The sequence below is a fragment of the Lysinibacillus sp. FSL R5-0849 genome (assembly GCF_038595075.1).
GTDB lineage: Bacteria > Bacillota > Bacilli > Bacillales_A > Planococcaceae > Lysinibacillus > Lysinibacillus fusiformis.
Genome location: NZ_CP152004.1, coordinates 1,326,446 through 1,441,788, shown reverse-complemented (window position 1 = coordinate 1,441,788; position 115,343 = coordinate 1,326,446). Strand labels below are relative to the sequence as shown.

Genomic DNA, 115,343 nt, shown 5'->3' with positions numbered 1-115,343 from the left:
CTATCGTTACAATGAGTTACTTAGGTGCGGAACGAGTGCTTGATGGCTATAATGTGATGGGTGTAGCAAAGGCTGCATTAGAAGCTTCTATGCGCTATCTTGCTGCTGATATTGGTCAAAACAATATTCGCGTAAATGCTATTTCAGCCGGTGCTATTCGTACGCTTGCTGCAAAAGGTGTCCCTTCCTTTAATACAATTTTACACAAAATCGAGGAAACAGCTCCTTTAAAACGAAATGTTCAACAAGATGAAGTAGCCGATATGACAATTGTTATGCTCTCTCACCTATCACGTGGTGTCACTGGAGAAACTATTTACATCGACGCAGGCTACAATATTATGGGTTAATAAAGCAGGATGGAAGACTAGGTCTCTTCCATCCTTTTTTCATTTATCTTCCTACTTTCATGTTTGAAACTTTGTGTAAAACACTCTTCGAACGGAGTATCTTTCTTAAGGCAATTTCATTAAATTCATGGCTGCAAAAGCTCAGCTTTACATAGATTTGATTTATTTCATAGGAGTGCTAAGAATGGCGTTAATGTTCGGTCTCTTCCACATATAGTTTTCCAATATTACATAACAGCCTCTAGCTTTTTCGCTAAATAAACTTTGAAATTGATCAATCGTTAACATTTCTAATTGTTGACGCTCATGGATTTGATTTTTTGTCATGGTTGATCACCTCAAAAGTACACTTTAATAACATATGAAAGGGAGTTCTTTATGTAAAAAATTGATTGGAACGAAAGGCGGCGACTCCTGCGGGAAAAGCGGGAAGTTGAGATCCTGGACTGAGCAGAGCGAGGGAAGCAGCTCAACTCCGCCCGCGGAAAGTGTCCGCCCGTAGTGGAAATAAGCAGCTTTACTTCGTTTCATGGTAAAAGAAAAAAGACTGTAGGCAATCTCAAAATTCAGTGAGAGTTTGTCTACAGTGTGAAAGGATGGAAGACTAAGCCTCTCCATCCTTTTTATCGTTTATAGCATCGCCCAAATGGATTGTATAAATAGCATAATACCAGAGGCAACTAATAGTACATAAATAAATGTTAAAAATAGCTTCTGATTGAGCTTGCGAAATAATAGTTGTCCTACTATCAGACCAATCAAAACAATCGGCAAGGCATATAAACTATAGAGCCAAACGGTTTTACTTGTACCTTCGATTGTTAATTGTGATAGTAAGCTAATCAAATAAATAAAAATATAATAAGCTAATGACGTTGCCCTAATCGTTTCTTTCTTTTTATGTGTGCTTGCAAAATAGAGGAGCAGTGGCGGTCCAGCCATCCCAATACTTGTTGTAAACATCCCTGATATAAAGCCAACACCATAATCTCTTCCATTTGTTTGTTGAATGGAAAGGTTCTTTATCAGCAAAATTGTTAACCCAATTAAAAGAATTGCTATGAGCAGCTTGAATGTAGTGACATCCACGATGGCAAATAAAAGACTACCAACAGGTGCGCCTACAATACTCCCAATCATAATCTTTTTTAGCAACGCGAACTCAATATCTTTTTTAACCTTCCATAGCAACGAAAATGAAATAACAAGGGATAAAATAATATTCAATTGCATCGCCTGTGGTGGTGAGAAAAGCAACAGTAAAAATGGTGTAGCCATAATAGAGAAGCCGAATCCCGTGCTTGTTTGCAAAATGGCTGCGGTAAAAATAATAAAAAAATAAAACGTTAATTCCAGCAAAACAACACCTCACATCATTAAGTGGTTGTAATTCTTTGTCTAGTAATAATAGTTTTTAATAAAAATGATAGGCCACAAGCAATTATTAAAAATAAGGCAATCATTGCTATGACACCTACCCAACCGTATTTCATCCAAAATAGCCCACCTACAGTTCCTCCAACACTAGAGCCAAAGTAATAAAAAAATAAATAGAGGGAGGACGCTTGTGCTTTATCATGTGATGCCCGTTTACTTACCCAGCCACTAGCAATTGAATGAGCTGCAAAAAAGCCAAAGGTAAAAACGGTGATCCCGATTATTTTTAAAGATAGAAAACTATGAAGCGTCATGATGGCGCCTGCAAACATGATGGCAATCGCTAGTAATAGCATGCGCTGTCGCCCATAACGGTCAGCTAAACTGCCAAACCACGCTGAGCTGAATGTGCCGACTAAGTATATAACAAATATCCAGCCAACAATTGTGGCGCTTAGATTATAGGGGGGTGCCATTAATTTAAAGCCTATATAGTTATAAAGAGTGACAAAGCTCCCCATTAAAACAAAGCTAATTCCATATAGACAAAGCATCGAAGGGTCCTTCAAATGCTGAAAAAGAGTTTTGGATAATGCCCTTATTTGTAAGGGACGGGGGCTGAAATGTTTGGAGCCTGGTAATATCCAGACGAACACCACACTCACAAGTAAACTAATTCCCCCTAGTATAAACATCCCGATATGCCAATTATAGTGGTCCGTTAATGTGCCGATAATTATTCGGCCACTAAGACCGCCTACTGAATTTCCACTAATATATAAGCCCATGGCAACCCCTAAACTTGCTGGCTCCATTTCCTCTCCCAAATAGGCCATAGCGATGGCAGGTAATCCTGCAAAAACAATACCCTGCAATACTCGTAGCACAATTATTGTTTCAAAATTAGGAGAAAATGCTAGCGCAAGTGTAAAGATAGAAGCAGCAAAAATCGAAATGGTCATTAACGATTTCCTTCCCCATGCCTCTGATAATGATCCAACAATGACTAAACTCACCGCTAAAGCTAAGGTCGTTACTGAAAGAGATAAACTAGCAACGGCTGGTGATACTTTGAACACTTCCGCGAAGGTTGGCAATAATGGTTGCGTACTATATAAATTTGCAAACGTAATTAAGCCTGCTAAAAACAAAGCCCAATTAGCTTTATGAAACGACTTCGTCCCCTTTTGTATATATTCCATGAAAATCTCTCCTTCATTACTACACATCTATTATTCTAATACAATATTCCATAAAAAACACACCTCTTCGTCAAAAAATGGACAAACTTCCCCTATCTTTTGGCACTAAATGACTAATTTACATTGACAGTAAAAAAAGAGACATTTTCTAGTTTCAACAAGAATAAAAATAGAATTTGCTATTTTGACTTGGCAAATATTGTGCTACATTAAAAGTAATCATCTAGCACCATTGTCATATTGAAAACAGATGAGCCAACCATTTTTCATTGACTAGACTTGGAGGAAATTTTATGAAAATTATTGAAGCTTTAGCCCTTTCAGCACCTTATATTCATCTAGCATTAAAACAAGAAGCTATTGTTGCTGTCATTGAAAAGGAAAGTGAAACAGTCATCAAATATTTAGCAGGTAAACGTGTGGATTCAGGCTACCAGGATGGACAAAAAGTAAATGCCAATGATCAAAATGTTTACATTGCCTTTACTGGACAAAATGCAGATGTGGTCATTCCTAAGGATGTATACGGTGTAGCCATCAATGCTTTTTCTTTCCCCATTCGTGAAAACGGTCAAGTCGTAGGAGCATTGGCTTTCGGACTACCTATTGATAATGAACTAAAACTCGAAGATTATATGAGTACAATGGACAATATCGTTAACAATCTTCAAGATAAAGTACATACAATCGCTTCACATTCAGAGGAATTAGCGGCTACGAGTGAGGAAATTAATAAGCAGGCACAACATGCATTAGAGGATTCGGAAAAAACAAATGACGTAACTGATCTAATTAAAAGTATTTCTCGCCAAACCAATTTACTTGGATTAAATGCTTCCATTGAGGCGGCTCGAGCTGGGCAACATGGTGCTGGCTTTAATATCGTGGCACAGGAGGTTCGAAAATTGTCCTTTGAGACGTCTAGCGCAACCGAAAATATCGAAGCTTCCTTACGAAATATTAATAGAAATCTTGAAAATTTAAAACAAAATATGGGTCAAATCAATGATGCAACGAATGAGCAAGCACAGCTCGTACAGGATTTTAGCGAAATTATCGAAGAGCTGACAGTGCTAAGCCGAGAGATGAAAGGCTTCATGCATGATGCCCTAAAATAATAATGAGGTGATGAGATGGAAATTTACATTAACGATGATTTATCTTTACGTACAATTACCTTAGAGGATGCAGAGGCAGTTTTTGCATTAACCGATGCTTCAAGAAAGCATTTAAAGGAATGGCTACCATGGTTGGATTATACAAAGGAAGTAGCAGATACAATCGCCTATATTGAAGGCTGTATCAAGGGGCATGAAGCTAATAATAGCCTTTCTCTTGTCATTCTCTTTAAAAATGAAATTGTCGGCATCGCTGGCTTCAATACTATTCATCCTACTAATAAAATCGGTACGATTGGCTACTGGCTTAGTGAAGGTGCACAGGGGCATGGCATTATGACCAAAACTGTAAAAGCTCTTTTACAATATGCCTTTGAAACATTACACCTTCACAAAGTAGAAATTCGAGTGGCTGTTGGCAATGAAAAAAGCAACGCTATCCCTGAGCGCCTCGGCTTCATAAAAGAGGGCACCCTCCGAGCAGCAGAATGGCTGTATGATCATTATGTAGATCATGTTGTATATGGCATGCTTCTAAGTGAGTGGCAGCAACAAAAATAACAAAGCGACCTGATGCATGAATCATCAGGTCGCTTTTACTTATGGTTGTTCCACTGTTTCTTTCGTTTCCTCAGCTTCAACCGCTGTTTGTTTTTTTTCAAGCCCTAGAGCAATTTGCTCTAATTCCGGACGCAATGTATGCTTACCAGCATAACTTTCAATCAGTTCCTTCACATCAATACCAGAAGTTTCTTTTAACGTTTCTTGTAGTGTAGACATTAAATTAGTAGCATAAGACGTTACTTTATTGGCGCCACTACCTTCTCCACCACCAGTATCAACGACAGTAATCTTATCGATATTACCAAGTGGGCTCGCTAGCTCTTTTGCATATTCTGGCATCATACGCACAACCATATCCAGTACAGCTGCTTGACCATAATATTCAAAGGCTTCAGCAATTTTACGTTTAGCTTCAGCTTCCGCAAGACCACGAAGGCGAATAATATCTGCCTCTGTCTCCCCTTGTGCTCGTTCTGCGTCCGCTTTAGCAAGACCATCTAATCTGATTTTTTCTGCTTCCGCTTTAGCTAAAGATTCGATACGGTATTTTTCTGCATCTGCTTGAGCAAGCTCTCGCATTTTTTCAGCTGCGGCATTTTGTTCCACCGCATAACGATCAGCGTCAGCCTTTTTCTTCACCTCAGAATCATATTGCTTCTCACGACGTAAAATCTCTTTCTCTTCTAATTCAATTTGCTTTTGACGCTCAATAATGCGAATTTGCATTTCTTGCTCCGTCACTTCCTGTTTAGCTCGAGCTGTTTCGAGCTCATAGGCTTGGTCAGCACGCGCTTTGGCAATATCTTGCTCACGGCGGAATTCAGCAACCTTTAATTGATTTTCTTTTTCCGCTTCCGCAATTTCTGTCGCACGCTCTAGCTCTGCCTTTTGCGCTTCCTTCGATGCTTCTGCACGTTTAATACGTGTTTCTTTTTCCGCATCCGCTGTTGCAATATCAGCATCTCGTTTTACCTGTGCAATTCTCGGTTTACCGAGTGAATCTAAATAACCATTTTTATCACGTACATCCTTGATCGTAAAGGAAACAATGATAAGACCCATTTTAGCTAAATCCTGTGAAGCAACACGTTGAACCTCCTGTGAGAATTTATCACGGTTTTTATAAATTTCCTCAACCGTCATGGAGCCTAAAATTGAACGTAAATGACCTTCTAACACTTCACGTGCTTCCCCTTCACGCTCTGCCTTTTGCTTTCCTAAAAACTGCTCTGCTGCAGTCGCAACTTCTGAAATAGAACCACCAATTTTAATAATGGCTGTACCATCAGCCATGACAGGAACACCTTGCTCCGTATACACTTCAGGCGTTGTTACTTCTAATTTGCTAGATAGTAAACTTAATGGCTTTGCTTGCTGGAAAATAGGGAATACAAATGTACCGCCACCGCGAATAATTTTTATGCGATTGCCCGACTCATCTTTATGTACATTTTTAGAGCCGAGATAGCTACCCGTCACAATCAGTGCTTCATCCGGACCTGCTGTTTTATATTTTGTTACATATAAACCTACTAGTGCAATTAATACAAATGCTACAATTCCTAAAACAATTAGAATATCGATTGACAAAGACATAGACATATCTCCCCTTTAGACAAATTTTTTCTCATATGCTCTAACAAAAAGTGTACCTTCCTTCACGTCCACGATAAGGACTGTTTCATCATAGTCAATGGCTTCATTATCGTAACCTGTTGCCCGTTTCGAAATCATACCACTTGTTGTTTCGATAACAACTTCTCCAAACCCATCTACAGGAATTGGTACAATGACTTTGCCCAATTGCCCACCTAGTGATTCTTCCGTATAAGCCAATGAAACATCCGCTGACCGTAGTGGAACGAGAATAAATAAATAAAATAAAGTACTTAAAATAGCACCGATGATACATGCAGCAATAATGTTCCAAACGCTAGACAACCAGGCTAGTTTTTCTAAAATAAATCCTGCTGCAGACATCAACGTAATGAAAGAAAGAATGACACTCGGATTAAAAATGGGCAGTCCTTCCCCAATACCTTCGACTGCATCACCAAAAAACATAACTAGTATTGTGGCAAGACCAGCAAAAATCAAAACCACCAAAAAGATTTGCTCGAGTGAATAGCCAAATAGCGTCAAGTTGCTCACCCCTTTTCATCATATTACCTACTATACGGATGTCACTCAGGAAAAGTTTCAAAAATTTTCTTAATTTTTCAATTAAAAAAGGAGCATACATGGACTATGCTCCAACACATTATGTAAAAATCAAGTTGTATTGTATGTTAAGTAACGATTGGTTTTTCAGAGTTATTGAAAACGCCAATTTTATTCCTCTAGCTTTCCTATATGTATTCATTTACCCTTTTTAATAAACCTTCTATAATTTTATGCGCCTCCCACTCTAAATGATCCATCTCCATTGAAATAAGTAGATTTAGTTCGCCCATTTCTTGATAACCTAATGCCATTGCATAGCTATCAACCTTTAAAGCAATTGTTCTATCGTTTTTTACTATGTTCATTTAACTCATTCCCTTCATTAAATGAATACAATTCACTAGTTGTAACAGCAATTAAGTGTTGGACTCTGCATTTAATGCTAAATGAGTAAGCTCATTTTTATTATGTAATTCAAAATATGTCCGTTCAACAAGTTTAATAGAATTTAATAAACCTACTTGAAGTTTTATACATTTATTCAAACATTCCCTAAAATTTTGTTCATCTTCAATCCCCCTGCCTTGATTAAGCATATACAGAACTTCTATAAAATTAGTATCTAGTGTACCTTCTGTTTCATCTTTATTAATTGCATTCATATGTAGGCCTCCTTTTATGAGATATAAATATGTACTAAAGGTTGTGTACCCCTTTTTGAAGGATTTTTCTTAAGCTATAGGGTGGATGGATAGATTTCATTTTTGCTATATAAACAATCGCCAATGCTTCTGCATCTATCGTACTTATTCTGCCTTTCGATTGTTCAACTATTTCGGATGCGAACTCTTTAACTAAAAACTTCTCCATTAAAACACCTCATTTTTTCACATTAATTAATCTATTTATGAATAACTAACAATGACCCAACTTAATTCATTCTTTCTAAAATTTTATGTTTTGGATAGTTAGTATTTAAATATTCTTTAAGACTATTTAGACATGTAATATTGTTATCGATAATGGATTTTCTTTGGTACCCATTATATAAATAAACAATATTTTGGAACTCAACAACAGAAAAAATATTATCTTTATGATCATCCAACTGGACTAAACTATCATAATGGATATCTATAGCCTTGGATTTTTTATAAATAAATTTAGTATCACCCATTGCCTTTATGAGCTCTTCCTCATCATCATTCCATTTATCCATTAGAATTAAACTAGAAAGCGAGCTATCCATACATTCACAAATCAATGTATTTCCCCCTTCGTCGTTTAAAATTACATTGGAAATACTGCCATAGAAATTATTCATTAACTCTAAAGAAATATCACTATCTTTATAAATAACAAGCTCCAATACTGCTGTTGTCTCCTTATCATTCATGTAAATCGCTCCTTATAGATTAAACCAATTATATTGTTTTTATATTAACACGAACAGACGTTCGTTTTCAAGCGATTTACTAGAGAATATTTACAAATTTAAATCTATTAGTATTTTTCGGCAAATAAAAAAACTGGTATACACCAGTTCTATAATCCTATATTGATCAAACCATAGTTAGTTTTAATAAAATCAAAATCCAGTTTATGCTGTAGGATAGAATAACTAACATAATTACTATCTTTATTTACATATCCAGTATCATATTTACTTGCAACTTTCTCTAAAATTTCTTTATTTAGTATCTTCTCTTCTTGATGCTTAAGCAATTCCCATATATACCACATCATCCCTGATACTTGAATGGTACTAGCGATTAAATTGCTATTGTCAAAGATTGATTTTGCTAAATCTAATGCTCTATTTCCAAAGGATGCCCTAAGCTGAATATCTTCTCCTTTTGCATTCGCCTTTTTAAAAATATACGTACTATCTGAAAAATATTTTTGGCCTTGCTTTGGCTGTAAACTTGTTGAAGATATTTTATCTAACCTGTCTAACCGCCAATATAATTCCTCGGATATTTCAATAAGTCGATTATATCCCTTGCTATTCGTCAATTTAGCCAGAAAGACACCGTTGTCATCTTTTAAATCTTCCATCTTTAAATTCAAGATCTCGCTATAGCCTTCACCTTTTATTCCTTCAAATAAACATAGTAAAAATACTGCATGTCTTTGATCTTCAAATAACTGCATATATGTTAATAATTGTTCTCTTGTATAACGTACAATAGATGCTTTATAAACAAACCTACTACAGTACTCCATATCAATAATACTTGGTAGTCTCTGCGATCGGTTATTTGTATAGCCGTTCATGATCGCCCAATCTATATATCTTCCAAGAAAACCGATAGATGCACTAATAGACTGCGGGCTAGGCGACTTCAAACTATAAAACAGCTCTTCCAACTCTACTTTATTCATATCAAAGATATCTTTATTTTTTTGATTTTCAAGTATTGTTGCCTTATTAAATAGTGATAAATAAGTTGTAAGACTGTTATCTTGTATATCTAACGACTTTAGATACCATTCCTTAATATCTTTATTTAATACGTTTTCTTTAAGCACCTTTTACACCTCATTCTAAAATTATTTGCTGAAATATTTTTTGGATTTTCATTCTATTACGAGAGCTGATATTACCATATTTAAGAATTCCAACTTCTTCCCACAAAGTATTAGTAATGGAGAAATCTATTTTGTCTAAGTTCATTTTTAAATTTTCAAATGGAATACTATACTCATACATTTTAGCAGCCAATTCAATGTGTCCTATAAACATTCTACTTTTAAACATTAATGAATGTTTATCCATTAAGTTTGCCTTATGGTGCGCAAAGAGGTACATCATATATTCATTAATGATTTTGGCTATATTAATAACTTCTAAGCGATTTTCTATCGAAAAACTATTATCAATCGCATTTGATAATTCAGAAAAAGTGACTACTTCACCATAAGAATATTTTACGTTGGAGTTCGATGTAATTCTCCCCTTTAACTCTCCCTCAGCTTTTAATTCAATGACTACTTCATCGGATAATTTATCTTTAGCTAATTCTTGTAGACGTGGTTTTGGTATAGGATTTGCTTTGGCCATATCTACCTGAACTCGTTTACATTGAGCTTCCGTCATATTTGAAAAAATAACAATCATAGCACCTTCTAAATTGACTTTCTTCATATAAGCATTATAAATAGAAAATGTTCGATGTGCTCCATCTAAAACATCTAATGACGATCCCTCCAATAAGGTAAGGGATTTCTCACGATCGTCATAAATAAATTCAATTCCATTTTCACCAGAGCCAACTTTAGCATTATAGCGCAAAGTAGAGGTTATTAAATCTCCTTCTAATGCTTGTTTTTCAATATCTCGCAAAGACTTTGGATTTAGGTTCATAACCTCTATAATTCCATTTTTTATCTTTTTCTTTTTTGCCTGCCTTTGAATATTTGGATTATACATCGTAATACCACTCATCCAAAGCTTACCAATAATTGCATTAGGAATTACTGCGACATACTCATTGTGACCGGTTTTAACAGCATTCTCAAAAGTATATGGCAATGTAATTACTTCTTCATATGGTGATTCCTTTATGTACAACCTCAACTCTTTAATCTCTGATGCATTAAGCCATTCCTTTATCCAATCATCATCAGCATCATTAAATTTTATATAAAGCTGTTCTCCCAGTAATAAAAGTTCTTGCAAATTTGCTTCATATAGCCTACTCTCATCATTAATTAATTCAAGAATATTACCAATACTTATTTGATGTTTATGTAGTTGTGCGGAAATTTCATCTAATTTTAAATTGCTTTGAACCAACAAAGGAATTTTAGTTTTAATCTCATCTATTAATAACTCTTTAGTTTTCCCAACCTTCAATCCTCTTTCCTCCTCTTTTTTCCAATTATATAAATTTACTTTAATAGTAACACATAATAATTTCAATTATAATATTTTTAAATTAATTAATCCAATTATATTATCATTACCAAGAACCTGTTAAACCCCTTTTAATAAATTAATTAATTTAAAATATTGATTTATTTATTAATAAGATTATAATATAAAAGCATAAATATGGAAAAATAAAAGGAGATGGATTTGGAATGGCTTTTCAAACTAGTAAGGATACGAAATATAATCAGTTAGTATTATCTGATATAACAGTTATAAAAGAGTTATTAACTTTTAGAGGATCGATTGATGATACAAATTTTAATCAAGGTGCTTGTGCAACAAATTCTTTAAAAATGAACACAGATGTTATCAGTCTATTTGCAGATTTAGATGAATTAATTAAAAAATCATTGAATGAAGAGCAAATTAAACTACTTTCCTATATTACTAAAGATTATTCCAATTATACTATCGCAAAAATTTTAGGAATTCCTGTCAAAACTATTGGAAGTAGATTTAACACAATCTGTCTAAAAATTAAGCAAGAGAATGATAGACAATGGCGAAAAGTAACTTATATAAATAAATTAAGATTAAAAACAAAAATATGTAGTAAATGTCGTGAGTTTCTTCCTGCTACAGATGAATTTTTTAGTTTGAATAATAGCAGTAAAGATTTATTCCATTCCCAATGTAAAAAATGTAAAAAGTAAAGGCATTAGATGTTTGGGCGAAAAAATTGGATTATCCCCTACACCAGTCACCATAATAAGTAGAAGGAGAATTAATATGAAAATACAATTACCACATACGATAATTGAATTAAATTTAGAGCTTCCGATAGAAGAACGAGTGTTATACATACAATCCATTTTAGAAAATGAGAGAATTGTTTATGGTGGTGAAGAAATATCTTTAGAGATCTATTTACATATTACCTCGCAAGCTCATCATACAATCGTATTATTAGATATGCTTGGGTATTATATGACCAAGGGATATTTTACTAGGGAAGAGCTATTATTAGAAGAAGAAAGCTTAAAGTATATTAAGGAAGCTAAAAGGCGAAATAAAAGACGGAGAGAATTAGCAAAATTACTTAAAAATCAAAGTACACCACATCAATTACAAGATAATTATGTACTCTCCCACTATAAACAGAAAGAAATAAAAAAAGGCTCTCACAGACATAATACATTTTCAAATACCTCCTATTTTGAAGCTCTTACACTCGGCATTGAGGAATTAGACGAAGAATCCACCCAATGAGTGAATTAATTTAAAATACATATTAAAAATGAAATTTTCTAATAGGTCTGTATGGCTCCCTTTTACAGACCTATCATGAAGGTTTCATCTTCATAATAGTGTAACTTTTAATTTTGAGATGCAGTTTCACTAGATTAGTATGAATCCTTATCATTAAATGAAAGAAGGTGATGCCTATTGGTTGTATAAATGGATCTAACAAATTTTTAATGAAGAAACCTTCAAAGTGACACTCTTCTTTAGGAGGCTGAGGATAAAGGAGAATGAAAATTGTAAAAAACATAACTGAATTTTATCACTCATTAATCAATAATGAAAAACTTCTTCGTTTGCTGTACTACATACCTAAAGATCCATTCGATGATCCACTTGACGAATCAAAATTGGATGTCTCTCAATTACCCGAGAAAGAACAAATACTTAATAATTTAATCGTTATTGGTGATAAATCTAATGATTTATCGCTAGAAACAAACTTTTGCAGAATTTGTTTATATACAGGACCTCGGTTGCCTCAAAAAAATTATCTAAAAAACATCAATCAATTTACGGATAATCCCTACTCAAGCACCCAGCAATATATTTTTGATATTTATACACCTGATTCTGTCAATAATATTGATTTTCGTATTGATTGGCTTGGTGAAGTGCTAAATGAAGTGCTGTTTCAAGAGGATATTGAAGAATTTGGGGATTTAAGATTCCATAGTGGACTGCCCATCACCAATTTACCAAAAGGTTTCGTTGGTTATCGCTGGAGTTACATTATGCCCTCAGGACAACAACCTACAGGGTATAGATCATGAACATCACCACTAAACGGGCTTTTGGGAAACCTCTTAATTATAAAGGTTTAAATATTTATCCTGTAAAAATGAAGGATGTAGATGAATTTTATGATGCCGTGCAATGTTTACTTTTACCTAAGAATGATTTTCAGCAACCAGAAATAATTAGAATGTCCTACTTGCTCTTTTTAATTTCTGTGTCACAAAACGATGGTGGGCATGAAATTGTAGAGAAATTAATTTCATTATATCGTTTAGTTTTTAATACCGAGAATATTCATATTGCGATGAATGAAAAAGGCATGGTCTTTATGGAAATCGATGGTATTACTCTGTATGAGCGAGATTTCGATAAAATCAAGACCATTATTAGTGAACAAAATCTTATTGACTTAGATGATGATTTTATTGATCCTGGTACAAAAAAAGCCATACAAGAAGCACGTGCATTTATGGCGAAAAGAAAAACAAGACAAGCAGATTTAGAGCAACAAATCATTGCCTACCATTGTAAATCTGGTTTACCCTATCATGAAATTGAACAGTTAACTTTATACCAATTCCATAAAGGATTATCACGCATGGACTATATGGTAAGTAGCGATGCCATTCTTAACGCACGCTACTCTGGGATGATTGAATTTAAAAATGACCAAGATCTCCCCCATTGGTTAGGCTTTATTGAAGAACCGAAGAAAAACGAAGATGTCATTATTACAAAATCGGCATTTGATCAACAAATGAAAAAACTAGGGCTTGAACCTAGTTAAATAAAAAATTAAAACTAAAAGGATGGTAATTTATATGTCACAACAAAATCAATTTTTAACTTCAGTAGCAAATGTTCGTTTATTTGATCGTTTAACAGATGAATTAATTTTAAATGGTAAAACATTACTTAACTCATCTATGACTCAAGCTATTCAAACACAGGCCATTCATGCTGGTAAAGGCTCTAAAAAGGTGTACGAATTAAACTATCAGAAAGAATTAACGTTCTCTATTGAAGATGCTGCTTTTGATACTGCCTATATTGCTTTACAAAATGGTACTGAAATCAATCATCGATTAGCTGAATATTATACAGATGAAATTATTTTACTTGATGCTACTGGTAAAGGTACATTAGCTGAAACTCCTCTAGGTAAGGTACATGTGGAGCAACTAAACGGTACATTCACACAATTTATGCCAACTGGTAAGGAAATTAGTGTCCCTACATTAGCTGGTAAAGAAATCCAGGTTATCTACGCTGTTCAGGAAATGATGGATACAATTGAAATTTCAGCTGACTCATTCCCTAAAGCAGTTCGTATGGAATTAAACGTAGATATTCGATCTAACAATGGAAAAACTGGGGAAGTTATTATTGAAGTACCAAACTTCAAACCGAATGGTGCTGTAGAAATTTCAATGACACATGAGGGTGTTGCTTCTTCTTCACTAGCTGGTAGCTCACTTGCCGATAAAAAAGGAAATTACGCTTATATTAAATTGCGTAATTTATCTGAGAATAAAGTACAGTTTACTGCACTTGCTGCCAACCCATCTCATGTAGTTCTAGATTCTACAGTCGCTGGAGACAAACAACTAATTTCAGTGTTAGGTATTCGTGGGGCAGGCTATAGCAATGTATTGCTACAAAACAAAGATTTAACTTGGACATCTAAATCTCCGTCTGTCGCAACTGTAAATGCAGATGGAGTCGTTACTTTAGGATCTTCTTCAAAAGTCAATGATCAAACAATTATTGAGGTAACAGATGGTACTTACAGCGAAAAAATTATTGTAGATATCGTATAAGTGAATTAATTTAAAAAGGGTAGAATTATTCTACCCTTTTTACTTTTTAATCAGTAAAGGAGTGTACTATGACAAAACGTGAGACGAAATTAACATTGACAGATATACATAAAAATGCAAAAGAATTAAATAAAAAGCAAAAATTTTTCATTGATAAAGATCAAGGAAAATTTATTTATTACTACCCTAAATTTAGTAAGCGTAAAATAACTATTTTAATCAAAGATTTATCCGATACGTTGGCCTATGTAGAGCAGCATAAGCTAGATTTTTTCAACAATGATGATGAATTAAATAATTATATTCTATTTTTAATTATTAAACATTTTACTGACTTACAAACTGAATTAAAAGATAAATCCGTTGAACTTCATTTTGCTACTATGAATGAACTAGTTGACATCGGTTGGTACGAAATGTTCCTGCTGAAAATGTTCCCTATGCAAGAAATTTCTAGTGTTTTAGATGAAATTAAAAAGCGACTAAATGTAAGTTTTAAATATTTAGCACTAGAAGAAGAGCTCAGTCGAGAAGGACAAACTGTTGATTCAATTCTTAATGATAAAGATAATTAGAATTTTGAACTACTCCCCTACCTAATTGGGTGGGTATTTGAATATTTTAGAGCAATTATTGTCATCTAAAAAAATATGCAAATTAAAAACAGCTACCATCTTAAATAACATAGTAGCTGATTTTTCATTTGATTTAATGAGGAGGGAATATTGATTGAGTACTGGTGGTGAACAAAAAAAACCCACAGAGTTTCTAGTGGCTCTAAAAATTAACGACAGGATCTCGAAACAAAATATTTCTACATACTTAAAAAAATTAAAGAACATCCCCAATCTATCGATCAATTTAGACGTTACAGGATCAAATACTCAAATATTTAATGAGTATGGAAAGCAAATTAAAGCTTTAGAACAGCAATTAGAAGCATTTCATTTAAAGCTGCAAAATGTGGGAACTGAATCATCCGCTCCCCTTACCATTTTCGAAGATTTCAAGCAAGGAATTACTAATTCTTTAAAATCTCTCGATACTCTTAATGAAATGTTTGATGATGTACATATAAATGTGAAAGAAATTTCTAAACAGCTGGCCAAAATTCCGACTGGCGATCTTCAATCTCTACAAAATTTAGCGTCACAATTGAAAGTAGAAATGGAAACAATCTCTACAAATCAATTTAAACTCTATGGAATCCAAGAAGCGCAGCAAAATTTGCAGGCTTTAGAATCTAATTTATATAATATCTACGAACTCCAAAAAGCCTATGCGAATACTACTGATTTTGACCAATTAGCATCACAAATCACCGATTTAAATACCCAACTGACCAACATCCAGCTTGGTGAAGGTTTAAACATAGCAGGCATTTCTGATATTTCAAACCAAATTGACAAGATGAGTCAGAGTATAGTGGCATTTGGGAAAAATACGGCTGAAGCGGGTCTAAGTTCCACAGCATTTGCCTCTGCCATTATGGATGGCATTGGCCTCGCCTCTACATTTAAAACACTTGGCGAAGATATTTTAGGCACAGGTACTGCATTTGCTGGTAGAGCATTATTTGGACTCAATGCAATTGGAATCGCAATAAGTGCTGGTGGGTTGATTATAGGTAAAATACTTGAAGAAAGAAAGAAACAGATTGAAGAGCTAAAAACTGAGGAACAAGAAATATTAAAAGCATATACTTCGAATGCTAGTGAAATAGATACTCAGTTTGAAAAATATTATCAATTAGAAAATGCTATAGAATTGGGAAATACAGACCCTTCTGTTATTAGTGAATATCAAGAAATTTCTAATAGACTTGGCGAGATTCTACCTAACCTTGTTACACAAGAGGATGAATTTGGTAACAAAATTATTGGCTCAGCAGAAGCTTTGAAAGTAAAAATTGGACTGCTTAAGGAACAGCAAGCTATAGAAGCAGAAATTGCTAATCAGGCAATCCAAGATAAGCGAAATGATGATATTGATATTCGGAAGAGGTCAATCTCTGACCTAGAGGACTCACTCAATTCAAACATAGATTCAGCAGCTAGAGTTCTTAGCACTCATGCTAATAGTTCCTCCTTTGTAGGTGATGTTAAATTTTATGATAATAATTTTAAGCCTCTTCTTAAAACTGCTGAGGATTTTGAAAAAAAATTAAAAGAATTAGGTAATCTGCAATCAAAAGCTGAAAAAAGTGGTGATACAGTTCTTGCTAATTATTATAAGGAATTAAGTACTATCGCAAAAAGCCAAAAAGATATTATTGTTCAATCTGATAACGAACTAAAACAAGAAATATTATCGCAAAAAAATGATTATATAGCTAATATTGCAGATGTTATCAATGAAAATAATAAATTGACCGATAGTGTTAAAAACAATTCTGAAGCCTTTGCAGCTCAACTAATTGCTTCTGCTAATATGGATGACCTAGATACTTTACAAAATTCTTTAACCTCACTATTTTCAAACGAAAACGCCAGTTCGATTATAAATGAAATAGTAGGTTCATTCCAAAATATGGATAATTCTACTTCTGAAACTTTTGAATCCATGGCAAATAAAACTAAAGAAAATATGGAGAGTATTTCTACCGATTTATCCAAGCTTGGTTTAAGTAAAAAAGAAGTAAGTAGCATTATGGGATCTTTAAATCAACATTTCGAGGATACTACTCAAAAACAAAAAGAATTATCTGTTGAAATGAAGGTTAACAATTTAACATTTGCTGAAGCAAAAGCAAAAGTAGAAGGCTATAAAGCTGAAGTTAAGAATCTTACGACTACTCACGAAAAGCTAGCAGGAGTCTCACAAAAAAGAGTAAATGATACCTCTGACCTATTATTGGAATATCAGTTGTTAACTAACCAATTAAAAGATCATACCGAAGAAGAGATTCGTAATCTTAGTCAAAAAAGTAGTTTAACTGCCGAGGAACAACGGCTTGTTGATGTATTGAATTCTCGTGATCTAGTGATGAATAATTTAAACACCCTTTACCCGTCTCTTATTGATCAAGATGGTAAAGCAATATCATTAAGTGCAGATAAAATTAAGGCGATTCAAGCAGAAAATCATGCAAATGAAACATTATTAAAAGCTTATCAACTTGCAAGACAAGGGAAATTAAGCATTCAACAACAGAATGTTGTCGATGAGGCAAGTTTCACAAAAGCCACTATTGAAAATATAAAGAAAAATATTCAAGCTTTAAATATACTTCAAGCAAAATTACAAGAAGTTTATAATGAGCAAGTTAATAATATGAAGAACGAAGATCCTAATAGTTATACTTACGGTTACGGTGCCTATCGTTCCGGTACATTATTAGGTCAAACTCAAAGTCAAATTAATGATTACACCTCTGAATTAAATGAATTACAGAAATCATTAGACACCAATATTAGTACTATTGATAGCTTTGACACTTCTTTAGGTAAGACCACAAAAACGACTAATCAAAATATATCAGCAACAAAAAATACAGTATACATAACCGATAAATACAAACAAAAACTTGAAGAGTTAAATCTCGGAATTGAAAAACAACAAAGATTGCTGTCTAAGCTACCTGAACATTCTAGTGAGTATCGAAGAGCTTTAGAAACTCAAATTCAATTTGAAAAAGAAAAACTTCGAGTGATGCAACAGCAAGAGGCTTCTTTAAAAAATCAAATTGCTTCAGGGAAAATTCAGCAAACGGGTAATATAACAAGTAAGTCCCCCACTTCTTCCACAACTACTAATCTAAACGGTTGGTCTGGCAAAATCACTAGCGCATACGGAGGCCGTAAAGACCCGATTACTGGAAAATCGGATAATCATCTAGGCATGGATATTTCCGGGTCTAAAGGAACTCGCTTAGATGCGAATGTTGCAGGCAAAATAATAGCTAGCGGTGATGCTATTAAAAATGGCTATGACGGCTCTTATGGAAATATTGTTGTCGTACAAGATGCAAATAATTTCAAACATCTTTATGCTCATCTAGATAAAGCTATCGCTAAAATGGGTGATTATGTTGATGTGGGAACGCAAATAGGTAATATTGGTGCTTCTGGTAGAGTGACAGGTCCACATTTACATTACGAAGTGAAGAATGCTAACGGACAACGCTTAGATCCAACAAGTTACTATACTGCTGCAAAAAATGGAGCCACATCTTCTCCATCATATGCAGTTGACACGGCACAACAAGCTATTGATCAAACAAAATCTGAATTAGTAAGTTTACAGCAACAGATTTTAAATCAAAAAGATTTAGTAGAAGACCTTGAGCGCGGCATAATTGATAGTTATCTTTCCTCTTTTGAAAACAAAAAGACAACGATTGATAACTTATTAGAAACTAGTGATAACAGGTTAAGGAAACTCACTGTCACATCAGAATCCTATCGTAAAGAACTAGACAGACAAACAGCTGCTTTAAATGATAAAAAGAAAATTAACCAAAATGAAATTGCTTATCTGGAAGGCGTTATTAAGAGTGGTACTGCCTCAAAAAAGGTCATTGATGAGTATACGCAACGTCTTCATGAACTGAACAATGTCAATAGTGAGATAGATTTTGCCATTTGGGATGTAGGCTCAAAAAAAGTTGAATCCTACATGTCAAAGTATGAAGAACAACGTCAAATTCAGGATAATGTTATCGCCTATGAAAAAGCAAAACTTGGAGAATTAGATACTTCCTCTGCTAGGTATGTAAAATCACTTGTAAATATTAATAATGCGATGAAGGAAAAGCAGAATGCCAATCTTTATGAACTAACTCAATTAAAAAGCCTAGTAAATGGAAATAAAGGGTATGGCGATGGTTTACAATCTGCGAAAAAACGCATTGAAGAGTTAACGATCGGTATGAAAGAGTTACAGGTTGATATTCAAGATAGTGACTATGATATTTTAATCAATATCAAAACCCAATCGGATGAGAAAATAAATAATATAGAATCCGAAATAAATCGAGCTGAATTGATTCGAAAAATGTTTGATGAGGGTTCGGCAGATTATGAGAAATATACAAACATTATGATTAATGCCCAAGAAAGAATTGCTCAACAGCATTTAGAAACTAGAGATAATTTGCTAGAGGAATTAAAACAGCGTGATATCACTGCTGAACGTATCAAAGAAATCACAAAATTAATAAATGAAGAGTATAATGGCTATTTAAATGCCACGTTAGCTATTAAAGACTATACAAAGCAAAAGGACGATGCAAAAAAAGCCCAACTTGATAAAATTGCAGATAAAGTTATTAGTGCGTATAAAGATTATCATCAAGAACTTCGAGATGAGCAAATCAAGCAACTTGATGAAGAAATTGAGCGCGAAAATAAAAAACATGAAACAATCATGAAAAATCTGCAAGAAGAAATGGACTTATTTAGAAAAAGTGTTGAAGATAAGCTAAGGCTCATTGACCGAGAAGAAGCTCAAAGAAGCTATGATATGGAGATTTCCGATTTAGAAAGTGAACGGAATGATGTACAGAGTAAGCTAAATATTTTAGCGTTAGATAATTCTTATGAAGCGAAAGCAAAGAGGAAAAGTCTACAAGAACAGTTAGATGAAATTGATAAAACAATTGCGGAAAAACGACATAACCGGGAAATTGATTTACGTAAAGAGTCTTTAAATGATGCATTAGAATCCAAAGAGGAAGAAATAAATGAAAAAATAGAGCTACAAGAGTCAGAGCATGAAAATTTAGTCAATAAAATTAATCTTGAAAAAGAACATTGGGAGTCGTACTATAGCGATTTACTAAATAATGAACGCCAATTCGCTAAAATGAGAGAAGATATCATCAACGGTCATTTAACTAATGTGGAGGCAGACTTCAATCAGTACCGAGATAAATTAAAAGCCTCACTACCCGAAATTAGCGGTACATTAGACGATACTATGAAAGCTATAGGTTTTTCTATCCGAGACAATGTTATTCTCGAACTAGAAGAAGCTCTAGATTTAATAAAAAAATTTAATGACAGTCAAGAATCAAAGGATAATGGTTCATTTGAATCGAATCTTTCCAATCCACAAACATCTAAAGGCAAATTATCTAACGCGGACTTGCAAGTTCTATTAGGTAAGTTCTTATATGACCGAGTTTTGCCGAATGTTTCAGGCCAGGATCAGAGTGCCGTTAGTGAAATGGCAAAAAATTTTGCAGCAAAGGGCCGCGATAAGGCTGATTCCCGATTTACTGAAAATGGTGCTAATTTTAATGAGTCCACAAGGGTTCTTACACAAGCAGAAATGGATTCATTATCTGAGTATTTAAATAGTAATAAAAACTTGCTTGGCGGGAAATATAATAGCTTTTTTGAGCAGTTTTTCAATGAGAATTCAGGAAATACACAAGTAAATGAAAGTAAACTATCTGATGCGGACATGAAAGTAATGTTAGGCAAATTTATTTACGAGAAACTAGTACCTGAACCATCTTTAAATGCAAATACTAAAATGGCTCTAAAAAACAAAGCTGATAATCTCGCTTCAGAAGGCAGAAATGAAGATTCCCAAATCTCCGAAAACGTAACATTTGATTCTGTAAAAAATAAGTACTCATCTGAACAAATACAACAGTTAAAAACATTCTTTAATTACAAATTAGATTTGATTGAAAATCTTACAACACGTGAATTAATGAAGAAAAAAATTGCCTCACTTGACAGTGGCGGTTTCATGAACTGGACTGGAATTGGGATTGATGGTAAAGGAGGCAAAGCTATTATTGCTCACCCTCAAGAAATTATGTTGAATAAAGCTGATACACAAAGTTTGTTTAATTCAATCAATATTATGGATAGTATCATGAATAATCTATCCCCTTTCTTACTAAAGTTTACCCCATTCCAAAAATCATCCTCTGTTAGTACAGGCGATACGTATGGTGACATTAAGATAAACTTCCACATCGATAAAATGAACGGTGACAAAAACGACTTACATCGATTTAGTAAAATGATTGATGATGATTTATTGCGTAGGAAAGGAATGAGAAAGTAATGTTGGAATCTATTCATTTTATGTATGACAACATTTCATCAAAAGATATGGGTATTCAAATTGCTTCAACAAGAGGAGGTTTATTTGAAGAAAACTTTCTTCCTAGAAGGAGAATTATTGAGAAAAAAATTGCTAATAATGAAAAACCGTATTTTCAAAAGGTTGAACATGAACCCCTCTCCTTTAACTTGTCCTTTTATCTTGAAGATTGGCTTGATGACCACGATCTAAGAAAAATTGCTCGTTGGTTATTTCAGCCATATTACAAACCCTTAATTTTTGACAATAATCCAAATAGAGTATTATACGCCCTGGTAGAAGGAAATTCTGCATTATTACATAATGGTTTAAAGCAAGGTTATGTAGAACTAACTATTAGATGTGATTCTCCTTATACTTACTCTCATGAACTTATTTTTAATAATATGGCATTTAGAAATGCTAATACTGGTTATCAAATTATCGACGACATGAAAAGCTTTGAACAAGGGAGTTTTTTTAATTCGAAGGTTACCTCTAATGGTTTAACAATTGATAAAGTTGATAATTCTTGGGGAGCACAATATGCCAATATCAAAAAATGGAGTGAATTTTAAATGGAAACAACAGATGGACTTAAATTAAATATTACTACTGAATCCTCTTTTGAAGATGATGATATAAAAAATACCATTGTTGAATATGGCAATAATTTTAGTAAATTAGAAAAATACTTAAAAGATTCAACTCAATCTATTGAAGATCTAGGTGATAATAAATATTATCCAATTGGTCATATTATGTGGAATAAGGTCCCTGCCTCAGGTTCATATATCGGCTGGGTTGTCACAAGAGAAGGTATTCAAGCAAAAAAATGGTTGCCAAATAAAAATTACAGTATTGGCAATTTAGTAAAGCCGCCTGTAGATAATGGTGGCCTTTATGAATGCGTGGTCGATGGGAAAAGTTCCACTACCCCTCCAACTTTTATTACTTCCTTACAACAAGAATTTCCCGAGGTATCAGGAAAAATTTGGCGCAAAGAATTCAATTATGAGGTAGGTGACTTGGTATTCCCTACTAATGGAAGTAAGACATATTATTATCTTTGTGAGACAGCAGGCTACTCCTCCCCTACTGAACCTGAATGGTCTTCTGTTCAAAACGATACAGCATTTATTGATAGTTCAGTTGTCTGGAGAAAAGCAAAAAATATCATTTGGAAAAAGGTTGGCACAAATAGTGAGTTTAGACCTTTTGGAAAAATAGAATAGGAGTATTTAGAATGAAATGGGGTTCCTTAATAAATTCAACAGGCTCTTATGTATCTAAATATTATGAAATTACGAATGCTTCTTCAAAATATTTAACAACCATCCTCGCTAATATGATAAATATACATCATCAACAAATAGAGTTTCTCTATTCCCTCTCTTACGACTACAAGAATTGGACTAATTGGAAAACAATAAATTTCAGTGATAACAATTTGTTAGATGGCTTTAATTTAGATGGTTTGATTTTTAGATATAAGATTGTTCTTCATGCAAAAAAGGATAACGAAAAACCTTATATACAATCTTTCTCTATCACCTTCGATCCTTGCGAATCCTTAGAAAATCTGGGCGATTTTATTGTTAAGCCAAAACTATGGATTAAGAAAAAGAATGGAAAAGGCAGTATAGAACTAACCAATATCATGACAAATCAAACATTAGTTGTAGATAATCTTATCGATAATGAAGAAGTATTTATTGATTGTCAAAAAGAAGATATTGTTTCTGACAGGCAGCATTTAGGTGTTTATCGGTATGATGATCATAATGATGAATTCCTAGCATTAATAATCGGAACTAATCTCCTAAAAGGAAAAGGGGATTTCGATATGGATGTTAGACATCAGTATGTCTTTTTACAGGAGTGAGGTGAAAATCATTGAAATTAGGTGTAATAGATTACCGTTTAAAACCAGATGATGCAAGAATATTTTTATGTAGTCCAGATAAAAAAACAATTGCCAGAATTAGTGAGGCATATGATATCAATTATAGTACTAAGGTTTCGGTCCTAAATGAAATTTCATTTAAAATACCTACTGTCCTAATGGAAGATGGGATTCCTTTTGAAAATAAAAATATTGATAAAATAAGAAACAGGTATCTTTTCAAATTGAAATATGGGCAAATCACTGAATACTTTTTAATGAACGAATCCAGTAAATCCTATAGTGATGATGAGTATATTAGTTATACTGCTTTGTCACTCGGCGTCCAATTAAGTGATAAAAATATACGACAATTTGAAGTAGTCAGTAAAACATTGTCTCATATTATTACTGATATTTTATCTTCCGTAAATACAAAATGGAAATTAGGCTATGTTGACAGTTCCTTCGAGGAGGTTTATCGAAGCTATGAAGTTTCATCAAATAATATTTTAGAAATTATTTATGATTTAGCAAAAGTTTGGAATGCTTTAATTGTATGGGATTCAATAAAATATGAAATCAATTTCTATAAACCCGAAAATATTGGTAAAGATAAAGGCTTCCACCTCCGTGATGGAAAATATTTAGAGTCATTCAATTTAGCGACAAACACAATTGATACAATCACTCGCTTAAAAGTGTATGGACAAGATGGCTTATCTATACATCGATTAAATCCTACCGGTCAATCCTATCTCGAAGATTACAGATACTACCTCTACCCTTTCAAACGTGAAAACGGGATTGTTGTCAGTCATTCTAAATATTTAACAGATGGTTTATGCATTGCATTAGAAGACTATCAGGCGTTGGTTGAATCCTTATCAGAGAAGTTTACTAATTTAACTACAATGGTCACTACACAAAATTCCATTATCCAAACAGAGGAACAAAAACTAAGTACCCTGAATTCCCAAAGAGTCCTTATTGAAGATGAATTAGATTTATCAAATGCAAATTTTCACTCCTCAACTCCAAAGCATCAAGACATCATTCAACGTTTAGAGGCCAAACGATTAGAGATCTCCACTCAAGAAGCCTTTATTAGAGATTTAAACTATCAGCTTTCTGATTACGTAAATGAATTACTTGCGTTACAGGAAAAATTAACTAGAGAAAATAACTTTACAGTTGGGCAGTTAGCCGAGCTATCCGATTTTGAAATAGAAAAAGAATATACTAATGATTCAATTGTTGATGATGAGGACTTAATGGAAGACGGTAAGGAAGTATTCAGACAATATTTAGAGCCAAAAATCAGATTAGATATGAACTTAATTGATTTTCTATCCATCGTTGAATGCCAAAATGATTGGGACAAGTTAGGTTTAGGAGATATTATTAGGGTTAGATATGATAGATTACAAGTGGATATAAAAGCCAAAATTACGGAAATTACTCATGACTTTGAAAATGAAAGTATTTCTCTTGTTATCGAAAATGAATTTGATGAAGACAATAATTGGTTAGAACAGCTTAATAAAGCAGGCAATACATCTACAATTGTTCAGATGGATAAATGGAAGTGGAATTTGTCCGAGCAGAACAACGGGGCCATTAACGATATCATCAATAATAAATGGGATGCATTAAAAAATGCTGTCATGGCTGGTTATAACCAGAAGATAGAAATAAGCGAACGTGGCATTATTGTAAAAGATTTAGAAGATCCATTAAGCTGGCTTGTTATACAAAATGGATTTCTTGCTATCACCAACGATAATGGCGAGTCATGGAAACACGCAATTTCAAAGGATGGAATTTTTGGTGAGCGTATTTTTGGGAAGATCATATCTGGTGTTAATTTGATGATTGAAGATGAATCTGGTATATGGATAACACAGGGCTCAAGAACTACCATTTATAATCGACATGGTGAAGAAACCATGTATTTAGGGTTAGTTTCTAATAATAAAAAAGATGAACAAGGAAACTTAATTCCACAGGACCATGAATGCTTCGGACTTATATCGTGGAATGATGTAACAAGGGTTGCATTAACTACTTGCGAAGGGTTTTCTGTGAGTCAGAAAGATAATGAAGAATGGAAAAAGGTGTTATGGGCTAATACAGATGGTACTCTCTACTCTAGAAACATGATTGCTGAGAATATTAAGATTGTCAATAATCTTGATGAAGTGATCTTAGATGCTGAAAATAACTATTTTAATATTGGTTTATTTGACAAAATTGTAGCTGATGGCAAATTAACGACGCTTGAAAAATTAGAGCTCATTAAAGAATTATATAAAATCCATTCAGACTACAAGCTGCTTCTTCAACAGGCACAAAAATACATACGGAGTGAGAGAGATAATGTTTCAGATATTGACGGTGCTTTTAATACTGCAACTCAAACCTTCCCTACCGTTTACTCTACTACAGACAGGTATTCGACGAGTGCAATAAAAAATGCATATGTAGAGTTAACAACTTACATGTCCAATTATATCAAAATCATAAATACTGGTTACCTTGAATCATCCTTCTTAAATATTGATATGACTGATCCACTGACAGAATCCACGAGTCCCATTGAGAATCGTGGTATTTTTGTGCAGAAATTTAAAAATTACTATGATGAAGCGACTAGATTAAGACAAGAAATTGAGGATTCCTTATTCTATTCAGGTCTCACAATGGGTAGATATCACAACAATCTCATGATGAATGATTTTGGCTTTATCGCTGTTCGGAATGATGGTAAGTATCGAGCTTATCTAAATGCCACTAATGGACTTGCGCTGCAGAAATGGGAAAATGGGAAATGGGTTAGTAAACTATTTGCCACTTTAGGTGACTCTAAATGGGAAGACGGAACACTATACGCCGAAGGATTGGTAACAAAAAATCTTCGAATTGTAGATGGTGACTTAGGTGATGCCATTACTCTAGATTGGGACGAAGGTATTACCATTAATGGGAAAAATGGTGAAAAAATCAGATTAAATGCTAATGAAGCTATCTCCATTTATGTCGATGGTCAGAAGAAATTTTACGTAGGGACAGATGGAAGACTTTATGCAAAAGACATAACTACGCACAACCTTAAAATAGTTGATGGTTTCTTAGGTGAAAAGATCATCTTTGACCAAAATGATGGTATCACTATTAATGGGAATAGCGGTGAGGAAATTCGGCTAAATGCTAATGAGGGTATTGCAATTGATGTCAAACATGAGCCTAGATTTTGGGTCAGTAAAGATGGACACTTGTATGCACGAAAGCTTTTCATTATGAATGGTGAGCTAGATGAGTCGATTCTTGAAGAATTAGCTGACGATGATAGCTTTATCTCTGATTTGACGGTTACTAGACTCAGAACTTATGACCCTAAGGACCCTGATAATTATGTCCATATTAAACAAAAATTTTTAAGATTTATTACCAAAAATGGTTCATCGGAAAATGTTAAATATGAAATGTATTTTGAGGGTTCAGGATCACAAGCCTACCCTATTGCTATTTGGGGTAGTGGTTCAGGTAATAATACTAACAATAATAAAGCTAAGCAATATAAAACCTCTCAAGGTTTCTTTACTGAGTATATAGATGAAACTGGTGAAAAACACTCTATTAATTTAAACACTGAAAGCACAAAATCTATAGAGATTAATTCACCTAGGACGGTATCTATTAAAGGTGGGAGCGGTAGTATCACAATGAATAACTCACTTTTAGAATTAAAATTTGGAAGTAATACGATGACTATGTCTGCAACAGGCATTAAATTAAATGGTACTCGTATTGATCTAAACTAAGGAGTGTTAGCATGCCTGAAGTATCAGTAAGAGGTAATAAAATAAGTAGCTCTATTGCTAGTAAGCACGTTAAAGTAAGGAAACCTAATAAGCCCCAGTGTGTTCCAGAATATATAGATGGTCAATATTATGGAGGCTATTGGGTGGGAGATGTTTGTTTTGGTATCGAAATCCCACCTAGCTCGCCCTATGATGAGCTAGATATCGACGCAACTGTGGAAGGGACCATTGATGATGGAGCACCTACTGTTTTTGTGAATGGTAAGGAAGTTGCATTTTCAGGTGCCAAAACACAGGAACAAGATTCATATACTGTTCCAAGTGGCTGGTCTTATGTCAGCGGTGGACATTCTAGTGCCAATGGTTCTGTAAGCTCAGGTAGTTCCAAGGTATTTGTTAGTGGTAAACAGCTTGCTAGAAAAGGTGATTCTGTAAGAACACATGCAAGCTCCAGTGCTTCTATACAAGAAGGATCTAATAATGTGTTTGCCAATTAAAATTCACTTGGAAAGGAGGTGAGAAAATTGTCACTACCTACTAATTATTTAGAATTTAATAATCCTATTCATATCGTTTGGCGAAAAGGAACACCCAACGACCCTTACATCGATCGACTAGATATCGCTCGTGTTGTCAATCAACGTGTTTTTTTATTAGAAATTCCTGATGAAATGTATAAGGTTAGAATTTCAGGTATGTTTGAAATTAATTATGAAAAATTCATCAAGCACAACTTAGAAAAAAATGAATTTTATGTAGACTATACTAATGGTTTTGTTTATTTCCATGCAGTGAAGGAAGCAGAAACAATGTCAATGGTGTACAAAGGAAGAGGATTAATCCTTTACCCCTCTACACGAATTGTCCATTATGATGGTACCAATTCTACCGAAACACTTCACGAAATCATTGAAAGAAGTAAAATACAAGTTCAAGATCTAATTGATCGAACAGATAACTATGAAGAATACTTAAAAAAACTGGTCATTGCTATTAATGAATCCAATCATGCCACTGACCAGGCTTTAATTGCCACTCACAATGCTAATGAAGCAACTGAACTAGTAAGAGATGCATACGAAACAACAGTTTTAATTTATCAACCATTTATTCATACATATGATGACATTGCTAAAAAATTCCCCCATCCTGAAGTTGGATGGACAACACAGGTTTTTGATACAGGCATACGTTATCGTTGGAATGGAAAGGCCTGGATTCCTATCGATGCCTTAGGTGGAAATGTACCTTTAGCCAACGAAGTAATAAATGGATTAATGAGTAAAGAACAATTCGTAAAGCTTCAAAATATAACTGAATTTGTAAATGAGAAAACAATTGTATTCATTATTCCAAAAGATATTTTGCAAGGCGTTCAAGACCCACATATCATATTTGATTGGGACGGTGAAATTGTTGATATTCAAGCATCGATTTCTATTTTAGGTTCAATGCCTACCCCTATTCAAATACAAAAATCATCGAACTTCATTGATTGGTTGGATATTACAGTCAACCCAGTAATCATTGATGAAGATCGTTATTTAAATAATCAAGTATATACATTAAGAGACAGTTTGGTGAGGAAGGGAGATGTGTTTAGACTATACATCCCTTCTTTTTCTGTTGATGCACAAAATTTATCTGTCAATGTAAAAGTAGCATTGAAATAATTTATAACTCACTCATAATACCCTCACAATTTAATTTAAATAATACAAGGAAAGTAGGAATTTAAAATGACAAACCAACCTCAAGTATCATGGTATGAAGGTGCTAACACAAAAGCAAGCGAAGTAAAAAACACAGTAAACTACAATACTGTCGATGCAGATTCTCATTCACACATAAAAGTCTTTTATATTTGGAATAATCGTGGTGGTACAGAAGATGTTTCTAAGATGGAGGAAGTAGTTTTCACTACTCGTGACCGTCAAGGCGGGGATGGTAGCCAAGGGAATGTCGTTGAAGCTGTTCGTGACAACTGGTTTCATGTGCGTGTTGATAGTCTGAATGAAACAGGTTGGACACCTGTTGGTAAAGGTGGCGTTAATACAGTCAACCCTCCTGGAACTAAGGATTTAGGAACAACAGGTACTACAACAAATGTGAATGCTGCGACTGCTCATGTTTGGTCAGCTTCTAAGGATTTGACATTAGATACTTATGTTCAGCCAACAGTAGCTAATGGTTACATTTATAAAGTAACGAAAGCGGGTACTACAGGTGGAACAGAGCCTACATCATGGGTGAAAGTTGAAGGAAATCCTGTAGTTGATGGAACGTTAGAATATATAGCTATTCAAATTGAGAAAAAACCTAATGCAAAAGAGATTTTAGGTTTAGCTAACAACACTGACGTTAATGGTAGTAATGCAGACTTTGCAGGCGGTAACTTTGTCCAGATTTCTGTTTTCGCAGATGTGCCTATGACCGCTTCGGCAGGTAAAAATCTGTTAATGCAACGCGTTTCATACCGTTATGTGTAAAAGGAACATAATCATATTTAAGAAATAAAATAATTATTCTAAAGGGTAAGGGGATTTCTCCCCTACCCTTTTTTTATGGATTTATTAAAAGAAAAACTTCAATGCAATGAAGGAGATGATAAAAATGTTATTCTCAAGCTCAGAAAATGCTCAAGCAATCGGCATTCCTTTTAATTGGAATGCTGATTATGTAAATGGTAAAAACTATGCTGAGTATGACCTACTCACGCATAAGAAAAATGATTATTATTTAATTCAGAGAAATCAGGTCATACGTTTTGGTTTGTTTGGTCAAGGAATGAAATTTTTCTTCGAAATGACCGATGGCTCTTTTAACCTAAGTGGTAAAAGAATTGAAATCGAGTATATTGATGAAAACGGAAAAACGTTTCATTTAACAACAAATTTTGCAGACAAAGACCTTATTACATATAAAGAAGCCTACTCGGACTTCAATGGTGTACAGGGTGCTGTACAACGCTCAGATATAAAGTCCATTAATTTTGGCTATAAAACAACTTACAGGAAAGATGATGTTCAATTATTCTTTCAGCCTATTGTCTCAATTCCCTTTAATAAGAGTGCGTTCATTGAAGTTAAGCTAACTTCCAATAAAACAATGGACGGTCATTTGGTATTCAAAACAAGAGGGATTGAGGTGGAACGCTTCTATGCCCCTTTAGAAGCCAATCGAGCAGGTCAAATTAATTGGACAATCAAATAATAGAAAGCGAGGAAATACATGATGAAACGATTTTGGTTACATCTTCCCGATAAAAATGATTCCTTAGAAATAACAACCTCTAATAACAAGCTATCTTTATTTGAGTCTTCAAATGAAAAAGTTTACACAATAGAAACAGGAAAACATTCACTAAACAAGCTAATAGACGCCCTTGTCAAAAACGGTTTAAACGCCAAAATTGGAGAAATGAAAGCACCAAAAAATAAAAAACTATTGGTGTTGTTCTTAGATAAATCATATACAAACATAAGTGGGAGTTTTGTTACTTTTATGGGTGGCATCGAATCTATTGATACTGGCGATAGACAAGATGACCATATAATCATACTCAACAATTAAGAAAGGAAAATACTCATATGGCTCTTATAGGTGGTAATACAGAGAAGAAAAAAATAGGTTTATCTATTGGTGTCTCCGGAACACATGATAAAACAAAGATCAACAAAGACACAGGTTTTTTAGAGTTAGTGGATATTGATGTAGATGGTGAAGGAAAACCTATCTATGTAGAGCAAGGCTCGTGGACTTCTGACGTTATTAATCTAGGAGATATTTTTCAAGATTTCGAGAAAGTATTTACAGACAGCAAAATAAATGGTGCAAGCTCTTTCGCTGTGTTAACAAGAGTTTCATCAAACAATTATGATTGGTCTGATTGGGTTGCTATTGCGGAAGATGGAACTATTCAATCTGCTACTAAACAGTTTATTCAGGTAAGGATTGACCTGTTTGCAGGGTTTGTAACTGACTTATTCTTTATTGCTAAGAGAGACTTTAATATCAATGAATTTCTTGAAGAAAAGGAAGTAAAAATAGGTGGATATGTTGTTCCTAAATTAACATCAAACACTTCGTCAACAGAAGGCTTTGCATTTGCTGAAACAAGATATAGCGTTAATTATGACTCATGGTATGCATTTGACAAAGTAGATAGAAGTGAAGGATATTGTTCTGCTAATGGAGTTAAAACAGGGTTCTTAGGCTTTTATTTTATTAAAAGGGGTGTAGTAGCTTCTAAATACAAAATTAGAAGTTGCAATGTTTTGTCAACAATGATTAAATCATGGGTTCTTCAAGGCTCAACTGACACAACAAATGGCACTAATGGAACTTGGGTTGACTTAGATAAACAAACTAATCAGGTTTGGACTACAGGGTACACTGATAAAGTATATGAAGTACCAATATCAATAAGGGCTAATTATATTGCCTACAGAATTAAGTTTTCTGAGATAAATGGCGGTGATTATGCAGGTGTAGGAGAACTAGATTTCTATGAAGATGGAACAACTTCATTAAGCCTTAAACGAGATTACGTTCTTGATAAACAAGTAGATTCAACTTGGTCAGACACAGGGAGTTTACACAGAAAGAAAATCACCCGTAGCCAATGGCAAAGAATAGATAGACTAAATGTAATGGTGGTAGATAATTAATGGAAAAAATATACACTGAGAATTTGATACCCTTAATGACAAGCTATACTACCCCTTTTGGAAAAGTAGATTATGGCGGAGATGCTTATTTGGTATATGGTGGATACAACTATGAACCATATCATCTGTTTGGCACAGGTCAGTTCAGTTCGGCAAGCTCAAAAGGCATATGGGTTTCATATGAGTTTGAAAAACCTGAGAGGATTGTAAAATACACACTAAGAACACACAGTTGGTTGTACGAAAGAAGCCCTAAGAGTTGGACATTCGATGCTTGGGATGGAACACAATGGATAGTTTTGGACACTAGAGATAATCAACCACAATGGACAAACACCGATAAAAGAGAATATGAAATAAAAAATAGTTATTATTATAAAAAGTACAGAATAAATCTCAAAAACAGTTGGGGTAGCTATATCCATCTAAGCAGAATGGAAATGATGGGAGAACTACCGAATAAATCATTTATTTTACATGAAGGTGAATATAAAAAATTCAATCCAAAGATACTAGGTAAAGACCCAAAAATTGATGTTGTTCCCAAAATGACAAGCGACACTAGCCCATTAGGAAAGGTTACTGCTAGGGGTGCTTATAATCCTGCATGGCAAGCATTTGATAAGGATAGTTCAACATATTGGTATGATAACGGCTCTAGTGCAAGCAATCCATCATGGCTTCAGTATGAATTTGACTCTCCAAAAATAATAAATAAGATTGCATTAGATTCTCTTATAATTACAGGAAGTGCATATGGAATAAAAGAATTTACCCTATTGGGCAGTAATGATGGTTTAAACTATGATAGTCTTCTATCTGTTGACAACCATCCTAATAGAAGTACTAAAGAAACTTATCAATTCAATAATAAAAATGAGTATTTAATATATAAGCTTAAATTCGGATTAAGCTACCATAATTACTATACATTAGTTAGTTCATTTGAAATGTATGAAATGGCTACTCCTAACACACCTGCTTTTTGGTCTACAATATCTACTACTGTCCCTACTTCAAATCAATTTATCGAGAAAGGTATTGATTCTTTATTTCCCTTACTAAATAGAACTTTAACACAATTAGAACCATTCCCAATGATACAAAGAAATGACATTTTAGTGTCAGGAGAAGTTGGCAAGGTGTTCAGCAAAACTATTGACTTAAAAAAATATTTTGATATTAGAAGCATAAGAACCGAGGTGAAATAAATGCCAACTATTAGAAACAATAAAAAAGATTTTACATTCAACAATATCTATTATGTAGATTCCTTAAATGGCTCAGATTCAAACGATGGTAGTAACAAATCTCCTTTGCTAACAGTCAACCACGCCATATCTAGGTGTTCATTAAAAGGTGACGCTATTTTTGCAAAAGCAGGTACTCATGATGTTACTAGAATTGCAGGTGATTTTGACTCAGGTGGTCTTTGGGATGATAATAAAGAGATTTATTTTTTTGGACTAAAAGAAAAAACTATTTTTCTATGTGATGGCACAAAACATAGTGGTAGAGATACACATTGTATTATGTTTAAAAACTCAGAAACAAAAGTATACAACATTACTTTTGATTTTAAAATAGGCAATAGAAATGGTAACAACTATCAAAATTCTATCTGTGGTATTGGTGGTGGAGCTGTAAAAGGAGAGCTTGTAAATTGCTTATTTAAAATTGATAGCCTAACTCCAAACTTCACCTATTCAAATAATGCAACTTCTACTACAAAATTTACTAATTGCGTATTTGATATTAAGGCGAACTTTGTAGGAAGTTATTCAGGCTCAGGGTTTACTATCGAAAACTGTGTCACTAATTTCACATTCTATAATGAAGGAACTAGGAAAAACATTTATAACAAAGTTACTTTTGACTCAAGTTATCACATTACAAACTATAATGAACTAACTTTAAATATTGGTGTCTATGCAGGCTCTTATTCTTGGACTTATTCTTGGGCTTTAAGTTTAACTCTACTTAGGGCAAATAATAAAACATATTCACTAGAGTCAATCAGTACAATCCACGAAACAAAAATGACTTCTAATAATGCACCTTCTCCATTAGTAGCATCTGCTAGTGGACAATATGGGTCAGGATATGAAGCATATAGAGCTTTTGATGGCAATTTAAACAACACTTGGATTGGAGCAGGAAGCCTAAAAACCGGTTGGATACAGATTGACTATGGTGTATCTTCCCCAAAGATTGTAAATGTTTTAGAGATAACTGGTCGAAACTCAACGGTTCTTACAGATAATGTTAAAGATTTTAATATACTTGGCTCTAATGATAACGTTAATTTTGATACACTTGCACAAATTAGAAATCAAATTGATTGGGCGCAAGTAGAAACTAGAAGATTCGAGTTTAAAAATGAGAAATCATACAGATATTATAGAATACAAGTATTAGATAACAATGGCTATTCTTATGTAGCAATAGGAGAGATTCTATTTTCTTATCAAAAAGCAACTCTATTTGAAGTTCCTGCCTTGTCAGTAAGCAATTATGTTAAGTATGGAAAAAATATTATAAACAATATAAATATACCTATTTTTAATGAAAAATACATTTTACAAGGTGATTATTCAAAACATGAAGAAGGTCTTTGGACAAAACAATTAGATAAAAAACCACTCAGCATTAGTTTTAATTAGTGCTGATTTTTTTTTGGAAATAAATTAGATGAAAGGGATGATAATATGAGTGCATTTAATAACATAATACCCATAATGACCTCAGATACAGCCCCTAGTGGGCAAGCTTTTTCGAGTGGAATTTTAAGCGCTAGTTATTTTAGTTTTTACGCATTTACTAGCAACCTAGCTCAATCATGGACTTCCTCTCAAATTGCCTATCCTCACTATTTAGGATACAAGTTTGATAGCACTAGTGAAATTGGTGGATATTCAATCTCAAGCAGAAATCTTGATGGCAATGATTTAACTGCTATGGTAAGAGATTGGGAGTTAGAAGGCTCAAATGATGGCTTTGTCTACACAAAAATTGATTCTCAAAGAAATGTAGTTTGGGTTTCAAAAGGAGAGGAAAAAATATTTCAACTTAAAGAAAAGGTGTCTTTTTCTTACTTTAGGATAAAAATACTATCAAATAATGGGTATTCTTCAACAGTTAGTACAGTAGGTAGACTGCAACTATTTGATGGAAAAAGTGTAAAAACAGAAAAAAAATTAACAATCAAAAGTGCAAGCACAGATGAACTCTATTCCCTTTCAGACAACACTCTTATACACCTTCCTGATAACACAACTGAAAGCATTATTGAATATGGTTTAGAACAAGGTAAGTATATTCAATTAGATGTGCCTTTTGATAAGCATAAATACTTTAACGACACACCTGTTGATGGTGCGAGTGGTAAAGTGTTTACACACGATATTGGAGTAATTAACACTTTGAGTATTAAAGAGTTTGCAAAGAACATGGATTTTAAGCCTTTATACAATTGGTATAACACCAGAATGACTGCTAATAACGCTCCTTCTCCCTTAGTAGCTTTTGCTAGTTCCGAGCAGAGTGCTACTTTTTCGGCTTGGAAGGCATTTGATGGAAATGTCATGCCAATAGATAATCAAAGTTCTTGGTCAGCTTCTATAGCTAATAGAAACGGTACACTAGCTCTTAATTTTGGTTTTAAAAAAATGTTTGACTGTATTCGTTTGACTGCTTTAGAATACACGACATCTCCAAAAGACTTTCAAATACAAGCTACCAATGATAACACAGGTACTTGGACTACCCTATTAAATGTTACCAATGAGGTATGGAGTCAATCAATATCTAATGAAACTAAGGTGTATACTTTCGACAATACAATAGAGTATCAATATTATATGATAGTCATTACACAAGTAAGCGCTCCTAATAAACAACCTATGGTTACAGAGTTAGTTTATGGAAATGTCAATAGAGAGGTGAGTTAATATGGCAACAACAGAGCAACTAATGACACAGTATGGTGTCGCATGGTTTGGTTTTGATGAAGATAGTGGTAATGTATACGATAAATTAGGATTGGGTAGTTATGTTGGCATAGATGTAACAGCAACTAGAACAGTTGGATGGAATGGTGATGGTAATTCTTTATTTTTCAACGGTACAAGTAATTCTGTATCTATGAATTTTGGCTCTAACCTATTAGGAGAGTTAACGTTTAAATTTAAAATTAAGATAAATCAAAATAATAATACAGAATATGTGTTTGCAACGCATAACAATGCCAATACTCAGAAAGGCTTTAATTTCTGTAAGATAACAGGCGATACTTTAAGATGGAATTTCTACAATGAAGCGAATCAACCGAGCTTCGTGTTAAATTCGTCAAATAAGATAACACCGCAAGTTTGGTATGACGTTATGCTGTCTTGGAATGGAAAGGCAGGCTCTCTAGCTTCTATGTACATCAATCAAGAGTTAGCAGGAGTGGTCAGAGCAGAGCGCCCTAACAACGGTAGTACTTTTAACTTAGCCATAGGAAGACTGTCTAATCTATTAAATGGGTGGTTTGCAGGTCAACTAGATGATTTACAAATCTACAATAAAGCTCTCTCCCCTTCTGACTTCGAACAAAAACGCTTTGTAGTCAAAACAACAAACAATAAAAACCTTGTTTTATCCCCTACTTCAACTCGTGTGAAAGAGATTCCTAACACAGTAGAATATATGATGTTAGCTCAAGGTGGTGTAGTTAGAGAGATTGACTCAGCAGTCGATAGACCACCAATTGATTTCACTAAGCCTACAACTGAATATGAGCTTGTAACTAATAACAGAACACCATTAGGAAAAGGTAGAATGTTTACAATTCCTATTAGTGGTGATTTTAAAACAGCAATGATTGAGGACAACTATTAATTTGGTTGTCCTTTTAATATGGAAAAATATTGGAGGTCAATACAATGGCTAATACAAAAGATAATTTAAGTAAGTATGGTAAATCTTTAATCGGTTTTGATGAACCTAGTGGTAATGCTATGGATTCTATTAGTGGATATACAGGAACATTAACTAATGCACCCACAAGAATAGATGGGTGGAATGGTAAAGGTTCTGCATTGTCATTTAATGGAACTAACCAAAGCGTTTCTTTTCCACCTTCTTTTATACCATTGGGTAAAAAAAGCATAAGATTCAAAATAAAATTAGGGGCGTTACCAACAAATTACTCTTGGGTTATGGCAAATGGCTATAATGGGCAAGACTCATTCAATGTCTTACTAAGAAATAATGGAGCAATAGGATTTAGTGTATCTCAGGCTACAGGAGCTCTAATTAACTTTGGTGCAATGATACCGAATGATAATAAATGGCATGATATTTTATTTACTTGGACAGGAGATGCATCTGTTGACGGTGCAAAGATATATGTTGATGATATGACAAATCCTGCTAATAAAACTACATCAACAGGGCTAGAAGTTACTACAAGCACACGTAATTTTATATTGGGCAATTATCCTGACTTACAAACAGGTCAGTTCTTCAATGGTCAACTAGACCAAATCGAAATCTACGACAGAGTAATCTCCCCTATCCCAGACAAATATCTCATCCAACATAACTCACAATACAAATACCATGATGGCACTTCTTGGAAATCAACAACACCAACAGAAGAAAACTTTATCCAATATGGTATGAACAATCTAAACCATATTACAGAAAAACAATGGAAAGAGCTATCAGGAAATAAGTCAGTAATCATGTGGTCTGATTTTGAAGATAAGCAATTCACTTCTGTTGTATTAAATAAAAATAGTTTTAAAGCACAAGATTTACTAGGTGATTCAGCTCAAGCGATTTACTACACTGATTCAGACACTTCTAAAATCGCTGTAGAAACAGGCGTTGATCCATATAGTATCTATGACTATATTGGTGAACTACCTACAGTGGCCATTTATACAGAGTCTAATGATGATATTGTTGTATCGACTAATGTTGAGCCTTTTGATATTTATGATGAATTTGGTGAAAATGTTGAGGTTCTTTATTACACAGATGATGAAACTGTAACAAATGCTGATTTAATCCTTGAAGCTAATTGGTCGCCTTTAGATGAACTTGAAGGTGATTTTGAAGTAGTGACATGGACAGATGAAGGTTCTGATACTGCTAAACGAGTGCTTGATATGAAAGCAATCCCACAACCTCAATTCGTTAAACTAGTTAACCCTAAACGTTTGTATGGTTCTTTAGATGATGTATTTGTCAATGATATTTCACAATCCTATCGTGATGCAGCTCGTTACTTTGTTGGTAGAGAAACACCTGATAAATGGTATGTATGGGACAAAAAAGAAAAGAAATTCGTTGTTGCTGATGCTTCAAGTCCACAAAAAATCATGTTAACAGGCATGACTTACAAAGACTTAAACAATATCACTGATATGCAATGGCGGACATGGACAAGTGACCACATTAATATTGGTATGTTTATTACAGACAACCCTCGTGACACAATCAAAACAATTGTCGAAGAAATCTCGTTCGAAGACTATCTCCCTCGTGATACGACAATTATTGAAAACTCAAGTCTATACATCTTAAACACTACTGCTAAAATTGACATTTCTTTTGACACAAATGTTCTTAAGGCTGTGTTAAGTGATGATGATTTAACGCGTGTTCAATATCGTGTATTACTAAACAATGGTTACTACTACCCTTCAGATGGAAGTTTTACTAAACTAGGTGAATCCCCTCAAAATATTGAGTTAGCGATTGGTAGTAAAGACATTAGGATTGATAATTGGAACACACTTAAAGTAGAGTTCCAAGATTTCTTTGGTACTACTGATTATTGGTCTACTCAATTCATGGGAACCTATACAGGTCTTATGTTCAAAGATGTTTATGGCCAATACTTCTCTAGTGAAATCGGTGAAGTCCTTAAATATCTTGATTTTGGTATCATTATTGCCGGCCAAACTACAATTGAACATGAAGTATTCCTTAAAAACCAATATGGCTATGATATTAAAGATATTCACTTGTATGCTAATACAGCAAATTTCCCTACAGGAATGACTTGTGAATTTAGTACAAGCTCATCCCCTTTTACACCTCAACCTGATTTAAGAATAGGTGGTGTGTTAAAAAACAATGAAGAAATTCCATTTTTCATTCGACTAAAATCTGAATTAGGTTCAACGCCTGACGTTAACGGTTCATTCGACATTATCGTGAGAGCAGACAAAGCCTAATCACAATACAATGTGATAAGGAAGTGAGATTATGGAGGATCAAGATTTTGGATTAGAAACAGACATTTCCTCTCATAGAAATGAAATAGTAACTGAGAATACAATACCCTTTGATAAATCCTTTGAAGTATATACTGAAATTGAAGTAAGTCCTCACAACAGTTTTAAAGCAACATACAAACTAATTGCTGTAGGGAAAATAGAGCAAGATGTTGAGATTATAGCTAGACCTTTAAGTGAAAGTAAAGTACTAACTGAGCTTATTTCTCGTGCTTTAGACGCTAGTAATAAAGATACCTATTTAAACATCATGTATCGTGGGAACTCAGATGTTTATACGGAGATTCAGCCTATTGGTTACAATTTCTTAGAAGCAGAAATTGAAGTGCCACCACATAATAGAATGTATGCCATTTATGAAGTTCAACAACCGCCTATCGTTACAGATGTGTACTATCCTACCCAAGATGCTTTCACAAGAGAGGAAACAGCATACCAAACAATCAACTATGGCAGCAATTCTTCTATGGTTGTTGGTCGCAGTAAGGATGATATTTGGCGTTCATTTGTGCAATTTGACTTATCTTCTATTCATCCTTCTTATGTGCTAAAAGAATCCTATTTACGTCTATACTATAAAGGTGAAGCTCCTGAAAACCTTAAACTAGAAATACTAAATGCTAGTAGCGAGTGGTACGAAACTAGCCTTACTCACCTGAATCGGCCAATCCCTATAGATTTAATTGCAGACGAATTCACTATTAATAGGAATCAAGGATACATCGAATTTGATGTATTTAAAATTGTTGAATCTTGGGTTTCTCTTGAAAAAAATAATAATGGTTTTATTATTCGTTTATCCAATGAAACTGCTTCTGGACAGACAATTTTCTATACAAGGGAAACTTCTTCCCCTCCTGAATTAATTGTAAAATATTTCGATTCCAGAATATTTTCTCAAGGAAGAAGCCAGCAACTTACTGAAATCTTTGTCTATAAAAGAAAGCATTCTGAATGGTTTACTGAGGTCACTGTTGATTCCATTTTCAGTTTCGATAAGTTAGATACTGAAATCTATGCTCACAGACCAGAAGTTCCTTTAGATTTTGAAGCACAAGCTGAAATCACCGTCACCAAGCCATATGTTGAGACTGAAATCATTTCTTCGATTCGTGAAGAAGACGAAATTTTGATTGAAATTGGTGCCAGAAGACCACTTAATAGAGAAATATTTGCTGAAGTTACGATTAATACCCCCTTTACTTTAGCTCAAATAAACTGCGCCCGAATTGACACTAGTTCTTGGGATACAACTGTTTCGGTAACAAGGCCTTCTATCCATGCTGAAATTTCTGTACCATTCCATGACAAAAATGAAGTTTTCACAGAAATAGAAATTAATGATAGTTGGACTTCTATTGTTTACACAGAACTTTTTGTAGCAAAGGATAAAATAGCAACAGAAATCACGCCTAGGGTTGGTAAAGATAGTAATCTCTTTGCCGTAGTTCATGTCTCAAAACCAAAAATTGAAACAGAAATTGAAATTAAACATAGAAATGACATTTTGGTAGAAATTGAGCCTAATATTAAGTCAGATGTTTTCACTGAAATCATTGTTTCTAAGCCTTCTATCGGAGTATCTATTGCCGTACAACTTTATGAAAAATCAGAAAAAGATACCGAAATATTCGTTAAATTCGTTCAAGATATTTTTAGTGAACTTACCGTAAAAGCTGTTAGCCAAGTCGATACTGTAATTGATATTAAAAAGGTATCTCAAGTTTATACTGAAATTTCAGTGAACAGAAGATTTGTTCAAACAGAGATTACCATTCCAACATGGGCTGACCAGGAAGTTCCGACTATTATTGAGCCTCGTATCCTAATGGTAAATAATAAACTAACAATCATTACTGTTAATGGTTCAGTATCAGGCTACGCATTTATACTGTAAAAGAAATGGAGAATATTAACTATGATAATAAAAAACTATGAAATTGGAGAATTACAATCATTCCTTTTCAATCTAATTCTTAAGGGCAAAGAATCTAGAATGCGGACTAGGTTTATTAAATTACTGGAAGATCAAATAGAGCTCTTAAAGGTAGAAAGGCAACAACTTATTAACGATTACGCTTTAAAAGATGAGAACGGGGAAATCGTTACTGAAACGAAAGAAATACATAACAAAGAAGAAGAGATTGTATTATTTCAATGTGAAGAAGCTGAAAAAGAAGCACAAATGCAAATTATGTTAATGATGAATGAGGATTTTATTATGGAAGAAACGGCAGATAAAATTGAAATGCTTACAATTTTACAAAGTATCATTTTAAACTGTGATTTAGAATTTACGGGAAATAAGGCTGTTCTCTATGATCGATTTTGTGAAATTTTTGAAGAGATAGAACTATTAAATGACTGAGGGTACTCAGTCTATATTTTTAAAGGATAGATGGATAACTACATCTATCCTTTTCTATTTTACAAAAGTTGGTGATTACGTGCAAAATGAAAAATTTGGTGAAAGATTAGCTAGTGCAGAAGTTGAAATTAAGAATCAGGAAAACCGAATTTCAAAATTAGAAGGTAATCATGAGTTATTATATCGCTTAACATTAGTATCTGAACAACAGCAAGAAATGAATAAACATCAGCAAATACAATTAAATAGAATGGATAAGACTTTTAACAACATCAATATGAATTTAACAAAATTAAATATGTCTCAAGTTGAATTGCAAGAGGATGTTAAAGATATTGGAAAGCGTGTTGACAGCATTGAAGATGATTTGAAACAGGAAACTGCTAAAGACAATCTATCAATTAGCGACATGATCAAACAATATCTACACTGGTGGATTCTCATCCCCACTGTGATAATTGGAGCTCTAATTTTGAAAATATTAGGCTTGTAAGAAAGGAATGGATATTTATGAAAATCAATTGGAAAGTACGTATAAATAATCCTCAGTTTTGGATTACAGTCGGATTATCTATTATTACCCCCCTATTTGCCTACTATGGGATTACAGGAGCCGATTTAACCACCTGGTCTAGTGTAAGGACCTTACTTGTCAACGCCGCTTCAAATCCATATGTAATCGCCTTAATGGCTGTAAGTACATATAATGCCGTTTTAGATCCCACTACCGCTAGCCTAAGTGATTCATCACGGGCTCTAAGATATAAAAAACCGAAACGAGATGATCTATAATGCTAGATTTTATTTGCCCGGTTAAAAATGCAAGGTTAACAAGTAAATTTGGATGGAGAAATATCGGATATGGCAATGAGTGGCATCAAGGCATCGATCTTGCTTCAACAGGAAAAGTTCCCATTTATGCTAGTGCTGCTGGGATAATTAGTCGCGCCCAGGTGTTAAGTAGCTATGGGAAAGTAGTAATGATTAAACATATTGTTAATGGTAAAGCCTATGAAACAAATTATGCACATTTAGATTCTTATTGTGTTCGTGTTGGTCAAAGTGTGAAGCAAGGTCAACAAATTGGCATTATGGGGAACAGCGGTAGAGCATTCGGTATCCATCTACATTTTGAAATACATAACGGAAAATGGGCTATAGGTCAGCCAAATGCAATTGATCCTATGACATATATTTCTCTAGCAAACGAAGCTAATACTATTATTAATAACAAAGGAGAGCTGACGATGTCACAATATACAGAGTTACTTACTAAAATTAACGAACTGGAGGAAGCTTTAAAAACGAAACAGGCTATTATTCCAACTCGGAAACCCGCTAAAATACATCATTCTGCTTGGGAATGGTTAAAAAATAAAGGTATAACAGATGGCTCTAATCCTCAAAATTTCTTAACGCGCGAGCAATTTGCCACAATGCTTAAAAGATACAATGATTCATTCAATAAAAAATAATTTTTTCATACCTTATACATAAAATTCTCTTACATATAACATAAATTCATTCCCATCTAATAGAACCATGTTACAATAGAAAGGATTCTGGCAACTAAGGAGATATAGCATGAAGCTCTCGACGATCTTAAATTTCTTTATTCTAGTATTTTTCACATTATTATTTGTAAATGATTTCTTCCCTGACACAACGATTGCATCGATCTTGACTAAAAAGATAATTCTTCTCATATTAGTCGTGCTAGTGATCATACAGCTAGCCTTAGATAAAGGTCAATATAAAAAAATGTCTAAGAAGGCCTATGTTGGTTTGACTCTGTATACAGTTGGATTATGGATTGTACTAACATTGCTTGGTGGTCAGTCACAAATTGGTTTGTCGTTTACTAGCCCACTGTTTTATATCATTATTGTATTGCTTGGGTTGGATTTATTACGTATTTCGCGCCAATCTAAACGCGATCAGCCTGAGAAAAAATAAAGAGTACACTCATAGGCCTGCTCATTATTATCTGTCTATACTATAAAAAGCATGTCACCGACTGAAATTTCAATCGGTAGACATGCTTTTTAAGATTCTAGTACATTTAAAATCTCATCCAATTCATGAACGGCTAAATCTAGGCGTTCCTTTGCCTCGATATTTTGTTGTTTTAAATGATTAAACTCTAATAAATTGTTTTCATGTTTTAATTTGATAGAAGATAAGCGTTCAATTCGGGTTTCTACCTTCTCTATTGCTTGCTCACAGACTGTTGTCCAGAGCTTCTCTGAATGTTGCATTTCTGTAGTTGATGGGTTGTGCTGACGCATAATGCGTGTGTAAATGACTTCTATTGGTTCGATTAATTCTGAATAAAAATGGCGCTCCACACGAGTAGTTTGGAATGTTGGATGCTCTACCTCTTTTGCATATGGTGTAATTTGACGTAGGAGCTTTCCAGCATTTTCTCCGAAGGCATGCGATAAATTTAAAACATTCATTAGTTGCAGCAATAAACGGATTTCTTCTAGATTAATCAGCTGTGAATCAATGCTTTCCTTTAATTTTAAGGACTCCATATAGCGACGATCAAAATGCTCTATTTCGCCGTTACGTTGCTCTACTAAATGTTCACTTGCATTGTCTTTTAAGCTTTTAATATAACGAATTGCATGGTTTTTTAGCTCTTCTGGTGACAGCAAGTTGTCATTATCTTGTTGTGGTTTTTCTCGTTGAACATAAGCAAATGCATCCATTTTTTTGGGCCATTTTGCTGCTGAAGTTTCTTTTGAGACATTATAGCGTATATAAATTCCGTGCATTCCATATCCTCCAAGTCCATAAACAAGTATCTCTAAAGACAATAAATCGAATACGGTATTTTTTCAAGTAAAAAACTTATAATCAATGAAAATTCCTCTTTTATAAGAATAAATCAAAATTCCTGAATAGTCGATACTATTCAGGAATTTTACTAACTATTACCTTCTAAAAATTTTATCCTTTAACCAGTTTAGTACGTGCACGATTTGAAACATACTCCACCAGTAAAATAAGAACAACAAGCCCTAATAAGATGGCACCTACCTCTGACCATTTGTACGAATTCATAGCGAAAATTAGGGGTGCACCGATGCCTCCTGCTCCCACTAAACCGAGTACAGTTGCATCTCGCAAATTCATATCAAAGCGATAAATGACAATAGATGTAAATAACGCCGTTAGCTGTGGCCATATACCAAAACGAATTTTTTCCATTAACGTACAACCAATAGCCTCCATCGACTCTAGTATACTTTTATCTAAGTCCTCAATAACATCCACATATAGCTTTGACAGCATTCCGATAGACGTTAAAGACATAGTCAATACACCTGCAAATGGTCCAGGGCCTGTTACACGAATGAACATTAGTCCATAGACGATGGCAGGTATGGTTCTAATCATAATTAATAGAAAGCGAACAATAAATGCAACAGGCTTTGGCACAATAGTAGAAGCGGATAAAAAGGCTAGAGGGATCGCTAGCAATGCCCCTACAATAGTACCTAGAAACGCTATGGCCATTGTTTCGATTAATAAATAGGGTATACCTTCAGTTGTCACATTCATTATTAATGACCAATCAGGATTCAGCAAGCCTACGAAGATATTTTTTGCAATTTTCGTACCACTTGCCGAAACATTCTCGAAATGAATGGCGGTTACAGACCAAATAAATAATAAAGTAAGTATGATCATTGTCATGATGTATGACATGCGTCGATTTGGTTGTAGTTGTAATTGCTTGTCGATAGCATTCATTACATCACCTCTACATTAATTTTTTGCGGAAATATTCGCTTGTTGATTCAATTAGAAAAACCGTACAAACCAGCATGAGAAGGATCATCCCCACATTCTCATAGCTTCGCCATCCCAAACTTTCATTCAGAAGTAACCCAATTCCTCCTGCACCTACATACCCTAAAATCGACGCATAACGAACATTTCCCTCAAAGCAAAATAACGAGGTGGAGAGATAATTGGGTAAAATTTGCGGCATAATCGCATAACGAAATGCTTGAATTGTTGTGAGGCCCATTGAATGCATTGCCTCATATGCCCCCATATTGGCATTTTCTATTTGTTCATATAATAGTTTCCCTACATACGCTATAGTAAATAAAAAAATCGCCACTGTACCAGCCATCGTTCCAAGCCCAAAAATAAACGTCGCTATTAAGGCAACAATCAAAGTAGGCAACGTTCGTAGTAGACTTAACATAAATTTAGCTACCATGGCGATTCCTTTATATTTCGTGATAGTAGTGGCAGCAAGTATGGCAATAGGTAACGCAACTAAAGCACCTGCTACAGAGCCAAATAAGGACATTTTAATCGTATCAAATAGCGGCTGCCATAGCTTTGATAAGTAGTCCCAATTAGGTGGAATCATCTGCTGTAGGATGACAAAGAACTCTTGAATTCGATGGACAAGCACCTCTATGCTAAAGCCCGTAATACGAATTGAAAGAAAAAGTAGTACAACTATTAATAGCCACAACACAGGCAGGAATGAGCGTTTCTCCAGCACTTCTTTTCCATTAGGCAAAACTATTTTTTTCGGTGATCGCATCTTCCATGACATGTTCTGTTTCGCCTCTCCCTTGGTTCGTAGTGTTATAAATGAAGGCAAGCGTTTCCTCCGTTATTTCACTTGCCTGCCCATCAAATACAATTTCACCGCTCCGTACACCAATAACGCGTGTCGCATAGGCTAATGCCAAGTCAACATGGTGAATATTAATAATTATGGTCATGTTGAACTGTTTATTAATTCGTTTAAAATCGTCCATCACTTGTTTAGCTGTTACAGGGTCAAGTGACGCAACAGGCTCGTCCGCCAAAATAATTTGTGGATTTTGTGCAAGTGTACGAGCTAATGCCACACGCTGTTGTTGCCCCCCGGATAATTGGTCGACACGGACATACGCCTTATCCAAAATACCGACTTGATCGAGTGCCATTAATGCTTGTCGCTTTTCTTCTTGCGTAAATATGCCTAAAACTTTTCGCCATACTGGCATATTCGGCACAAAGGATACGAGCACGTTTTTCAAGACCGACACACGTGTCACAAGATTAAAAGATTGAAAAATCATGCCAATATTTCTGCGTAAATTACGGATGCCCTTGCCCTTCAGATGCTGCACATTGACTTCATTGACACGCAATGTACCTTCAGTAATGTCGTGCATTTTATTAATACAGCGTAATAATGTTGATTTTCCAGCACCGGACAAACCGATGATGGCCACGAATTCGCCCTGCTCAATTTGTAGATTAATGTGATTTAAGGCAAGAAAGCCATTCGGATAACGTTTTTCTACCTCTTTAAACTCAATCATTGAACCGCTCCCTATCTAGAAAATATAAAAGAAGAATCTGCTTTCTGCGAGTAAACCGCAGGCCACGCAGATTCTTCATTCCCTTATTTCGAACCGAGGTTTTGCACTAATTCCTGTGCCTTACGCTCGTTGTCATAGTCACTGTCTTTTGCCTCCTGATAGCCTTCATGACTATAGATAGCAATTACTTCCTTACCTTGATCTGTGTTACCAATATTCATGAAGGCCTGCTGAATTGCCTTCTTCAGGTCGTCAGTCATGACCTTGGAATTTTTACTTACACTAATAGTGTCGTTATAAATGGCAGGCATTACCCCGATTAAATCCGTCTCACCCCAAATGGAAGCAGTGCGTCCGAAATCTCCTTGCCAGCTTTCCTCATAATCACGACGTGCATCTGCATAAGTGACCAAGACATCTGTTTGTCCAGCAGCTAAACGTCCAAAGGCATTCCCATAAGAATCAGCTTGAACAACCTTCGCTAAATCAGGAATGGTTTTATCGAAATTCTCATGTAACCATAATGTAGGGTAAATATAGCCTGCTGGTGAAGAAGAGGACATAACATTCCACGTGACATTATTTAAATCTTCAAACGTTAATTTCTCACCATTGTTCACTTTCGCTGCTAATGCTTTACCTTTTTCAGATGGACCTGCCACTAAAATAGCCCTATATGATGTAGCCTGTGTTGTCGTTGGTGCTGTTGGTTTATTGTTATTCCACTCCACTGGGTTATCAGAATCATTATTTAATCCAGCACGTGTAGCAGTTAAAATTACTTCTGCGCCATCATCATATAACACATAAGTCCCTCCAGGTATTAAGCCAATATCTGTAGTACCTGCAGACAAGGCTTCCCCTACTGCTTCAAAATTAGTTCCAACGGTAATATCAATTTCACCTACATCAAAACCTAGTTTCGCAAGCTCGTCCTTTAACAAACCTTTTAAAGGTTCGGTTGCCGTAATAATTTCATCTGGATTACGAGAAGGTACAAAGCCAAGCGATAATTTATCTATAGACTCATTGCCACTTGCCTCTGCAGCCACATCTGTCGTTTTATTATCTTTAGATGTGTCCGAAGCTTCATTTCCACATGCCATTAGGAACACAGCAAGCATGCATGTTAACGTGAAAAATAGTAGTTTCTTCAAAATGTTATCCTCCCTTTTTGAAATGCTTTTTCAGTATATACAGTAAATATTTCCCTAGTGTTAATAGCGCGTAAATTAATGTTTCTACTTGGTAAAATAATATTTTGATAGTGTAAATAAGCTAACTTCCTACGAAATTAATTTATATACTATGGATATACTAATGATCGGAGGATCTATTATGTCTACGAAAACGATACAAATACTTGCAACCAGTGATATTCATGGCTATATCATGCCCACAACCTTTCGACATGATCGAAATGAAGCGCTTGGGTTAGCCAAGCTTGCAACAATTATTGAAGAAAAAAGGCTTGAAATGCAAACCATCTTAATTGATAATGGTGACTTTATTCAGGGCAGTCCCATGACCTTTTATCATCAAAAATTTCATACGCAGGAACGGAATCCTTTGATTCAGGTGGCCAATGAGCTTCAATATGATGCCATCGTATTCGGTAATCATGAATTTAATTATGGACTTCAGACGTTACAATCGGTGATTCACCAATCACATTTCCCTTGGCTAGGCGCCAATATCGTGACCAAGGATGGGAGACCATTTACAAAGCCATATATCATTAAAGAAATAGATGGCATTAAAATAGCCATTTTAGGTGTGACAACACATTTTGTCACTAAGTGGGAGGAACCTCTTCACATTGAAGGACTTCATTTTGAAGATGCCTTTTCAAGTGCTAGCTACTGGGCAAAATGGATTCGTGCTAATGAACAAATTGACGTTCTAGTTTTATGTTATCACGGTGGATTCGAGAGAGATCTTGAATCAGGAGAACTACTTGAAGCTGAGGATGGAGAAAATCAAGGATACCGTATGTGTGCTGAAATAGAAGAAGTAGACATTATTATTTCTGGCCACCAACATCGTGAAATTAGCACAACCATTATGGGAAAATCAGTCGTTCAACCTGGGACGAAGGGCGTTTGTATCGCTAAAATAGAGCTAGAAATTGACATGGATCATCAGCAAAAAATCCAATCGATTTGTCATACCCCATCGCTCATTTATAGTTCAGAGCATACGCAACCTCATGATGCTGTTTGTCAGATCATCTCACCAACCTTTGAAAAAACCGAAGCATGGTTAGATGAAACAATCGGCATGATCCAAGGAGATTTACAAATTGAAGATCCATTTCTTGCGCGCATTCAGGAACATCCCTATATTGAATTTATCAACCGCATTCAAATGGCTGTGTCGGAGGCATCTATTTCCTGTACAGCTCTTTTTCATGATGAACCAGGTGGCTTCAAACAAGCCGTTACGATGCGTGACATTGTGACAAACTATATTTACGCTAATACATTAAAAGTACTTCGACTCTCAGGACAGGACATTTTACTTGCCCTTGAACAATCCGCTAGCTATTTTACGGTAACAGCAGGTCAATTGCATGTAGCGGATTCATTCCTTTTCCCGAAGGCGCAACCTTATAATTATGATATGTGGGAAGGTATTGAGTATATCTTGGATATTTCAAAGCCTATTGGTGAACGTGTTACCAAACTTTCATATCATGGTGCAGCTATAAATAGGGAGGAAGAGTTCGATGTCGTAATGAGTAGTTATCGTGCGACTGGTGCAGGAAATTTTGACTTTTTAAGAAATCGCCCTGTTGTGAAAGAGATTCAGATTGATATGACCGAGCTAATTGCCGATTATCTGTTAAAACAGCCCATTGTCCAAGCGACATGTAATCATAATTGGCAAGTACAATACTAAAAAACCCGCCAAATTCTAAATTTCACAGGAATTTGGCGGGTTTTTATATATGTTAGATTAAGAATTTTGTCGTATATCTTGAATACTTTTACCTTCTGTAAATGCATGAATGGAGGCAATGGATCCAACCGATTTAAAGTTAGACCTATCATAGACTTTAGCAACTTGATCGTTAATTGGCCATATCCAAAGCTGCTCAAGCTTCTGATTCACTGACTGCTGTTGGATATGCTGCAACATATAGCCGATTAAACCACGACCTCGATGGCTTTCAATTGTTGCTACACTCTCAATCCTTCCTTGATTTCCTGACACAAATAGATTTGCGGAACAGCATGGCACCCCATCAAGTTTTAATAAATAGTACGTAAAGCTTGGCGAATAATACGCTTGCTCAAAGGCCATTTTAATTAATTCAGGATCTCCAAAAGCAGAAATGCTCATTTCCACTGCCAAGGCTTCGTTCAAATTTGCATCTGTTACCCGTTCAATTTTGATCGCTGGATGTGGTGAGAGTTGACGAAACTCACCATTCCAGCACTGAATTTCATTGACGAACTGCTCATATTGAAAGCCATGCATCTCTAAAGACTCTATACACGCTTGATTATCCTCAAGATTATATAAATACAGCCGTGGGATAAGCGACTTAGATTGATAGAACGTTTTTATATCTTCTAAAAACTGAGCAGGTTTTTCGATCTTTCGCCAAACATGTGCATGATTAGCATCATAATAGGTCGGAATTGCCTTATTATAGAATAAAACTCCTTCTTTACATGCCTCCATTTCACTAAAACTCTTTACATAATCTATATCAAGCTGCATAATGCGTTCTAAATTAAGCATGTTCCGTTCCCTCTTCCATCCATTTTTCATATAATTCCTCTATTTGCTGTTCGAGCTTTTGCCGTTGCTCTTTAGCAAGTGAAGGTTCCTCTAGTTTTACCTCTAGTTTTTCAATTTGTTGCTCAATCGATAGCTCTTTTTTGACAGATTGTATTTTAGGTGCCGCTTCATTTTCAACTTCAACTACTATTTTTTTCCAGAGCTCCTCAAGTTTTTGTCTAGCCCACTCATAATCTCCTTCAAAAACATGAATAGTTTGATCCTTTAGCCATGCTGTTTTGGTAAATATTTTTTGTAAGAAGTAGCGGTCATGGGACACACCAATAATGGTTCCCTCAAAGGTTTCTAGCGTATCCTCCAATACCTCTCTTGCTTCAATATCTAAATGGTTCGTTGGTTCATCCAAAATGAGCACATTAATATCCTCATGCATTAATTGAGCTAACCGAAGGCGCATTTTTTCTCCACCGCTTAAATTCTTCACTTTTTTAAAGACATCATAGCCATAGAACAAAAATCGTGCGAGAATATGGCGTGCTTCGGCCTCAGACACCGCTACATTTTCACGAAACGCATCAATTAATCGGATAGCTGGATTTTTATGTTCCAATTGCTGAGATAGATAACCAATTTTCACATTACTACCTACATGGCAAACACCGCGATTAGGAACGATTTCCCCTAACATCATTTTTAATAACGTTGATTTACCACTACCGTTGTTCCCAACAATCGCTAGTCTTTCTCCAAAGTAGACAGCTAGGTTACTGTCTATCAATAAAGGCTTATCATAGCCGTGGTAAATGTCTTGTAATTGCACTACCTCTTTACCGCTGCGTTCAGCCATCGTTAAAGCGAGATTCATTTTCTTTTTTGATATAGGCTTCTTCACCCGTTCGATACGTGCTAATGCTTTTTCCATACTTTTCGCACGTCTATGCATAGAAGCGTTTGGTGGATTTGCTTCATTAGCCCATTGTTTTAATCGTTTAATCGTTTCTTGCATTTTCTTAATTTTCTTCTGCTGCTCTTCATAATCAGCAAATTGCTGTTCAATCTTTGCCTCTTTTTGTGCTATAAATGCATCGTAATTACCTGTGTACGTAAAGGCCTCTCCATCTTCAATTTCAATGACTTTATGTGCAATCTGATTCATAAATTGGCGGTCATGAGAGACGACAATGACAATTCCCTCAAAGCTGCGTACGTAATTTTCAAGCCATTCGATTGCCTGCATATCAAGATGGTTCGTTGGTTCATCTAACAATAAAATAGCTGGCTGGCTCAATAAAATTTGCCCAAGCATTACTTTCGTCTTCTCTCCACCACTTAAACTACTAAATGGCTGTGCCAACATTTCCATAATGCCTAGCCCATTTGCAATCATCGCTAATTGGGCATCCACCTCATAGCCCCCCTGTAGCATGAATTGCTCCTGTACTTGCCCATATTGCCATAAAATTTCATCCGTTACGTTTGACTGCATCTCTTGCTCAAGTATCGTCATTCTAGCCTTTAATGCATAAATATCAGCAAATGCCTCTTCTAACACTTTCTTTACTGAATGACCCGGATAATTTGGTATTTGATGTAAATAGCCGACTGTGGCATCTTTACTTTTTATGATACGTCCCCGATCGGGAAAATCTACACCCGATAGAAGCTGCAATAAAGTTGTTTTACCACTACCATTTACGCCAACTATAGCAACATGCTCCCCACTATTTACCTCCAGTTGTAAATTCTCAAATAATATATTGCCACCCATAATTTTTTGTATTTGCTCAGCTTTCATTTGCATCGTTTTTTCCTCCAATGAAACGCGCGAAAACATCTTGACAACACAAAAAAGACTGCTCATTAACAAGCAGTCTTTTTCTCATTAAAATGTGTGAAAAAGAATGGTTAATTCGCTACGTTAGTTATTTGATTTTGCTTAAAAATGGACAGACCTATCCCGTTGTTCGCAAAATCGAAAGTAATGACACGTGCAAAATACATAGCTGTATCCACTTTTATACATGTGTCCGTAGCGTTTTTATTCATTCTTTTTCACCTCCGTTCAATATAGTTAAACATATAATACCATTTTTCAGATAATTTGAAAAGGGGATAAATGAACAATCATTTTATTTTATAAATATACAAACTGGCACACTAGTTATATACTAATAAAAAATAGAAATTTTTTCCCAAATTATATCAATATTTAGGCGATTGGTAGTAGGGTTTTTTACGGAGAATGTGGAGGGACATTTCATGAAAAAGCTAAGTATGCAAAAGAAAATGAGCTTATTAATTGTGGTTATTATTGGATTTGTACTCATTGCTATAGGTCTTATGAACACAACCGAAATGAAAAAAACATTACGAGATGAGTACAATACAAGGCTCCATCAAATTTTAGATTTAAGTATACTTAACCTCGACCAAACATTACCTGGTGAATGGCAATTAAAAAATGGTGAGCTTTACAAAGGCAATGTAAACGTAGCCAATGAAACGGCACTTATTGATACTTTAGGAGAATTATCACAGGCTGCCATTACAATTTTCGCTGGAGAAACGAGAATTAATACAAATATTGTCATAGATGGACAACGTGCTATTGGAACAACGGTCGACCCAAAAGTAGCTGACACTGTTTTACAGCAAGGGAAAACGTACACGGGTACTGCCGAAGTGCTAGGCAACCCCTATTTTACAAAATACGAGCCCATTAAAAATAAAAACGGCGAAACGATTGGCATGTTCTTTGCTGGGGTACCTTCCGCTGATATTGATGTAGTCGCACAAAAGATGTTATTCAAGACTGGAATTATCGCTGTCATCTCAGCCCTTATTGCAGTCATTGCAGGTATGCTCTTTATTCGTGGCATTGTCAGACCTTTAAAGCAATTAAACATCCAGCTAGAAACGATCTCTGCTGGGAAAGGTGATTTAACGCAGCAGCTACTAGTGCAATCAAAGGATGAAATCGGCCATGTGGCAGAGTCGTTTAATGCCATGCTGGCAACTTTACGTAGTATGATGCAACAAGTAGATGCAACAGCCAATCAAGTGTCTGCATCCTCACTGGAATTATCTGCAACGGCAGGTTCCACCACGACAACAACGGAGCAATTAACAGCCAATATGCAGGAGCTTGCAAGTGGTGCAAGTACTCAAAAGCATAGTGCTCATGAGAATGCCGAAGCGATGGAAGATATTGCTGGTGGAATTCAACTAGTTACAGAAACTAATAGTGAGGTATCTTCCTATGCGTCGGATGCCTTCGATACGGCCAAGCATGGTGAGGATGCCGCACATAATATGCAGTTTCAAATGCGTGCTATGACCAATGCCGTTCAGGAAAGTGCAGAAGCCATTGCAGCACTTGATACACATGCCAATAAAATAGATGAGATTGTGGAGGTCATTCATGCCATCGCTGATCAAACGAATTTATTAGCCCTCAATGCATCGATCGAGGCGGCTCGTGCGGGCGAACATGGCAAGGGCTTCGCAGTGGTTGCAGAAGAGGTTCGGAAGCTTGCCGAACAATCCAAAATCTCCGCAGCAGAAATTACAGAGACGATTCACACGATGCAACAACTGTCTAAGGAAGCACGGGTGTATATGCAGCAAAGTAAACAAGAGGCCACTACAAGCGCTGAGGTGGTCTACACAACTAGCAAGGCTTTTGCAGATATTACTACAAAGGTGTCACTTGTGACACTCAAAATTCAAGAGGTGTCAGGCATTGCCGAAGAGCTGTATGCAAGAATTGAACAGGCGAATGCTTCAACACAAATTATGGCTGAAATTGCTATGGATGCACGTGAACAATCAAAAATCGTCACACAAATTGCTGAAACGAATCTTCTATCAATGGATGATATTAATCAGGCAGCGTCACAGCTAACAGCGAATGCCGAAACATTGCAAGATTTAATCCATCAATTTAAATATTAAATCGACCAGCAAAAAAACATGAGGGATTAGTTGATCACTATCCCTCATGTTTTCACTTTTTTTACAAACATTTTGACCACAGGCACAAGGAAAATTGAAATCACTAGGATTCGGAAGAGTTGAAAAGCTGTGACGATTGTCACATTGGCATGTACAGAAGCCGCAATAATCCCCATTTGATCAAGTCCCCCAGGCACAATACTTAAAAAGCCTGTCTTAAAGTCGAGACTGTATAAACTTTTCATTAAAAATGTTAAGCCATACGCTGCTCCTATATAAATGCCAGCTGATACAAATGCATAAAAAATATGCCTCTTTGATAAATGTAAATCTTCTTTTTTCAACAATAACCCGATATGGATTCCAACCATCAATTGAGCAATATGTAGAAGAGATATGGGTATTCTAGGCACTTCTATCCCCACCATATTAATACCCATCAATAAAAATACTGGGCCGAGCATATAACCTGTTGGAATTTTAAGCTTTTGAGCAATCCATCCTGCTAAGCCACAAACAATTAGTATACCGATAAGGCCCCATGTATACATTCCGTTGTTCATAGTGCTGTTTCCACCAACATCTGTCAACATTAGCGGGACAAAGCCGACGATTAAAAGAACACGGAGGATTTGAAAGAATGTAATGACCACCATATCCATATCGCCTTGCTCCTCAGCAAAAGCCACAACCTGTGCCATGCCACCAGGTACACAGCATGTCAATGCCGTTGCAAAATCCAAATCTGTACGTTTGGCTACTAAATAACTGACACCAAAAAATAATAATATAAAAATCACATTTATAACGACAATACTCCCTAAAAAAAGCTTAATATCCTGCACCGCTTCTGGAGTAAAGGCAAAGCCGATAGAATACCCTGCTACGATTAAGCCAAAATTACGGAAGGAAGAGTGCCATCTCAATTGTACATTGGTCGACAATTGCACGATAAGTACAGCTGTAATAGCGCCTAGCAACCAAGGCATTGGTATATGAAGTAGTTGAAAAACGACAGCACCTATGAGGCCAATGCATAATGTAATCAACATATGCCTACCAAAAACAAACATACTAGCAACCCCTTACAACACTAGATAACTATATTATGACGTTTCTTAACCTTTTTTTCTATTGAAGCGACTTTTATATGGTTTGCTATCGTTAAAAAATAACCTGTTATCGATAAAATTGAACCTCTTATCCAATAATTTACCTTTGCTAAAATTATCTATGCTACATTATTATTACCTGATTCAGCGTTTTCCCTTTGAGGGGAAAATAAAGGAGGCCTCCTATGAAAATTCATTTGACTATTCACCATGAACTTGAAGAAACAGAGGTTCATATACATGCGAAAGAATACAACGAACAAATTGAAAGACTCATGCAGCAATTACAAGCGTCCCAAACGACTATGCTAGATGGGTACTTTCAACAAGAAATTCATCTACTAAAAATTTCTGATATTTATTCCATCTATGCAGAGGATGCCAAAGTATTTTTACAAACGAATGAGCAAGAGTTTGAGTCTAAACGAAAATTATATGAACTAGAGGCACAGCTTTCAAAGGACTTTGTACGAGTAAGTAAATCTACACTTGTCAATATCCATAAAATCTCCTCTATTCAAATGGGCAAAATCGGTACAACACAATTACTGCTTGAAAATGATGTAACCATTCATGTTAGTCGTAAATATATAAAAGAATTGAAGCGACACTTAGGTATTGGGAGGGATCTATAGCATGAAATATGTAAGCATGATGATTATCGGACTACTCATATCCCTTAGCTCTTCATATGTCTTAGTGACATTTAGCGTCCTATCAAATAATGCGATGGTGTCAGGCACAGAATTACTAGAGCAAATTGTTATTGCAGCCATACTTGGCATTGCCATCGGACTTATATCTGGTATTTTTGAGATTGAATCGATCCCTTTTATGGTGCAGCTACTCTTGCATTTAATCGCTGTGACAATCTGTGTTTTAATTGCTGGCTATTTTGGTGGTTGGTTTATGCATTCTGGTGTGAAATATGTGCTGCTTTCTGAAGCCGTTATTTACATCATCGTTTGGTGTATTCTTTATATCCTTCAATTAAATGATATTGAAAAAATAAATCGAGAAATCCGAAAAAGAAAGGAATAATCTGGATGACCTTCGCAATAAAAGTAGAGAATTTATGTAAACAATATGGTGATCATCATGCGGTTAATGATATTTCATTTGCGGTTGAACGAGGTACCCTCTTTGCTTTTTTAGGAGCAAACGGTGCTGGCAAATCGACAACAATTGAAATCCTTTGTACTTTATTAAAAAAATCCAGCGGCAATGTCACTATCAATAACTTTAAACTAGATGTCAGCAATCATAACGCAGATATCCGTAAATCCATTGGTGTTGTGTTTCAGCAAAGCTTATTAGATGATCGTTTAACTGTGCAGGAAAACATTCTACACCGAGGCAGAACATATGGATTATCAAAAACACAGCTTGCTGAAAACTATCAATTTGTTTCCTCCTATTTGCATTTAGAGGATATTGAAAAGCAAAAATATGGAACCTTATCAGGCGGTCAAAAAAGACGAGCAGACATTGCACGTGCACTTATTCATCGTCCAACTATATTATTTCTAGATGAACCTACAACCGGCTTAGATCCACAAACTCGACAATTAGTTTGGCAGGCCATCAAGCAGCTTCAACTCGAAACGAATATGACTGTGTTTTTAACGACCCATTATATGGAGGAAGCGGCAGTCGCCCATCAGGTCCTTGTTTTAAAGGAAGGAAAAATTGTCGCACAAGGTACGCCTGATGCGTTGAAAACAAAGTATGCCTATGACTCTATGGCCGTTGTTTTCAATAATCCACTAGACGGTGTTAAATGGCTGGAAGAACACGTCATTACCTATACCGAGAAACAGGAGATCTATACAATCCGTTTAGAGTCCACTCTACAAGCTCTCTCCCTTTTAAAGAAAGCGGAGCCACTCATCGCCTCCTTTGAAGTGATTAAAGGAACGATGGATGATGTCTTTCTTCATATTATGGCAGAGGTGGATGTTGCATAATGGAAGCCTTAATGAGCTTAGTACAACGAAATAGTAAAGTATTTAGACGAGATAAAACACAAGTGTTCTTCTCTCTACTATCGGTGATTATAGTCATCGTGCTTTACGCCTTATTCCTCCAAAAAATGCAGGTAGATGCAATTGAACGAATCACGGAAGCCACACCTGAAGTGATTACCATGGTGAACGAATGGGTTGTAGCAGGGTTACTATCGATGATTGCCGTTTCGTCAACACTTAGTGCATACGGTATCGCCATAAAGGATCAGGAATCAAAGGCAATGGCCGATTTTTTAACCGCCCCTCTTTCCCGCGCCACAATACAAATGAGCTATGTACTCAATGCATTAATAATTGGCTGTATTTTTTCCTTTATCGCATTAATTGGCTGTGAAATTTTTATCGTAGCAACAGGCGGTAAGCTTTTAAGCCTTGCACATTTTGTTCAAGTACTTGGCATTATCTTATTATCTGTCTTACTCGCAAGTGTCTTGAATCTATTTCTTTCCTTGTTTGTGTCGACACAAAATGCCTTCTCAACATTAGGAACTATTGTCGGTACACTACTCGGATTTTTATGCGGTGTTTATGTCCCACTCGGTGCTCTACCAAGCTTTGCACAAAATTTAATTATGTATTTCCCAGTTAGTCATACTACATTACTCTTACGAAACACATTTATGGAAAGCTCCATTGCCAATGTCTTTGAGGGTACACCGGTCTCCTATGTGAATGACTACAAAATTAATTATGGTATTGTCTACGAGCTTCATGGTAATACCCTTAGTGCCTCAACGAGCATCATCATTATCATTGGTACAATCCTCGTCCTAGCGATCGCCTCCTTCCTTTTGTTTAAAAGAAAATATAAATAAATAGTTGCCAACGTTTTTACACATCGTTTAGAAAACGATGTGTTTTTTATTGCTTTATCATAAACAATTTGTTATTTTAATAATAAATAAGCAAACAAAAATAAAAATCGTTTGTTTTTATCGGAGGATTCCTAATGGATGTAAATGAACTATTTTGGCAAGCGCCTATCGATAATCTAAAAAAGGGTTATATCGACGATGAGACACATTTCACTTGTCTACTATGTGGAGAAGAAATAGAAAAAGGAATTATTTACCCTTACGACGGCTTACTGTATGAAGCCGAAAAAATGATGCAGCATCATATTACGATTACACACCAGTCTGTTTTTCATTACTTAAATGGTCTCAATAAAAAAATGACCGGCTTAACTGAGCATCAAAGTCATATTTTAGGCTTATTTTATGAAGGTAAATCAGATCAGGAAATAAAAAAGGAATTAGAAATTGGCAGTGCCACGACTATTCGTCATCACCGCTTTGCTTTAAAGGAAAAAGAACGTCAAGCCAAGACGTTGTTAGTAATGATGGAATTACTGAAGGAACAAGATCGAAAGGAGGATACGTTTGTGTCTATTCATAAAACAGCTACAATGGTTGACGATCGCTATAACGTCACTCTCTCAGAAGAACAACAAGTATTGGCGAAATTATTCCCACACGGTGTTGGTAAGGAGCTAGTTCGTTTTCCTAAGCGTGAAAAACAAAAAATTATAGTACTTCGTGCCATCACAATGCTTTTTGACAAAGAAAAACAATATACAGAAAAAGAATTGAATGAAATCATCAAGCCCATGTATGAAGACTATGTTCATATACGCCGCTACTTAATTGAATACGGTTTTCTGGACCGCCAATCTGACGGCAGTGCTTACTGGGTTAAAAAATAAGAAGGCAGGTCATTAAAATGGATCATAAAAAAGAACTAAAAGAAATGTATAAGGACATGAAAATTGAAGCGGGCGTTTTTACTATGACGAATACACAAACAGATAAAGTATTTGTCGGTAGCTTTAATAATTTGAAGCGTTTAAATGGTTTTCAGTTTATGCTCAAAACGAATACACATACGAACAAGGAGCTTCAAGCGGACTATAATTCATTTGGTCAAGAAGCTTTCGAGGTGAAAATCGTTGAGTATTTAAAGAAGAAGGAAGAGGGTTATTTCGATGCCAAAAAAGAGCTTGAAAAGCTAGAGCAAAAATGGCTCGATACGCTAAATCCTTATGGTGAGCGCGGTTATAATTGATCAAAGATGAGCGCATTTACCAATAATAAAGGTAGATGCGCTATCCCTTACTCATAAAAGTCTTGTTATTGTTTTGCTTTCAATAGGCAAATTTCCTGCTGTGCTTTTTTCGTTAATTTACTGAAAACAAGTTCATACGAATGCTTAATAAGTTTCTCTACCAAATCCATCGGAACATCTTCAGCATCCATATAAATGGAGTTCCAATGCGTTTTATTCATATAGTAGCCAGGTATAATGCTGGTATAGGCTTCTCGTAATTCCTCTGCTCGCGCAGGTTCACATTTTAACGTTAGCACTGGCCGACCTGTGGCATTTCCTCCAATCATGGTATACATCTTCCCACCTATAAGATAGCGATCTGCTTGCCATTCTTCCTTATAGTCATACGTTGTTCCTTGCAGCTGAAGACAATTTGCATGAATCGTTTCCTTTTCCATTTCCATTCCCCTTTCAACATTAACTAGTTACCCCTAAAACAAAAACACATGTTCGATTATAGTAAGTATAATCGAAAACATGTGTTGAGGATAGCGTTATTTACTTGTACCACGATCAAACATCCCCATCACCTCGGTTGTTTGCAAAATATTCACAAACGACTTAGGATCGGTTTCTTTAATCGTACTTTTCACATCAGCCAGTTGATAGCGTGTAATAACCGTAATTAATACTTGACGGCCTTCGCCAGAATAGGCTCCTTTCGCATCGATGATCGTTACCCCACGATGAAGTTTTTCTAATAATTGCTGTTTAACCTCTTCGCCTTTATTCGTAATAATCATAAGGGTTAATTTAATATGACTTGTATGAATCGTGTCCACTACTTTTCCGGTTGCATAAATGGAAACAAGCGTTAATAGCGCTGCATCCCAACTAAAGACAAAGCCTGAAGCTGCCACTACGATACCATTCATAGCAGCAATTAAAGTACCAAGCGGAAAATCACGTTTACGGCTTAAAAGCATGGCAATAATATCGAAGCCCCCAGAGGAGCCTGCTGCTCGGAAAATCAATCCCATCGCAACACCTACGATGACTCCACCAAATAAGGAAGCAAGAATGGGCTCTTGTGTCGCCTTGTAAATCGGAATAATATATAAACTCACTGATAAAACAGCCACCGATAAAATCGTATAGCTAATAAATCGTTTCCCAAGCTTCATCACACCTAAAATAAGCAAGGGCAAGTTCAGTAGTAGGTTTAGCACCCCGGTATTCAGCGGAGTAATAATCCCAAGCATAATGGCAATACCGCTTAATCCCCCACTTAAAATTTCATGAGGAATTAACAAAAAATTATAAGCAAAGGCCACTAAAATGGAAGAAAGTGTAATAATAATCACATTACGCATGTTGATGTCCCCTATAAACGACCAAATTTTGATACATCTTTTCCATAGACTACCCAACTTACTTACTGGGAAAACCTATTTACTTATTTTTCTTCTGTTCTTCCTTTAAAGGACCCTCTTGTTTGTATTCGCCCTTATCAGCAACGTTATTAATACGCTCTAGCATTGGAGGATGCGTATAACGGAACCATTTCACCAAAAGCGGTGGGTTGACCTCGCTTAAGCCCGAAATCGTTAGCTTTTGAAATGCCGTTACAGCCGCCTTGCGATCATTCATCAAGTCAATCGCATATTGATCTGCCCTTGATTCTTGGTATCTGGATACGTAATTAGAAACGGGATTGGAAGCAAATAATAATATGGAGGTAATTAGTAAAAATAATGGGTAGGAGCTAATATTACTAATTTTATTAATTTTGAATACCTGTCCATATCGTGTAACGAAGCGTCGCATAATTTTAGCTGTTAGCCATAAACCAGCTAAAGAGAGTAAAAGATAGCCTGCAATGCCAAAATAAATATGCTTTTCAACATAATGTCCCATTTCATGCGCCATAATAAACAAAATTTCATTATCTGTTAGTCTGTTTAATGTAGTATCCCAAAGAACAATTCTTGAATTGCTACCTATCCCTGTCACGTAAGCATTTAAGGCATTCGTCTTCTCAGCCATATTCACCTCGTAAACATGCTCTGCTGGGATATGTGCCTCGGTAGCAAGTGATAATATTTTAGTTTCCAGCTCTTTATTTTTTAACGGATAAAAGTCATTGTACAAAGGGTCGATCACAACTGGCTGGATAAACATCACAAACATTGTGAACGGGATGGTTAATAGCCATGCATAGAGCCACCATCTTTTCTCACTCTTTTTAATGAGCCAATAGAGCACTGTCACTATGATCAAGGTCATTCCAAAGTTCACCCAAAAATCAATGACACCATCCTTCATCCAAGATCCAAATGCTTGGTTGCTAATGCCATAGCTTTTACTGAGATAATAACGATAATAGTCCATTGGGAATAATGCGACATATACTAATAATGACAATAAAAATAAGTAGCCTGCATTTTGCAAAAGCTTCCACTTTGTTTGAGATGTGCTTACTTTCTCTAAATAACGTGAGACACCTAGCAGTAATATCATGAAGTAAACAAGCCATTCTAAAGGAGTAGCTACAAAGAATAAAAAGTTCCGTATTTTAGAATATTCACCACTTAAAAGAAGTTCCTTACCAGACATAAACATTACTGGATCAGCAACAGTTCCCTGTAAGGTACTTGGTATTTTGCCTCCTCCGCTATGGAATATATACCAGTACATACAAAGCACGTAAACACCGAAAAGTAATAGCGCAACAATGCCCATTTTTTTAGCTATGTCAATTCCCCCTCATATTACCCAAAGTTCGTCCTATAGTAAGTGTAAGCGAAATTATCAAAGTTAGAACAAATATGGACCTACTTTTTATCATCTGTTTTTTACAAGAAAAAATTCGCTCCATTTCTAACAATGAGGACAGTATATCCTTCTCATTGTTTCAACATGTCGCGAATTTATGAAAATGCTTGTTATTTATCCATTACAAATGTTGTTTTCCCACGTTGATCCGCACTTAAATAGCCTGCGGATAATAGTTGGTCATACCATTGCTGTTCGATAACAGCAGCTAGAGCGCTATCATCCACTTTTGTAGAAAGCTCGACCATTATATCTCCTTTATACACCCAAACCTCAATATCGGCGTCATGTCCTAAAAAGCTTCCTTTATAGGTAGTAGCTTTGGCAGGACCGTAGACAACAGCTTGAGATAATATATTTTTATACCAGGCTTCAGCATCCCAATTTAAAATTTTCTTAGGCGAATGATCAAGGATGAGTTTTTTAGCAGCACTTGTATCTACAGAATCGTAAGAAACATTGGAAGTCGTTTTCAAGGATTCTTTACGGCTAATCGTAAATGTACGCTGGTCGCCCTTTATATCTAATTCAAATTTATAATTAGATTCTGACCCCGTAAAGCCATGATCTGTTGCCTCAGCAATCGCTTCGTTCAACGGTGTATGAAGAAAACGTTTTTTATAGGTAATATCCATCTTATTGCTACCTTTATATACACGTAAGCGATGAATATAATCACTTTGGAGAAACATTTTATCAGACGTATCATAGAAATAAATTTTTACATCGTCTTTTTTTGTTGCTTGAAAAACATTTGCTATATTTGATTCTGTTAAAATGTCTGATTTGATATTAAATTTAATTTCATGCCCTGGTTCTATTGCTGCTTTTGCCTCTGTTGGATGGATATACATCATACTAATAATTGTCAAACCCATGAAGCACATATAAAATGCCCATTTCTTCAATTTAGCCATTATTTACTTCCTCCTTTTGTATGGTTGTTTCTAAATGTGTATGTGGACTGTGAAAATAAATAGTTTGTCGTGCATGGATACTTTGCGATAGCGAAATTGTATCCTGATAGTCGGGATGGGTTTTATAGAAAAATTCCTGAGAAGGTTGCATTGAAACATGCTGATTGAATGACGGACGCGAATACCCTGTTTCAATGAATATGGCCGTTGGATGCTCCTTTGCTAGTTCTTCAAGTCTAGCTTCATCCTGTTCCCTAACAAAATAGAGTGTATGACCATCGCCAGTGCATTCCTTGTGACCGACTTGTAACGTCATTCTGTGCGGCCAAATATTTTCAGGTTCTTCTTCATACTGTTTAAACAGGGACTGTAATTTTGTATCTATACAAATGGCTCGCGAAGTTCGCTGAGCAAGATAGGTGACAATATCGACGGTTTTTCCTGAAAAGGATGATGGAAAAATAAAAGCGTTGTTTGGATGTTCATTTACATAAGTTTCAAGTTTCCGTAATACCTCATGATTATCAATATTTTTTTCAATATGGCCACTATCGATGAATGCTACATCATAAATCGTCCCATCTTCTACTGGTAAGGAAGCCTTGAGCAAATAGGAATCACGAACATAATCACCTGAGAAAAAAATTACCTTTTCAAAAAAGCGAATTTTATACCATACACTTCCAATTAAATGGCCACTATATCCCCATTGAAAGGCCAAATAATCATTCACCTTTATCCAAGTCCCTCTCGAATCTGGATGGAAAGTGCGGATATGCGAAATAGGATGTTGAAGCTGCTGAGAAGTTTTATGACTCATTAGAACCGGCCCTTTGTAGCCCATTTCTTCAAGTAGCGGTAGTGCGCCCACATGGTCAATATGGGAATGAGAAATAAAAACTGCCTTTAGTTTTTCTACATGATTAAGTGTTATAGCTGGTGGGGTTTTTTGTGAATTTTTCATCACCCCGCAATCCAGTAAAATCGCCTTCCCTTGATTTTCGATATAAAAGCAATTGCGCCCATACTCCCCCACCCCGCCTAAAATTTCAATCTTAAACATGTGCTTGCCCTCCACGTTTTTGCAGCCAATCAAGTAGAAACATAAAAATCACCGTGATGAAGACGGTGATGACGGCAACAGCCATCCCAACACCTACATTCCCTTGCTCAAATTGACTATAAATAAACGTTGCGCCTGTCTCGACAGAAGGTGGCAAAATTAAGAGACCGGCCACTAACTCTCGCATCGAAATAATAAAGGTCATCATCATACCCGTAAGTATGCCCTGCATTAATAACGGAAGGATGATTCTGCGATAAATATCCCAGTTACTACGACTAAAAATTGCTGCCGATTGAAATATGGAAGCATCTAACTGAGAAAACGAAGATTTAATATACTGTACAGAATAGGGTAAGAAAAGAACACAGTATGTCACCACAACCATGGTTTTTGTGTTATAGATGGTTGCGGGAAGCCATGGAGCATTCCAAAACATAATCAATCCTACGACAAAGACAATACCTGGAATAATATTAGGCATTAAGCTAAGGAAGTCTAATACTTGCTGTTTCTTTGTTTCCCCTTTTTTTATATAGAGTGCCAAAAGCAAGCCAATAATTGCTGTGATCACGGCCGTCATGATGGAAAAAACAATACTATTTAAAAATGCTGTTAATCCTGCACTGCCAACTGTGAATAGCTCCTGATAGGAGGCAAAGCTAAAATTACCTGCTTGTAAACCATCTCCTCTCACCTTTTGCAAAGAGGTGACGATAATCGAAAAATAAGGGATGCCAATAGATAATAAAAGGATCAACCCGACAAAGGTCCATGATATGACTTTTATATACCATTTATCTGTGACCTCACGTTTTCCAGGACTTTTCCCTGAAAGCACGCCATAAGTATATTTGCGTCCCATTAAATTTTGGAAATACCAAATGACTAAACAAACCGAAAGTAAAAATAAAGACAGAGAGGTCGCCATCCTAATATCGACCGGCCATCTGGATAAATATGAATGAATTTCTGTTGTAAATACTTGAAAACCAATACGACTACCAAATGTAGCTGGTGTTCCAAATTCCGCAAGCGTTTTAATGAAAATCAGTAAACTGCCTAAAACATAGCTTGATAGAATAAGTGGTAAAACGACTTTCACCCAATTTCTCCACGGATTCCGTCCGAAAATCAATGCTGCATCTAAAAAGGAACCGTTCATTCGTAGTAATGTATTTCTTAACATTAAATACAAAAACGGAAATAGGTGTAAGCTCATAATCATAACCATTCCAAATAAGGAAAAGAATGAATCCGTTAACCAAGCAGCGCCCGGAACTAATTGTTGAAGAAAACCATTATGCTGCATAAACAATATCCAACCCATAGAACCAATATAAGGGGGTGTCATAAATGGAATGGTCAAAACAATATCAAGCCATTCATGTTTATATAAGCTTGTTTTCGTTCGTATAAATGCCATAGGAAAGGCAATTAACGTTGTACCTAACATAACGAAAATCCCTAAGCCTATTGAATTTCCAAGTGTCTGCCATAATCGTTCATGTGCAAACATTCGGCTAAACTGTGAAAAATCAAAATGCCCATCTTTTGTAAACGTATAGAACAAAATCGCCATTAAAGGAGCGATAGCAAATACGACGACAATTGTCATTAAAAATCCAAAAGTTCGTCTTCCTTCCATGATCATGACTACTTCAACCCTTCTATTTGAAAACTCAACAGAGAACTATGTACCTCCCTATCGCTTAACGAAATAAATCGATAAACTTTGTTAATACGTCAAGTTGCTTGGCTTCAGCACCTGCCCACTCAACTTGTAGTTGAGGAATTTCATCTAATGCCGCACGATTTTTTACCGCAATCTCCTTATTTCCTGGTAATAAGTAAGCATCTGCTACAAGCTTTTGTCCTTCATCTGACAATAAAAAGTCAACATATGCCTTTGCAGCTTCAACATGTTTCGCATCCTTCAAAATACCAACAGCACGAGGACTAACGACCGTGCCGCTTTTCGGATAGACGATTTCCACTGGTTCTCCATCTGCTTTTGCTTTGTAAGCCATATAATCAACGCCTGCTATTGTCGCATTTTTCTCACCTGTAATGACTGCGTCTAACGCTTCCTTATTTGCGCCATTGACTTGTAATCCATTGTTCTTCCACGTATCCACTGTTGCCCATGCCGTTTTCTCTGCCTCCGTATAGCCAAATAAGAAATCGACAGCTGAACCTGATAAACTTGGATCCGGTATATTAATTTTGTTTTGCCACTCAGCTTTTGCTAAATCTGCCCAATCTGTCGGTGCCTGCTTTGTATTTTTCGTATTATAGGCAATACCTAAGGCCGAGGCACTGTAGCCGAAATAATACCCTTCTCCGTCTGACCAAGTAGGATTGATGTTCTCTTTATTTTCGGCATCTTTATAACTTTGTAGCTGGTCAGTTGCCTTAAGACCATCCATAGAAGCTACAGAGGCTAGTACGACAATATCGGCTACAGGATTATTTTTTTCCGCTTCTAAACGAGAAAGAATTTTGCCTGTAGTACCTTGAAACATCTCAACCTTAATACCTGTTTTTTCTTCAAAAGCTTGCTGAATATTTGCGGCTAAGCCATCAGGGCCCGCAGAATACACTGTTAATACTTGCTCCTCTTGTGTCTTTGCACTTGCCTGTTGTTCCTCCTCCACCTGTTTGTTCCCACAGCCAGCTAATGCCAATGTTAGTAGAATTCCCGCAGTTGCCCATAATTTAAAACGTCGCTTTTTCAATGTAAACCCTCCATTTGATAGATCTGATTTTCATCAATAAATACTTGTAATCGTTTTCCATGTTCTAGTGGCTGATTCTCGTAAAAGCTCCATGCTTTTCCTTCCACTTGAGCCTGTACTAAGTAACGGTCTCCAACAAACGTACTTTTCACAATCTTCGCTTGCTTAGCAATCGTGCCTGGACGTTGTATTCTAGAAACACCTTCAGGACGCACAATAGATTGTCCATTTTGTAACCAATTTACTTTTCCAATAAAATCGGCTACATAAGGTGTTGCTGGCGCACGATAAATTTCTTCAGGGGAGCCGATTTGTGCAATTCTTCCCTCTTCCATAATGATAATTTGATCTGACATGGTCATCGCTTCTGTTTGATCGTGAGTAACAAAAATGGCTTGGCAATCAAGCTCATGGATAAGTTGCATAATTTCATCCTGCATTTGCTCTCGAAGCACTGCATCTAGGGCAGATAATGGCTCATCAAATAAAATTAATTGTGGGTTTGTAGCTAAAGCCCTTGCCAGTGCCACTCGTTGCTGCTGACCCCCTGATAACTCCCCTGGCTTACGTTTCTCAAACCCTTGCATTTTTACTAATTGCATCACATGCTCTACACGTGCTGGAATGTCTGACTTTGGAATAATCCCCTTTAAACCAAAGGCGATATTTTGAAAGATGGTCATATGGGGCCATAGGGCAAAATCTTGAAAAACCATGGCGATATTGCGTTTATTCGGTTTGACATTTTTACGAGATTCCGAAGAATAAATGACAGTGTCATCAAATCGAATTTCCCCTTTCGTTGGCTGTTCAAGACCTGCCAACAATTTTAATAAAGTGGTTTTACCACAGCCTGATTGTCCGAGAATCGTAATGAATTGCTGATCTAACTCCACATTAATAGGCCATAATGCTTGAGATTGCCCATATTTTTTCTCGATATTAGCTAATGAGATTTTCATAAGTATCCTCCTCGTTACTAACTACTATAAATTCCACATATTTAGAAAATATTAATCTACTATTAATAACTCGTTAAAAAAAATCTAATAAACTTAAGTAAATGCAAGATTTTTTCTAATTTACTTTAGGAGGATAAAATGAATAATTTAAAATTACAGGCATTTTGCTTACTCGTTGAATTAAAAAAATTAGCTCCGGTCGCCAAAGAACTCGGCATTACAGCCCCAACTGTGTCCTTTCATATTCGTTCAATTGAGGAGGAATATGGTATTCGTTTATTTCGCACAAATGCAGGCGGGTACCGCTTAACTGAAGCGGGCGAGGGTGTTTATCATTATGCTCGTCAAATTGTACAGCTGCAAAAAGATATGAATCGCTATATTGAAAACCTATTAGCTGGGCATATCGGCTCCCTCCGACTTGGGGCAAGTGGATTACCCGCACATATTTTCATGCCCGATTTAATCCATCAAGTTTCAATGGCTTATCCAGAGATTCGTATTTCGTTAGAGGTGAAAACAGCTCCTGAAATTGAAAATAAAGTAGCCCTTCAAGAATTAGATTTTGGGCTCATTATGGAGACTAAACAGGAAAATACCGCCCTTCATTACGAGACAATCGGAGAAGATGCCCTTGTTTTAGCATTAAGCCCAACACATGCACTCGCATCTAAAAAGTTCATCACCAGAGAGGATGTTCTTAAAAATAAACTGTTATTGCATACTTCATCTAGCTCCACGAATCACTTCATCGAAAAGTGGATGGACCCCTTTCAGCCTTCTACTTATACCATCGAATTGGATTCGGTAAGTACAATAAAAAAAATGCTGACCTTCGGAAAGAACTTGGCTTTCGTTTCCGCTGCCTTAATCGAAGAAGAATTAAAATCGGGTCTACTAATGAAAAAGGATTTACAAGATGTGACGCTTCGGAGAAAGATTCAATTTATATATCCTAAAACGCGGTTAGATAATGCCATTGATGAGTTTGTCAAAATGTCGATTTACGAAGTAGCACAGCGATTAAAAATGTCTTCAGTTCTGACATAATTCCACAGATCGCCGTAATAAAATGCAATGGGGATATATTTATTAGAAAGGAGGAATGTATTTGCTAACCAAATTGCTGACAAAGGATTGTATCCAAGTTGCAAACTTTGTTCAGTCCTGGCAAGAAGCCATTCGTTTAGCTGCCAAACCATTAATACGTCAAAATAAAATTGAACAACGCTATATCGTGGCAATGATTCAATCCATTGAGCAATATGGTCCTTATGTCGTCATTACGCCGAAAGTTGCAATTCCACATGCACGGCCTACAGACGGTGTTCATGCCTTAGCAGTAAGTTTGCTACGTTTACAGCAGCCTGTTTTTTTCAGCCCTAATCAGCCTGTCTTTTTAATTATTGTTTTAGCTGCAATCGACAATACATCACATCTACAGGCATTGGCTGATCTAACCTTAGTGCTACAACATCCGGATCAGGTTGATAGCCTTATTGCTTGTCAGCATGAAGAAGACATACGAGAGAAGATCAAACAATATACGACAAAGGAGTCAGCAGGATGAAAATATTAGTCGTGTGCGGTAGCGGATTAGGAAGTAGCTTTATTTTAGAATTAAATGTAAAGAAGGCATTAGAGGCTATGGGCAAAGAGGCAGAGGTGACCCATACGGATTTAGCATCCGCAAAGGCGGAGAAAGCTGATATTTATTTAGGTGCGGCCGATATTGTGAATGAATTAGCGAAAGACAACGCAATCATTGTGAGTATCGTCAATATGATGAATATATCGGAAATTAAGGAAAAGCTGGAACCTTGGCTTTAAGCAAAAAAAATTTGGATAGGATGAGGTGTTGGTATGTTAGATGTTATCATGCATGACATTTTAGGAACACCAGCTATATTAGTCGGCCTATTCGCATTTATTGGTTTATTCATTCAAAAGAAATCAAGCTCCACTATTCTTTCTGGTACTTTAAAAACGATTATGGGCTTTGTGATCCTAGGGGCAGGAGCAACTGTCCTAATAGGCTCGTTAGATCATTTTAGTAAAATGTTCGATCATGCTTTTCACGTACAGGGAGTTATTCCTAACAACGAGGCCATCGTAGCAGCTGCTCAAACTAATTTTGGAACAGCCACTGCACTCATTATGGTATTTGGGATGATTATGAACTTATTACTTGCGCGATTTACGCCATTAAAATATATCTTTTTAACTGGGCATCATACATTATTCATGGCTTGTTTAATCGCTGCCTCTTTATCTGTTGGCGGAATGAGTGGGACACCTCTTATCATTGTCGGTTCTATTATACTCGGACTTTGTATGGTAGTGTTCCCTGCTATTTTGCAACCAACTGTCCGCCAAATAACAGGCAGTGATGATTTTGCTGTCGGTCACTTTGGTAGTGTTGGTTACTATGTATCTGCTAAAATTGGAAAGCTCGTTGGTAATAAAGCAAAATCAACAGAAGATATACAGGTACCTAAGTCCCTTGGCTTTTTACGTGATACATCTGTCGCTATCTCTTTAACGATGAGTGTATTCTTTGTCATTGTAGCGCTATTTGCGGGACCTTCCTATATAGAGGCTCAACTATCTGGTGGATCTAACTTCATTATTTTCGCCATTATGCAAGCGATTACATTTGCTGCTGGGGTATATATCATTTTAGCTGGTGTACGGATGTTAATTGCTGAAATTGTTCCAGCCTTTAAAGGCATTGCTGATAAACTTGTGCCCAATACTAAGCCCGCACTCGATTGCCCAACTATTTTCCCATTTGCCCCGAATGCTGTGATCATTGGTTTCCTATTTAGCTTTTTAGCTGGACTTGTTTCAATGTTTATACTGCCTTTCATCGGACTGAAAGTAATTGTTCCAGGGCTAGTTCCCCACTTCTTTACTGGTGCTGCAGCAGGTGTGTTTGGCAATGCTACAGGAGGCAGAATCGGTGCTATGTCAGGTGCCTTTGCTAACGGTTTATTAATTAGCTTTATTCCCGCGATACTTCTAATATTTATGGGAGATATCGGTTATGAAGGTACGACCTTTGGTGATTCAGACTTTGGTGTTATCGGCATTATTATTATTAATTTATTAAAATTATTTGGAGCTGTTTAAATCTAGATAAAAGCCCTACGCGAATTGCGTTGGGCTTTTTTGTTATTGTACATCCGTGGAAAAGTGGGAAACTTTAATAAATATATTACTTGATTAGTCATCTAGCTTTATATTATTAACTTATTATGTATATAAATTTGGATATATATTCTTATAGATCGTACAGAAATTTATTTTATTCGACGTCTGACATCCGACTAAAAATATTAAATTTTTGCCGATATATACTTTATAACTAGAAACAACAGGAGGTACATATTTTGAAGAAATTAATGGTGGCTTGTCTTTTGATTGCTCTATTAATAGCAGGCTGTTCATCGGCTCAGACAGAAACATCCACGGAAGGTTATAAGATAGGAGTTTTACTATCGGATGCTGGACTTGGAGATGAATCATTCAACGATTCTGCTTTTAAAGGACTTGAAAAGGCGCGGGATGAACTTGGTATTTTATTTGATTATAAAGAGGCACCAGATGGAAATTATGAGGAAAAGCTACAGGAGCTTGTAGAAGAAAAATATGATATTATCATTGGTCTCGGTTTTTCTGTACAAGAGGCACTAGAAAAGACTGCGAAGCAATTCCCTGAGCAACAATTTGTATTGATTGATGGACAGTCAGATGTGAACAACATTATCTCTATTACCTTTAAGGAGCAAGAAGGAAGTTTCTTAGTTGGTATGGTGGCTGCTATGACAAGCAAAACAGGAAAAATCGGCTTTATTGGTGGGGCAGATGCTCCTGTTATCCATCACTTTGAAAATGGTTTTATAGAAGGAGCTCGCTATGTAAACCCAAATATTGAAATTATGAGTGACTATGCAGGAACCTTTGATGATACACAGGCTGGTGCGGCAATCGCTGATAAATATATCCAAAATCAAGTTGATTTTATTTACCACGCTGCTGGTTTTACAGGCTTTGGGGCGATTAAAAAAGCTGAAGAGATGGGAATTTATGCAGCTGGGGTTGATATCGATCAATTTTATATTGCTGAAAAAACAGTCGTCACTTCTATGTTAAAGAATGTTGACCATGCCGTTTTTCAACTCGCAAAAACATTGGTGGACGAAGGTAAATTAACTGAAAAATCCTTGGCTCTAGGACTAGCCGAGCAAGGTGTAGGACTAGCTGATATCCGTGTGATTACATTAACGTCTGAGCAACAAGCCGCCATTGAAAAAGCCCGTGAAGCAATTGTTTCAGGCTCGATAAAAGTTTCTGCAGAAAAGAGGGATAGTCAGTGACACTACGAAAGAAATTATTTATGAACACATTGATCCCCATCTTGCTGGCAATGGGGATGATTGGTTTTATTATTGTTCAAACATTTTCCATTCAAACAACGGCTCAAGATGATACCGCACTATTACTCTCAGTGAAAGAGCTTGAACAAAGCTTCGTAGTTGCTAGCCAATCATTAAATAACTACACCTATTTAGATAGTGAGGCCAATAAAAACGAAGCACTTGCTATCTTACAAGAAACAAAAGTCAATTTAGATGCATTAGCATCCCTATCGAAAATTCCTGAACATCAGAAATTAATTAGTAAAATTACAGATAAATTTGCAGCTCTTGAAAAAGCTACAAAAGCGGGCCTGCAAGAGGACAATCGTCCAGAAGTTAAAAAGCAATCTCTTCGAATTAAAGGCATTTTAAATGATATGTATTTGCTCAAAAAAGAAACGAATGAATGGTATCAAGAAATGATACAAGTAACAAAGCAAAAAATCGGTTTTATTATTACAACAGCTATCATAGGTAGTGTCCTATTAATCTTAGCAACAATTGTTTATTCCTATGTAGCTGCTAAAAGAATTACGAAACCTATCAACCAAATTGTAGAATGTGCACAGAGCGCGGCTACTGGGGATCTCACGATAGATACCTCCACCCTTTCCTATCAATCAAATAGCCGTTATGAAATTGATCGATTGACTGAAAGTTTTTCACAAATGATGACGAATTTAAAGAGCACCGTGTTGTCCATCGATCAAATAGGCAAGGATGTTAGTTTATTTACACAGGATGTAACAAGCCATATGCAAAATATTAACGAAGGTAGCAATCAAGTAGCAGTATCTACGGACGAATTAGCAAAGGGTAGTTACACGATGTCAGAAGATATTCAATCTGTCGCGATTCTTATGAATAATATGTCGGATCAATTTAAATCCGTTGCTCACACAACAGAGCAATCAGCTATACATGGTAAACAGGCATTGGATGCCGTTCAAAATGGGCAATATACATTGGAAAAACAATCTACTATTGCGAAGGATATTCAAGGTGCCTCACTAGCAATTAAAAATGCTGTTACTCAATTTTCACAATTTACAACAGAAATCGAAGGAGCCGCTAATGCTGTTCATACAATTGCCAGTCAAACAAATTTGCTAGCTTTAAATGCGGCTATTGAAGCAGCTCGTGCTGGCGAAGCAGGAAAAGGATTTGCCGTCGTAGCCGATGAAGTTAAAAAGCTTTCTTCTGAAACGGAACATGCGACAAATTTAATTTCTTCAATGGTTACTCATATTCAAGGTGGTATAGATCACATCCTAGCTACGGCTGAAAGAGGGCATGACCTTTCAAATGAGCAAGCACAATCAATGCTAGAAACGGAACATTCATTTGCAGCCATTACTAATCATATTACTGATATCCATCATGATTTACAGCATCTCACTAAGGAAATGATGCAAACAAATGAAATGAGCCAGCAAGTGAATGGTACGATTGAAAATATTTCTGCGATTACAGAAGAAACAGCCGCAGGTACAGAGGAAATTTCAGCCTCAACACAGGAACAACTAGTATCCTTCCAAAAAATAAATACAAAAATCGTCGATCTTCAAAAAATGACGGATACATTAATGAGTGAGCTTAAAAAATTCACATTATAGCTTGTCAAATAAACATAAAAAAATCCAGTGACTAGTTGTTCACTGGATTTCTTCATTTTATAATGTTAAGCCACCATCAACTACTACGATAGAGCCTGTCATATAGCTTGCTTTGTCTGATGCTAGGAAAACAACCATTTCTGCTAATTCTTCTGGTTTAGCATAACGTCCCATTCTCATATTTGGAATTTCCTCTGGAATATAGCCCCCTGTTTCAAACATAGCAGTTACACTGTTTGTTAGCGCTGTTTCCACTCCACCAGGACAAATCGCATTGATTCGAATACCTTTTTTCACATACTCTAATGAAGCAGATTTTGTTAAACCAATAACTGCATGCTTACTTGCAGAATAAACAGCCATACTATGCTCGCTGCGAACACCAGCCGTTGAAGCTGTGTTTATAATAGAGCCGCTACCTTGTCCTTCCATAACTTTAATCACATGTTTTAAGCCAAGAAAAACTCCTTTTACGTTGATTGACATAATGCGATCATATTCACTATCAGCAATCTCTGTTAATGGGGAAATTTTTTGAATCACTCCTGCATTATTGAAAAACACATCAATACGACCGTATGTTTCAACGGCAGCATTCACATATTTCTTTACATCTTCACTTTTCGAAACATCAGCTTGAACGAAGATTCCCTCTCCGCCTTGTTCTTTCACCAATTTTAATGTTTCTTCTCCCGTTTCCTTGTTGAAATCAACGATCACGACTTTTGCACCGTTGCTAGCAAGCTTTAAACTGCTTGCTCTTCCAATACCGCTTCCAGCACCCGTTACTACGGCAATTTTATTTAAAAGTTCCATCTTCCATTCCTCCCTAGTATGTTGAATACATGGTCTATTTTATTGCTACTTTCCCCTTTTTTATTGTATTATTTTACACAAAATAGTACTTTCCCATTGTCTGTCCATAAAAATTGTAACTGCTTTCATTTTGAAAGCACCATGAAGAACTGAGGTGTGTAACACGTGAAAATATCCACTATCGACCTTCAATACATAAGTCAACTCGTTTATGAAACACATCATCTTCCTGTCTCTTATATTCATGCATCGGGAGAAATAATTTTTGAATATGCATCAGCGGAATGTCTCAATCATCCATCCTATCATTCTATAAAGGAACAATTGAAAATATATCCTTACCATACGTCTTCATCGGACTATCCGATTTTTTTCACAATCGCTAATTTTAATTTCTTCTTTATCAACCTCATCATAAACAAACAGCATTTAGGAGCCATAATTGTCGGTCCCTCTCTTTCACCACAATTGGAGGAAGCCACTTATCATGAGCACGAGCCGATTCCTACTCTTCATTATCAGCAGCGCTTAGCTATTAGTTTATTTGTTTATTATTCCATCTATCAGCGGAAATTAAATAAAACAGCGGTAATTCATTACAACCAAGAGCTAAAGCCTCTTATTCGTCATGAGGGACATACAGCGCTTTAGCTTTCGTATGCCAGAAGAAATGATATTGTTCATACAAATCTTTACTATGAAAAAATATTATTAGACAATGTGAAAAATGGGCGTATGGAGAAATTAACAGAAGTCTTGAACTATTCCATTGTTGAACAAGCGGAACTAGGCGTACTTTCAAAGCGTAATAATTTAAAAAGTGTCCAATATTTGATGATTACAGGGATTGCCCTAATTTGTCGTGCAGCAATTGAAGGTGGGTTAAACGAAGAAACAGCCTTTACACTAAGTGATTTTTACATTCAAAAACTAGAGGATCAAAATAGTATAATCGACATTCTTTCGTTAATGGAGGAAGCTATTTACGACTATACAAGTCGTGTAGCACAAGCCAAAACAAGGAAATATTCGGCTCCCATTACTACTTGTATTCATTATATTGAAAATCAATTATACGGAGATATAACACTCGATCAACTTTCAGCTATTTGCCATTTAAGCCCTAATTATCTTTCCTCCCTATTTAAAAAGGAAGTAGGGATTTCCTTTACTGAATATATTCAGCAGCAAAGGATTGATGAGGCGAAGAAGCTCTTAACATTTACAAACTATCCAATCTTAGATATCGGCTCTTTACTTAATTTCACTGACCAAAGCTATTTTATTAAAGTTTTCAAGAAATTTACGGGTATCACCCCTAAGCAAAATAGAACTAAATATGCTCATCATTAAAGGAGAGAAAATAATAAGTTGGTGGGAACTAGCTTTTATTTTCTCTTTCTTTTTGAAAGTACTAACAGAAACTTTTATCACATACCTTGTATTAAAACGTAATCATTACACTTTAAAGGTGGGGTATTTGTGGTACATCTTGCTTACTCTAAATATGGATTGAATTTTTGGTTCCTCTTCATTCTATTTATTAGCATTCTATCGCTAATCTTGTTCAACATCTCTGCACTGAACAATCTAAGCTCCTCTTTACTCAGTTTGAACACCATTTTTTTAAGTATTTTAATTGAGGCATTACCATTTGTCTTAATTGGGATACTCATTGCTGGCTTTATTCAAATTTTTATTACAGAGGAACATATCCAAAGGTGGATCCCTCGAAACCCTCTGTTGGCCGTTGTTATGAGCTGTCTTATAGGAGCCTTATTTCCAGCCTGTGAATGTGGAATTGTTCCGATTGTTAAAAGATTGATTGCCAAAGGGGTACCTATACATGCAGCTATGGGATTTATGTTAACTGGCCCGCTCATTAATCCAGTCGTTATTCTTTCTACCTATATGGCATTTGGCAATGATTTAAGAATAGCTAGCCTTCGGATGCTAATTGGCTTTGTCATTGCCATTGTAGTCGCATTACTCATCAGCTTGTTATTTAAAGGCTCACAATTTAAACGTTCCTTACAGCCCTATTCATTGACAACTACTAATCAACAAACATCCTTCGTCACAAAACTAATGAATATGTTTAAACATGCCATTGATGAATTTTTTGATGTGGGCAAATACCTCATTATTGGGGCGTTTTTAGCTGCCTTTGTGCAAACCTATGTATCTACCAAGGCACTCGTCGAAATTGGAGATGGTGTATCCTCTTCAATTTTGGTCATGATGGGCTTAGCCTTCATTTTATCCCTTTGTTCGGAGGCCGATGCCTTTATTGGCGCATCCTTTAGCGCAGTTTTCTCCACACCATCCATTCTTGCATTTCTTATTTTCGGACCGATGATTGACTTGAAAAATACTATCATGTTGATGAGCGTATTTCGCTTAAAATTTGTCTTCTCGTTAATCGCCTTAGTGGCTACAGTTGTCTACATTAGTATATGGATTCTTTCAGCGTATCTCTAAGGGGGTAAACTATGAAATTTCACGTGCAACAAGCACTAAGAGCCTTAATGCTCCTCGCTTTTTCGGCTATGATAGCCAATCTGCATTGGACCGGAGAACTAACAAAATTCATCAACCCTAAATATGAAGGCCTTAGTCAAACAGCTGCCGCTTTATTTTTTATACTTTTTCTTGTGCAATCAACAACAGTTATATCTTTCTCAAAGACTTCCCATCCATATCATCCAATCGGACAAGCTTGCTGCTCTAATCACGACCATGTTCACGCTCCTTCTACACGAAAAAAATGGCTAGCCTACCTTATTATCATAACCCCCATCATGACAGGCTTCTTCGTGCCAGCTAAAATTTTGGATGCTGCCATCGCTGATAAAAAGGGTGGTGCTTTTATGATCACTCAGCAAAATCAATCATCTAAAATAGAGGATTACCTGACTTCAAATGAAATGATCGATGAAAATATTTACGATGAGCATGATGCTGACCCCCGACTTCTGGAAGAAAAACAGGAGATGACGAAAAAACAATATGAACAATTAAAGCAACGGCTCTCACAACAGCCTATGCTGAAAATGACCGATGAGGACTATACCATTTACTATGAAGAAATCAATCAAAATTTGTCTAATTATTTAGGGAAGAAAATTCAAATAAAGGGCTTTGTTTTAAAAGAGGAAAGCTTTACAGAGCAGCAACTAGTTATTTCAAGATTTCTTATTACCCATTGTGTCGCTGATGCAAGTATCGTAGGCTTTCTAACAGAATTTCCTGAGGCACCTACGCTCACAGAAGATACATGGCTTGAAGTAGTCGGTACCATTGGTCAAACAACATATGGGGGGGCAAGCTTACCTGTCATCCATATTGATAATTGGGTAACAATTGAACTACCCGAATCACCCTATCTTTATCCTATTAATGTTCGGATGAGCTTCTAGCAAAAAAAGGGCAAAACTATTTGTTTGCCCTTTTTTGTTTATTTATTAGATAATTGCGCGTTTAAGCCTAAATGGGAGCTTAATGTACTACCTTCATATTCAGCTCGAAATAACCCACGCTCTATTAACAGAGGGATAACTTTGCTAAAGAATAAATCCAAAGATTTCGCAGGACCACCTGGAACAGCAATAAAGCCATCCAATGCCCCCTCCTCATAAAAAGTAACGATTTGATCGACAATATGCTGTGGTGTGCCGATTGCTACAAGATGTGCTGAACCAATTACTTCTGGACGAGCAAGCAGTACTTCAACTGATGGTTCATTTTCCATGATGTAACGACGAACAAGATCAGCATGTGTTCGACTGCGTACTTTTTGATTCTCGGGTGGTAACATATCCACTGTTACAGGATCATGTAGTGCCATATGTCGAATATTCAAACCAATGACTGACTCTAAAGCATCGTAACGACGCTCCAGGGTTAAATGTGCGTGTGCATGATGGTACATGTCTAATGCTTCTTCATATGTATCTCCAATAAAGAAATAGAGTCCTGGTAATAAACGTATATCATCTGCTGTACGTCCCACGTTAACAGCTCGTTTCCGTAAATCATTGCGCATTTCAATACCAACTTCCATAGCTGGTGTCGCCGCAAAAATGGCATTGGATACGGTTGCTGCAAATTGTCGCCCCACGTCCGATGCTCCTGCTTGAAATAATGGAATTTCTCCCGTCGGATGCATCGGTATATTTAACGGTCCCTTTATATGGAAAAACTCTCCCTCATGATTGATTGGCTTCATAAGTTCTTTTATTTTCTCTATATTGCCATCTGTTTCTAACATTTCATAAGGATTACTATGCCATAGCTGCTTCACAACCTTAGTACATTCAGCCGCTTTAGCATAACGCTCCTCTGAGGAAGGCATAGCCTCGTTACTAAAATTATAGGCACCATCAATGGAGGTCACGATATTCCATCCTACACGTCCCCCACTAATCCAATTCAAGGATTGTAATTGTCGGGCAATTAAATAGGGTGGTATAAAGGATGTAGAAATGGTAGTTACTAAACCTATTTGCTTCGTTTCTCTTGCCACTGCTGTCAATAAAAAGCTAGGGTCTAACCCAACTGTACCTTTTGTTTTAGCCATTAATTCTGGATGAGCCATTAAGTAATCTGCTTTAAATAAAAAATCTAATTTAGCCGCCTCCGCACGCTTCGCGAATGCAATATGCTCATCAATCAACACATCTTTCTCGCCATGTTTGTTTTGCACAGCTAGATGCATACCAATAATGAGATGTCTTTTCATGAATTCTCCACTCCCCTTAAATGAAAATGATTATCATTTTCATCATACTCATTCATGTATAAGATTGCAATGCCATTTGCCATAAAAAAGAGGTGCCTCAGTTGAATGAGCACCTAGACGTTATTATTTTAAACACTTACTATAAAGAGAAATATAGCTATTATCATAATAAAAGATATCACCAAAGGCAGTGGTATCCATGAAAAGTTTGACCTCTTTATTAACAGCTAGCCTATGGGTCATAAGCTTTAATAATGTGGATAGTTCCCCTAATTTCAATTCATCCAAATACTAGTTATAAATAAACATTTACGTTGTCGAGAAGTTAAATAGGCTTTGCAAAAACTTGTTTTTCAATAGGGTCCCAAAGGACAATTCCTACATCTTGTTGCTGATCAATGATCCGAACTGTAATGGGAATATAATCGATTAATATCCTATTTAAATTGGTACTTATGAGCTGTAATAGACCAATCAACTCTGGTTCATTTATAAGTGGAGCGTTCACCTCTATTTGAATATCTGTTAATTTACCTTCTTCATATCGTAGCTTGCCAAATATTTTTGGGTTTAAATGTTTAAATCCTTCCTGAATGTCCTCTTTGAAAAGTAATAATTTAGTATACATATTTTGATCTAAACTATATAACGCTTCCGAGGGGAATATATAAAATTTCTTATCTATTTCAGCCCATTTTATAATGGTAGCTTCCCCCTGAGCAATAAACGTTTCCGCTAAAAATACCCCTGGAATAATATCATTTATATTCGATTCTTGAAATAACGTAAGGTAAATAGGAACATTCGGTATTTTTACATTTCCCCTAATATCTTTAACTATTTTTTCAGCTACTTTTTTACCAAAGTTTTTGACATCATCGACACCATCATCGTTTTGGTCTACTTTCACTTGCCCAGTGTAAATTAAACCTTCATCATCAGTTACTCGTATGTCATAATATTCATTTAACGATATGGCGATCGACATGCCTTCCATTTTACTAGTTTCTTTATTAATAAAATTTTGTTCCAATACATGGGAAAGGATTAAGGGATACCTTTTTTCATCCTCTAAAACATTATCGGTTTTATTTTCGATAGTAGGGTTTAAACCCACATCATCATTTGTTTTTCTACTTAGCCATTGACTAATCGTTTCATCACTTAAATATTGACCTTCCTGCAAATAAAACTTATCAGTCGAAAATTGATGGATGGATAAATCCATTAAACCTCTTTCTATTTCATTCATATTTAATGCATTATTCATATTCTTGATTATGGAGCCTCTAGCAATATTAAATTTAGCAGGATGTTGAATTTCATAAGTTTCCTTTTTTTGAATAGACGATATATACTTTTTCTCATTGTTCGTGTCCCCCTCCATCTCACTATTACAAGCACTTAAAAGTAATAGGGGCGCCACCAAAAATAACATTCGTTTTCTTCTTTTCATCACGATTACTCCTCGATCATTATGATACATTTTAAATACCTTTATTTACCATAACAAATTTACCAAAATAAAACATCATTAACTTGAAATTTTCACCATTTTTGCCCCTTTTGTTGTTGCGATGTCACCCATCAAAAAAAGACTTATGTCCGTAAAGGAACATAAGTCTTACCAGGTTATTTTAGATGGTTAATTTTGATTAATTGTGGGTTTCAAATGCTACATTATTCATTCTTACTTTGCATTTTTATCTGGCTGATGAATACCAAATATATTGCCTTCCGTATCCTTATAGTATCCTTGCCATGCCATACCTGGTAATGCATACTTTGGCATAGCTACTTGGCCACCGTTTTCTAGAATTTTTGCTTCCGTTATATCATAACTTTCTACGCCCATCGTACAAGCGAATCCATTCATAGCTTGGTTAGGCTCTGGAGGCGGACCTTGACGTTGCATTAAAGCACCATCAATGCCATGCTCATCCTCAACACCTGTTACCGCTCCAAAATACGGCATTCCTGCGTAGTCACTCCAATCTTGAAATGACCAACCAAATACGTTCCCATAGAAATTCTTTGCCCTCTCCATGTCACTTACATGAATTTCAAAATGAACTAATCTCCCCATTGTATCCTCCTTCGATGCAAATATGTTTGAATACATTTACTATAAAGCATTTTTTATAAGATGAAAAATAAAATAATTATTAATTTTCTATCAATTCAATATTACATGATTTCAGATGAATCTCTAAAGCTACATGAAACTAATTTATAATTGACTATACACAGAAAATGCATCTGTTATATTATATTGTTCTGTTCGAGAATTCCCTTCAGCCCCTACTGTTACTAAGATGTATTCTTGTCCATTTATTGTAGCTAAACTTGCTAAACATAAACCCGCATCGTCTGTATAGCCTGTTTTCCCACCTAAAATTTCTCCGCCTGGTAATGCTCTTGTTGTCATATTTTGAAACATTTTATTTGTAAAGGTTATCCCCTCTGGATGACGATTTGTAGGTTTGATAGAATATCTTTCCGCTGTATACACTTGACGAAATTCATCATTTGTTAATGCATATTGCAAAAGTAAAGACATATCTTTGACAGTCGTATAATGCTCTGTATGATGCAATCCAGTAGTATTCATAAAATGAGTATTTTCCATGCCTAACTGTTGGGCCTTTTCATTCATCAAATTTACAAATTTTCTTTCCGAGCCAGCAATATATTCAGCTAAACCGATGGAAGCCTCAGCGCCTGATGGCAGCATAGAACCATATAATAAATCCTCTAGCGTAAGCTTTTCATTTGGGAGAAAGCCAGCAAGTGATGCGTTCGCTTCGTATAAATGATTAAATATATTATTCCCTAAAACAATTTCTTCCTGTAAATTAGGAATCTGCTCGATAGCCACTAAAACCGTCATCATTTTTGTTAATGACGCAGGGTAAATAACTTCCTCGCTATTTTTATCTATCAGAACTTTATTTTCATCCAAATTCACCAAAATAGCATTCGGGCTATATAAATTAACATTCATCATATCGCCACTCTTTGTTGGAATGTCAAACGATTGCGTGTTGACTTGTAAGGATACAGGCGTTTCTTTAGCCCATATAAAATAAACAAACATCATGACGAAAATGAATAGTATAGTTAAAATACCTTTTCTCTTGAACATATAAAAAACAACTCCTTCTCATTATGTCTTTATTCAAACATAAAAAGAGGAGCTTTATTTTAATTAACTATTAGTGAATTCTTAAGGTTCCTTAAGAATTACCCGGAATCATGACAGTAAAGATCGTTTTTTCGTTACTAGAAGTAGCTGTAATTGTTCCGCCATGGGCTTGTACAATTTCATTTGAAATAGCTAAACCTAGTCCAGCACCACCAGTTTGTGTGGACCTTGCATTATCTAAACGATAGAACTTTTCAAATATCATCTTTAGTTTTTCAGGAGGGATCGTCTTTCCTGTATTTGAAAACGAAATAAATGTCTCATTATTTTCTTTTTTAGCAGTAATTTCAATTGTACTATTAGGTTCACTATAGGCCATGGCATTTTTTAAAATATTATTAAATACTCTTGCTAATTTATTGCCATCTGCATAAATAGTAATATCTCCATCGATATGGACGATTGCCTTTTGACCTCTAGGTGTTAACAATGGGTAAAATTCATCGGCGACTTGCATCAACATATAGTTTAGAGGAATTGAATCTTTTTCTAAAATAATGGATTGTAAATTAAATCGAGTGATTTCAAAAAACTCATTGATTAAGTGCTCAAGCCTATAAGATTTTTCTAGCGTAATCGTTACATATTTTTCTTTTTGCTCCACAGGCATGTCCTTAGCCTCGTCTAAAAGGCTTAAGTAGCCAATAATCGAAGTCAAAGGGGTTTTAATATCATGTGCCAAATAAACAACAAGGTCATTCTTCCGTTGCTCTGCTTCTTGCGCATCTCTTGCCCGTTTTTCTAATTTATTTTTTACATCATTTAATTTTTTCTCCAAAAAATCTAGCTCAGGAGGTAGGTGGATTTCCTGTTCTGACTCGTCAGAAAGCATGGAGATACTTGAACTAATTTGATGAAAATAACGAGTAAAACGAGATAAGGCCATATAAAAAATAACGAGCAGTAATAAAATAAATCCTATCGTTAGCAAAAGGGGTTTATTTTGTTGGAATAATACAAAATAAGCTTGTCGGGCTGCATAATAATCTAATTGTAAAATATTTTCACAGAAGGACATAAAAGCATTAGCGAAAGGCGCTTGCAAAACACCATCGATGAGGGCGAAGTTGATAATCAAACCGAATATAATGGCCACAGCAAGAATAAAAATAATTTGTAAAACCATTTTCCTCTTCAGTCTTCCAAACTCATTTTTCAATTGTATACCCCACTCCCCAAACCGTTTTAATAAATTTAGGGTTCTCTACAGAATCTTTCATTTTCTCGCGCAAATGCCGAATATGAACCATAACTGTATTATTGCTATTGAAATATTTTTCTCCCCATATTTCCTGAAACAACTCTTCTGAGCTAATAACCTTTCCTCTATTCGAGCTTAAATACCATAATATAGAAAACTCTGTAGGTGTAAGGGATAATTGTCTTTCATTTAACAAGACTTGTCTCGTATTCTTGTTCATCATTAAACCTGCAAAATCAATCGTATCCTCATGTGGCTTCGAGCTTTGGTTGTATAACGTAAATCTTCGTAACTGTGCCTTAACGCGAGCGACCAACTCTAATGGTCGAAAAGGCTTTGTAATATAATCATCTGCTCCTAAAGAAAAGCCATTTATTTTATCAATTTCCTCTTCCTTAGCCGTCAGCATTATGACAGGGAAATTATAGGTTTCACGTATTTTTTGTAAAACGGTAAAGCCATCAATATGTGGCATCATAATATCTAAAATAGCTAAATCTAAACCTTCACGCTCCATACAAGCCAATGCTTCCTGAGCTGTATAATATTTAAATACATTATAATTTTCATTTTTTAAATAAAGCTCTATTAAATCTGCAATTTCTTTTTCATCGTCAACTACTAAAATATTCAAACAAACTGCTCCTCCTTCTATCCTCGAATTTCCCACGTTTTTTCACACGCATTATAGCACTTCCTTATTGCTATATCTATAAATAAGAGTAGTTTATTTTCGAAACCAACTAAAAAAAGATTCGGAAATAACATATTTCCAAATCTTTATAACGAAATAAAGGAAAGCCATTCTGTAAAGCTAATTGTTTTATAGCGCATTAATTTGAAGAATGGATGGCAGTAGGAGCAGATTTTTGGGACATATCTTGTTTTACTATTCTCCCTGGATAAAATTTCATTTGTTCATTTAATTTATTTTCTTTTGCTGTTATCGTAATAGGTTTCACTTTCAAGACAAGTGTTTTACTCCCTAAAGAAGATTGATACTTTTCGATATGTTTTTTCGATAATTGATTATGGTAATAGTTTGGTACATATTTATCAAGCATTGCCTGCATCGCAGCAGTTGCTTCATTTAAATCTGTTACTATTTCCACTTGACCATGCGCAACCACACTCATATATGCTGTATCCGTTTCAGCAGGAATGGGGTCTACCATTGTTCCAAAAGTTTCGCATACTGTGATACATGCATGTGGATTGGTCTCGATAATATTTATTTTTCTCCCCTCATTCGCTCCATGAAAATAAAAATATTCATCTTTAAAGACATAATTAAATGGAATAACATATGGCATTTGTTCATCCACTAAACCAAGAAAAGCAGTTTGTGCGACCTCTAAAAATTGTTTTATTTGGTTGTCATCTGTACAGGCTCTTAGATGCACTCGAATGTCCGTTTTCATTTTTTAACCCCCTATTTCTCTTCTACAGAGGAGTCTACAGCAGGAAGGGCGCCTACGAAAGGGACAGTTTGATGAAAACCTGTGGGTACAACTTCAAACTATTTAATGTAAAGAGACTCTAATTCCTCATTCACTCACCCGAATCTCGATAAAATAACTTTAGCTGTGCCACAATCATAATGCTAATAACGACAAGTAAAAACCAAGAACTGATTTTCCCAAAATGAACAATCGTCCAGGCTACTTCTTGATTAGGGTATGACCATGCACCAAAAAATGTAGCAATATTTTCAGCAATCCAAATGAAAAACCCTATTAAAAAGAAAGATACGACAATCGGCATTTGATAGATGTTTTTGCGTACGGTAAATTTGACAACTGTACGGTAAAACACAATGAAAAGTAACACCATTAACAGCCATCTTAAATCGTAAATAAAATGGTGTGTGAAAAAATTCAAGTAAATCATGGCACCTAGTGGAATAGCAATATAACTCTTTGGCCAATTGACAATCTTTAAATCAAACCTGCGCCACGCCTGGCAAATATAGCTGGCTACACTTGCATACATAAAGCCACTATATAATGGCACACCTCCAATTTTTGACCAAGCCTCTTCTGGATAAGACCAAGAATTAACATTCACTTTATAGAGTTCAAGAACAAACCCAATAATATGAAACAGACAAATCACTTTTATTTCATCTTTCGTTTCTAGACCAAATTTATACATCAAGTATTGTGTCACAAGACAGATTATTAAAATGAAATCGTATCTTGCAACGCCTGGTATATGAATTACTTTTGAGAGCGCGAGAGTAATAAATATTACGACAGGAAAAATACAAGATAATGATTGATGGTACGTAAAGTAGCCTAAGTCTTTCAAAAAATTCTTCATCATACATTCACCTCAGTAATGATACAAAGTATGAGGAACTTAGCGTGCAAAACTAAATTCTTCTTGTATGAAGAATATACGATAAATTATCTAATTTCAATATTTTTTTATCGAATAACGATAAAATATTTCACTTTTTATTGGAACAATTTTTTATGAGATACGTCCTTCATTTTTCTAAATTTGTGGGATTGAGGAGGAAAAATAGAAAAGAGTAGCCGTCTTAGCAGCTACTCCCCTACTTAAAGATACATTTTTTGATCTAATTTTAACTGTACTTCTTGTTGGCTTATTTTTATCGCCTTAGTCTTCTTCACTTTTAAGTAATAAACGATGTAACAGCCGATAAAGAATGCTCCACCACAATAAAGTGCTAATCGTTGCGATGGATCAAATGCCAAGCTCGCCATAACAATACAGTTTGCGACTAAACCGATAATTGGAATGATTGGATAAAGTGGAGCTTTGAATTTTAAATCCTCCACTTTTCCCCCTTGTCGCACATAAGATCGTCTAAAGGCGATTTGTGATGCTGTAATTGCAATCCAGCCTATTTGAGCGCCTAAACCTGCTAGCGATAAAAGCCAAACAAAAACTGTTTTTGCAGCGAAAACACTAGACAGAAGTGATAATCCGGCTACAGCAAGTGTTATTAATAATGCGTTCATAGGAATCCCTCTCTTATTAACCTTCCCTAAAAGTGGGCTAGCCATTTTTTCAACGGAAAGAGAGAATAACATACGCGTTGCTGCATATAGACCAGAGTTAGCAACCGATAATAACGCTGTTAAAATAACGAAGTTCATGATGTCAGCCGCATAAGGTATACCTATACTATCCAATACAACTACAAATGGGCTTTCAACAACTCCCGCTTTATCCATAGGAATCATACCTGCAAGCACAACCACGGATAGAACAAAGAAGAAAAGTGTACGCCATACGGTTTGTTTAATAGATTTAGGAATCGTTTTTTCCGGATTTTCACTTTCCCCTGCAGCAATACCAATTAACTCTGTTCCTTGGAATGAAAAATTCACAGTGATCATCGTTATAAGCAATGCTGTTACACCATTTGGAAATAGTCCACCCTCATAAAAATGAGTAAGGAATGGGGCCTCCGTTCCATCCTTCATATCGATCAAGCCAAACATAGCTGCTCCCCCAACTCCTAGGAACATAATGATGGCCAAAATTTTAATGCTAGAAAAGACAAACTCTGCTTCACCAAATGCCTTTGCTGATAAACCATTTAACAAAAAGAGCAGTGCCCCGAATATTAAACACCACATCCATACTGGTGATTCAGGAAACCATCTTTGCATAAGTTGTCCAGCGCCTAAAAATTCAAGGGCAACCGTTACTGCCCAACCTAGCCAATAAAGCCAGCCAACAGCAAAACCAGTAGCAGGACCTATAAATTTCGTCGTGTATGTTTGAAATGAACCAGATACTGGCATAGCCACTGATAATTCACCTAAACAAAGCATCGTTAGATACATCACTAATCCGCCTACTAAATAAGAAAGAATGGCGCCAGTTGGTCCGGCTTGATTAATGGTAAAGCCTGATCCAAGGAAAAACCCCGTTCCTATACAACCCCCAAGTGAGATCATAAACAAGTGTCTAGCTTTCATACTTCTTTTTAATTCATATTGTTCTGATGCCATAAAAAAACCCCTTATGCTATTACCTTGTAAGCACTTACTTTTGTAAGTACAAAAAGATAACTAGTAGAAATATCAATAGATTTGATTTATAAAATTTAATCTATTTTGTGAACAGTCAATTTTCTGACAAATAAAAGTTCCCGTTTAGTCTAGAGCATTAATTCGTTCTATTGTAAACTATAATGAGGGAGAGCAATTTTCTAATATTCGGTTGTGCCGACCTAATTTTATTAAAAAAGTTCTTCCTTATAGGCTCATTCATCTTCCCAATCGTTTGCTTAAAGTAATGTATCGCCAAAGAGTGAGCTGATTAAAGCTACGGCAGCGATAGCTGTTTTATTATATTGATCTAAAACTGGGTTTGTCTCTACAAACTCTGCAGAAGTAATAATATTTGCTTCTGATAGCATTTCCATAGCAAGATGACTTTCTCGGTAGCTAATACCACCTGCCACTGGAGTTCCTACACCTGGAGCATCATTAGGATCAAGGCCATCTAAATCTAAAGATAAATGGACACCGTCAGTGCGTTCCTTTAAATATTCAATCGTTTCGGACATTACTGTCGTCATGCCCAAACGATCGATTTCATGCATCGTATACACCTTAATGCCAATTTCCTTAATTAGTTGTTTCTCACCTGGATCTAAATCACGTGCCCCAATAATAACAACATTTTCAGGCTTCACTTTTGGCGCATAGCCACCAATATTCGTAAGTGCCGGATGACCAAGTCCTAAGCTTACTGCCAAAGACATTCCATGAATATTACCTGAAGGTGATGTTTCACCTGTATTTAAATCACCATGGGCATCATACCAAATAACGCCTAGATTCTCATAATGTTTGGAAACACCTGCTAATGTACCAATGGCAATACTATGATCTCCACCTAAAACTAAAGGAAAGCGTTTTGAGGAAATAACTTGATCTACTTTTTGACCAAGCTTGTCATTAGCATCAGCTACAGTTTTTAAATTTTTTAAGTTAGTTGTTGCCTCTATTTCTACATCTTTATGAACGAGTTCGATAGTCAGATCCCCTTCGTCCTGAATGGAATATCCAAGACCCTCAAGTCGATCTGTTAGACCAGCATATCGAATGGCACTCGGCCCCATGTCGACTCCTCTTCTCGTTTGACCCAAATCCATTGGCACCCCAATAATTGTCACTTCTTTACGCATAATAATTTTCTCCTCTCCAATAATTACTTTCACAGTATAAAGAAAATGAAAAATTGACTCAACTCGACATTATTTTTAATTTTTATACAGTTTGGATTATTAAAAACATAGATTTCATCATGCATAAATGAATGCATAAACAGCAAAGTAATGAATACACAAACAATATTTTACAATTTCACATCATTTATTGTCAGAAATTTCAAAAACAGAACAGTGAAACTATTCTTTTTTTATAGTTTTTTTTGAAAATTTTCAAGGTAATTTAAGGTTTCAACACTATTTAATGTCATAATATTGAAAATACATCCTATTTTGTTTATGTTAGGCACTCTTTTTTTCTACTAAAAATTTTATTTAAAATAGCTTTAGTCGATTATTTGGACAGAAAAAAAGCCCTACGACGTAGCTAGTAGGGCCTTAAAACTGCTAAGTTTTTAATAATTTTAAAATACTATTCAAACACGTTTCTTTATAATATTGATGTTGTTCTTCTAAATCATCGGTTAACCATTGTATCAAAGAACCATCAATCATCGCCCTTACCATTTTTGCACTTGCTAAGGAATCCATATCTTCACAAAACACACCTTCATGCTGTCCTAACTCAATAATTTCTTGTCCAATTCCCCAACAATTCTCATAAAATTTTAAGTTTATTTTTTTATAGGCTTCATTTCCATTCGCTTGGGCTAAAAAATCTAAATACACTCTGTAAAATTTTTTATTGTCCTGAGGGGATACAAAAACAGCATTTATATAGGCATGAAGTTTTTCTATTGCCTTCTCGTATTTGGCAATTTCTTTTATTTCAAAACTATAGATTTTGTTTGTTGTGGATTCCAGTAATTCTAATAATATGTTTTGCTTGCTCGTAAAGTAATAGTGAACGACACCTTTCGAAACATCTGCATGATCGGCAATATCTTGTAATGTAACATTATCATAGCCTAAATTTGAAACAGCCTCAAAGGCTGCTTTCATTATTTGTTTCTTTCGTTCTTCCTCTTTCTTTTTCATAAAAGCCTCCAATGACTTGATACAAGTCATTATACATGAACAGAGTGCCATTTCCAATTTTATATTGACCGGTCAGAATAATTTTGATACTGTTTAATGGAATTATATTGTAGGAGGATGTTTAGGATGACATTAGAAAACTTTAAAGCGTTGGTAGTCAATCAAGATGAGAATTTTTCGGTGAAAGTTAATAATCTTACTGTAAATGATCTACCAAATGGTGAAGTATTAATTAAAGTAAGCTACTCTGGCATTAATTATAAAGACAGTTTAGCAACTATACCAGACGGTAAAATCGTTACTTCCTATCCTTTCGTACCCGGTATTGATTTAGCTGGGATTGTTGTATCCTCTGAAGATCCCCGTTTCCATGAAGGTGACGAGGTAATTGCAACAAGCTATGAAATTGGCGTAGCCCACTTTGGAGGATTTAGTGAGTACGCTCGTATTCCTTCTAAATGGATTGTTCCACTTCCAAGCGGTCTATCTCTCAAAGAGGCGATGATTATAGGAACAGCCGGATTTACAGCTGCTTTGTCTATTCAAAGACTCGAAGAAAATGGCATTAATCCTGAGAAAGGAAAAGTCCTTGTTACGGGTGCAACTGGGGGTGTAGGCAGTTTTGCTGTCTCGATTCTTTCAACACTAGGTTATCAAGTAGAAGCAAGTACAGGAAAAGATTCAGAACATGAATACTTGAATAACCTTGGAGCCACTTCAATTGTAGATCGTGGAGACGTATTTGATGGGAAAATTAGAGCGTTAGGCAAACAAAAATGGGCTGCAGCTGTCGATTCTGTTGGAGGAGAGCCACTTGCCTCTTTATTGAGCCAAATTCAGTATGGAGGTGCAGTTGCTAGCAGTGGGTTAACAGCAGGAACAAACCTTCCTACAAGTGTCTTCCCCTTCATTTTAAGAGGCGTGAATTTACTTGGAATTGATTCTGTTTATTGTCCAATGGATGTACGATTGAAAATATGGAATCGTTTAGCGACAGATTTTAAACCGACAAACCTTGAAAGCTTCATTCATCAAGAGGTAACATTGCAGCAACTTCCAGATGTTTTACCTATGTTACTGAAAGGTCAAGCAAGAGGTAGATTCCTTGTGAAATTATAAATAAATTAAACGAAGCCTTCTTACAAATGAATGTAGGAAGGCTTTTATCATGCTACTTTCATTCCTACAAGCTACTATGCCTCAGCATGGTAGCTTTTTTTGTTTGACATCTACCTGACATAAAAGCTCTTTATAGTAAGCCATGAACGTATCACTAGTTGCTTCTAGTCAAGCGTTATAAAAAATTGTCTAAATTCATGTTCTCAAACATACCATTAATGTATATGAGCATTAAATTCAGGGAACTCAAAAACTATCAACTATTTTTGGAGATGATCATATGAAACGAGCACATATTGATGAATTAAATATTACTAGAGCCTTAGCTATACTAGCTGTACTTCTTATCCATTCTACTAGTACACCTGTTACAGCTTTATCCAGCGAATCAAGACTCTACTCCATTTACGTATTTTTGAATATTTTTCCCAAATTCGCTGTCCCTGTTTTTATTTTTTTAAGTGGGTTTGTTTTATTTTACAACTATATACAAAAGGATTTCACAAAAACACTGATTGTTCGTTTTTATAAAAAAAGAGTTACCCAAATACTTATTCCCTATCTCTTTTTTTCCGTCTTTTATTATGCGGCCATGCAATTTTATGTGACACATGATTTTTCATTAACATGGCACGCCCTTTTTAGTGTTGAATTTCTTGAGAAACTACTAATTGGAAAAACATATACTCATTTATACTATATATTTATTATGGTGCAGTTCTATCTATTGTTCCCATTATTCTTATATATTTTAAAGAAAAAACCCGCCCTATCCCCTCACCTGATATGGATAGGACTAGCTCTTCAATGGATTTTTATCCAATTTAATGCTGAGTTTTGGCAGTATCCATTCAGAGGGAGTATTTCATTCTCTTATATACTTTATTTCCTGGCTGGTGCATTTTTAGGAATTTATTTTGAAAAGTATAAACGATGGTTCCAGCTAACAAAAGAAAACTTCCCTGTTTCTATATATTTCATTTGGGCTATTTGGTTATTTTCTACTATTTATAATATTTATCTATATTATTTTGTTTACTCATCCCAAACCTATTTAGCCAACAGTATCGTATTTGAACTAGTTTTTCAGCTCCAATCTTTATCGGCCTGTATTGTAGTGTTACAACTTTCCTTCTGGATTTATGAAAGAGGGAATAAAACCTTTGTAAATGCCCTTATTAACCTTGGGACACTATCATTTGGCATTTATTTATTACATCCTTTTTTCCTCTTACTTTATCGTCAAATACCTGTAAGTGGCAATAGTCTCTTATTTCATGTTTGGAGTGTGGGAGGCTTTATAGTTGCTCTATTTGCTACATGGATTGTAGTATTTCTGGTGGGAAAATATATTAAATATCATTGGATTGCATTCGGACCGATTCCGAAAGAGTTTCCTTATAAATAATGTTGCCTATTATAATAGTAGAAACTATGTGGACTAACAAAAAAGCCCTGTGGAAATCCTAGGGCACTGAAAAACTTACGTCTTCATACAAGCGAACCTTTTTCAGTTGAAAATAAGGCACTTTTTGTTCAATTTTGAACAGGAAGTGCCTTATTTCTGTCTCTATTCCTTATTCATTTTCGTTTAGTAGCTTTAATATCCGTTTCAAATTGACAGCGAATATCGTTGTAGCACCTTGAATTTCCATGCCAAATAGACCCGCAGTCGATGCTTTATCGTACCCGTGTCCGTTTTTTAATTCACTATTCTTCGCTTCTATTTTGTAGCGATTTACGGCTAATTGCTTAAATGCTTCCGTATTTTGAAATGCCTCTTGTTCGACATGTGTATCCGACTTAATTGTGACAGAATATGTTTTACTTTTTGCGCCTTCTTTATAACAGCCCTCTCTCATTGGATATACTCTGCATCTTTCAACGTTAAAATAATATGTCTGACTTTGACTCTTACTCGTTCCTTTTTTACCCGTACGGGCTTTTCTTGTCGCGAGATGACCGGCCTTACAAACATTCCAGCTTCTTTATTAAACTCAAACTTGTCTTCTTCTTTTCGTGGTCCTTGTGTAAGAATAGGATTCAGCTTTGCAACGAGCGCGATTTTCTCTTCTTTTGTATATTCGATATTTGCCTTTTCGGAGTAAGCTGCGTCTCCAATAACTTTATTAATTTTCATACCTGCTTGTGTGCTTTTTTCAATAAACTCTTGAAGATATTTTCCATCGCTTTTTTCACCTGTTGTAATGACAGCCGCTGTAATAATACGTTCATCACTCAACGCGATATGTGTCTTATACCCGAAGAAAGAAGATTCCGATGTCTTATGCCCTTTTCGCGCATCCGTATCAGAAGAGTAATTTAGATGTTCTTGGAAATCTTCTGCGACTTCTTTTAAAATATTCAGCTTTTCTTTGACAGATGGCATTTGTGCAATTTGTGGTTCCTTTTCAATGACTGAAATAACTGCCTTACAGTAAGTTAATTCATCCTTTACTTCGTTAGAAGTGGTCTTTGCGGGGAATTTCTCTTTCATTGATTCGTCAATTTTGTAGACAGCTTTTCGAGCGTTTTTTGATTTCTCTTGTAAAAATTCTTTAGGCGTTTTTTGGTTGTAACGTGCTTTTGTATGTGTGGCATCCACAATAATCGTTTGACGGTTGATGATATTTTTCTCCAATGCGATCTCAACTGTTTTCCCAATGAGCATGTCTAATAAGCTTACGTCTTGAAGACGAAGCCGACGAAATTTTGTAAGCGAACTTGAATCAATGACTGGATCTTCTGGCGCCATATCCAAGAAATATTTGAATGACATATCGAACTTTGAACGCTCTACAAGGTCGACGTCTGATACATCGTAAATCGCTTTTAATAATAAGTACTTAAACATACGAATTGGAGGAATGGCATTACGTCCATTGTCTAAACAATATTTTGGTTTTAACTCTTCTAAAATGAATGAAAAATCAACAAGTTCATTGATTTGGCGAAGTATATTATCTTTTGGCACAACAATATCGTAGATCGCCATATATGGACTTAAATTAAGGGTTTCTTGATTTGATATCATCGGGGGCACCACCTGCACATTAATTCTTTTATTATAAAAGAAAGCGTGACTAAAATAATAGTGTGATACATTGCGTTGTTTGGAGAAGTATCGCTCGACTCCTGCGGGAAAGCGAGACAGACGAGACCCCGCACGAAGAGAAGCGTAGGAGGAGGCTCGGCGCTCGCCCGCGGAAAGCGAGCGGAATGCTTCGGAAAACAACAGTAGAGTTACAGTGCCAAATGAAAAAAGCGAGGTATTCAACGATTTAATCGCTGAATACCTCGCAATATGAGAAGATATTGACTTTTTCAGTGCCCTCGGAAATCCACAGGGCTTTCTTACATGATCAGCTTAATTATTTTGAAACTGAACCGTCTTTTACTTTGTTGTTATTTGCATCAACAAGGTTTGTAGCTTTAAATTCAACTACAATGCTATCAGTTAAAGCGTAGTCAGCTTTAGTTGTTACAGTTAATTTACCATTAGCTACAGAAGCTGAAGCAATTTCTACAGTTGAGCCAGCAATTTTAACTGTTAAACCTGTTGGTGTAGCTTGATCAGCAATGCTTTCAGTGAAGTCAACTGTAAATGTTTTGCTATCTACTACTGTTACTTTAGAAGCTACAGGCACAATATTTTCTTTAAGAGCAACTAGAGTTGTCGCTTTGCCATTTTTAAGAGTGTTACCTTTAGTATCTACTACATTTTTAGCTTCAAGTACATAATTACCATTTGCAGTGATAGAACCCTCTGGTAAAGTGAAGCGTACTTTTTTAGTACCATCAACAAATTGAAGTTGAGTGCCAGCAGGTAGCTCTTTTCCTCCAAGTGTGTAGCTAGAAGCGTTTGTTGCTGTTGCAGTCACATCAGCAGCATATTCAACAGTGAATACATTGTTATCTGTTACTACAACTGGTGTAGCCCCAAATACTAATGAATCTGTAGTAGTTTCAGGTGTAGCTTCATACGTGCCAGTTGTCACATTGAATGTGATTGTATCTGCAGTTACGTTGCCAGCTAAATCAGCAACTGCTTTAGCAGATAATTCAAATGTGTATGTTGAATTGCTATCTAAGTCAATGTTCACTTTCACAGTGTTTTTCTCGGCACCCTCAATTTTACCGTTACCATCTACATCGTAACCAGCATCTGCTTTTACAGCTGTTTCTTTTCCAGTAGTGTAAGCAATACCATTTTGAGTTTTAACTGTTAATTTACCATCTACTTTTACTGGCTCGCTAAAAGTAAGGTATAGAGCATCTACATCAGTAGTAGCATTAACATCGTCAGCTACTAACATTTTAGTCGAAGTAGATACAAGTGTAGCAGGCGTTAAATCTTTAGATAAAATAGCCTTGAATTCAAATGCATCTCCAGCATTACCAGCTAAATCTTTTTGTCCTTCGACTTTCACGTCCGCATTAATGAATGTAGCTGTACCTAATGCAGCTTTTGCATCAATAGTAAATACAGTTTTATCCTCTGTATCTTTCATATCAGCATCTTTTAAGTAGTAAACAGTAGAACCCACTGTTACTTTTGCATATTCGGCAGCAGTAGCACCAGCATCTGCATCAAGATTTTGTTTCATTAATTCTTCTGAGAAATCAAACGTGATTTCTGTTCCATTCACTGCAGTAGAAACAGTTGGTTTAGAATTATCAACGTCTGCTTTTAGAACCGTGAAGTTCACTGCAATTGGATTTGCGATATTATTAGCGAAGTCAGTTGCCCCTACGATGTCTACTTTATAAGTTTGATCAGCAGTTAAACCTTTGATCGTTAATGTTTTTCCAGATAATGTATAACGATCTTTAGCAAGTTCAGTACCGTTTAAGCTTACTGTTCCTTCGTTTTGTACAAGCTCATCGAAAGTGATTACAGCTGTTGTGCCTTTTGCTTCAACAGAATTTACGCTAACAGGAGTTGTATCAGCAAATGTGATTAATTTATTAAATTCTTCAGTTAGAATTTTTGCATCTGCTTTTGTTTTGATTGGGTTTACAGTCACTTTGCCATTTGTTAATTTAATTTCTTTATCAGTTGTTAAAGTAACAGTCATTCCATCTTCAGATACTTTAGCGTTCGTAATCGTTACACCATCAATTGCATATTTCGCTGTTACAGCAGCATCTTTTGCATCAACAGCTGTGTTGAACTTCACTTCAAATTCTTTTGCATTAAGTCCTTTTACTGATTCTACTGCTGGTGTTACTTCTTTAACTGCATCAATTGTACGTTTAACCATAGTAGCGAATTCTTCGCGGCTAATTTTATCTTGTGGCGCTAATAATGATCCTTTACCATTGATTACACCATTTTCAACAGCTGTTTCTAAGTAAGATACAGCCCATTTAGAAGCTTTAGAAGCATCTGAGAATTGGCTAAGGTCTGCTTTACCAGTTAATTCATAACCTTGAACGATAACTTTAGCAGCTTGTTCTCTTGTTAATTGTGCTTTTGGTTCAAATTTACCATTACCCATACCGTCAAATAATTCTGGTGAAGTAGCAAGCACTGCATTATAGAACCAGTCATTTTCATTTACATCTGTAAAATCTTCTGTTCCAGTAGCTTTTAAGTCTAATGCTTTTGATAAAATTTCAGCAGCTTCAGCACGAGTAAGTGTACCTGCTGGGTTGAAGTTTCCTTTTTCATCACCTTGGATGAAACCTTTGTCAGTTAAAAACTGCACCGCTTCTTTTGCCCATGATGAAATGCTATCTGCATCATTAAATTCAGCAGCTGATGCTACCGGTACGATTGCTGATGCTACAAGTGCTGCTGTAGCAGTAGTTACGAAAAATTTACGACCTTTGTTATGTTTCGTCATTTTATATTCCTCCAGAATTCAAATAAAATTATATTATTCTGTGAGAACAATATTACCGCTCTATTAACTTTTAAAGATATGTATAATACGTTCTCTCAAATAATAATTACTAATCGTTATGGATAAAGCAGCCTTCAAAATTTTTCATGATGAAAAATACCAATCAATCTTAAATTTGCTTTACAAGACAATAATATAACTACATTACCAATAAATAAACGCTAAAAATAAGGTAATTTTAATACCAAATTGGTTAGATAGGTAATTATTACATAACTTTTTCCCAATAATTAGATAAACGAAGACAAAATGCACATAAAAACATTTATTTATAGCTGGAAACTTTAATTTCCATTTTTCAGATTCCATTTATTTTTTTGGTATAATAGTATGTTTAATGAATTATAGAACGGTATAAATGTAAAGCATTAACAGGTTAATCTCTATGCTAATAAAATATAAATTGTTAAAATTAGCTATAATTATTGTTCGCCTATCATTACTATATCGATTTTAGAAGGGGTGATTGAAAATAGATATTAGAAAGATGCGCTATTTCATGATGGTGGCAGAAGAATTGAATTTTAGTCGTGCGGCAGAACGTCTTCGGATGGCACAGCCTCCCCTTAGCCAAGAAATTCGTAAATTAGAAGAAGAGCTGGGCGTTCAACTTTTTCATCGGACAAAGAGAATGGTTGAGCTAACAGATGCAGGGAAGATATTTTTACAAGGATCTAGGCAAACTCTCATTCAATTAGAAAAAACCATACATGAAACACAACTTGCTGCTGAAGGGAAAAATGCGAGCTTAATCATAGGTTTTGTTGATTCAACAGAAATCGTTATAAAAATCCTTAATAAATTTAGAGCACGCTTTCCACAAGTTCATCTTACCTTACGTGAAATGACAACAGAACAACAATTAGCAGCACTTTATGAAAAACAAATTCATATTGGATTTATACGTTCTGAGCAAAACAACGAAACACTTGCTTCAGAAATTTGTTTTGAGGAATCTTTAAGATTAGTTTTACATCAAGATCACCCTTTAGTCTCTTTGCCCGAAATTCCATTACAATTACTAGCGGATGAACCGTTTATAATGTTTCCGCGGCATTTTGGTCCCCATTTTTATGATTTAATCATTAGCTACTTTTGGGTTCACGGGGTAAGTTTAAACGTCGTGCAAGAGGCTATACAAATGCAAACGATTGTTAATCTAGTGGCAACTGGAATGGGTGTTTCTGTTGTTCCTTCATCGATGGAAAGTTATAACCGTCCTGGAGTAATCTATAAAAAAATCAAAGAGACTACACCAAAAATAAACCTATATGTTGGCTGGAGACAAGATGAAAAATCTTCAGTCGTTCCTCATTTCTTAACAATTGTTAGAGAGCACTATTATATGTCCCAAATGAATGACCAATAATAAAAGCCCATCCTATAATGGGATGGGTCATCAAGTATGAAAAGTCTTGTACAAAAAATTATCCCGTTTTACTTGGGTCGTACTCAATGATACCTTCTAGAACTCCATCAATCTGATTCATGATTGCAGGTTCTAGTTTGACGCTAGCAGCTAATGCATTCTCTCTTACCTGTTCTGGGCTTGACGCACCAATAATCGCTGAGGAAACATGCTCGTTTTGTAGTACCCAAGCTACTGCAAGTTGAGCAAGAGTAAGATCCATCTCTTGTGCAATAGGTTTAAGCTTTTGTATAGCCGTGAGTACATTGTCGTCCATCCAACGTCGTGCAAGTTTGTTGAAAAAAGGTTTGCCCGCATCAGAGTTAGCCCGGGACTGCACTGGCACTGGTTTTTGTGGTAAATATTTTCCTGTAAGAATACCTTGTGCTAGAGGCGACCAAACGACCTGCCCTAGCCCTTCACGTTGGCAAGTCGGTATCACATCAGTTTCGATAACTCTCCATAGCATGGAATACTGTGGTTGGCTAGCGATGAGAGGAATATGCAATTCTCGTGCAAGAGATGCAGCCCTAGTAATTTGTTCTGCCGTCCACTCACTTACACCGATATAAAGTACTTTACCTTGTCTTACAAGATCTGAGAATGCTAGCATCGTTTCTTCGAGAGGAGTAGTTGGATCGTACCTGTGTGCATAATAGACATCAATATAGTCGGTTTGTAACCGACGTAAAGAAGCATGACAATTTTCTAGAATATGTTTTCGAGATAAACCTTTATCGTTTGGCCCATTACCAGTCGGATGGCACACCTTCGTACATAGTTCAATGCTCTCTCTCCTCACATCTTGTAATGAGCGACCAAGTATTTCCTCTGCTTTCGTGTCTGAATAAACATCAGCGGTATCAAATGTTGTAATACCAACATCTAATGCTGCTCTTACACATGCATGTGCCATCTCCTCATTCACTTTTCCGCCATGATTTATCCAGTTTCCATAGGCAATCTTACTGATGGATAATCCACTATTGCCAAGTTTATTAAATTCCATGCTAGACCCTCCTTTTATATGGTATCTTCATTATAAAAGCCACGTATTATTACGGATAATATATTATTAGCTATAGATTAATATAAAAAATATATAACACTAAAGGGAAAAATAACCTCCTACTATCCTTAGATGTAGAAGGTTATTCCTAAATTATTATTTTAAAGGTATGGTAGAAATGGACTTATCAAATTTTAATAGCAACCTGATGACCATTAAACAATAAATCCTTTTTTAAATAAATCATACCATTCCTTTAGTTCTTTTTTTTCTAAAACAGCCAATTTACATAAAATATCTCTCGAAAATTCTAATGCACCGGTGCCATTTGCTGTTATAAGACTGCCATCACTAACGGATTGCTGGTCTATATATTTTTCATCCCCCTTATAATTAGGTGCCGCTTCTTTCAAATAGGCTAATGAATTACCTGTATGGTTATATTGCTCAAGAAATCCGTGATTCCCTAAAAAAGTAGTGGCATCACAGATTGCTGCAACTGGGATGTCCTCTGTAAAGCAAAACTCGACAAGCTTCTTGGCCTGTTGATTTTTCTCTTCCTTCCATCCAGTTCCACCAGGTATGATTAACATAGTGATTTCTAAATCAAAAGGAAAATCTAGTAGGCTATAGTCAGGAAGAACCGTCAATCCTCCCATCGATTTCTTTGGATTTTTATCAATTGCAATTGTCTGAACTTGAAATCCTGTCCCAGGTTTATTTAACTCTGCCGTTACATAACTTGCCTCCCAATCGGCAAAGCCATCAATAATAAAAACTAAAATATTTTTCAATTGTGTTCCTCCTTATTTTTTAATGATGAATGTAGTAAATCCAGCAAGGTTCTGCTGATTCAACCATATGATGAGTTGATTACTACCATTACCTCTAGCAAGATCATATAAAATCAGTAGTTGTGGCATTATTTTTAAATGTTTAGTGTATGGAACAACTATAAATACCAATACAAAGAAAAGTCATTCATGATAGATTCGTACCCCTGTTGTCTTAACATAGTTGTTATGTTTCCACGGTGATATGTACCATGATTAGCAACATGGAATAAAATTTCTGAGTATGCTGTATTTCTAGAACCTGTCCAAGGGTTATTCACGTTTATTTTCTGCTCTAAATCTTGCTGGCTACTCATCCATTTTTCATACTGTGTAGCAAGTTCTTCATTTGCCTTAATAAATTCATCTAAAGAATAAAAATTAGTCTTTTCTACCAATGTCCTTGCAGATTGAAATGCTTCTTGCATATCAATTCCTTTAAGTACTTGTAACCACATTACATCAACGACATATATGTGACTAAATGTTTGAGCAATCGTTGAGTATGAACTTTTAATCTCTTCATATAGAACATGGCTTGGCAATTCCCTCATTCTTTCTAATAGCACCTTATTAGCCCAAACATGGTACTCGTACATATTTTTTGCATGATTCATAAAACATCTACTCCTTTATTATTAGTATTAGAAACTTACTTTTTGATTATAAAAAAAGATATATGACAGCAGCCTGTCATACATCTTTATAAATATTGATTAATTTTTTGGCTTCCTCTACTAAAATTGATTGCAGTTCAACAGGCTTTATAATTTTAGCCTCACTACCGAAGCTTAAAAGAATCGATTTCAGCCATCCAGCATGCAGAGGTTGATAAACGGAAAATGTAAATGTCATACTTCCATCGCTATTCATGACCTTTGAAGAATTTTGGAATTGGTCTAATGCTTCCGCTAAGGAATATGGACTTACCCAGATGACCACCTCCTGCACTCTCTCTTGATGACCTCTTGAATAGGATGAATCGCTTTTATACTCATGCATTTGTAAATACTTTTCTTGTGACAGAGTAATGCCCATCATACGCGATACTTTAAATTCTCTATGACTCGTACGCCCTCTACAATAACCATATAAATACCAGTTACAATACTTATAATGAAGGTGAATGGGTTCTACTTCACGAGACGTAAATTCATTTTTATTATTTACATAATTAAAGTAAATTACTTTTCTTTCGTATATAGCTTGTCTAAGGTTCATTAAAGAACTCGGTTCAGTCCTATAGCTTTCCAAATCAATCATGAACGCACTTTTTTTATCACCTATGTCCAGCATTTTTAGTCTTTCTAGTGTATGTTCAACATCTTTATCTTCAAAGATACTTGATAAACTACTTAATACTGAGATTAAATTCAAAATGTCGTTAGGGTCCATTAAGCTTTTATCGAATTTGTATCCTTCTATAATCCCGAAACCGCCGTTTGTCCCTTGGAAAGAAACGACTGGTATCCCAGCGGCACATATTGCTTCAATGTCTCTATAAATTGTCCTTGATGATACTTGAAATTCATTTGCTAAGCTAGAAGCCGACACTATTTCATGATTGAGAAGCTTGAAGATAATAGATAGTAATCGTTCTAATTTCATTATTCTTTTCCTCTCATTAAATCTATTTAGTACCAATTCTACTCTTTCTGTATGACTCAGTGAAATTTATTTATCGAAATAGACATTGTCAATTTTCTTATTTATATAAAGTTCATAAAAATGTAGCGAACATCAATTTACCATATCATAACAATTCAGACGTAAGTCCGAAGACAACAAAGGATAATAAGTTGTATATTTCAGTTATACTTTTGAATTAAAAAAGTATGAGGAGAAATCCTTGGCAACCATTACGTATAGTATAAAAATTACTACTAAAACGTTCAATTAGATTAATTTATAAAAGCTATACGTAATGAATTTGCTTTTTAATACTATACATTGTTTCTATTTGCGACACCTGTAAATGTTGTAAAAAGTGTGGGGGTGTTTTCTATGAAAGAAAAGATACATTTTACCATCTTAAGTAATGATTCAACAGATGGAGATGGAGGGTATGGAGTAGGTACCCTTGATTTAAATAATGTAACGCCTGTTATTATAGATTGTGAAAAAGAACACGTATTTATAGACCTAGAAGCCTTACATGGGCGAAGTATTATTGAAAAAAAAGTGCGTTTTTCAGCAGATTTAGCTCATGCTAGTGACGATTATAATCGATATTGGATCGTTTGGGTAGCGCTTCAGGTAGGGGAAAATGGACCTTATTATGCGGGATGTACCGCAAGTGAAGTACGGGTATCAAAAGAAGAACGCCGCATTAAACTTGGCTATAAATCGTTGCCAGAGCAAGTAAATTATTTAGATAAAGCACTTAAAGGGAAATTTCTCCTAAATCATGTCGATACAAATTCAAAAAAACTACTTTCCCAATTTTTATCTGAATTTAATGAACTGTATTGGACACACTCACCTGAAGAATTAAAACATCAATTATGGGAGGATTTGTAATGGCTTTTGTAATTACAGAATTATGTAGGGATGAAAAAGCAGCCGTTTGTTTAGATGTCTGTCCCGTAAATTGCATTGTGAATACGGATACTCAATATGTCATTAACCCTGATATTTGTATTGATTGTGGCGCTTGTGAATTAGTTTGCCCCGTAGAGGCTATTTTTTTTGAGGATGAATTGCCTGATGAATATAATTCTGCAACTCTACTAGCGCGTAACTATTTTCGAAACTAAATGACAGGCAATGACTATCTTTTATTACCTGCAACAGCAAGATATTGATTGAAAGATGGACTGATTTAAAGCGCCGAATGTCAGGCAAAAAAGTAGTACAAACGATCGTTTGTACTACTACATATAATTTCTATTTGATCTTAGCAGAGAACAATCATGTTACTTGTTCAGATCTTTTTTCAGGACATCCCAAATAGAATTATCTACTTCTATTGCTTTTCTATCAGGTAGTTCTCCAATTGCCCGCGCATCCCAATAGGCCTCTTTAACAGGTTTATTACCTAATTCAAAATCCATAGCATCCCACGTGTCTTCACGAAATGCATAAAATGCCCAGTGCCAGCCGTAATCATTAAAAATATCAATTAAATCCTTCATATATTGATCCGCTCCATCAACCATTCGGTTAATGCCAAACTCTTCTGCAATAATTCGGTTGTTTGATATATTGTGCTTTTCTGCCCATTTAGCAACGGGTTCTAAAAAATCTTTTAATGAAGTTTTATCAAACATTTTTTCATTTTGATCATTCCCGACTTTGACCTTACCAGGATAAGTGTATGTGAATCCTTTTTTTCGATTTTGGCTTGTCATTTCATACGGTTCATACATATGGAAAGCATACAGCACATTTTTGTCTTCTATTGGTTTTAAATATTTTATTGCCCAAGGCGTAGCAAATAAACCCGAATCTAAAATAATAGGTGTATCCGCATCTACAGATCGTATAGAATCTACAATCGTTCCATAAAGTCTATTTAAATCTGCTGGCGTGTTTTCTATCTTGTCGTACCATTTATCATAGTCTTCTGTCCAAAAATCATTAAAACCTGTGGCTGTTTCAGGATGCGGTTCATTAATTACATTATATCCTACCACTGCGGGGTGATCTTTTAAGCGCATGGCAAGATCTTTCCAGAAAAGCGCTGCTTGCTCATGATAGTTAAAGTCTTGCCAAATTCGGTCATCATTTTCATAGTTATTAAACTGTCTCCAACGGTTTCCCGGAAGACTAAGAACAGCCAGTACAACTTTTGATCCTCTTGCATATGCTGCATCTAAATCTTCTTTTAACATCTTAAAATCATTTTCAACAATTCCCTCATACTGATCTGCATTGCCGATTAAAAAATCTTTATTAGGAGTAGCATCAGGTTTATCTTCAAATAAAAAATCTCTTTCTTTTGCCCATTTATCAGGCGCTAAACGGATAAATTCAATGTTGAATTCATTAGCCTCTTCATAATTTTCTGGCAGAGAAGTGGAATTCATAAAATTTGTACCTTTTCTTTGCTCATCCCAAAAACCATTTTGCATCTGTGGCGTTGCCAGTTTCTCTTGTTTCTTTTGTTTTTCTTCTTGCTCCACAGAACTACAGCCAGTAGCAAAGACAACTATTAAAGCACACCAAAGGGGACTATCATGTTGAACTTATTTTTCATTCGTTTCCTATGATTTATTTCTCTCATATTATCACCTCATGAAAATCGTACTGAACCTACGTTACACGAATGTGACAATTTTAAAAAAATAAAAAGGATTGAGTTCAGTATCAAACTCAATCCTGACATACGCCTATTTAAAACTTACTCTTATTTTGTACCACTCGCTCCAAATCCAGAAGTTCCACGAACCGTTTGAGATAATTCATTGACTTCCAGTAGTTGAATAGTAGGGACAAATTGAATCACCATTTGGGCAATTCGCATAGATTTTTCTACTAAGAACGTATCTTGACCATGATTAATTAAAATAACACCGATTTCCCCTCTATAGCCTTCATCGATTGTTCCTGGGCTATTGAGCACTGTAATACTATGTTTTAAGGCTAGTCCACTTCTTGGTCGAATTTGTGCTTCCGTTCCTTTAGGTAATTCAATTTGAATGCCTGTTTTAATTAATTTAGTCCCACCAGCGGGTATCTCTACAGTTTCAATGGAATAGAGATCCATCCCAGCATCACCGGGATTAGCTTGCATTGGTAGCATTGCATCTGCATGCATTCTTTTAATTTTTACTTCTACGTTCATTGTTCTTCATCCTAACGATTAAAATTAAATGTGTCATCTGTAATTGGCGCTACTTTTGCTTTGGCATAGGTAGCCCCCTTTTGTGAAAAGAAATCATATGTGGAGCCCTCATTACGAATTCCATTCATGACGATTGGATTCACTTCTTCTTCTGGGAACATGGCTTCAAAGCCGACATTCATTAAGGCCTTATTAGCATTATAACGCACATAGGCTTTTACCTCAGGCGATAATCCTGTCTCCGCATAAATATCCTCGGTATATTTCATTTCATTTTGATATAAATCCAGCAATAATTCATAACCCCATAATTGTAAGGATTCTTGTTTTTCTTTAGAAAATTGCTTATATAGATTTTGAGCAAAAAACCCTACCGCTACGCCATGAATGGACTCGTCGCGCAAAATGAGAGAAATAATTTCAGCACTGTTTCTTAAAAAACCTTGTCCACCTAAGTATAATGGGTAGAAAAATCCAGAATAGAAAAGGAAAGATTCAAGCATAACGGATGAAAACATCGCTTTCCATAAGCTCTCAGAGTCCCCTTCTTCTATACTATTATAAATATCCGCAATCTTATTTGCCTTATATTGTAAATATTCATTTTTCTTTACCCATTCAAAGAGCTCGTCTATCTCCTCGTTTGTACAAAGCGTTGTAAATATATAAGAATATGATTTAGCATGTATTGCCTCAAATGCATCAAAAACGGTTAATACAGCCTTTTCCTGTAAATCGTCTGTATAAGCAGCAACACGATTCATCCCTATATTCGTCTGAACGGTATCAAGCAAAGTTAGTCCTGCAAACACTTTTTTATATGTGTCCTGATGCTCAAAACTTTTCCACTGTTTAATATCTTTACTCACAGCAATTTCTTCAGGAAACCAAATTTGCTTCCATTGCTGGTCCCAGAAAATTTGGGCAAGTTCACTTGTTGCCTTATTCCAGTTGACTGCCTCATACACTATATTTGACATGCTACACACTCCTCTAAGCTTTGTAATCGTTGACGAACATAGTAAACGGACTTAATCCCTTTAACCCATGCATAAATGTATACTTTAGCTAGTTGTTCTGTTGTCCAATTGTCAGTGACATAAAGAGTCATTGAAATACCTTGGTCAACGTGTTTTTGAGAAGCTGCGTATAAATCAATTAAATCATAAGGATCAACATCATAGGCCTCTACATATAAATGACTGTTTTCGTTTGTTAAATGTGGCATTGGATAAATCGTGCGACTATCTGCATAATCACGGACCTCTACACGCTCTGTACAAGGAGAGATGGATGCCGTACAGCTACGAATATACGAAATACTGCCGGTTGGTGCTATCGCTAAACGATAGGAATGAAATAGACCATATTCCATAACATCTTCCTTTAATAATTCCCACATTTTATTAGTGATAATTGGAATGTTGCCAAGTGCTTTTAACACAGCAGATGATAGCTCTTCTTCATTCTTATTTACATATTGATCAAAATAGCTACCGGAAGCATAATCGCTATCTTCAAATCGGTAGAACGTTTCTGCTTTTTCTTTAGCCATTTCCATCGATGATTTAAGAGAATAATAGTTCATTGCTTCCATAAAACGGTCCATGAAATCAATAGAATCTTTCGAGCCATACATAATGCCCTCCGTAACAAGATGTCCATGGAGATTCATACAACCTAGCCCTACTGAGTGCATTAATCGATTCGCTTTTGCCACCGATGGGACATTTTTGATGTATGTCATTTGTGACACATTTGTTAATAAGTGCATAGCTGTATCGATTAATGTTTCAAAATCATTTACTTTACTCGCTGCATGAATATCAATTGACCCTAAATTACACGACACATCTAACCCATATTCGTTTGGTTGATCTTGATCTGTAATGACACTAGTTTCTTGAACTTGCAAGATTTCAGTACATAGGTTTGACATTTTTACACGACCGATATTTTTTAGTGGATGTACTTCATTGACATTATCATCAAAAATTTCAAAAGGATAACCTGATTCAAATTGAGCTTTTTTCACCTCAGTATAGAGTCTACGCGCATTCAAACGTTTAATTTTACGGATTTTAGGATTATCAAGTAGTTCATAGTACATTTCTGAAATTGAAATTTCCGACATTCGTTTACCATATACTTTAAAAATATCATATGGACTAAATAACACTATATCTTTATCACGTTTCATCAGATCGAAGAAAATACTTGGAATAATAATTCCTGTTGATAGTGTTGCGAGGCGAATTTTATCATCAGCATTTGGTTTTTTTGATGAAATGAAATTCTCTATATCTGCATGGAAGATATTTAGGTAAACAACTCCTGAGCCATTTCGTTGACCGAGCTGATTAGAATAACTAAAAGAGTTTTCTAATAATTTTGCAACTGGTATAACACCACTTGCACGGTTTAGTATTTCTTTAATTGGATCACCTAAAGGACGTAAATCCGTTAAGTTGACCCCGACCCCTCCGCCTAGGCGTGATAGCTCTAAACAATAGCCAATATTTTCAGCAATACTATTCATAGAGTCATCCATTGATAATTTAAAGCAGCTTACTAATTCACCACGGGCTTTTTTCCCACTATTTAATGCTGTAGGTGTTGCTGGCTGATAGGCTTCCATCATTGCTTCAACAGAACGTTTTGCTAGCACAGTATTCCCTTGTGCTAAGTACAGGGCAATAATGACAATACGGTCCTCATATTTTTCTAAGATTTCTTCACCATCACGACTTTTCATAGCATAGCTGTCATAAAATTTGCTTGCACTCATAAATGATGGGAAGCGGAAATTATAATCATATGCTTTTTTGTACAGCATCTTTATAAAATCCATCTCGTACATGTCGATAAAATCTTTCTCGTAGTAACCCTCATCCACTAAATAGCGGATTTTTTCCTCTATATCTATAAAATAACGTAAACGTACGTTGACATATTCTAAAAAGTAGCGGCGAGTAGCCTCACGGTCCTTTTCTAGCTCTAGTAGTCCCGTTGTACTATAACGATTCAGTACGTCATTATTAAGCTTTAAATAAGTTTTCATCCCATTACCCTCGTTTCATAAAACATTTGTATTGCTTCATAATCTGTTTGATTGCCACGCAAATCTAACTTCCTCACTAAGGGTACATGATAGGTAGTAGCAATTTTTTCCCCAGCAGCGCCAAAGACATGATGTCCGAAGTTACTATTGCCACTAGCAACTACTCCTTTACAAAAATCTCTATTTTTCTCTAAAAAACGTTGCACTTTTGCCGGAATGTCACCTAAGCCATCTGTATATGTAATTAAAAGATAAGGCTTATTCAAGCTTAATTCCTCAGAGAGTTCAATAGATTCTGCCCTTAATTTAGATACTACATTACGGACATTTCCTGTACGACTAGCGTAAACGATCATAGTGTAATCATCTCAATACGAGAAACAATTTCCTGAACCTCACCTATAAATGTTTCATCTACCTCTAAAACAGGCACACTTAAAAAACCTGCATCTATAATTGTTTTTTTCGCTTGTTCATCGTGATCAATATTAACAATTTCAGCTTCAAGTCCTGCTCGTTGTAATTCGGATTTTACCCAAAGGCATTTTGGACAGATTGTTTTTGTATAAAGTTTCATAGTAATCCCTCTTTTCATAAAATAAAAAAGCTACCTCTTCTAGAGAGATAGCTTAAATGGAAACGTTAACATACTAAAAATACGGACGTTCCCATCTCTTAATCCCCGAAGAAATGATAAATTTGTTTTATATAGGCAGGTCTCCTGGCTTTGCTTCAATCTCTGATTTCCTTCCCATGCGAATGCACACAGTGGTTACAATCATCGTCAGCTTCACAGTTGCGGGGACAGCGTCGGAATAGTACCGAACTTCCCTATTAAACTACATATAGTAGTACCTACACAAAACGAACACAATATATTGTTTTTCGATAGTTTTAAGTGTACCATCCTTTATATAAAAAGTAAATCGAGAAATAAAAGTTCATCAATTTGAGACTAATCATATTTTCTGACATAACCTTGTAGAACGAACTAAAACATAATCATATAAAATATAACCATGTAGCGATAGCATTATTTTATTAAAAAATAGGAACAAAAATAATAGTCGCTTATTTACCTAAAAACGTAGCCACCCTAGTAATTTTATACATAAAAAAGGCATCTTCCTTTACAGTAAAGATGCAATTATGTCTAAAACTATGAGTATGATGTAAATCTCGCATCCTACTCTATACATCCTATCTTCGTAGATTTTTTATTGTACTAGTCTAAAGTAGGACTCCTCTCTTACGATGATGACACATTTTAGTAGTCGTCATAACATTACGAAGACTACTAAAATGTGCTCAACATACAGGTGAGAGGCAACCAACGGTTCTACACTTTTCAGCTAATTTACAATGAATATGTACCTTTTCTAGTTATTCTATATTTATTTATAGTATAACATATCCAAGTTCATTCTCCGCCAGCTTGACTAGTCATATTCAAAATAGCTGATGAATTTTATATGACTCATCAGCTAACCATAAATTTAAAATCTTTCTATTGTTATATCCATGTTTATGCTTGAAGCAGCCTTAAAGCCTTCCGCAGCTGCAATCATTAAAGAAGAGGGACCACCCTTTTCCGTTTCACCAGCAATATATATTCCAGCCGCAGTTGTTCGTCCAGCACCATCAGTCATAATTGTTCCGTTTTCATCAACTTGACAATTTAGCTGTTTAGCAAATTTATTGGGACGATAAAAACTTGGCACAACAAAACCACCCGCTCTTAAAATATTGTCACCTGTTTCTAATTCAACACTAGATAAGTTACCATCATCCCCATGTAAATCTTTAATAGTATTTGTATACGCCTTAATTTTCTTTTGTTCAAAATCATTTTGAATCTTCTTGGAAAGTTGATGACCATTCGTAAAAACAATTAAATCCTGTGACCAATTAAAAACCAATTTCGTCATATGACTAATATGCTCCTCGTTTTCTGCAATGATAGCCAATGGCTTGTCTCGCAGCTCCCAACCATCGCAATATGGACAGCTAAACAAACTTTTACCATAATATTGTCTGATTTGCGGGAGTGGAAATTCCTCTTGTATTCCAGTAGCTAACAGTATTTTTTCAGTTACATAAGTTTTATTTTCCGAAGTATTGACTAGAAATAAACCAGTTATATCATCTTTAATTATTTCTATGACGGTTTGATCCATCATTGTTATAGAAGGATAAGATTCTATATCTTTACTTGCGAGATTCTTAAATTCTTGTGGCTTTATCCCATCTCTTGTTAAAAAACCATGTGACTCCTGAGTTACACGATTCCGATTTGTTCCATTATCAACTAGTGCAACCTTTCTGCGCGCTCTTCCTAATGTTAAGGCAGCACTTAACCCAGCAGGGCCTCCACCTATAATCATACAATCGTATTGATTCATCATTATTTCCCTCCATATCACAATATATTACAGACCTTTAATATCTGTAATTAAGACAAAAGACATCGCTAATTATATGTATGATATCTTTTTCATTCCATTTGTTAAGCCAATTATATATGAGTCATTGATCTCAATAAAAAAAGATACAGTTTAGCTGGTTGGGTCTAATCACTCTATTAAGGACTTAACATATCTATAATATCTATTTAGTTTTTTCTCGTCAAATTTTTCGTTTTCATGCCTAAAATACCGACTAAGCACCGTTAGTTGAAGTACATCTATTCACTTTATAAAGGTAATTCTTTTTATCTATTTTATGAAAATGAACCCACTCTCCATTTTTCATAGATATTGATAAGATGAGAAAAGTAAAAGCCACTCCAAATGGGTTTGGAATGGCATACTGATCTTCATGAATATGATCCATGCAGTTTAAATTAACAAGCCACTAAATGATTGACATATGCCTAACATTCTTACTGCAAGTAGTTATTACTTAAATTCAATTTCCTCAGCAGAAGCCCCTTTTGTATACGTTATAGTCGCTCCAGCAGGTAAATTACGAATTTCTTTTACATTTTTTCCTTCGATAATAATTTCACCAATTTCCGTACCTTTAAAATCAATAATCGCATTTCCTTTTTTAGGACTGATTGTTACAGTTTTGTCTGCAAATCCTTCACCATGGAATTCGGCATATTGACTAAATACTGAAATTCCATTTTTAATATTAGTATTTTTTCCTAACGTTAATGAAATGCTTGGACGATTCATTATTAATTTACCAGTCTTATAGTTATTAAAGCTATATACATTTTCAGGTACTATTGGTGTTGGTATTTCTTCTTTTCCTGCTTTCAAATCAATTTGAACTAATACAGGGTCATGATCCGATGCTCTCCCCTGCGCTTCTGTAAAGTTCGCATTAATATGAATCAAGTCTATAGCCGTAACGTTAGCAAGATTATTCGAAACTAAAATATGATCCAACACTTGATTGTTCCCTTGGAAGAAGTACGTAAAACGATCAGTCTCTGGGGCTTTATCCACCATATTCGTTAAAACATCACCTTTTAATGTTTCAAGTGCTGGTGTGAATTCAAAGTCATTCATGTCCCCTGCTACAATGATATTTATATCCGGATTGATGGCAAGACCTTCATCGATAAAATCATTGATGGCTTGAGCAAGCTGAAGACGTTTTGTTACTGATTCTAACACTGGCGGCTGAGTTGGTCCCCAAAGTGAACCATCGCCTCCTTTAGAATTTAAGTGCGCTCCTATAATGACTACATGCTCTTCCTGGAATTTGAATTCCGCCGCAATTGGTTTACGTGTATCTGCAAATTTAGTTGGATCAACAAAGCCTGGATTTAAAGCAAGGCTTCCATCTGCTGTCCACCCATTCGCTTGGTCACCCGCTCCCTTTGTACCAGTCACTAAAGAAACACGTGTCGGATTATATAAGTAGCCTACACGAATATTACCACCAGGCGCACCGCCTACTGTATTATTAATAGGCATTACGTCAATCCAATCATAAGCAGGGCCACCCGCAGCTTTAATTGCATTAATTAATCGCATATAGCTTTCAGATGCATCAGCATTTCCTGAATCAATTTGTCCATCATTATCTTGTACTTCGACTAATGTAATAATATCTGGTGACTTCATATTTTTCACAAATGTCGCTGCAATTCTGTCTACTTTTTCATTAGATGTATTGGCAGGATTATTCGAAAAGTTTTCAATATTATAGGAAGCGACATTTAACTTGTCCGCCACTGGTTCAAGATGCGTCACTTCTTGCTGAAGATTTGCCTTTGTCACATCAGGGAAGACTTTATTCGTGTTCAGTCGATAGCCATCTGTAAAGTTTTCTACAAATCCGATAAGTGGATCATTAAAACGATCACCCGAATCATAATTTTTTCCTGCTACCCCTTCAAGCATAATTTTTTCTGGATTATAATCGTCGGCTGCAATATTTAAACCGCCATTCACATTAAATGTATTATTTGTTGTGCTCGGTACAACAATTGGTGAATCATTATTATAAATTGGTCCAATCACTCTCGCATCAGGGAATGATACTCGCATATATTCAATAGATTCCCAAAAATCAATACCATCTTCTTGTGGATCAAAAATAGCAAAGCCATCATTATCAATAATTTTATTTGGTGGGGATAGGTCCTCTCCTATAACAAGTACTTTTGGAACTTCTGCTGCACCTGTTTTTGTGATATTCGTTGCTGAAATTTGCGTATCTCTTAATCGAGAGTTTCCACCCACCTCAGTTACATTCCCTGATACTTTAATAACATCCCCTACAGCTACATTATGTCCCGACTTACTTACCTTGATCGCTGTTGATTTTACGCCATCGAATGTCGAATCGCCCTCTTGCATAATGAAGCTACTTGAATTAATAACGAATGTTACAATTCCTTCTACATCACTTACTGTTAAATCGACATATGGTGATATATGACTTGGCCCTTGAATATCGCTAATTGTGGCATTTTCAGTATCAATAATCTCATAAACAAATGTAGCAATCGCACTATTCGTTAAACCTTCTTTTACTGCAATCGCTTTAATCGTCAACGGTTTATTAACAAGAATTTCCCCTGTATATTTTGTACTAGCTGTAGTTGGTGCTGAGCCGTCCACTGTATAATAAATCGTTGCATCTTCTGTCATGGTAGAAAGTGTAACGTTTGTACCCGCTGTTACCCCACCAACGTGAGAAGCTTTAATATCCTGAACCTTTGTTACATCTTCAATAATGCGAATCGGGAGTAGTTGATGATTTGTATATTGACCAACAATACCGGTAATTTCCCCATACGTTTTTCCACTTACTAAACCTGAGTCACGTGTTTTATCGTAAATAGCAAATGTGCCTACATCATCAGTTCCGGTAAAATTTTGACCTGAACCAGTAATGGCTACATTTTTAATCGTTACTAATTTCGATTCATTGTCTTCTGCAACCTCAATACTTTTAATAATGTTTGCCCCTGGTAGTGTAGAAAGAATAGGCATGCCAACAAGTGAAATATTTGTTAATTGCTTTAGTCCGCTATATTCAGCAACTTGACCTTGCACCGTCACCAAATCGCCGACATTTGCAGTAAGACTATCTACAGGGTAAATGGCAATCGCCGCACCCTCTTCATCTTGAATGTGAGCAGTAGCAGTTTCTAATTTTGCTGTTACAATACCCGATACGATTACTACTTGTCCTATTTCTTTATTACGTGCTTCCGTAATTGAAATAGTGGCTGGCGCATCTTTAACTGTAAAATGAAAGGATTTAATTTCGCTATTGTTTAAGCCAGTTGCTGTAGCAAATGCTTTGATCGTCATTGCTGCATTTACAACAATGCCGGCTGCTGCATCATAAACCTCACTAGCTGTTGACGGTTCAGAACCATCTATCGTGTAATAGATTGTTGCGTTTGGTGTATCTGTAGACAATGTTACTTTTGACCCTGCAAAAACTTCACCCGTTGCTGGATAAGCTTTAACATTCGCTACTTGTGTAGGCTCGTAGTTCCCTATTAATTGGAAGCTTTCCGCGCTTAAGGTTTTTAATTGATAGGTCCCGTTAAAAATGGAAGCAATCCCTGTCACTGTAATTACATCATTGTTATTGAACCCATCTGCTACAAATTGAGAGAATTGATAGCCTGTACGGTTATCATGGCGAATTACTAGCTCGTTATTTTCTGCATCAACGGCTTTAAACTCAAATGTTCCATTCGTACCAGATGACGCTAAATCTTTAATCTTCACATTTTCAAGTGTAATTAATGTACCTTGTAAGCTATCTTCAAGTGGTAGATTCACTATTTGCGGTGCGGGTGCTGTCCCTGTAAAAATACGTTCAATTGTCGGTGAATTAAATTGAACTTCTCCACTATATAAACTCGTTTTCCCTGTGATTTTGACAATATCTCCAACAGCTAAGTTCCCTGCTTCTGTAGAACTAGAGAAAACATAAACCCCTGCAGACTCATCCTGTACATAGAAGGCCTTGCCTCCCCAGCTACCAGGTTTTGTCGTAACGGTCCCTTGAATTTGAAATGTTTGGTCTTTTCCAACAGCTGCACGAGCTTCGGCAATTGTTCCTTCAGTGACTGAAGGATTAGCTGGCTCAGTCTGTTCTGTTGGATCAAGTCCAACAAAGTCAATTGAAGTGGCTTCTGTCGTTTCCGCCTTTACAACTGTTAAGGAAGGCAAAATCATAGATATTATAAGTA

At 35.7% G+C, this 115,343-nt stretch carries 108 protein-coding genes, 1 pseudogene and 1 riboswitch (2 of these 110 running past the window's edge); of the genes and pseudogenes, 54 read left to right on the top strand and 55 right to left on the bottom strand.

What is annotated here, in order from left to right; all coding sequences use genetic code 11:
* On the top strand, positions 1-350 hold the final stretch of the coding sequence (locus MKY80_RS06820) for an SDR family oxidoreductase (protein WP_008174288.1). The gene continues 433 nt to the left of window position 1, outside the view; the window shows 350 of its 783 coding nt (coding positions 434-783); its start codon lies off the left edge, out of view; the stop codon is at positions 348-350.
* A 162-nt stretch (positions 351-512) separates the two neighbouring features.
* Here the strand turns inward: MKY80_RS06820 and MKY80_RS06815 are convergent, their stop codons facing one another.
* The 3 genes from MKY80_RS06815 to MKY80_RS06805 all read right to left on the bottom strand — a co-directional run bounded on the left by MKY80_RS06815 (position 513) and on the right by MKY80_RS06805 (position 2,929).
* Positions 513-677 carry a hypothetical protein gene (locus MKY80_RS06815; protein WP_164908686.1) on the bottom strand — a complete coding sequence of 55 codons (165 nt, stop codon included), beginning with the start codon at positions 675-677 and terminating at the stop codon, positions 513-515.
* A gap of 303 nt (positions 678-980) precedes the next feature.
* Positions 981-1,706 carry a sulfite exporter TauE/SafE family protein gene (locus MKY80_RS06810; protein WP_175445515.1) on the bottom strand — a complete coding sequence of 242 codons (726 nt, stop codon included), beginning with the start codon at positions 1,704-1,706 and terminating at the stop codon, positions 981-983.
* A 20-nt stretch (positions 1,707-1,726) separates the two neighbouring features.
* Entirely contained in the window at positions 1,727-2,929 is a 1,203-nt protein-coding gene (locus MKY80_RS06805) for an MFS transporter (RefSeq protein ID WP_342532385.1), read from the bottom strand.
* 293 nt (positions 2,930-3,222) lie between these two features.
* Here MKY80_RS06805 and MKY80_RS06800 point away from each other — a divergent pair, with 293 nt between their 5' ends.
* Positions 3,223-4,047 carry a methyl-accepting chemotaxis protein gene (locus tag MKY80_RS06800; protein WP_025117432.1) on the top strand — a complete coding sequence of 275 codons (825 nt, stop codon included), beginning with the start codon at positions 3,223-3,225 and terminating at the stop codon, positions 4,045-4,047.
* A 15-nt stretch (positions 4,048-4,062) separates the two neighbouring features.
* Entirely contained in the window at positions 4,063-4,608 is a 546-nt protein-coding gene (locus MKY80_RS06795; RefSeq protein WP_090001278.1) for a GNAT family protein, read from the top strand.
* Positions 4,609-4,647: 39 nt separating this feature from the next.
* On the opposite strand, the gene MKY80_RS06790 is transcribed toward MKY80_RS06795, so the two are convergent.
* The 8 genes from MKY80_RS06790 to MKY80_RS06755 form a co-directional block, all read right to left on the bottom strand.
* On the bottom strand, positions 4,648-6,207 hold the full coding sequence (locus MKY80_RS06790; protein ID WP_008174299.1) for a flotillin family protein: 1,560 nt from the start codon (positions 6,205-6,207) through the stop codon (positions 4,648-4,650).
* A 15-nt stretch (positions 6,208-6,222) separates the two neighbouring features.
* Entirely contained in the window at positions 6,223-6,753 is a 531-nt protein-coding gene (locus MKY80_RS06785) for a hypothetical protein (RefSeq protein ID WP_089986608.1), read from the bottom strand.
* Positions 6,754-6,959: 206 nt separating this feature from the next.
* Positions 6,960-7,139, bottom strand: a complete 180-nt coding sequence (locus tag MKY80_RS06780) for a hypothetical protein (RefSeq protein WP_089986609.1) — start codon at positions 7,137-7,139, stop codon at positions 6,960-6,962.
* Between the two features lie 51 nt (positions 7,140-7,190).
* A complete protein-coding gene (locus tag MKY80_RS06775; RefSeq protein ID WP_089986610.1) occupies positions 7,191-7,436 on the bottom strand; it encodes a hypothetical protein in 246 nt (81 codons plus the stop codon).
* A gap of 34 nt (positions 7,437-7,470) precedes the next feature.
* Positions 7,471-7,644 carry a hypothetical protein gene (locus tag MKY80_RS06770; RefSeq protein ID WP_170844153.1) on the bottom strand — a complete coding sequence of 58 codons (174 nt, stop codon included), beginning with the start codon at positions 7,642-7,644 and terminating at the stop codon, positions 7,471-7,473.
* A gap of 61 nt (positions 7,645-7,705) precedes the next feature.
* Complete coding sequence (locus tag MKY80_RS06765) at positions 7,706-8,170, bottom strand: hypothetical protein (protein WP_089986611.1); 465 nt, start codon at positions 8,168-8,170, stop codon at positions 7,706-7,708.
* Between the two features lie 149 nt (positions 8,171-8,319).
* The gene (locus MKY80_RS06760; RefSeq protein ID WP_089986612.1) at positions 8,320-9,306 is read right to left on the bottom strand and encodes a hypothetical protein; all 987 of its coding nucleotides are present in this window, start codon (positions 9,304-9,306) and stop codon (positions 8,320-8,322) included.
* Positions 9,307-9,316: 10 nt separating this feature from the next.
* Complete coding sequence (locus MKY80_RS06755; RefSeq protein WP_342532384.1) at positions 9,317-10,633, bottom strand: hypothetical protein; 1,317 nt, start codon at positions 10,631-10,633, stop codon at positions 9,317-9,319.
* A gap of 227 nt (positions 10,634-10,860) precedes the next feature.
* On the opposite strand from MKY80_RS06755, the gene MKY80_RS06750 reads away from it, so the two are divergent.
* The 21 genes from MKY80_RS06750 to MKY80_RS06650 all read left to right on the top strand — a co-directional run bounded on the left by MKY80_RS06750 (position 10,861) and on the right by MKY80_RS06650 (position 36,815).
* Positions 10,861-11,364 (top strand): sigma-70 family RNA polymerase sigma factor, encoded by a 504-nt coding sequence (locus MKY80_RS06750; protein WP_089986614.1) that lies wholly within the window; start codon positions 10,861-10,863, stop codon positions 11,362-11,364.
* A gap of 76 nt (positions 11,365-11,440) precedes the next feature.
* Positions 11,441-11,920, top strand: coding sequence for a hypothetical protein (locus tag MKY80_RS06745; RefSeq protein ID WP_089986615.1), 480 nt, complete (start codon positions 11,441-11,443; stop codon positions 11,918-11,920).
* A 263-nt stretch (positions 11,921-12,183) separates the two neighbouring features.
* Positions 12,184-12,726: a hypothetical protein gene (locus tag MKY80_RS06740; RefSeq protein WP_089986616.1), complete on the top strand. Its 543-nt coding sequence runs from the start codon at positions 12,184-12,186 to the stop codon at positions 12,724-12,726.
* The gene (locus tag MKY80_RS06735) at positions 12,723-13,478 is read left to right on the top strand and encodes a hypothetical protein (protein WP_342532383.1); all 756 of its coding nucleotides are present in this window, start codon (positions 12,723-12,725) and stop codon (positions 13,476-13,478) included. The genes MKY80_RS06740 and MKY80_RS06735 overlap by 4 nt, the downstream gene beginning before the upstream one ends.
* 34 nt (positions 13,479-13,512) lie before the next feature.
* Complete coding sequence (locus MKY80_RS06730) at positions 13,513-14,511, top strand: hypothetical protein (RefSeq protein WP_089986618.1); 999 nt, start codon at positions 13,513-13,515, stop codon at positions 14,509-14,511.
* 68 nt (positions 14,512-14,579) lie between these two features.
* Complete coding sequence (locus MKY80_RS06725; RefSeq protein WP_089986619.1) at positions 14,580-15,086, top strand: hypothetical protein; 507 nt, start codon at positions 14,580-14,582, stop codon at positions 15,084-15,086.
* 154 nt (positions 15,087-15,240) lie between these two features.
* Positions 15,241-21,537 carry a peptidoglycan DD-metalloendopeptidase family protein gene (locus tag MKY80_RS06720; protein ID WP_342532382.1) on the top strand — a complete coding sequence of 2,099 codons (6,297 nt, stop codon included), beginning with the start codon at positions 15,241-15,243 and terminating at the stop codon, positions 21,535-21,537.
* Complete coding sequence (locus MKY80_RS06715) at positions 21,537-22,133, top strand: distal tail protein Dit (protein ID WP_036147638.1); 597 nt, start codon at positions 21,537-21,539, stop codon at positions 22,131-22,133. Before MKY80_RS06720 ends, MKY80_RS06715 begins: the two co-directional genes overlap by 1 nt.
* Positions 22,134-22,790: a hypothetical protein gene (locus tag MKY80_RS06710; protein WP_171365202.1), complete on the top strand. Its 657-nt coding sequence runs from the start codon at positions 22,134-22,136 to the stop codon at positions 22,788-22,790.
* An 11-nt stretch (positions 22,791-22,801) separates the two neighbouring features.
* On the top strand, positions 22,802-23,440 hold the full coding sequence (locus MKY80_RS06705; RefSeq protein WP_171365203.1) for a hypothetical protein: 639 nt from the start codon (positions 22,802-22,804) through the stop codon (positions 23,438-23,440).
* Between the two features lie 11 nt (positions 23,441-23,451).
* Entirely contained in the window at positions 23,452-27,264 is a 3,813-nt protein-coding gene (locus MKY80_RS06700) for a phage tail spike protein (RefSeq protein WP_342532381.1), read from the top strand.
* 11 nt (positions 27,265-27,275) lie between these two features.
* Positions 27,276-27,761 (top strand): PAAR domain-containing protein, encoded by a 486-nt coding sequence (locus tag MKY80_RS06695; RefSeq protein WP_216604595.1) that lies wholly within the window; start codon positions 27,276-27,278, stop codon positions 27,759-27,761.
* Positions 27,762-27,788: 27 nt separating this feature from the next.
* Entirely contained in the window at positions 27,789-28,937 is a 1,149-nt protein-coding gene (locus tag MKY80_RS06690; RefSeq protein ID WP_171365205.1) for a hypothetical protein, read from the top strand.
* A gap of 66 nt (positions 28,938-29,003) precedes the next feature.
* Positions 29,004-29,753, top strand: coding sequence for a hypothetical protein (locus MKY80_RS06685; RefSeq protein ID WP_342532380.1), 750 nt, complete (start codon positions 29,004-29,006; stop codon positions 29,751-29,753).
* A 124-nt stretch (positions 29,754-29,877) separates the two neighbouring features.
* A complete protein-coding gene (locus tag MKY80_RS06680; protein WP_036124504.1) occupies positions 29,878-30,477 on the top strand; it encodes a hypothetical protein in 600 nt (199 codons plus the stop codon).
* An 18-nt stretch (positions 30,478-30,495) separates the two neighbouring features.
* Entirely contained in the window at positions 30,496-30,837 is a 342-nt protein-coding gene (locus MKY80_RS06675; protein ID WP_171365208.1) for a hypothetical protein, read from the top strand.
* Between the two features lie 17 nt (positions 30,838-30,854).
* Positions 30,855-31,934, top strand: coding sequence for a hypothetical protein (locus MKY80_RS06670; protein WP_342532379.1), 1,080 nt, complete (start codon positions 30,855-30,857; stop codon positions 31,932-31,934).
* Positions 31,934-33,145, top strand: a complete 1,212-nt coding sequence (locus MKY80_RS06665; RefSeq protein ID WP_342532378.1) for a discoidin domain-containing protein — start codon at positions 31,934-31,936, stop codon at positions 33,143-33,145. Before MKY80_RS06670 ends, MKY80_RS06665 begins: the two co-directional genes overlap by 1 nt.
* Positions 33,146-34,597 (top strand): discoidin domain-containing protein, encoded by a 1,452-nt coding sequence (locus MKY80_RS06660; protein WP_342532377.1) that lies wholly within the window; start codon positions 33,146-33,148, stop codon positions 34,595-34,597. It abuts the gene before it with no gap.
* 45 nt (positions 34,598-34,642) lie between these two features.
* Positions 34,643-35,884, top strand: coding sequence for a discoidin domain-containing protein (locus MKY80_RS06655; protein WP_342532376.1), 1,242 nt, complete (start codon positions 34,643-34,645; stop codon positions 35,882-35,884).
* Between the two features lie 22 nt (positions 35,885-35,906).
* On the top strand, positions 35,907-36,815 hold the full coding sequence (locus MKY80_RS06650; protein ID WP_342532375.1) for a LamG domain-containing protein: 909 nt from the start codon (positions 35,907-35,909) through the stop codon (positions 36,813-36,815).
* 13 nt (positions 36,816-36,828) lie between these two features.
* Here MKY80_RS06650 and MKY80_RS06645 read toward each other — a convergent pair whose 3' ends face one another.
* A complete protein-coding gene (locus tag MKY80_RS06645; protein ID WP_342533106.1) occupies positions 36,829-37,095 on the bottom strand; it encodes a hypothetical protein in 267 nt (88 codons plus the stop codon).
* Between MKY80_RS06645 and MKY80_RS06640 the strand changes: the two genes are divergently transcribed.
* The 7 genes from MKY80_RS06640 to MKY80_RS06610 all read left to right on the top strand — a co-directional run bounded on the left by MKY80_RS06640 (position 37,016) and on the right by MKY80_RS06610 (position 43,550).
* Positions 37,016-39,166 carry a LamG domain-containing protein gene (locus tag MKY80_RS06640; RefSeq protein ID WP_342533012.1) on the top strand — a complete coding sequence of 717 codons (2,151 nt, stop codon included), beginning with the start codon at positions 37,016-37,018 and terminating at the stop codon, positions 39,164-39,166. The genes MKY80_RS06645 and MKY80_RS06640 overlap by 80 nt on opposite strands.
* A gap of 31 nt (positions 39,167-39,197) precedes the next feature.
* On the top strand, positions 39,198-41,123 hold the full coding sequence (locus MKY80_RS06635; protein WP_342532374.1) for a DNRLRE domain-containing protein: 1,926 nt from the start codon (positions 39,198-39,200) through the stop codon (positions 41,121-41,123).
* Between the two features lie 21 nt (positions 41,124-41,144).
* Positions 41,145-41,594: a hypothetical protein gene (locus MKY80_RS06630; protein ID WP_089986636.1), complete on the top strand. Its 450-nt coding sequence runs from the start codon at positions 41,145-41,147 to the stop codon at positions 41,592-41,594.
* The gene (locus tag MKY80_RS06625) at positions 41,587-42,087 is read left to right on the top strand and encodes a hypothetical protein (RefSeq protein WP_089986637.1); all 501 of its coding nucleotides are present in this window, start codon (positions 41,587-41,589) and stop codon (positions 42,085-42,087) included. The genes MKY80_RS06630 and MKY80_RS06625 overlap by 8 nt, the downstream gene beginning before the upstream one ends.
* Positions 42,088-42,104: 17 nt before the next feature.
* Positions 42,105-42,386, top strand: coding sequence for a phage holin (locus MKY80_RS06620; RefSeq protein ID WP_170844154.1), 282 nt, complete (start codon positions 42,105-42,107; stop codon positions 42,384-42,386).
* Entirely contained in the window at positions 42,386-43,069 is a 684-nt protein-coding gene (locus MKY80_RS06615; protein ID WP_342532373.1) for a M23 family metallopeptidase, read from the top strand. The genes MKY80_RS06620 and MKY80_RS06615 overlap by 1 nt, the downstream gene beginning before the upstream one ends.
* Positions 43,070-43,178: 109 nt before the next feature.
* Positions 43,179-43,550: a hypothetical protein gene (locus tag MKY80_RS06610; protein WP_008174304.1), complete on the top strand. Its 372-nt coding sequence runs from the start codon at positions 43,179-43,181 to the stop codon at positions 43,548-43,550.
* An 89-nt stretch (positions 43,551-43,639) separates the two neighbouring features.
* Here MKY80_RS06610 and MKY80_RS06605 read toward each other — a convergent pair whose 3' ends face one another.
* The 5 genes from MKY80_RS06605 to MKY80_RS06585 all read right to left on the bottom strand — a co-directional run bounded on the left by MKY80_RS06605 (position 43,640) and on the right by MKY80_RS06585 (position 48,099).
* A complete protein-coding gene (locus MKY80_RS06605) occupies positions 43,640-44,374 on the bottom strand; it encodes a hypothetical protein (RefSeq protein ID WP_043989737.1) in 735 nt (244 codons plus the stop codon).
* A gap of 175 nt (positions 44,375-44,549) precedes the next feature.
* Positions 44,550-45,356 (bottom strand): phosphonate ABC transporter, permease protein PhnE, encoded by an 807-nt coding sequence (gene phnE, locus MKY80_RS06600; protein ID WP_342532372.1) that lies wholly within the window; start codon positions 45,354-45,356, stop codon positions 44,550-44,552.
* A 10-nt stretch (positions 45,357-45,366) separates the two neighbouring features.
* A complete protein-coding gene (gene phnE / locus MKY80_RS06595) occupies positions 45,367-46,182 on the bottom strand; it encodes a phosphonate ABC transporter, permease protein PhnE (protein ID WP_043989738.1) in 816 nt (271 codons plus the stop codon).
* Positions 46,139-46,942 carry a phosphonate ABC transporter ATP-binding protein gene (gene phnC / locus MKY80_RS06590; RefSeq protein WP_008174314.1) on the bottom strand — a complete coding sequence of 268 codons (804 nt, stop codon included), beginning with the start codon at positions 46,940-46,942 and terminating at the stop codon, positions 46,139-46,141. The genes phnE (MKY80_RS06595) and phnC overlap by 44 nt, the downstream gene beginning before the upstream one ends.
* Positions 46,943-47,025: 83 nt before the next feature.
* Positions 47,026-48,099 carry a PhnD/SsuA/transferrin family substrate-binding protein gene (locus tag MKY80_RS06585; protein ID WP_342532371.1) on the bottom strand — a complete coding sequence of 358 codons (1,074 nt, stop codon included), beginning with the start codon at positions 48,097-48,099 and terminating at the stop codon, positions 47,026-47,028.
* A 181-nt stretch (positions 48,100-48,280) separates the two neighbouring features.
* On the opposite strand from MKY80_RS06585, the gene MKY80_RS06580 reads away from it, so the two are divergent.
* A complete protein-coding gene (locus tag MKY80_RS06580) occupies positions 48,281-49,843 on the top strand; it encodes a bifunctional UDP-sugar hydrolase/5'-nucleotidase (RefSeq protein WP_342532370.1) in 1,563 nt (520 codons plus the stop codon).
* Positions 49,844-49,900: 57 nt separating this feature from the next.
* Here the strand turns inward: MKY80_RS06580 and MKY80_RS06575 are convergent, their stop codons facing one another.
* The 3 genes from MKY80_RS06575 to MKY80_RS06565 all read right to left on the bottom strand — a co-directional run bounded on the left by MKY80_RS06575 (position 49,901) and on the right by MKY80_RS06565 (position 52,738).
* A complete protein-coding gene (locus tag MKY80_RS06575; RefSeq protein ID WP_090001272.1) occupies positions 49,901-50,692 on the bottom strand; it encodes a GNAT family N-acetyltransferase in 792 nt (263 codons plus the stop codon).
* On the bottom strand, positions 50,685-52,493 hold the full coding sequence (gene abc-f / locus MKY80_RS06570; RefSeq protein ID WP_342532369.1) for an ABC-F type ribosomal protection protein: 1,809 nt from the start codon (positions 52,491-52,493) through the stop codon (positions 50,685-50,687). Before abc-f ends, MKY80_RS06575 begins: the two co-directional genes overlap by 8 nt.
* 104 nt (positions 52,494-52,597) lie before the next feature.
* The gene (locus MKY80_RS06565; RefSeq protein ID WP_008174324.1) at positions 52,598-52,738 is read right to left on the bottom strand and encodes an RAxF-45 family protein; all 141 of its coding nucleotides are present in this window, start codon (positions 52,736-52,738) and stop codon (positions 52,598-52,600) included.
* 213 nt (positions 52,739-52,951) lie between these two features.
* On the opposite strand from MKY80_RS06565, the gene MKY80_RS06560 reads away from it, so the two are divergent.
* Positions 52,952-54,646: a methyl-accepting chemotaxis protein gene (locus MKY80_RS06560; protein WP_090001267.1), complete on the top strand. Its 1,695-nt coding sequence runs from the start codon at positions 52,952-52,954 to the stop codon at positions 54,644-54,646.
* 44 nt (positions 54,647-54,690) lie between these two features.
* On the opposite strand, the gene MKY80_RS06555 is transcribed toward MKY80_RS06560, so the two are convergent.
* On the bottom strand, positions 54,691-55,719 hold the full coding sequence (locus MKY80_RS06555) for an AbrB family transcriptional regulator (RefSeq protein WP_089985534.1): 1,029 nt from the start codon (positions 55,717-55,719) through the stop codon (positions 54,691-54,693).
* Between the two features lie 224 nt (positions 55,720-55,943).
* Between MKY80_RS06555 and MKY80_RS06550 the strand changes: the two genes are divergently transcribed.
* From MKY80_RS06550 to MKY80_RS06525, 6 genes are all read left to right on the top strand, one after another.
* Positions 55,944-56,393 carry a LytTR family DNA-binding domain-containing protein gene (locus MKY80_RS06550; RefSeq protein ID WP_089985532.1) on the top strand — a complete coding sequence of 150 codons (450 nt, stop codon included), beginning with the start codon at positions 55,944-55,946 and terminating at the stop codon, positions 56,391-56,393.
* 1 nt (position 56,394) lies between these two features.
* Entirely contained in the window at positions 56,395-56,799 is a 405-nt protein-coding gene (locus MKY80_RS06545) for a DUF3021 domain-containing protein (RefSeq protein WP_008174333.1), read from the top strand.
* Positions 56,800-56,804: 5 nt separating this feature from the next.
* Complete coding sequence (locus tag MKY80_RS06540) at positions 56,805-57,725, top strand: ABC transporter ATP-binding protein (RefSeq protein WP_342532368.1); 921 nt, start codon at positions 56,805-56,807, stop codon at positions 57,723-57,725.
* Positions 57,725-58,600: an ABC transporter permease gene (locus MKY80_RS06535; RefSeq protein WP_089985527.1), complete on the top strand. Its 876-nt coding sequence runs from the start codon at positions 57,725-57,727 to the stop codon at positions 58,598-58,600. Before MKY80_RS06540 ends, MKY80_RS06535 begins: the two co-directional genes overlap by 1 nt.
* 134 nt (positions 58,601-58,734) lie before the next feature.
* Positions 58,735-59,490 carry a DUF2087 domain-containing protein gene (locus MKY80_RS06530; RefSeq protein ID WP_008174339.1) on the top strand — a complete coding sequence of 252 codons (756 nt, stop codon included), beginning with the start codon at positions 58,735-58,737 and terminating at the stop codon, positions 59,488-59,490.
* A 17-nt stretch (positions 59,491-59,507) separates the two neighbouring features.
* Positions 59,508-59,849, top strand: a complete 342-nt coding sequence (locus MKY80_RS06525) for a GIY-YIG nuclease family protein (RefSeq protein WP_008174341.1) — start codon at positions 59,508-59,510, stop codon at positions 59,847-59,849.
* Between the two features lie 65 nt (positions 59,850-59,914).
* Here the strand turns inward: MKY80_RS06525 and MKY80_RS06520 are convergent, their stop codons facing one another.
* The 8 genes from MKY80_RS06520 to MKY80_RS06485 form a co-directional block, all read right to left on the bottom strand.
* Entirely contained in the window at positions 59,915-60,289 is a 375-nt protein-coding gene (locus MKY80_RS06520; protein ID WP_239354345.1) for an MmcQ/YjbR family DNA-binding protein, read from the bottom strand.
* A gap of 96 nt (positions 60,290-60,385) precedes the next feature.
* Positions 60,386-61,204, bottom strand: coding sequence for a YitT family protein (locus MKY80_RS06515; RefSeq protein ID WP_008174345.1), 819 nt, complete (start codon positions 61,202-61,204; stop codon positions 60,386-60,388).
* 79 nt (positions 61,205-61,283) lie between these two features.
* Positions 61,284-62,585: a M48 family metallopeptidase gene (locus tag MKY80_RS06510; RefSeq protein WP_043989743.1), complete on the bottom strand. Its 1,302-nt coding sequence runs from the start codon at positions 62,583-62,585 to the stop codon at positions 61,284-61,286.
* Positions 62,586-62,776: 191 nt separating this feature from the next.
* Positions 62,777-63,583, bottom strand: coding sequence for a hypothetical protein (locus MKY80_RS06505; protein WP_239354343.1), 807 nt, complete (start codon positions 63,581-63,583; stop codon positions 62,777-62,779).
* Complete coding sequence (locus tag MKY80_RS06500; protein ID WP_089985518.1) at positions 63,576-64,646, bottom strand: MBL fold metallo-hydrolase; 1,071 nt, start codon at positions 64,644-64,646, stop codon at positions 63,576-63,578. The genes MKY80_RS06505 and MKY80_RS06500 overlap by 8 nt, the downstream gene beginning before the upstream one ends.
* The gene (locus MKY80_RS06495) at positions 64,639-66,294 is read right to left on the bottom strand and encodes an iron ABC transporter permease (RefSeq protein ID WP_239354342.1); all 1,656 of its coding nucleotides are present in this window, start codon (positions 66,292-66,294) and stop codon (positions 64,639-64,641) included. The genes MKY80_RS06500 and MKY80_RS06495 overlap by 8 nt, the downstream gene beginning before the upstream one ends.
* A gap of 64 nt (positions 66,295-66,358) precedes the next feature.
* Complete coding sequence (locus tag MKY80_RS06490) at positions 66,359-67,384, bottom strand: ABC transporter substrate-binding protein (protein WP_008174357.1); 1,026 nt, start codon at positions 67,382-67,384, stop codon at positions 66,359-66,361.
* Entirely contained in the window at positions 67,381-68,346 is a 966-nt protein-coding gene (locus MKY80_RS06485; RefSeq protein WP_008174358.1) for an ABC transporter ATP-binding protein, read from the bottom strand. The genes MKY80_RS06490 and MKY80_RS06485 overlap by 4 nt, the downstream gene beginning before the upstream one ends.
* A gap of 138 nt (positions 68,347-68,484) precedes the next feature.
* Here MKY80_RS06485 and MKY80_RS06480 point away from each other — a divergent pair, with 138 nt between their 5' ends.
* The 6 genes from MKY80_RS06480 (at position 68,485) to MKY80_RS06455 (ending at position 74,383) form a co-directional block, all read left to right on the top strand.
* A complete protein-coding gene (locus tag MKY80_RS06480; RefSeq protein ID WP_008174360.1) occupies positions 68,485-69,396 on the top strand; it encodes a LysR family transcriptional regulator in 912 nt (303 codons plus the stop codon).
* A 61-nt stretch (positions 69,397-69,457) separates the two neighbouring features.
* Complete coding sequence (locus tag MKY80_RS06475; protein ID WP_043989744.1) at positions 69,458-69,916, top strand: PTS sugar transporter subunit IIA; 459 nt, start codon at positions 69,458-69,460, stop codon at positions 69,914-69,916.
* On the top strand, positions 69,913-70,176 hold the full coding sequence (locus MKY80_RS06470; protein WP_008174366.1) for a PTS sugar transporter subunit IIB: 264 nt from the start codon (positions 69,913-69,915) through the stop codon (positions 70,174-70,176). Before MKY80_RS06475 ends, MKY80_RS06470 begins: the two co-directional genes overlap by 4 nt.
* A gap of 33 nt (positions 70,177-70,209) precedes the next feature.
* Positions 70,210-71,478 (top strand): PTS ascorbate transporter subunit IIC, encoded by a 1,269-nt coding sequence (locus tag MKY80_RS06465; RefSeq protein WP_107921761.1) that lies wholly within the window; start codon positions 70,210-70,212, stop codon positions 71,476-71,478.
* 260 nt (positions 71,479-71,738) lie between these two features.
* Positions 71,739-72,725, top strand: a complete 987-nt coding sequence (locus MKY80_RS06460) for a BMP family ABC transporter substrate-binding protein (protein WP_043989745.1) — start codon at positions 71,739-71,741, stop codon at positions 72,723-72,725.
* On the top strand, positions 72,722-74,383 hold the full coding sequence (locus MKY80_RS06455; protein WP_043989746.1) for a methyl-accepting chemotaxis protein: 1,662 nt from the start codon (positions 72,722-72,724) through the stop codon (positions 74,381-74,383). Before MKY80_RS06460 ends, MKY80_RS06455 begins: the two co-directional genes overlap by 4 nt.
* Before the next feature lie 57 nt (positions 74,384-74,440).
* On the opposite strand, the gene MKY80_RS06450 is transcribed toward MKY80_RS06455, so the two are convergent.
* A complete protein-coding gene (locus tag MKY80_RS06450) occupies positions 74,441-75,199 on the bottom strand; it encodes a glucose 1-dehydrogenase (protein WP_089985507.1) in 759 nt (252 codons plus the stop codon).
* A gap of 165 nt (positions 75,200-75,364) precedes the next feature.
* Here MKY80_RS06450 and MKY80_RS06445 point away from each other — a divergent pair, with 165 nt between their 5' ends.
* The 4 genes from MKY80_RS06445 (at position 75,365) to MKY80_RS06430 (ending at position 78,618) form a co-directional block, all read left to right on the top strand.
* Positions 75,365-75,850: a hypothetical protein gene (locus MKY80_RS06445; RefSeq protein ID WP_342532367.1), complete on the top strand. Its 486-nt coding sequence runs from the start codon at positions 75,365-75,367 to the stop codon at positions 75,848-75,850.
* Between the two features lie 84 nt (positions 75,851-75,934).
* Positions 75,935-76,552 (top strand): AraC family transcriptional regulator, encoded by a 618-nt coding sequence (locus MKY80_RS06440; RefSeq protein WP_342532366.1) that lies wholly within the window; start codon positions 75,935-75,937, stop codon positions 76,550-76,552.
* 189 nt (positions 76,553-76,741) lie between these two features.
* Positions 76,742-77,680, top strand: coding sequence for a permease (locus MKY80_RS06435; protein WP_342533010.1), 939 nt, complete (start codon positions 76,742-76,744; stop codon positions 77,678-77,680).
* Positions 77,681-77,691: 11 nt separating this feature from the next.
* Positions 77,692-78,618 carry a TIGR03943 family protein gene (locus MKY80_RS06430; protein WP_089985503.1) on the top strand — a complete coding sequence of 309 codons (927 nt, stop codon included), beginning with the start codon at positions 77,692-77,694 and terminating at the stop codon, positions 78,616-78,618.
* A 38-nt stretch (positions 78,619-78,656) separates the two neighbouring features.
* Here the strand turns inward: MKY80_RS06430 and MKY80_RS06425 are convergent, their stop codons facing one another.
* The 11 genes from MKY80_RS06425 to MKY80_RS06375 all read right to left on the bottom strand — a co-directional run bounded on the left by MKY80_RS06425 (position 78,657) and on the right by MKY80_RS06375 (position 90,542).
* Positions 78,657-79,916 (bottom strand): NtaA/DmoA family FMN-dependent monooxygenase, encoded by a 1,260-nt coding sequence (locus MKY80_RS06425; RefSeq protein ID WP_258954917.1) that lies wholly within the window; start codon positions 79,914-79,916, stop codon positions 78,657-78,659.
* Positions 79,917-80,265: 349 nt separating this feature from the next.
* On the bottom strand, positions 80,266-81,396 hold the full coding sequence (locus tag MKY80_RS06420) for a CamS family sex pheromone protein (protein WP_171365228.1): 1,131 nt from the start codon (positions 81,394-81,396) through the stop codon (positions 80,266-80,268).
* 234 nt (positions 81,397-81,630) lie between these two features.
* Positions 81,631-82,026: a VOC family protein gene (locus MKY80_RS06415; RefSeq protein ID WP_043989750.1), complete on the bottom strand. Its 396-nt coding sequence runs from the start codon at positions 82,024-82,026 to the stop codon at positions 81,631-81,633.
* A 144-nt stretch (positions 82,027-82,170) separates the two neighbouring features.
* Positions 82,171-83,085 (bottom strand): serine hydrolase, encoded by a 915-nt coding sequence (locus tag MKY80_RS06410; protein WP_089985498.1) that lies wholly within the window; start codon positions 83,083-83,085, stop codon positions 82,171-82,173.
* A 91-nt stretch (positions 83,086-83,176) separates the two neighbouring features.
* Positions 83,177-84,271 carry a HAMP domain-containing sensor histidine kinase gene (locus MKY80_RS06405; protein WP_342533008.1) on the bottom strand — a complete coding sequence of 365 codons (1,095 nt, stop codon included), beginning with the start codon at positions 84,269-84,271 and terminating at the stop codon, positions 83,177-83,179.
* Between the two features lie 22 nt (positions 84,272-84,293).
* On the bottom strand, positions 84,294-84,980 hold the full coding sequence (gene vanR, locus MKY80_RS06400) for a VanR-ABDEGLN family response regulator transcription factor (protein ID WP_089985493.1): 687 nt from the start codon (positions 84,978-84,980) through the stop codon (positions 84,294-84,296).
* A 199-nt stretch (positions 84,981-85,179) separates the two neighbouring features.
* Positions 85,180-85,767 carry a pyridoxamine 5'-phosphate oxidase family protein gene (locus MKY80_RS06395; RefSeq protein WP_008174398.1) on the bottom strand — a complete coding sequence of 196 codons (588 nt, stop codon included), beginning with the start codon at positions 85,765-85,767 and terminating at the stop codon, positions 85,180-85,182.
* 130 nt (positions 85,768-85,897) lie between these two features.
* The gene (locus tag MKY80_RS06390; protein ID WP_342532365.1) at positions 85,898-86,671 is read right to left on the bottom strand and encodes a DUF817 domain-containing protein; all 774 of its coding nucleotides are present in this window, start codon (positions 86,669-86,671) and stop codon (positions 85,898-85,900) included.
* 239 nt (positions 86,672-86,910) lie between these two features.
* Positions 86,911-88,338, bottom strand: a complete 1,428-nt coding sequence (locus tag MKY80_RS06385; RefSeq protein ID WP_008174402.1) for an amino acid permease — start codon at positions 88,336-88,338, stop codon at positions 86,911-86,913.
* Between the two features lie 278 nt (positions 88,339-88,616).
* Entirely contained in the window at positions 88,617-89,522 is a 906-nt protein-coding gene (gene rocF / locus MKY80_RS06380; RefSeq protein WP_089985488.1) for an arginase, read from the bottom strand.
* 429 nt (positions 89,523-89,951) lie between these two features.
* Positions 89,952-90,542: a TetR/AcrR family transcriptional regulator gene (locus tag MKY80_RS06375; RefSeq protein ID WP_043989754.1), complete on the bottom strand. Its 591-nt coding sequence runs from the start codon at positions 90,540-90,542 to the stop codon at positions 89,952-89,954.
* 126 nt (positions 90,543-90,668) lie between these two features.
* Between MKY80_RS06375 and MKY80_RS06370 the strand changes: the two genes are divergently transcribed.
* Both MKY80_RS06370 and MKY80_RS06365 read left to right on the top strand, forming a co-directional pair.
* Positions 90,669-91,661, top strand: a complete 993-nt coding sequence (locus MKY80_RS06370) for an acryloyl-CoA reductase (protein ID WP_008174407.1) — start codon at positions 90,669-90,671, stop codon at positions 91,659-91,661.
* Between the two features lie 280 nt (positions 91,662-91,941).
* Positions 91,942-93,069 (top strand): acyltransferase, encoded by a 1,128-nt coding sequence (locus MKY80_RS06365; protein WP_107921753.1) that lies wholly within the window; start codon positions 91,942-91,944, stop codon positions 93,067-93,069.
* 169 nt (positions 93,070-93,238) lie between these two features.
* Here the strand turns inward: MKY80_RS06365 and MKY80_RS06360 are convergent.
* A pseudogene (locus MKY80_RS06360) lies at positions 93,239-94,695 on the bottom strand (IS1182 family transposase).
* Positions 94,696-95,032: 337 nt separating this feature from the next.
* A complete protein-coding gene (locus MKY80_RS06355; RefSeq protein WP_090001252.1) occupies positions 95,033-97,510 on the bottom strand; it encodes an S-layer homology domain-containing protein in 2,478 nt (825 codons plus the stop codon).
* Positions 97,511-98,042: 532 nt separating this feature from the next.
* Between MKY80_RS06355 and MKY80_RS06350 the strand changes: the two genes are divergently transcribed.
* Complete coding sequence (locus MKY80_RS06350; RefSeq protein WP_342533005.1) at positions 98,043-98,939, top strand: LysR family transcriptional regulator; 897 nt, start codon at positions 98,043-98,045, stop codon at positions 98,937-98,939.
* A 58-nt stretch (positions 98,940-98,997) separates the two neighbouring features.
* Here the strand turns inward: MKY80_RS06350 and MKY80_RS06345 are convergent, their stop codons facing one another.
* From MKY80_RS06345 to MKY80_RS06330, 4 genes are all read right to left on the bottom strand, one after another.
* Positions 98,998-99,987, bottom strand: a complete 990-nt coding sequence (locus tag MKY80_RS06345) for an aldo/keto reductase family protein (protein WP_008174423.1) — start codon at positions 99,985-99,987, stop codon at positions 98,998-99,000.
* Positions 99,988-100,202: 215 nt separating this feature from the next.
* On the bottom strand, positions 100,203-100,781 hold the full coding sequence (locus tag MKY80_RS06340; protein WP_089985483.1) for a type 1 glutamine amidotransferase family protein: 579 nt from the start codon (positions 100,779-100,781) through the stop codon (positions 100,203-100,205).
* A gap of 158 nt (positions 100,782-100,939) precedes the next feature.
* Complete coding sequence (locus MKY80_RS06335; RefSeq protein ID WP_089985481.1) at positions 100,940-101,437, bottom strand: DinB family protein; 498 nt, start codon at positions 101,435-101,437, stop codon at positions 100,940-100,942.
* A 76-nt stretch (positions 101,438-101,513) separates the two neighbouring features.
* Complete coding sequence (locus tag MKY80_RS06330; RefSeq protein ID WP_089985479.1) at positions 101,514-102,428, bottom strand: YafY family protein; 915 nt, start codon at positions 102,426-102,428, stop codon at positions 101,514-101,516.
* Between the two features lie 396 nt (positions 102,429-102,824).
* On the opposite strand from MKY80_RS06330, the gene MKY80_RS06325 reads away from it, so the two are divergent.
* Positions 102,825-103,340, top strand: a complete 516-nt coding sequence (locus MKY80_RS06325; protein ID WP_342532364.1) for a YwhD family protein — start codon at positions 102,825-102,827, stop codon at positions 103,338-103,340.
* Positions 103,340-103,576, top strand: a complete 237-nt coding sequence (locus MKY80_RS06320) for a ferredoxin family protein (RefSeq protein WP_089985475.1) — start codon at positions 103,340-103,342, stop codon at positions 103,574-103,576. The genes MKY80_RS06325 and MKY80_RS06320 overlap by 1 nt, the downstream gene beginning before the upstream one ends.
* Before the next feature lie 159 nt (positions 103,577-103,735).
* Here MKY80_RS06320 and MKY80_RS06315 read toward each other — a convergent pair whose 3' ends face one another.
* The 8 genes from MKY80_RS06315 to MKY80_RS06280 all read right to left on the bottom strand — a co-directional run.
* Positions 103,736-104,893: a cellulase family glycosylhydrolase gene (locus MKY80_RS06315; protein WP_342533003.1), complete on the bottom strand. Its 1,158-nt coding sequence runs from the start codon at positions 104,891-104,893 to the stop codon at positions 103,736-103,738.
* 275 nt (positions 104,894-105,168) lie between these two features.
* Positions 105,169-105,606 (bottom strand): dUTP diphosphatase, encoded by a 438-nt coding sequence (gene dut / locus MKY80_RS06310; RefSeq protein ID WP_171365233.1) that lies wholly within the window; start codon positions 105,604-105,606, stop codon positions 105,169-105,171.
* Positions 105,607-105,617: 11 nt separating this feature from the next.
* A complete protein-coding gene (gene nrdF, locus MKY80_RS06305) occupies positions 105,618-106,586 on the bottom strand; it encodes a class 1b ribonucleoside-diphosphate reductase subunit beta (RefSeq protein WP_008174439.1) in 969 nt (322 codons plus the stop codon).
* Positions 106,574-108,667 carry a class 1b ribonucleoside-diphosphate reductase subunit alpha gene (gene nrdE, locus MKY80_RS06300; protein WP_008174442.1) on the bottom strand — a complete coding sequence of 698 codons (2,094 nt, stop codon included), beginning with the start codon at positions 108,665-108,667 and terminating at the stop codon, positions 106,574-106,576. The genes nrdF and nrdE overlap by 13 nt, the downstream gene beginning before the upstream one ends.
* Positions 108,664-109,023: a class Ib ribonucleoside-diphosphate reductase assembly flavoprotein NrdI gene (gene nrdI / locus MKY80_RS06295; protein WP_025114201.1), complete on the bottom strand. Its 360-nt coding sequence runs from the start codon at positions 109,021-109,023 to the stop codon at positions 108,664-108,666. The genes nrdE and nrdI overlap by 4 nt, the downstream gene beginning before the upstream one ends.
* On the bottom strand, positions 109,020-109,244 hold the full coding sequence (locus tag MKY80_RS06290) for a glutaredoxin (protein ID WP_107921750.1): 225 nt from the start codon (positions 109,242-109,244) through the stop codon (positions 109,020-109,022). The genes nrdI and MKY80_RS06290 overlap by 4 nt, the downstream gene beginning before the upstream one ends.
* A 116-nt stretch (positions 109,245-109,360) precedes the next feature.
* A riboswitch (cobalamin riboswitch) is annotated at positions 109,361-109,541 on the bottom strand.
* Between the two features lie 622 nt (positions 109,542-110,163).
* On the bottom strand, positions 110,164-111,069 hold the full coding sequence (locus MKY80_RS06285) for an NAD(P)/FAD-dependent oxidoreductase (RefSeq protein WP_139150928.1): 906 nt from the start codon (positions 111,067-111,069) through the stop codon (positions 110,164-110,166).
* A 495-nt stretch (positions 111,070-111,564) separates the two neighbouring features.
* Positions 111,565-115,343: the 3' portion of a chitobiase/beta-hexosaminidase C-terminal domain-containing protein gene (locus tag MKY80_RS06280; protein WP_342532363.1), read on the bottom strand. It continues 49 nt past the right edge of the window; only the last 3,779 of its 3,828 coding nucleotides appear in the window; its start codon lies beyond the right edge, outside the window; its stop codon occupies positions 111,565-111,567.

Excerpts from the sequence above, each read along its gene's own strand:
- MKY80_RS06580 (WP_342532370.1), top strand. The coding sequence starts at position 48,281 with ATGTCTACGAAAACGATACAAATACTTGCAACCAGTGATATTCATGGC.
- MKY80_RS06695 (WP_216604595.1), top strand. The coding sequence starts at position 27,276 with ATGCCTGAAGTATCAGTAAGAGGTAATAAAATAAGTAGCTCTATTGCT.
- MKY80_RS06485 (WP_008174358.1), bottom strand. The coding sequence starts at position 68,346 with ATGAAAATCTCATTAGCTAATATCGAGAAAAAATATGGGCAATCTCAA.
- MKY80_RS06765 (WP_089986611.1), bottom strand. The coding sequence starts at position 8,170 with ATGAATGATAAGGAGACAACAGCAGTATTGGAGCTTGTTATTTATAAA.
- MKY80_RS06730 (WP_089986618.1), top strand. The coding sequence starts at position 13,513 with ATGTCACAACAAAATCAATTTTTAACTTCAGTAGCAAATGTTCGTTTA.
- MKY80_RS06470 (WP_008174366.1), top strand. The coding sequence starts at position 69,913 with ATGAAAATATTAGTCGTGTGCGGTAGCGGATTAGGAAGTAGCTTTATT.
- MKY80_RS06410 (WP_089985498.1), bottom strand. The coding sequence starts at position 83,085 with ATGTTCAAGAGAAAAGGTATTTTAACTATACTATTCATTTTCGTCATG.
- MKY80_RS06465 (WP_107921761.1), top strand. The coding sequence starts at position 70,210 with ATGTTAGATGTTATCATGCATGACATTTTAGGAACACCAGCTATATTA.
- MKY80_RS06425 (WP_258954917.1), bottom strand. The coding sequence starts at position 79,916 with ATGCATCTAGCTGTGCAAAACAAACATGGCGAGAAAGATGTGTTGATT.
- MKY80_RS06385 (WP_008174402.1), bottom strand. The coding sequence starts at position 88,338 with ATGGCATCAGAACAATATGAATTAAAAAGAAGTATGAAAGCTAGACAC.
- MKY80_RS06685 (WP_342532380.1), top strand. The coding sequence starts at position 29,004 with ATGACAAACCAACCTCAAGTATCATGGTATGAAGGTGCTAACACAAAA.
- dut (WP_171365233.1), bottom strand. The coding sequence starts at position 105,606 with ATGAACGTAGAAGTAAAAATTAAAAGAATGCATGCAGATGCAATGCTA.
- MKY80_RS06535 (WP_089985527.1), top strand. The coding sequence starts at position 57,725 with ATGGAAGCCTTAATGAGCTTAGTACAACGAAATAGTAAAGTATTTAGA.
- MKY80_RS06780 (WP_089986609.1), bottom strand. The coding sequence starts at position 7,139 with ATGAACATAGTAAAAAACGATAGAACAATTGCTTTAAAGGTTGATAGC.
- MKY80_RS06540 (WP_342532368.1), top strand. The coding sequence starts at position 56,805 with ATGACCTTCGCAATAAAAGTAGAGAATTTATGTAAACAATATGGTGAT.
- MKY80_RS06395 (WP_008174398.1), bottom strand. The coding sequence starts at position 85,767 with ATGAAAACGGACATTCGAGTGCATCTAAGAGCCTGTACAGATGACAAC.
- MKY80_RS06630 (WP_089986636.1), top strand. The coding sequence starts at position 41,145 with ATGATAATAAAAAACTATGAAATTGGAGAATTACAATCATTCCTTTTC.
- MKY80_RS06430 (WP_089985503.1), top strand. The coding sequence starts at position 77,692 with ATGAAATTTCACGTGCAACAAGCACTAAGAGCCTTAATGCTCCTCGCT.
- abc-f (WP_342532369.1), bottom strand. The coding sequence starts at position 52,493 with ATGCAAATGAAAGCTGAGCAAATACAAAAAATTATGGGTGGCAATATA.
- MKY80_RS06815 (WP_164908686.1), bottom strand. The coding sequence starts at position 677 with ATGACAAAAAATCAAATCCATGAGCGTCAACAATTAGAAATGTTAACG.
- MKY80_RS06520 (WP_239354345.1), bottom strand. The coding sequence starts at position 60,289 with ATGGAAAAGGAAACGATTCATGCAAATTGTCTTCAGCTGCAAGGAACA.
- MKY80_RS06285 (WP_139150928.1), bottom strand. The coding sequence starts at position 111,069 with ATGAATCAATACGATTGTATGATTATAGGTGGAGGCCCTGCTGGGTTA.
- MKY80_RS06345 (WP_008174423.1), bottom strand. The coding sequence starts at position 99,987 with ATGGAATTTAATAAACTTGGCAATAGTGGATTATCCATCAGTAAGATT.
- MKY80_RS06800 (WP_025117432.1), top strand. The coding sequence starts at position 3,223 with ATGAAAATTATTGAAGCTTTAGCCCTTTCAGCACCTTATATTCATCTA.
- MKY80_RS06750 (WP_089986614.1), top strand. The coding sequence starts at position 10,861 with ATGGCTTTTCAAACTAGTAAGGATACGAAATATAATCAGTTAGTATTA.
- MKY80_RS06715 (WP_036147638.1), top strand. The coding sequence starts at position 21,537 with ATGTTGGAATCTATTCATTTTATGTATGACAACATTTCATCAAAAGAT.
- MKY80_RS06655 (WP_342532376.1), top strand. The coding sequence starts at position 34,643 with ATGAGTGCATTTAATAACATAATACCCATAATGACCTCAGATACAGCC.
- MKY80_RS06770 (WP_170844153.1), bottom strand. The coding sequence starts at position 7,644 with ATGGAGAAGTTTTTAGTTAAAGAGTTCGCATCCGAAATAGTTGAACAA.
- MKY80_RS06325 (WP_342532364.1), top strand. The coding sequence starts at position 102,825 with ATGAAAGAAAAGATACATTTTACCATCTTAAGTAATGATTCAACAGAT.
- MKY80_RS06615 (WP_342532373.1), top strand. The coding sequence starts at position 42,386 with ATGCTAGATTTTATTTGCCCGGTTAAAAATGCAAGGTTAACAAGTAAA.
- MKY80_RS06675 (WP_171365208.1), top strand. The coding sequence starts at position 30,496 with ATGATGAAACGATTTTGGTTACATCTTCCCGATAAAAATGATTCCTTA.
- MKY80_RS06545 (WP_008174333.1), top strand. The coding sequence starts at position 56,395 with ATGAAATATGTAAGCATGATGATTATCGGACTACTCATATCCCTTAGC.
- MKY80_RS06805 (WP_342532385.1), bottom strand. The coding sequence starts at position 2,929 with ATGGAATATATACAAAAGGGGACGAAGTCGTTTCATAAAGCTAATTGG.
- MKY80_RS06680 (WP_036124504.1), top strand. The coding sequence starts at position 29,878 with ATGTTATTCTCAAGCTCAGAAAATGCTCAAGCAATCGGCATTCCTTTT.
- MKY80_RS06725 (WP_089986619.1), top strand. The coding sequence starts at position 14,580 with ATGACAAAACGTGAGACGAAATTAACATTGACAGATATACATAAAAAT.
- MKY80_RS06660 (WP_342532377.1), top strand. The coding sequence starts at position 33,146 with ATGCCAACTATTAGAAACAATAAAAAAGATTTTACATTCAACAATATC.
- MKY80_RS06370 (WP_008174407.1), top strand. The coding sequence starts at position 90,669 with ATGACATTAGAAAACTTTAAAGCGTTGGTAGTCAATCAAGATGAGAAT.
- MKY80_RS06515 (WP_008174345.1), bottom strand. The coding sequence starts at position 61,204 with ATGCGTAATGTGATTATTATTACACTTTCTTCCATTTTAGTGGCCTTT.
- MKY80_RS06665 (WP_342532378.1), top strand. The coding sequence starts at position 31,934 with ATGGAAAAAATATACACTGAGAATTTGATACCCTTAATGACAAGCTAT.
- phnE (WP_043989738.1), bottom strand. The coding sequence starts at position 46,182 with ATGTCATGGAAGATGCGATCACCGAAAAAAATAGTTTTGCCTAATGGA.
- MKY80_RS06650 (WP_342532375.1), top strand. The coding sequence starts at position 35,907 with ATGACACAGTATGGTGTCGCATGGTTTGGTTTTGATGAAGATAGTGGT.
- MKY80_RS06575 (WP_090001272.1), bottom strand. The coding sequence starts at position 50,692 with ATGCTTAATTTAGAACGCATTATGCAGCTTGATATAGATTATGTAAAG.
- nrdI (WP_025114201.1), bottom strand. The coding sequence starts at position 109,023 with ATGATCGTTTACGCTAGTCGTACAGGAAATGTCCGTAATGTAGTATCT.
- phnC (WP_008174314.1), bottom strand. The coding sequence starts at position 46,942 with ATGATTGAGTTTAAAGAGGTAGAAAAACGTTATCCGAATGGCTTTCTT.
- MKY80_RS06355 (WP_090001252.1), bottom strand. The coding sequence starts at position 97,510 with ATGACGAAACATAACAAAGGTCGTAAATTTTTCGTAACTACTGCTACA.
- MKY80_RS06500 (WP_089985518.1), bottom strand. The coding sequence starts at position 64,646 with ATGTTTAAGATTGAAATTTTAGGCGGGGTGGGGGAGTATGGGCGCAAT.
- nrdE (WP_008174442.1), bottom strand. The coding sequence starts at position 108,667 with ATGAAAACTTATTTAAAGCTTAATAATGACGTACTGAATCGTTATAGT.
- phnE (WP_342532372.1), bottom strand. The coding sequence starts at position 45,356 with ATGAATGCTATCGACAAGCAATTACAACTACAACCAAATCGACGCATG.
- MKY80_RS06620 (WP_170844154.1), top strand. The coding sequence starts at position 42,105 with ATGAAAATCAATTGGAAAGTACGTATAAATAATCCTCAGTTTTGGATT.
- MKY80_RS06530 (WP_008174339.1), top strand. The coding sequence starts at position 58,735 with ATGGATGTAAATGAACTATTTTGGCAAGCGCCTATCGATAATCTAAAA.
- MKY80_RS06555 (WP_089985534.1), bottom strand. The coding sequence starts at position 55,719 with ATGTTTGTTTTTGGTAGGCATATGTTGATTACATTATGCATTGGCCTC.
- MKY80_RS06710 (WP_171365202.1), top strand. The coding sequence starts at position 22,134 with ATGGAAACAACAGATGGACTTAAATTAAATATTACTACTGAATCCTCT.
- MKY80_RS06625 (WP_089986637.1), top strand. The coding sequence starts at position 41,587 with ATGACTGAGGGTACTCAGTCTATATTTTTAAAGGATAGATGGATAACT.
- MKY80_RS06795 (WP_090001278.1), top strand. The coding sequence starts at position 4,063 with ATGGAAATTTACATTAACGATGATTTATCTTTACGTACAATTACCTTA.
- MKY80_RS06610 (WP_008174304.1), top strand. The coding sequence starts at position 43,179 with ATGAAGCTCTCGACGATCTTAAATTTCTTTATTCTAGTATTTTTCACA.
- MKY80_RS06670 (WP_342532379.1), top strand. The coding sequence starts at position 30,855 with ATGGCTCTTATAGGTGGTAATACAGAGAAGAAAAAAATAGGTTTATCT.
- MKY80_RS06480 (WP_008174360.1), top strand. The coding sequence starts at position 68,485 with ATGAATAATTTAAAATTACAGGCATTTTGCTTACTCGTTGAATTAAAA.
- MKY80_RS06735 (WP_342532383.1), top strand. The coding sequence starts at position 12,723 with ATGAACATCACCACTAAACGGGCTTTTGGGAAACCTCTTAATTATAAA.
- MKY80_RS06745 (WP_089986615.1), top strand. The coding sequence starts at position 11,441 with ATGAAAATACAATTACCACATACGATAATTGAATTAAATTTAGAGCTT.
- MKY80_RS06365 (WP_107921753.1), top strand. The coding sequence starts at position 91,942 with ATGAAACGAGCACATATTGATGAATTAAATATTACTAGAGCCTTAGCT.
- MKY80_RS06315 (WP_342533003.1), bottom strand. The coding sequence starts at position 104,893 with ATGCAAAATGGTTTTTGGGATGAGCAAAGAAAAGGTACAAATTTTATG.
- rocF (WP_089985488.1), bottom strand. The coding sequence starts at position 89,522 with ATGCGTAAAGAAGTGACAATTATTGGGGTGCCAATGGATTTGGGTCAA.
- MKY80_RS06605 (WP_043989737.1), bottom strand. The coding sequence starts at position 44,374 with ATGCACGGAATTTATATACGCTATAATGTCTCAAAAGAAACTTCAGCA.
- MKY80_RS06415 (WP_043989750.1), bottom strand. The coding sequence starts at position 82,026 with ATGGGGAGATTAGTTCATTTTGAAATTCATGTAAGTGACATGGAGAGG.
- MKY80_RS06525 (WP_008174341.1), top strand. The coding sequence starts at position 59,508 with ATGGATCATAAAAAAGAACTAAAAGAAATGTATAAGGACATGAAAATT.
- MKY80_RS06320 (WP_089985475.1), top strand. The coding sequence starts at position 103,340 with ATGGCTTTTGTAATTACAGAATTATGTAGGGATGAAAAAGCAGCCGTT.
- MKY80_RS06440 (WP_342532366.1), top strand. The coding sequence starts at position 75,935 with ATGGAGAAATTAACAGAAGTCTTGAACTATTCCATTGTTGAACAAGCG.
- MKY80_RS06740 (WP_089986616.1), top strand. The coding sequence starts at position 12,184 with ATGAAAATTGTAAAAAACATAACTGAATTTTATCACTCATTAATCAAT.
- MKY80_RS06705 (WP_171365203.1), top strand. The coding sequence starts at position 22,802 with ATGAAATGGGGTTCCTTAATAAATTCAACAGGCTCTTATGTATCTAAA.
- MKY80_RS06790 (WP_008174299.1), bottom strand. The coding sequence starts at position 6,207 with ATGTCTTTGTCAATCGATATTCTAATTGTTTTAGGAATTGTAGCATTT.
- nrdF (WP_008174439.1), bottom strand. The coding sequence starts at position 106,586 with ATGTCAAATATAGTGTATGAGGCAGTCAACTGGAATAAGGCAACAAGT.
- MKY80_RS06335 (WP_089985481.1), bottom strand. The coding sequence starts at position 101,437 with ATGAATCATGCAAAAAATATGTACGAGTACCATGTTTGGGCTAATAAG.
- MKY80_RS06560 (WP_090001267.1), top strand. The coding sequence starts at position 52,952 with ATGAAAAAGCTAAGTATGCAAAAGAAAATGAGCTTATTAATTGTGGTT.
- MKY80_RS06420 (WP_171365228.1), bottom strand. The coding sequence starts at position 81,396 with ATGAAAAGAAGAAAACGAATGTTATTTTTGGTGGCGCCCCTATTACTT.
- MKY80_RS06565 (WP_008174324.1), bottom strand. The coding sequence starts at position 52,738 with ATGAATAAAAACGCTACGGACACATGTATAAAAGTGGATACAGCTATG.
- MKY80_RS06290 (WP_107921750.1), bottom strand. The coding sequence starts at position 109,244 with ATGAAACTTTATACAAAAACAATCTGTCCAAAATGCCTTTGGGTAAAA.
- MKY80_RS06450 (WP_089985507.1), bottom strand. The coding sequence starts at position 75,199 with ATGGAACTTTTAAATAAAATTGCCGTAGTAACGGGTGCTGGAAGCGGT.
- MKY80_RS06505 (WP_239354343.1), bottom strand. The coding sequence starts at position 63,583 with ATGGCTAAATTGAAGAAATGGGCATTTTATATGTGCTTCATGGGTTTG.
- MKY80_RS06495 (WP_239354342.1), bottom strand. The coding sequence starts at position 66,294 with ATGGAAGGAAGACGAACTTTTGGATTTTTAATGACAATTGTCGTCGTA.
- MKY80_RS06550 (WP_089985532.1), top strand. The coding sequence starts at position 55,944 with ATGAAAATTCATTTGACTATTCACCATGAACTTGAAGAAACAGAGGTT.
- MKY80_RS06390 (WP_342532365.1), bottom strand. The coding sequence starts at position 86,671 with ATGATGAAGAATTTTTTGAAAGACTTAGGCTACTTTACGTACCATCAA.
- MKY80_RS06775 (WP_089986610.1), bottom strand. The coding sequence starts at position 7,436 with ATGAATGCAATTAATAAAGATGAAACAGAAGGTACACTAGATACTAAT.
- MKY80_RS06635 (WP_342532374.1), top strand. The coding sequence starts at position 39,198 with ATGGAGGATCAAGATTTTGGATTAGAAACAGACATTTCCTCTCATAGA.
- MKY80_RS06405 (WP_342533008.1), bottom strand. The coding sequence starts at position 84,271 with ATGGTTTTACAAATTATTTTTATTCTTGCTGTGGCCATTATATTCGGT.
- MKY80_RS06375 (WP_043989754.1), bottom strand. The coding sequence starts at position 90,542 with ATGAAAAAGAAAGAGGAAGAACGAAAGAAACAAATAATGAAAGCAGCC.
- MKY80_RS06330 (WP_089985479.1), bottom strand. The coding sequence starts at position 102,428 with ATGAAATTAGAACGATTACTATCTATTATCTTCAAGCTTCTCAATCAT.